Origin of the sequence: Phascolarctobacterium sp. ET69, from assembly GCF_023336935.1 — a bacterium.
GTDB classification, from domain to species: domain Bacteria; phylum Bacillota; class Negativicutes; order Acidaminococcales; family Acidaminococcaceae; genus Fusicatenibacter_A; species Fusicatenibacter_A intestinipullorum.
Map to the genome: position 1 here is coordinate 1 of NZ_JAMBLR010000003.1, position 113,855 is coordinate 113,855.

General features: G+C 46.5%; 108 protein-coding genes, 6 tRNA genes, 2 pseudogenes and 1 other annotated feature (1 of these 117 running past the window's edge). Of the genes and pseudogenes, 78 read left to right on the forward strand and 38 right to left on the reverse strand.

All coding sequences use genetic code 11. From position 1 onward, the window contains the following. The first annotated feature begins 343 nt into the window (after window positions 1-343). From M3079_RS05190 to phnW, 29 genes are all read left to right on the forward strand, one after another. Window positions 344-1,525 carry an MFS transporter gene (locus M3079_RS05190; protein ID WP_249077714.1) on the forward strand — a complete coding sequence of 394 codons (1,182 nt, stop codon included), beginning with the start codon at window positions 344-346 and terminating at the stop codon, window positions 1,523-1,525. Window positions 1,526-1,545: 20 nt separating this feature from the next. After that, window positions 1,546-2,427, forward strand: coding sequence for an EamA family transporter RarD (gene rarD / locus M3079_RS05195; protein ID WP_249077716.1), 882 nt, complete (start codon window positions 1,546-1,548; stop codon window positions 2,425-2,427). 409 nt (window positions 2,428-2,836) lie between these two features. After that, window positions 2,837-4,207: a tagaturonate epimerase family protein gene (locus M3079_RS05200; protein ID WP_249077719.1), complete on the forward strand. Its 1,371-nt coding sequence runs from the start codon at window positions 2,837-2,839 to the stop codon at window positions 4,205-4,207. Between the two features lie 119 nt (window positions 4,208-4,326). Next, window positions 4,327-4,614, forward strand: a complete 288-nt coding sequence (rpsF, locus tag M3079_RS05205) for a 30S ribosomal protein S6 (protein ID WP_021716066.1) — start codon at window positions 4,327-4,329, stop codon at window positions 4,612-4,614. A 20-nt stretch (window positions 4,615-4,634) separates the two neighbouring features. Beyond that, window positions 4,635-5,045 (forward strand): single-stranded DNA-binding protein, encoded by a 411-nt coding sequence (gene ssb, locus M3079_RS05210; protein ID WP_021716065.1) that lies wholly within the window; start codon window positions 4,635-4,637, stop codon window positions 5,043-5,045. Between the two features lie 18 nt (window positions 5,046-5,063). Then, window positions 5,064-5,294, forward strand: coding sequence for a 30S ribosomal protein S18 (rpsR, locus tag M3079_RS05215; protein ID WP_021716064.1), 231 nt, complete (start codon window positions 5,064-5,066; stop codon window positions 5,292-5,294). Window positions 5,295-5,704: 410 nt separating this feature from the next. Then, complete coding sequence (locus M3079_RS05220) at window positions 5,705-6,886, forward strand: ABC transporter substrate-binding protein (protein ID WP_249077720.1); 1,182 nt, start codon at window positions 5,705-5,707, stop codon at window positions 6,884-6,886. Window positions 6,887-7,014: 128 nt separating this feature from the next. Further along, the gene (locus tag M3079_RS05225; RefSeq protein WP_021716062.1) at window positions 7,015-8,184 is read left to right on the forward strand and encodes an ABC transporter substrate-binding protein; all 1,170 of its coding nucleotides are present in this window, start codon (window positions 7,015-7,017) and stop codon (window positions 8,182-8,184) included. 180 nt (window positions 8,185-8,364) lie between these two features. Continuing rightward, window positions 8,365-9,261 (forward strand): branched-chain amino acid ABC transporter permease, encoded by an 897-nt coding sequence (locus M3079_RS05230; RefSeq protein ID WP_249077723.1) that lies wholly within the window; start codon window positions 8,365-8,367, stop codon window positions 9,259-9,261. A 9-nt stretch (window positions 9,262-9,270) separates the two neighbouring features. Beyond that, complete coding sequence (locus M3079_RS05235) at window positions 9,271-10,230, forward strand: branched-chain amino acid ABC transporter permease (protein ID WP_021716060.1); 960 nt, start codon at window positions 9,271-9,273, stop codon at window positions 10,228-10,230. Then, window positions 10,205-10,975, forward strand: a complete 771-nt coding sequence (locus M3079_RS05240; protein WP_249077725.1) for an ABC transporter ATP-binding protein — start codon at window positions 10,205-10,207, stop codon at window positions 10,973-10,975. The genes M3079_RS05235 and M3079_RS05240 overlap by 26 nt, the downstream gene beginning before the upstream one ends. Next, window positions 10,975-11,679: an ABC transporter ATP-binding protein gene (locus tag M3079_RS05245; RefSeq protein WP_249077727.1), complete on the forward strand. Its 705-nt coding sequence runs from the start codon at window positions 10,975-10,977 to the stop codon at window positions 11,677-11,679. Before M3079_RS05240 ends, M3079_RS05245 begins: the two co-directional genes overlap by 1 nt. A 22-nt stretch (window positions 11,680-11,701) precedes the next feature. Next, entirely contained in the window at window positions 11,702-12,361 is a 660-nt protein-coding gene (locus tag M3079_RS05250) for a CBS and ACT domain-containing protein (RefSeq protein WP_021716057.1), read from the forward strand. A gap of 1 nt (window position 12,362) precedes the next feature. Next, entirely contained in the window at window positions 12,363-12,563 is a 201-nt protein-coding gene (locus M3079_RS05255) for a DUF951 domain-containing protein (protein ID WP_021716056.1), read from the forward strand. Window positions 12,564-12,681: 118 nt separating this feature from the next. Beyond that, a complete protein-coding gene (locus M3079_RS05260; protein ID WP_249077729.1) occupies window positions 12,682-13,350 on the forward strand; it encodes a CoA pyrophosphatase in 669 nt (222 codons plus the stop codon). Next, window positions 13,344-14,816 (forward strand): LCP family protein, encoded by a 1,473-nt coding sequence (locus tag M3079_RS05265; protein WP_249077731.1) that lies wholly within the window; start codon window positions 13,344-13,346, stop codon window positions 14,814-14,816. The genes M3079_RS05260 and M3079_RS05265 overlap by 7 nt, the downstream gene beginning before the upstream one ends. A gap of 245 nt (window positions 14,817-15,061) precedes the next feature. Further along, complete coding sequence (locus tag M3079_RS05270; RefSeq protein WP_249077733.1) at window positions 15,062-15,817, forward strand: DeoR/GlpR family DNA-binding transcription regulator; 756 nt, start codon at window positions 15,062-15,064, stop codon at window positions 15,815-15,817. A gap of 186 nt (window positions 15,818-16,003) precedes the next feature. Then, a complete protein-coding gene (gene phnX / locus M3079_RS05275) occupies window positions 16,004-16,798 on the forward strand; it encodes a phosphonoacetaldehyde hydrolase (RefSeq protein WP_249077737.1) in 795 nt (264 codons plus the stop codon). A 16-nt stretch (window positions 16,799-16,814) separates the two neighbouring features. Next, window positions 16,815-17,933, forward strand: coding sequence for a phosphonoacetaldehyde reductase (locus M3079_RS05280; RefSeq protein WP_249077738.1), 1,119 nt, complete (start codon window positions 16,815-16,817; stop codon window positions 17,931-17,933). A 17-nt stretch (window positions 17,934-17,950) separates the two neighbouring features. Further along, window positions 17,951-18,865 carry a phosphate/phosphite/phosphonate ABC transporter substrate-binding protein gene (locus M3079_RS05285; protein ID WP_249077739.1) on the forward strand — a complete coding sequence of 305 codons (915 nt, stop codon included), beginning with the start codon at window positions 17,951-17,953 and terminating at the stop codon, window positions 18,863-18,865. Window positions 18,866-18,897: 32 nt separating this feature from the next. Further along, window positions 18,898-19,704 (forward strand): phosphonate ABC transporter ATP-binding protein, encoded by an 807-nt coding sequence (gene phnC / locus M3079_RS05290; protein WP_249077740.1) that lies wholly within the window; start codon window positions 18,898-18,900, stop codon window positions 19,702-19,704. Next, entirely contained in the window at window positions 19,670-20,470 is an 801-nt protein-coding gene (locus tag M3079_RS05295; RefSeq protein WP_249077741.1) for an ABC transporter permease subunit, read from the forward strand. The genes phnC and M3079_RS05295 overlap by 35 nt, the downstream gene beginning before the upstream one ends. Then, window positions 20,467-21,297 carry an ABC transporter permease subunit gene (locus M3079_RS05300; protein ID WP_249077742.1) on the forward strand — a complete coding sequence of 277 codons (831 nt, stop codon included), beginning with the start codon at window positions 20,467-20,469 and terminating at the stop codon, window positions 21,295-21,297. The genes M3079_RS05295 and M3079_RS05300 overlap by 4 nt, the downstream gene beginning before the upstream one ends. A gap of 114 nt (window positions 21,298-21,411) precedes the next feature. Then, window positions 21,412-22,410, forward strand: coding sequence for a virulence RhuM family protein (locus M3079_RS05305; RefSeq protein ID WP_249077743.1), 999 nt, complete (start codon window positions 21,412-21,414; stop codon window positions 22,408-22,410). 89 nt (window positions 22,411-22,499) lie between these two features. Further along, on the forward strand, window positions 22,500-23,606 hold the full coding sequence (ychF, locus tag M3079_RS05310) for a redox-regulated ATPase YchF (protein ID WP_021716046.1): 1,107 nt from the start codon (window positions 22,500-22,502) through the stop codon (window positions 23,604-23,606). Between the two features lie 256 nt (window positions 23,607-23,862). Next, on the forward strand, window positions 23,863-24,633 hold the full coding sequence (locus M3079_RS05315) for an ABC transporter ATP-binding protein (RefSeq protein ID WP_249077744.1): 771 nt from the start codon (window positions 23,863-23,865) through the stop codon (window positions 24,631-24,633). Continuing rightward, on the forward strand, window positions 24,630-26,312 hold the full coding sequence (locus tag M3079_RS05320; protein ID WP_249077745.1) for an ABC transporter permease subunit: 1,683 nt from the start codon (window positions 24,630-24,632) through the stop codon (window positions 26,310-26,312). Before M3079_RS05315 ends, M3079_RS05320 begins: the two co-directional genes overlap by 4 nt. Next, a complete protein-coding gene (locus M3079_RS05325) occupies window positions 26,296-27,294 on the forward strand; it encodes an extracellular solute-binding protein (RefSeq protein WP_249077746.1) in 999 nt (332 codons plus the stop codon). Before M3079_RS05320 ends, M3079_RS05325 begins: the two co-directional genes overlap by 17 nt. A 14-nt stretch (window positions 27,295-27,308) precedes the next feature. Then, window positions 27,309-28,412 carry a 2-aminoethylphosphonate--pyruvate transaminase gene (gene phnW, locus M3079_RS05330; protein WP_249077748.1) on the forward strand — a complete coding sequence of 368 codons (1,104 nt, stop codon included), beginning with the start codon at window positions 27,309-27,311 and terminating at the stop codon, window positions 28,410-28,412. Window positions 28,413-28,650: 238 nt separating this feature from the next. Here phnW and M3079_RS05335 read toward each other — a convergent pair whose 3' ends face one another. Further along, a complete protein-coding gene (locus tag M3079_RS05335) occupies window positions 28,651-29,964 on the reverse strand; it encodes a dicarboxylate/amino acid:cation symporter (protein ID WP_249077749.1) in 1,314 nt (437 codons plus the stop codon). 266 nt (window positions 29,965-30,230) lie between these two features. On the opposite strand from M3079_RS05335, the gene M3079_RS05340 reads away from it, so the two are divergent. Both M3079_RS05340 and M3079_RS05345 read left to right on the forward strand, forming a co-directional pair. After that, a complete protein-coding gene (locus M3079_RS05340) occupies window positions 30,231-30,941 on the forward strand; it encodes a hypothetical protein (RefSeq protein WP_249077751.1) in 711 nt (236 codons plus the stop codon). Between the two features lie 13 nt (window positions 30,942-30,954). Beyond that, on the forward strand, window positions 30,955-31,545 hold the full coding sequence (locus M3079_RS05345) for a hypothetical protein (protein ID WP_249077754.1): 591 nt from the start codon (window positions 30,955-30,957) through the stop codon (window positions 31,543-31,545). A gap of 139 nt (window positions 31,546-31,684) precedes the next feature. On the opposite strand, the gene M3079_RS05350 is transcribed toward M3079_RS05345, so the two are convergent. The 5 genes from M3079_RS05350 to M3079_RS05370 form a co-directional block, all read right to left on the reverse strand. Then, window positions 31,685-31,760, reverse strand: a tRNA-Phe gene (locus M3079_RS05350). Window positions 31,761-31,764: 4 nt separating this feature from the next. Further along, window positions 31,765-31,841: transfer RNA gene (locus tag M3079_RS05355), tRNA-Asp, on the reverse strand. Window positions 31,842-31,857: 16 nt separating this feature from the next. After that, window positions 31,858-31,933, reverse strand: a tRNA-Val gene (locus tag M3079_RS05360). A gap of 3 nt (window positions 31,934-31,936) precedes the next feature. Beyond that, window positions 31,937-32,011 (reverse strand) — tRNA-Glu (locus M3079_RS05365). Window positions 32,012-32,014: 3 nt separating this feature from the next. Next, window positions 32,015-32,090 (reverse strand) — tRNA-Lys (locus M3079_RS05370). A 337-nt stretch (window positions 32,091-32,427) separates the two neighbouring features. Between M3079_RS05370 and serS the strand changes: the two genes are divergently transcribed. Beyond that, window positions 32,428-33,708 carry a serine--tRNA ligase gene (serS, locus tag M3079_RS05375; RefSeq protein WP_249077756.1) on the forward strand — a complete coding sequence of 427 codons (1,281 nt, stop codon included), beginning with the start codon at window positions 32,428-32,430 and terminating at the stop codon, window positions 33,706-33,708. 56 nt (window positions 33,709-33,764) lie between these two features. On the opposite strand, the gene M3079_RS05380 is transcribed toward serS, so the two are convergent. The 5 genes from M3079_RS05380 to M3079_RS05400 are packed head-to-tail and all read right to left on the reverse strand — an operon-like array spanning window position 33,765 to window position 37,861. After that, window positions 33,765-34,844 carry an alpha/beta fold hydrolase gene (locus tag M3079_RS05380; RefSeq protein ID WP_249077757.1) on the reverse strand — a complete coding sequence of 360 codons (1,080 nt, stop codon included), beginning with the start codon at window positions 34,842-34,844 and terminating at the stop codon, window positions 33,765-33,767. An 18-nt stretch (window positions 34,845-34,862) separates the two neighbouring features. Continuing rightward, a complete protein-coding gene (locus M3079_RS05385; protein ID WP_249077760.1) occupies window positions 34,863-35,927 on the reverse strand; it encodes an alpha/beta hydrolase in 1,065 nt (354 codons plus the stop codon). Window positions 35,928-35,967: 40 nt separating this feature from the next. Continuing rightward, window positions 35,968-36,207 (reverse strand): carboxymuconolactone decarboxylase family protein, encoded by a 240-nt coding sequence (locus M3079_RS05390; protein WP_249077762.1) that lies wholly within the window; start codon window positions 36,205-36,207, stop codon window positions 35,968-35,970. Beyond that, window positions 36,197-36,658 carry a cupin domain-containing protein gene (locus M3079_RS05395; protein ID WP_249077764.1) on the reverse strand — a complete coding sequence of 154 codons (462 nt, stop codon included), beginning with the start codon at window positions 36,656-36,658 and terminating at the stop codon, window positions 36,197-36,199. Before M3079_RS05395 ends, M3079_RS05390 begins: the two co-directional genes overlap by 11 nt. Before the next feature lie 33 nt (window positions 36,659-36,691). Next, window positions 36,692-37,861 (reverse strand): iron-containing alcohol dehydrogenase, encoded by a 1,170-nt coding sequence (locus M3079_RS05400; RefSeq protein WP_249077766.1) that lies wholly within the window; start codon window positions 37,859-37,861, stop codon window positions 36,692-36,694. A 142-nt stretch (window positions 37,862-38,003) separates the two neighbouring features. On the opposite strand from M3079_RS05400, the gene M3079_RS05405 reads away from it, so the two are divergent. Then, a complete protein-coding gene (locus M3079_RS05405) occupies window positions 38,004-38,474 on the forward strand; it encodes a MerR family transcriptional regulator (RefSeq protein ID WP_249077767.1) in 471 nt (156 codons plus the stop codon). 54 nt (window positions 38,475-38,528) lie between these two features. On the opposite strand, the gene M3079_RS05410 is transcribed toward M3079_RS05405, so the two are convergent. Then, window positions 38,529-40,055 carry a Ppx/GppA phosphatase family protein gene (locus tag M3079_RS05410; RefSeq protein WP_249077768.1) on the reverse strand — a complete coding sequence of 509 codons (1,527 nt, stop codon included), beginning with the start codon at window positions 40,053-40,055 and terminating at the stop codon, window positions 38,529-38,531. 195 nt (window positions 40,056-40,250) lie between these two features. On the opposite strand from M3079_RS05410, the gene M3079_RS05415 reads away from it, so the two are divergent. From M3079_RS05415 to M3079_RS05430, 4 genes are all read left to right on the forward strand, one after another. Further along, the gene (locus tag M3079_RS05415) at window positions 40,251-41,804 is read left to right on the forward strand and encodes an HD domain-containing protein (protein ID WP_249077769.1); all 1,554 of its coding nucleotides are present in this window, start codon (window positions 40,251-40,253) and stop codon (window positions 41,802-41,804) included. Beyond that, window positions 41,805-43,922, forward strand: a complete 2,118-nt coding sequence (locus M3079_RS05420) for an RNA degradosome polyphosphate kinase (RefSeq protein WP_249077770.1) — start codon at window positions 41,805-41,807, stop codon at window positions 43,920-43,922. 59 nt (window positions 43,923-43,981) lie between these two features. Continuing rightward, window positions 43,982-44,884 (forward strand): VirK/YbjX family protein, encoded by a 903-nt coding sequence (locus tag M3079_RS05425; RefSeq protein ID WP_249077771.1) that lies wholly within the window; start codon window positions 43,982-43,984, stop codon window positions 44,882-44,884. Window positions 44,885-44,995: 111 nt separating this feature from the next. After that, window positions 44,996-45,982 (forward strand): hypothetical protein, encoded by a 987-nt coding sequence (locus M3079_RS05430; protein ID WP_249077772.1) that lies wholly within the window; start codon window positions 44,996-44,998, stop codon window positions 45,980-45,982. Window positions 45,983-46,050: 68 nt separating this feature from the next. Here M3079_RS05430 and M3079_RS09400 read toward each other — a convergent pair whose 3' ends face one another. Together M3079_RS09400 and M3079_RS05435 are read right to left on the reverse strand one after the other, a co-directional pair. After that, window positions 46,051-47,286, reverse strand: coding sequence for a 2-hydroxyacyl-CoA dehydratase (locus tag M3079_RS09400; protein ID WP_283162445.1), 1,236 nt, complete (start codon window positions 47,284-47,286; stop codon window positions 46,051-46,053). 25 nt (window positions 47,287-47,311) lie between these two features. Then, window positions 47,312-50,230, reverse strand: a complete 2,919-nt coding sequence (locus tag M3079_RS05435) for an acyl-CoA dehydratase activase-related protein (protein ID WP_283162446.1) — start codon at window positions 50,228-50,230, stop codon at window positions 47,312-47,314. A 359-nt stretch (window positions 50,231-50,589) separates the two neighbouring features. On the opposite strand from M3079_RS05435, the gene M3079_RS05440 reads away from it, so the two are divergent. Both M3079_RS05440 and M3079_RS05445 read left to right on the forward strand, forming a co-directional pair. Continuing rightward, window positions 50,590-51,765 carry an MFS transporter gene (locus tag M3079_RS05440; RefSeq protein WP_249077773.1) on the forward strand — a complete coding sequence of 392 codons (1,176 nt, stop codon included), beginning with the start codon at window positions 50,590-50,592 and terminating at the stop codon, window positions 51,763-51,765. 102 nt (window positions 51,766-51,867) lie between these two features. Then, window positions 51,868-51,943 (forward strand) — tRNA-Lys (locus M3079_RS05445). A 174-nt stretch (window positions 51,944-52,117) separates the two neighbouring features. Here M3079_RS05445 and M3079_RS05450 read toward each other — a convergent pair. Next, window positions 52,118-52,543 carry a cupin domain-containing protein gene (locus tag M3079_RS05450; protein WP_349293351.1) on the reverse strand — a complete coding sequence of 142 codons (426 nt, stop codon included), beginning with the start codon at window positions 52,541-52,543 and terminating at the stop codon, window positions 52,118-52,120. Between the two features lie 134 nt (window positions 52,544-52,677). After that, window positions 52,678-53,505: a carboxymuconolactone decarboxylase family protein gene (locus M3079_RS05455; protein WP_249077775.1), complete on the reverse strand. Its 828-nt coding sequence runs from the start codon at window positions 53,503-53,505 to the stop codon at window positions 52,678-52,680. A 323-nt stretch (window positions 53,506-53,828) separates the two neighbouring features. Here M3079_RS05455 and M3079_RS09405 point away from each other — a divergent pair. From M3079_RS09405 to tatC, 4 genes and pseudogenes are all read left to right on the forward strand, one after another. Continuing rightward, a pseudogene (locus M3079_RS09405) lies at window positions 53,829-54,056 on the forward strand (LysR family transcriptional regulator); the annotation flags it as partial. A 28-nt stretch (window positions 54,057-54,084) separates the two neighbouring features. Next, window positions 54,085-54,625 (forward strand): annotated as a pseudogene (locus M3079_RS09465) (DUF362 domain-containing protein); the annotation flags it as partial. Window positions 54,626-54,769: 144 nt separating this feature from the next. Next, the gene (tatA, locus tag M3079_RS05475) at window positions 54,770-55,009 is read left to right on the forward strand and encodes a twin-arginine translocase TatA/TatE family subunit (RefSeq protein WP_249077778.1); all 240 of its coding nucleotides are present in this window, start codon (window positions 54,770-54,772) and stop codon (window positions 55,007-55,009) included. Continuing rightward, the gene (tatC, locus tag M3079_RS05480) at window positions 55,006-55,743 is read left to right on the forward strand and encodes a twin-arginine translocase subunit TatC (RefSeq protein ID WP_249077779.1); all 738 of its coding nucleotides are present in this window, start codon (window positions 55,006-55,008) and stop codon (window positions 55,741-55,743) included. Before tatA ends, tatC begins: the two co-directional genes overlap by 4 nt. An 85-nt stretch (window positions 55,744-55,828) precedes the next feature. Here tatC and M3079_RS05485 read toward each other — a convergent pair whose 3' ends face one another. Genes M3079_RS05485 through M3079_RS05495 form a run of 3 tightly spaced genes read right to left on the reverse strand, consistent with a single transcriptional unit; the run spans window position 55,829 to window position 57,530 of the window. Next, a complete protein-coding gene (locus M3079_RS05485) occupies window positions 55,829-56,425 on the reverse strand; it encodes a flavodoxin (RefSeq protein WP_249077780.1) in 597 nt (198 codons plus the stop codon). Between the two features lie 26 nt (window positions 56,426-56,451). Further along, complete coding sequence (locus tag M3079_RS05490) at window positions 56,452-56,694, reverse strand: hypothetical protein (protein WP_249077781.1); 243 nt, start codon at window positions 56,692-56,694, stop codon at window positions 56,452-56,454. Further along, the gene (locus tag M3079_RS05495; protein WP_249077782.1) at window positions 56,691-57,530 is read right to left on the reverse strand and encodes a 4Fe-4S binding protein; all 840 of its coding nucleotides are present in this window, start codon (window positions 57,528-57,530) and stop codon (window positions 56,691-56,693) included. Before M3079_RS05495 ends, M3079_RS05490 begins: the two co-directional genes overlap by 4 nt. Before the next feature lie 307 nt (window positions 57,531-57,837). On the opposite strand from M3079_RS05495, the gene M3079_RS05500 reads away from it, so the two are divergent. From M3079_RS05500 to M3079_RS05510, 3 genes are all read left to right on the forward strand, one after another. Beyond that, window positions 57,838-58,086, forward strand: coding sequence for a hypothetical protein (locus M3079_RS05500; protein ID WP_249077783.1), 249 nt, complete (start codon window positions 57,838-57,840; stop codon window positions 58,084-58,086). Between the two features lie 13 nt (window positions 58,087-58,099). Further along, window positions 58,100-58,492 carry a MerR family transcriptional regulator gene (locus M3079_RS05505; protein WP_249077784.1) on the forward strand — a complete coding sequence of 131 codons (393 nt, stop codon included), beginning with the start codon at window positions 58,100-58,102 and terminating at the stop codon, window positions 58,490-58,492. Between the two features lie 80 nt (window positions 58,493-58,572). Then, entirely contained in the window at window positions 58,573-59,598 is a 1,026-nt protein-coding gene (locus M3079_RS05510; RefSeq protein WP_249077785.1) for a DUF362 domain-containing protein, read from the forward strand. A gap of 75 nt (window positions 59,599-59,673) precedes the next feature. On the opposite strand, the gene M3079_RS05515 is transcribed toward M3079_RS05510, so the two are convergent. From M3079_RS05515 to M3079_RS05530, 4 genes are all read right to left on the reverse strand, one after another. Next, window positions 59,674-59,991, reverse strand: a complete 318-nt coding sequence (locus M3079_RS05515) for a metalloregulator ArsR/SmtB family transcription factor (RefSeq protein WP_249077788.1) — start codon at window positions 59,989-59,991, stop codon at window positions 59,674-59,676. Window positions 59,992-60,009: 18 nt separating this feature from the next. Next, window positions 60,010-61,944, reverse strand: a complete 1,935-nt coding sequence (locus M3079_RS05520; protein WP_249077789.1) for a heavy metal translocating P-type ATPase — start codon at window positions 61,942-61,944, stop codon at window positions 60,010-60,012. Between the two features lie 80 nt (window positions 61,945-62,024). Continuing rightward, on the reverse strand, window positions 62,025-62,810 hold the full coding sequence (locus M3079_RS05525; protein WP_249077792.1) for an MBL fold metallo-hydrolase: 786 nt from the start codon (window positions 62,808-62,810) through the stop codon (window positions 62,025-62,027). An 11-nt stretch (window positions 62,811-62,821) separates the two neighbouring features. Next, window positions 62,822-63,040 (reverse strand): cation transporter, encoded by a 219-nt coding sequence (locus tag M3079_RS05530; RefSeq protein WP_249077793.1) that lies wholly within the window; start codon window positions 63,038-63,040, stop codon window positions 62,822-62,824. Window positions 63,041-63,203: 163 nt separating this feature from the next. Here M3079_RS05530 and M3079_RS05535 point away from each other — a divergent pair, with 163 nt between their 5' ends. Next, on the forward strand, window positions 63,204-64,172 hold the full coding sequence (locus M3079_RS05535; RefSeq protein ID WP_249077795.1) for an AraC family transcriptional regulator: 969 nt from the start codon (window positions 63,204-63,206) through the stop codon (window positions 64,170-64,172). Between the two features lie 107 nt (window positions 64,173-64,279). Here M3079_RS05535 and M3079_RS05540 read toward each other — a convergent pair whose 3' ends face one another. Further along, window positions 64,280-64,657: a helix-turn-helix domain-containing protein gene (locus M3079_RS05540; RefSeq protein ID WP_021715577.1), complete on the reverse strand. Its 378-nt coding sequence runs from the start codon at window positions 64,655-64,657 to the stop codon at window positions 64,280-64,282. Between the two features lie 134 nt (window positions 64,658-64,791). On the opposite strand from M3079_RS05540, the gene M3079_RS05545 reads away from it, so the two are divergent. Continuing rightward, entirely contained in the window at window positions 64,792-67,392 is a 2,601-nt protein-coding gene (locus M3079_RS05545; protein WP_249077797.1) for a heavy metal translocating P-type ATPase, read from the forward strand. Window positions 67,393-67,510: 118 nt separating this feature from the next. On the opposite strand, the gene M3079_RS05550 is transcribed toward M3079_RS05545, so the two are convergent. The 6 genes from M3079_RS05550 to M3079_RS05575 form a co-directional block, all read right to left on the reverse strand. After that, complete coding sequence (locus tag M3079_RS05550) at window positions 67,511-68,359, reverse strand: aldo/keto reductase (RefSeq protein WP_249077798.1); 849 nt, start codon at window positions 68,357-68,359, stop codon at window positions 67,511-67,513. A 16-nt stretch (window positions 68,360-68,375) separates the two neighbouring features. Next, window positions 68,376-69,377, reverse strand: a complete 1,002-nt coding sequence (locus tag M3079_RS05555; RefSeq protein ID WP_249077801.1) for an aldo/keto reductase — start codon at window positions 69,375-69,377, stop codon at window positions 68,376-68,378. 19 nt (window positions 69,378-69,396) lie between these two features. After that, the gene (locus M3079_RS05560; protein ID WP_249077803.1) at window positions 69,397-69,567 is read right to left on the reverse strand and encodes a hypothetical protein; all 171 of its coding nucleotides are present in this window, start codon (window positions 69,565-69,567) and stop codon (window positions 69,397-69,399) included. Between the two features lie 208 nt (window positions 69,568-69,775). Then, a complete protein-coding gene (locus M3079_RS05565) occupies window positions 69,776-70,678 on the reverse strand; it encodes a LysR family transcriptional regulator (RefSeq protein WP_249077805.1) in 903 nt (300 codons plus the stop codon). A gap of 15 nt (window positions 70,679-70,693) precedes the next feature. After that, window positions 70,694-71,077, reverse strand: coding sequence for a MerR family transcriptional regulator (locus M3079_RS05570; protein ID WP_249077807.1), 384 nt, complete (start codon window positions 71,075-71,077; stop codon window positions 70,694-70,696). A gap of 142 nt (window positions 71,078-71,219) precedes the next feature. Then, complete coding sequence (locus M3079_RS05575; RefSeq protein ID WP_249077810.1) at window positions 71,220-72,494, reverse strand: metallophosphoesterase family protein; 1,275 nt, start codon at window positions 72,492-72,494, stop codon at window positions 71,220-71,222. A 158-nt stretch (window positions 72,495-72,652) separates the two neighbouring features. On the opposite strand from M3079_RS05575, the gene M3079_RS05580 reads away from it, so the two are divergent. Beyond that, a complete protein-coding gene (locus M3079_RS05580) occupies window positions 72,653-73,747 on the forward strand; it encodes a metallophosphoesterase (protein WP_249077811.1) in 1,095 nt (364 codons plus the stop codon). 236 nt (window positions 73,748-73,983) lie between these two features. Continuing rightward, complete coding sequence (locus M3079_RS05585; protein WP_249077813.1) at window positions 73,984-75,165, forward strand: PLP-dependent aminotransferase family protein; 1,182 nt, start codon at window positions 73,984-73,986, stop codon at window positions 75,163-75,165. Between the two features lie 43 nt (window positions 75,166-75,208). Here the strand turns inward: M3079_RS05585 and M3079_RS05590 are convergent, their stop codons facing one another. Further along, on the reverse strand, window positions 75,209-75,793 hold the full coding sequence (locus M3079_RS05590) for a LysE family transporter (RefSeq protein WP_249077815.1): 585 nt from the start codon (window positions 75,791-75,793) through the stop codon (window positions 75,209-75,211). A gap of 109 nt (window positions 75,794-75,902) precedes the next feature. Here M3079_RS05590 and M3079_RS05595 point away from each other — a divergent pair, with 109 nt between their 5' ends. From M3079_RS05595 to M3079_RS05610, 4 genes are all read left to right on the forward strand, one after another. After that, complete coding sequence (locus M3079_RS05595; protein WP_249077818.1) at window positions 75,903-76,451, forward strand: cupin domain-containing protein; 549 nt, start codon at window positions 75,903-75,905, stop codon at window positions 76,449-76,451. An 81-nt stretch (window positions 76,452-76,532) separates the two neighbouring features. Continuing rightward, entirely contained in the window at window positions 76,533-77,717 is a 1,185-nt protein-coding gene (locus M3079_RS05600) for an MFS transporter (protein WP_249077820.1), read from the forward strand. Between the two features lie 42 nt (window positions 77,718-77,759). Next, complete coding sequence (locus tag M3079_RS05605; protein ID WP_249077822.1) at window positions 77,760-78,224, forward strand: flavodoxin; 465 nt, start codon at window positions 77,760-77,762, stop codon at window positions 78,222-78,224. 254 nt (window positions 78,225-78,478) lie between these two features. After that, window positions 78,479-78,949 carry a LysR family transcriptional regulator gene (locus M3079_RS05610; protein ID WP_249077824.1) on the forward strand — a complete coding sequence of 157 codons (471 nt, stop codon included), beginning with the start codon at window positions 78,479-78,481 and terminating at the stop codon, window positions 78,947-78,949. A 47-nt stretch (window positions 78,950-78,996) separates the two neighbouring features. On the opposite strand, the gene M3079_RS05615 is transcribed toward M3079_RS05610, so the two are convergent. After that, a complete protein-coding gene (locus M3079_RS05615) occupies window positions 78,997-79,572 on the reverse strand; it encodes a xanthine phosphoribosyltransferase (protein ID WP_249077825.1) in 576 nt (191 codons plus the stop codon). A 193-nt stretch (window positions 79,573-79,765) separates the two neighbouring features. Beyond that, window positions 79,766-79,959: a binding site (T-box leader), on the forward strand. A gap of 66 nt (window positions 79,960-80,025) precedes the next feature. On the opposite strand from M3079_RS05615, the gene leuC reads away from it, so the two are divergent. The 3 genes from leuC to leuB are packed head-to-tail and all read left to right on the forward strand — an operon-like array spanning window position 80,026 to window position 82,848. Further along, window positions 80,026-81,288 carry a 3-isopropylmalate dehydratase large subunit gene (gene leuC / locus M3079_RS05620; protein WP_249077826.1) on the forward strand — a complete coding sequence of 421 codons (1,263 nt, stop codon included), beginning with the start codon at window positions 80,026-80,028 and terminating at the stop codon, window positions 81,286-81,288. Next, complete coding sequence (locus M3079_RS05625; RefSeq protein WP_249077828.1) at window positions 81,285-81,776, forward strand: 3-isopropylmalate dehydratase small subunit; 492 nt, start codon at window positions 81,285-81,287, stop codon at window positions 81,774-81,776. The genes leuC and M3079_RS05625 overlap by 4 nt, the downstream gene beginning before the upstream one ends. A 1-nt stretch (window position 81,777) precedes the next feature. Further along, entirely contained in the window at window positions 81,778-82,848 is a 1,071-nt protein-coding gene (gene leuB / locus M3079_RS05630; RefSeq protein ID WP_249077829.1) for a 3-isopropylmalate dehydrogenase, read from the forward strand. Window positions 82,849-83,214: 366 nt separating this feature from the next. On the opposite strand, the gene M3079_RS05635 is transcribed toward leuB, so the two are convergent. Then, complete coding sequence (locus M3079_RS05635; RefSeq protein ID WP_249077832.1) at window positions 83,215-83,883, reverse strand: DNA/RNA nuclease SfsA; 669 nt, start codon at window positions 83,881-83,883, stop codon at window positions 83,215-83,217. A 162-nt stretch (window positions 83,884-84,045) separates the two neighbouring features. Here M3079_RS05635 and M3079_RS05640 point away from each other — a divergent pair, with 162 nt between their 5' ends. The 11 genes from M3079_RS05640 (at window position 84,046) to M3079_RS05690 (ending at window position 94,734) form a co-directional block, all read left to right on the forward strand. Then, window positions 84,046-84,252, forward strand: coding sequence for a helix-turn-helix transcriptional regulator (locus M3079_RS05640; RefSeq protein ID WP_249077834.1), 207 nt, complete (start codon window positions 84,046-84,048; stop codon window positions 84,250-84,252). 15 nt (window positions 84,253-84,267) lie between these two features. Continuing rightward, complete coding sequence (locus M3079_RS05645; RefSeq protein WP_249077836.1) at window positions 84,268-85,680, forward strand: N-6 DNA methylase; 1,413 nt, start codon at window positions 84,268-84,270, stop codon at window positions 85,678-85,680. Beyond that, window positions 85,667-86,440 carry a DNA methyltransferase gene (locus tag M3079_RS05650; RefSeq protein WP_249077838.1) on the forward strand — a complete coding sequence of 258 codons (774 nt, stop codon included), beginning with the start codon at window positions 85,667-85,669 and terminating at the stop codon, window positions 86,438-86,440. Before M3079_RS05645 ends, M3079_RS05650 begins: the two co-directional genes overlap by 14 nt. A gap of 5 nt (window positions 86,441-86,445) precedes the next feature. After that, a complete protein-coding gene (locus M3079_RS05655) occupies window positions 86,446-86,901 on the forward strand; it encodes a hypothetical protein (RefSeq protein WP_249077840.1) in 456 nt (151 codons plus the stop codon). 332 nt (window positions 86,902-87,233) lie between these two features. Further along, window positions 87,234-88,121 (forward strand): hypothetical protein, encoded by an 888-nt coding sequence (locus tag M3079_RS05660; protein WP_249077842.1) that lies wholly within the window; start codon window positions 87,234-87,236, stop codon window positions 88,119-88,121. Between the two features lie 4 nt (window positions 88,122-88,125). Beyond that, window positions 88,126-88,605, forward strand: a complete 480-nt coding sequence (locus M3079_RS05665; RefSeq protein ID WP_249077844.1) for a hypothetical protein — start codon at window positions 88,126-88,128, stop codon at window positions 88,603-88,605. Window positions 88,606-89,137: 532 nt separating this feature from the next. Next, window positions 89,138-89,458 (forward strand): multidrug efflux SMR transporter, encoded by a 321-nt coding sequence (locus M3079_RS05670; protein ID WP_249077846.1) that lies wholly within the window; start codon window positions 89,138-89,140, stop codon window positions 89,456-89,458. A 283-nt stretch (window positions 89,459-89,741) separates the two neighbouring features. Then, window positions 89,742-90,767, forward strand: coding sequence for an ABC transporter substrate-binding protein (locus tag M3079_RS05675; RefSeq protein ID WP_021715599.1), 1,026 nt, complete (start codon window positions 89,742-89,744; stop codon window positions 90,765-90,767). A 105-nt stretch (window positions 90,768-90,872) separates the two neighbouring features. Next, on the forward strand, window positions 90,873-91,970 hold the full coding sequence (locus tag M3079_RS05680) for an ABC transporter ATP-binding protein (protein ID WP_249077849.1): 1,098 nt from the start codon (window positions 90,873-90,875) through the stop codon (window positions 91,968-91,970). Further along, complete coding sequence (locus M3079_RS05685; protein WP_249077850.1) at window positions 91,967-93,658, forward strand: iron ABC transporter permease; 1,692 nt, start codon at window positions 91,967-91,969, stop codon at window positions 93,656-93,658. Before M3079_RS05680 ends, M3079_RS05685 begins: the two co-directional genes overlap by 4 nt. Before the next feature lie 5 nt (window positions 93,659-93,663). Further along, on the forward strand, window positions 93,664-94,734 hold the full coding sequence (locus M3079_RS05690; protein WP_021715138.1) for an ABC transporter ATP-binding protein: 1,071 nt from the start codon (window positions 93,664-93,666) through the stop codon (window positions 94,732-94,734). Window positions 94,735-94,852: 118 nt separating this feature from the next. Here M3079_RS05690 and pyc read toward each other — a convergent pair whose 3' ends face one another. Continuing rightward, window positions 94,853-98,293, reverse strand: coding sequence for a pyruvate carboxylase (pyc, locus tag M3079_RS05695; RefSeq protein WP_249077852.1), 3,441 nt, complete (start codon window positions 98,291-98,293; stop codon window positions 94,853-94,855). A gap of 358 nt (window positions 98,294-98,651) precedes the next feature. After that, a complete protein-coding gene (locus M3079_RS05700) occupies window positions 98,652-100,004 on the reverse strand; it encodes an MATE family efflux transporter (RefSeq protein WP_249077854.1) in 1,353 nt (450 codons plus the stop codon). A 211-nt stretch (window positions 100,005-100,215) separates the two neighbouring features. Between M3079_RS05700 and M3079_RS05705 the strand changes: the two genes are divergently transcribed. The 6 genes from M3079_RS05705 (at window position 100,216) to M3079_RS05730 (ending at window position 105,797) form a co-directional block, all read left to right on the forward strand. After that, on the forward strand, window positions 100,216-100,749 hold the full coding sequence (locus M3079_RS05705) for a hypothetical protein (protein ID WP_249077855.1): 534 nt from the start codon (window positions 100,216-100,218) through the stop codon (window positions 100,747-100,749). Window positions 100,750-100,753: 4 nt separating this feature from the next. After that, window positions 100,754-101,308: a biotin transporter BioY gene (locus M3079_RS05710; protein WP_249077857.1), complete on the forward strand. Its 555-nt coding sequence runs from the start codon at window positions 100,754-100,756 to the stop codon at window positions 101,306-101,308. Continuing rightward, a complete protein-coding gene (locus tag M3079_RS05715; RefSeq protein ID WP_249077859.1) occupies window positions 101,308-102,438 on the forward strand; it encodes a thiolase family protein in 1,131 nt (376 codons plus the stop codon). Before M3079_RS05710 ends, M3079_RS05715 begins: the two co-directional genes overlap by 1 nt. A gap of 1 nt (window position 102,439) precedes the next feature. Then, window positions 102,440-103,666 (forward strand): AMP-binding protein, encoded by a 1,227-nt coding sequence (locus tag M3079_RS05720; protein WP_249077860.1) that lies wholly within the window; start codon window positions 102,440-102,442, stop codon window positions 103,664-103,666. An 89-nt stretch (window positions 103,667-103,755) separates the two neighbouring features. Continuing rightward, on the forward strand, window positions 103,756-103,965 hold the full coding sequence (locus M3079_RS05725) for a hypothetical protein (protein ID WP_249077863.1): 210 nt from the start codon (window positions 103,756-103,758) through the stop codon (window positions 103,963-103,965). Between the two features lie 26 nt (window positions 103,966-103,991). Then, window positions 103,992-105,797 (forward strand): DUF262 domain-containing protein, encoded by a 1,806-nt coding sequence (locus M3079_RS05730; protein WP_249077865.1) that lies wholly within the window; start codon window positions 103,992-103,994, stop codon window positions 105,795-105,797. A 48-nt stretch (window positions 105,798-105,845) separates the two neighbouring features. On the opposite strand, the gene M3079_RS05735 is transcribed toward M3079_RS05730, so the two are convergent. The 3 genes from M3079_RS05735 to M3079_RS05745 form a co-directional block, all read right to left on the reverse strand. After that, the gene (locus M3079_RS05735) at window positions 105,846-106,334 is read right to left on the reverse strand and encodes a methylated-DNA--[protein]-cysteine S-methyltransferase (RefSeq protein WP_249077867.1); all 489 of its coding nucleotides are present in this window, start codon (window positions 106,332-106,334) and stop codon (window positions 105,846-105,848) included. Window positions 106,335-106,452: 118 nt separating this feature from the next. Then, window positions 106,453-108,927, reverse strand: coding sequence for an ATP-binding cassette domain-containing protein (locus M3079_RS05740; protein ID WP_249077870.1), 2,475 nt, complete (start codon window positions 108,925-108,927; stop codon window positions 106,453-106,455). A 74-nt stretch (window positions 108,928-109,001) separates the two neighbouring features. Next, entirely contained in the window at window positions 109,002-110,096 is a 1,095-nt protein-coding gene (locus M3079_RS05745; RefSeq protein ID WP_021715348.1) for a BMP family ABC transporter substrate-binding protein, read from the reverse strand. A 176-nt stretch (window positions 110,097-110,272) separates the two neighbouring features. Here M3079_RS05745 and M3079_RS05750 point away from each other — a divergent pair, with 176 nt between their 5' ends. The 4 genes from M3079_RS05750 to M3079_RS05765 form a co-directional block, all read left to right on the forward strand. Next, the gene (locus tag M3079_RS05750; protein WP_249077872.1) at window positions 110,273-111,886 is read left to right on the forward strand and encodes a polysaccharide biosynthesis protein; all 1,614 of its coding nucleotides are present in this window, start codon (window positions 110,273-110,275) and stop codon (window positions 111,884-111,886) included. 12 nt (window positions 111,887-111,898) lie between these two features. Further along, window positions 111,899-112,816 (forward strand): M23 family metallopeptidase, encoded by a 918-nt coding sequence (locus M3079_RS05755; RefSeq protein ID WP_249077874.1) that lies wholly within the window; start codon window positions 111,899-111,901, stop codon window positions 112,814-112,816. 45 nt (window positions 112,817-112,861) lie between these two features. After that, window positions 112,862-113,290 (forward strand): hypothetical protein, encoded by a 429-nt coding sequence (locus M3079_RS05760; RefSeq protein ID WP_249077876.1) that lies wholly within the window; start codon window positions 112,862-112,864, stop codon window positions 113,288-113,290. A gap of 165 nt (window positions 113,291-113,455) precedes the next feature. Then, window positions 113,456-113,855 carry the beginning of a hypothetical protein gene (locus M3079_RS05765; RefSeq protein ID WP_249077878.1) on the forward strand. The gene runs 737 nt beyond the window's last position, so the window shows 400 of its 1,137 coding nt (coding positions 1-400); its start codon is at window positions 113,456-113,458; its stop codon lies beyond the right edge, outside the window.

A 113,855-nucleotide genomic window follows, 5' to 3' on the forward strand; every position in this document is an offset into this window, starting at 1 on the left:
AAAAAAGAAACATATCTTATGGTATGTTTCTTTTTTTATTGCTACAGGGTATCTATCCGACCGGGGTACCCGGAAGGCATGAGCCACATAGTGCTTCAGCGCGTGTGGCACAGCCCACAGAGTGCATAGATAGCTGCCTTTTATGTTTTTCTATTCTTCTTTTTATTTTTCGACCATTATTCTAGTTACTGTTCTAACTTACTTATATTTTTACAAGGCTCATATACATCATGGGCCTTATTTTTATATAATTTCTACAGCAACAAATTTCTTACTTTGATGGTTATTTCTAATTTATTATGTTAAAATTAATAATAAATTATTATAACGGAGAATGAAAATTATGCTTAAAAATATTAGTATGCCTGTTATAGCTTTAGCTTTGGGGCATTTAGTAACGGATTTACAGGCAGGAGCTTTGCCGATAGTGCTGCCGCATTTAAAAGAACTTTTTGCTTTAAGTTATTCACAGCTGGCTTTTATCGTTTTAACACAAAACGTAACTTCCTCTGTTATTCAGCCACTATTCGGCTATATAACAGATAAGAAATCTTTGCCTGCGATGCTGCCTTTTTGTGCTGCCATGGCAGGAGCGGGCTTTGCGTTTGTAGGCTGGGTTCCTGCCTATGTTTTACTTATGTGTACTGTTGTTATAATCGGCATGGCCAGTGCAACTTATCATCCGCAGGCTTCAAAAACAGTTAATTTTTTAAGCAGCGATAACAATAAAGCAGCCAATATGGGCATTTTTTCTTTAGGCGGCAATGCCGGTATGGCAGTTGGTTCCATTTTAATGGCATTTTTGCTTACTTTGCCTGGTGGGCTGCATAATACAATGTATTTTGTTCTGCCCGGGCTTTTGGTTTTTGGGTTAATGATGAAATATATGCCCGAATACAAACGCGTTAATTTGGAACATAACCTAAAAGTACAGGCTGCCAAAAAAAGCGGTGCTGTGCAAAAAATTCCTTACGGCGGTCTTGCTTTAGTGCTGTTTTTTATTTTTATGCGCTCAACCATTCATACGGGCCTTTCCACATATTTGCCGCTGTTTTTTATTAATTTCCGCAATGCGGAGCCTGCTTTTGCAAGTATGTTAGTATCCTGTTTTTTACTTGGCGGTGTTGCCGGTACTTATGTCGGTGCTGTGCTCAGCGACAGGCTTGGGGCACGCCGTATTATTTTAGGTTCTGTATTATGCAGTATTCCCGCTATCTGGCTTATTGCCAATGTAACGCATCCGGCAGCTGTTCTGGCAGCAGTGGTGCTGGCCGGTTTTTCAATAATCGGTTCTTTTGCAACAACAACTATTTTGGCGCAGACCATGCTTCCCAATAATGTGGGCATGGCAGCCGGGCTGACAATAGGCTTCAGCGTAGGCATGGGCGGATTTGGTGTTACCATACTTGGCTTTTTGGCAGATAATTACGGTTTGCCTTTTGTTATGAATTTAATGACCGTTTTACCCGTTATTGCAACGTTAACGGCGTTTAAAATTCCTGTGCCGCCGCAAATGCAGAAGTAATATTAAAGGAGATGTTTTGTATGGAAAATTATAAACAAGGCATTTTCTTTGGCCTTGCAGCCTATGTATTATGGGGAATTTTGCCTGTTTACTGGAAAGCACTGGAACTTGTTTCTCCGTTTGAAATTTTATCCAGCCGGTTTATGTGGTCCTGCGTTTTTGTGTTTCTGCTCATTATTTTTCAGAAAAAATGGCCGCTTTTTGCCAAAGAAGTAAAACAGGTTTTCAGCAATGTTAAAACAGGAGCAGCCATGGTAGCCGCCGGTATTACCATCAGTTTTAACTGGGGTACTTTTATTTGGGCTGTTAATAACGGGCATATTGTTGAAACAAGCATGGGCTATTATATTAATCCGCTGGTAAGCATTTTATTTGCCGTAGTTTTTTTACGTGAACGGCTTGATAAAATGCAGCTTGCCGCTATTACCTGTGCCTTTATAGGCGTTGCCAGCATGGTTTACAGTTTTGGAAAAATTCCCTGGGTTTCCTTAACGCTGGCTTTTACTTTTGCTTTGTACGGTTTGCTGAAAAAAATTCTGCCGGTTTCTGCCTTAACAAGCATTATGCTTGAAACATTGCTTATTACGCCGCTGGCACTTGTATATGAATACAGCTTATGGCAGCAGGGAGTTTCTTTTTATGCTTCCGGAAACCTGCAAGTAATTATGATGTTAACCGGTGCAGGCGTTGTTACGGCAATACCTTTATTGCTTTTTACCGCAGGCGCCAGGATGCTGCCGCTGAAGATAATAGGGTTTTTACAGTATATTTCACCGACGCTTACACTTTTGATAGGTGTTTTTGTTTATAACGAAGCATTCACGGCATCGCATTTGCTGGCGTTTGGGTGGATTTGGGCCGCGCTTCTTTTGTTTATTGTTTCGCAGCTGAGGAGTAATTAAACAGATTTTACAAATGTGTAAAACTGTCTTTTTAGTGGTTTAAACATATATATGGTGTTTCAGCAAGTTATCCTCAACCTATAAAAAGTTATCAACAAAATGTGCATAATGTGTTGAAAAGTGTGGAAAAGATTTGTTAAGTTCTGTATAAACTTGTAAAAATGTGTAGAAAAAACTCTGTATAATTTTAAATCCACGTTAAATTGTTGATAACTTTGTTGATAATGTCGATAACTTGTTTATTAAAGGACAGTTTCACAAACACAGCATATAGTGTTAATAACAAAATAAAGCGTTGTAATTATTAAGGCCGTTTTTTGTGGGCAGATGTTTTTTTGCTTGCAGAAACGGCGTTTTTTGGAGATAATATATAAGAACGATTTAAGTATTTGATAATGGAGGCATTTTAATGGCTATAAAACAAGTAACTGCCGTACAGGCAATGGAAGAAATATCCAAGGGTAAAATAATAACATCGTCTTTAAATGAAATGCAGGGAGCATGGATTGCTCTGGCAGATTGTGAGGACGGCAGGGTGCTTACCTGTGCTTACAGCGGCGAATGCCAGGCCGCGGCACTTTTTGCAAAAAAAGACAGCGGCAAAGTTAAAAACATAACTGTTGATGTTATGGAGTTAAACCCCAATAATGCCGCTGTTGTACGCCGCTATTTAAAATGGACCGGCCCTCAGGCGCAGGGAGGCAAAGGCATCAGCATAGCGTTTAGCGACTGGCTGGGCTGTGCGGGAGCTTACGCCGCAGTGCCATTTAAGCTGCGTCAGGCCCGCCCTGTACTTGTAGATTACGCGGCCGCCAATGCGGATATTTTAAAACGCAACTTTTTGGAAGCTGTCGATACAGCAACCTGGGGCGTACTGGAACTTGGCTATAAAGAAGCTTATGGCGCCAACGCCGCAGGCCTTAAAACGGAAGAAGAAATTGTAAAAGCACTTCTTTACGGATACAGCATGATTGGTTTTGACTGCAGCGATAAAATTGACAGCAAAATCGAAGCCATGACCTCTGAAGAAGTAGCTGAAAAATATAATCAGCTGCCGGAAGAATTCCGCGATGCTTTAAAAGGTTCCTACCTGGAAGCAGATTTTAAAGCCGGCGGGATGGTTGTACACTTTGAACCGGAAGTGCTGCAGCGTATAGTGCTTGAATTTGGCGAAGCCATTATGCACATTCAGTACATTTATAATACCTATTTAAAAAATACTCCGTGGGAAATTGATTTTGAACTCAAACTTGCTAAACCGGATAAATTAATGACGCCGCAGGAGCTATATTTTATCAGCAACGAATTGCAGCGCAACGGCATTAAAATGGCATCCATGGAACTGGATGCAGAAAAAGCCGCAGCCGATGAAGAAGGCATGCATGTTTACGGCGAAATTGCCGCTACCTTTGGCTACCGCTTAAGCCTGTTCAACGCCGATTTGTATATCTCGGATATCGGCAGTACAGCCAAAGCCTTAAAAGGGCAGGTTTGCTTTAAAGCGGGCAATGCACTGTGGCTTGCCGCGTTAAAAGTTGTACAGGCCGGCGATGCACAGTTAATGGAAGATATGCAGAAATTTGCCGGGCTGCCTGATTTTGACGGCCTTAAAATTCTGCCCGCCGGTGAAGCAGGCTGCGCGTGGGCAAAAGCGTACAGCGAACTTTTAACTCCGGAAGCAGGCTTTGCCGGAAAAATAAAAGAAGTTCTGACCGCTAACGCCGATGCGTATGCGGAAGAAGTTGAAAATACCGTTGCCGCAATGCTGAAAGCACTGTAAAAATTTTAAATTCGGCTTGCAAAAGCACAAAGCGGATGATATAATATTTAAGCTTGTATTAATAGATACATTCCCCTGCTCCCGAACGGGGGCCAAAGTCCAAAGGAGGAGGTGATTTCGTGAACAATTACGAAGTCATGTACATCGTTAAACCGGTTGTAGAGGAAGAAGCATTTGAAGCTGTTGTAGCTAAATTCGAAAGCCTCATTACCGCAAACGGTGGTACTGTAGAAAAAACCGACCGCTGGGGCAAAAAACGCCTCGCTTATGAAATCCAGGATTTCACCGAAGGTCAGTATGTACTCGTAACTTTCAGCGCAGAACCCAAAGCTGTTAAAGAACTTGACCGTGTAATGAAAATTACCGACGAAGTAATGCGCCATATGGTTATTAAAAAAGGCGAGTAATCCGGAGGTAACTTTAGGTTATGAACAAGATTATCTTAATGGGCCGCTTAACGCGTGACCCGGAAGTGCGTTATACCACTACCGGCAAGGTTGTATGCCAGTTTACGCTTGCGGTTGACAGGCCTTTTACTAATCAGGACGGGCAGAGAGAAGCCGATTTTATCAACATCGTTGTATGGGGTAAAATCGCAGAATTATGCGGGAACAGCCTTACCAAAGGCCAGAGAGCGCTTGTTGACGGCCGCCTGCAGCTCCGCAGCTATGATGCAAAAGACGGCGGTAAACGTTATGTTACCGAAGTTGTTGCAAACAGCGTGGAATTTATTGAACGCAAGGGCTATACTCCCGGTGGCAATACCGGCGACAGCGGCAAGAGCGACATGGAGTCTTTTGGCTCCCAGGTGCCTTTTGACGAGGAAATCCCATTTTAACAAGGAGGGTTTAAGCGAATGAAACGCGAAAGAGGCAGAAGACCGAGAAGAAAAGTTTGCAGCTTCTGTGTTGATAAAGTTGAAGAAATCGATTATAAGGACGTAGCTAAACTGCGCCGTTATATCACCGAACGCGGCAAAATTTTACCGCGCCGCATTTCCGGCAACTGCGCAAAACATCAGCGTCAGATGACCACTGCAATTAAACGCGCTCGTAACGTAGCATTGCTGCCGTTTACCTGCGAATAATAGTTGCCTGCTTTTAAAGCAGAATAACTTACAAAAAAGATATCCCTTTTATTGTGGAAACACGGTAAAAGGGATTTTTTGTTTTTCTGTAAGGTTTATTTTTAAAAATTTTTAAGGAAAGCTGCAAAAGCTATATGTATTTTTGAAGGATACACAAAAAAGAAAATGTATAATAAGATAAAACCAAAATCTATCAAGTAAAGACAAAAATAAAAAAGTAACAAAATTTAACAAAAATGATGAAAAAATATTGAAAATCTGTATGTAAAATTAAAAAAATCGTTGACAAAAATGTAAAAACTTATTACAATGGTGAACAAGATAGTTGCAGGGCAGTTGTTAAAGCCGGAGGGGAGCTTAACTGCTCATAGCAGCATAATTTATTATTATAACGAAAAGGGGAAAGACAAATGAGCAAATGGAAAAAATTTACAAGCGCCTGTCTGGTTGCAGCGTTAAGCACAGCACTTCTGGCAGGCTGCGGCGGAGAAAAGAAGGACAGTGCGGCTGCTAATGCCGATAAATATGTTATCGGCGCAAGTTTTGAGCTGACAGGCAATGTTGCAAACTACGGCAAATCTACATTGTCCGGTTTAAAACTTGCTGTTGACCAGGTTAACAAAGCAGGCGGCGTTAACGGCAAACAGCTTGTTGTAGTAGAAAGCGACAACAAATCCGAGCCTGCTGAATCCGGCAACTCCGTAACCAAGCTGATTACTCAGGATAAAGTAGTGGCTGTTGTTGGCCCGGCTACCAGCGGCTGCGTATTTGCAGCTACTCCGGTAGTAACCTCCAACAAAGTGCCTCTTATTGCACCGTGCGCTACCGCACCGGCAATTACCGTTGATAACGGACAGGTTAAGGAATTCATCTTCCGCGCCTGCTTCATCGACCCGTTCCAGGGCCGCGTAATGGCTGAATTTGCCGATAAAACTCTGGGCGTTAAAAACGTAGCTATTCTGCATGATGCTTCCAGCGATTATTCCAAAGGACTTGCAGAAGTATTTGAAAAAACTCTGAACGAAAAAGGCGGCAAAGTTGTTGCCAAAGAAGCCTTCCTTTCCAAAGATATCGACTTTAAAGCAGCTTTAACCAAAATTAAAGCCGCTAATCCGGAAGCAATCTACATCCCCGGTTACTATGAAGAAGTTGCCAAAATCATCAAACAAACCCGTGAAATCGGTTTGAATGTTCCGCTGATTGGCTGCGATGGCTGGGACAGCCCGAAACTTGTTGAAATTGCAGGCCCTGAAGCATTGAACAATACTTACTTCTCCAGCGCCTTCTCCGTACAGGACCAGACCGAATCCGTTCAGAAATTTATTGCCGATTATAAAGCAATGTATCAGAAAGACCCGGATATCTTCTGCATGCAGGGTTACAATGCAGGCCTTGTTCTTGCCGATGCCCTTAAACGTGCAGGCGACGGTGCCGACGGAACCAAACTTGCAGCAGCTATTGCAGCAACCAAAGACCTTCCGGTTGCAAGCGGCAAGTTAACTTACGATAAAGACCACAACCCGATTATCAGTGCCATCATCATCGAAATGAAAGACGGCGTACAGAGCTTTAAAGAAAAAATCAGCCTGTAATTAAATTAAATTAATTGTTTTGAATTTATTTTAATTTGAGTTTATTTTAGCCCGGAAATTGTTGTTTCAGGTTTCCGGGCTATTTTAAAAATATAAATTATAATGAAACAAATGAGGGGGAAACAAAAATGAAAAGAGTATCCAAAGTCCTAACTGCCTTGGTATTGGGCACTGTGCTTGCCGGTTTGGCAGCAGGCTGCGGCGGCGGTGAAAAAAAGGCCGATACCATTAAGGTTGGTGCCAACCTTGAAATGACGGGCGGCAGCGCGTCTTACGGCATATCTTCTAAAAATGCCATTGAGCTTGCCTTTAAAGAGATTAATGAAAAAGGCGGCATTAACGGCAAACAGTTAGAACTTGTTGTTGCAGATAACAAATCGGAAGCGGCAGAAGCTACCAATGCCATGCAGAAACTGGTTTCACAGGATAATGTAGTGGCGGTTATCGGCCCTAACCTTTCTTCTTCGGTAATTGCGGCATCTGCTATTAATAACAGCGCCAAAGTGCTGGATATTGCGCCGATGGCTACCAATCCGTATGTTACGGTTGACCAGGCCAGCGGCAAAACCAAGGATTTCAACTACCGCACATGCTTTATCGACCCGTTCCAGGGCACGGTAATGGCCAAATTTGCAACGGCTGAACTTGGTGTTGGCAATGCAGCAGTTTTGATTGATAATTCTTCCGATTACGCTAAAGGCCTGGCGCAGTTTTTTAAAGAAAACTTTGTTAAAGAAGGCGGCGCAGTTACTGCGGAAGAATCTTATCTGCAAAAGGATACTGATTTTAAGGCAACACTTACTAAAATAAAAGCAACCAATCCGGACTTTTTGTATGTGCCCGGTTATTATCAGGAAGTTGGCCTGATTGTAAAACAGGCGCGTGAGCTTGGCATGAATATGCCGATTGCCGGCGGCGACGGCTGGGACAGTGCCAAGATGCCTGAAATTGCAGGTGCGGCAGCGCTGAACAATACTTACTTCTCAAGCCTTTATTCTCCTGAAGATTCATCGGACATTAACAAAAACTTTGTAGCCGCTTATGAAAAGGCATACGGCCAGAAACCTGACGTATTTGCCGCTTTGTCTTACGATTCGGCTTTACTGGTTGCCGAAGCCATTAAAAATGCTGGCAGTACCGAACCTGCCAAAATCAGCGAAGCAATGGCTAAAATTAATGGGTTTAGCGGTGTATCGGGCAGCGTAACTTTTGACGATAAACACAACCCGGTTAAGAGTGCCGTAATTTTGGAATATAAAGATGGCGCTCAGTCTTTGAAAACTAAAATTAATCCCTGATAATTAATTGATAATTTAACTTTTTAACGGAAAGGCTGCGGTTTGGCCACAGCCTTTCCGTAATTTTAGCTGGATGCCGGTTAGTGCCGTTATTTAAGCGCAGGTAATAACTTACGGCAGTAAAGCATAGAGATTTTATGATTGAGGAATTAATAAAACTTACGGACTGGAGGACTTTTTATGGATATGGGTTCGCTTCTGCACCAGTTTTTGCAGCAGCTTATAAACGGTATATCCCTGGGCAGTATTTATGCGCTGATTGCCCTTGGCTATACAATGATTTACGGCATCCTCAAACTCATAAACTTTGCCCATGGTGATATCTATATGCTGGGCGCGTATTTTGGGTTTGTAGCTACAACAATGTTTGGTTTTTCCTTTTTGCCGGCAATTCTTTTTGCCATGGCCTGTGCAGCCGTTGCCGGTATTATCATTGAACGCATTGCCTACAGGCCGATGCGTAACGCTCCGCGTATTGCTATTTTAATTACCGCAATCGGCGTATCGTTTTTGCTTGAATACGGCATGATGCTGATTGCAACTCCGCAGCCGCGTACTTTCCCGGCAGTTTTTTCGGCAGATGTTTACCATCTTGGGCCACTGGTTGTTAACAGCCAGCAGGTTGTAATTCTTGTAAGCGCAATTATTTTAATGGCCGTACTTACTTATATCGTACAATATACCAAAATCGGCAAGGCCATGCGTGCCGTTTCGTTTGATGCTGACGCTGCCAGACTGATGGGCATTAATATCGACCGTGTAATTTCCGCAACCTTTGCCCTTGGCTCCGCACTTGCTGCTGCAGGCGGCGTGCTGGTAGGCATTTACTATAACTCCATCGACCCGCTTATGGGCATGGTTCCGGGCATTAAAGCCTTTGTAGCAGCCGTGCTCGGCGGTATCGGCATTATTCCGGGCGCTATGGTCGGCGGCATTATCCTCGGCGTTGTAGAAGCCATGGTCAGCGGTTTTATTTCTTCCACTTTCCGTGACGCAGCCGCATTCGGCATTTTGATTATTATCTTATTGTACAAACCTGCCGGTATTTTCGGCAAAAATGTACGCGAGAAAGTGTAGGTGGCAGCTATGAATTATCTTCGCAAAGCAGATTTAAAAAGAATAGTTGCCTGCGCCATTTTATTCGCCGCAGTGCAGGGCATGATGTTTGCCGATATTATCGGGCCGTTCTGGGAACTTAATATCGTCCTCATCTGCATTAATATTATTCTGGCTGTCAGCCTGAACCTTATCAACGGCTACACCGGCCAGTTTTCTATCGGCCATGCCGGATTTTTGGCCGTTGGCGCTTATACCGGCGCTATTATGACGGTTAAACTTGGTTTTCCGTTTGAAGTAGCTTTAATTGTCGGCACTGTTGCCGCAGGTTTTTTGGGCTTTTTAATTGGCCTGCCTACCTTAAGGCTTAACGGCGACTATCTGGCAATCGCCACTTTGGGCCTTGGCGAAATTATCCGCATCTGCATACTCAATATTGATTATGTAGGCGGCGCTTCCGGCTTGATGGGCATTCCCCGTTTAACAACTTTCGCTTGGGTTTTCTGGATTATGATTTTTATCATTTTCTTTATTAAAAACTTTAAAAATTCTTCTTATGGCCGCTGCTGCCTTGCTATCCGTGAAAACGAAATTGCAGCCGATACCATGGGCATAGACACTACCAAATATAAAGTAATGGCCTTTACCCTCGGCGCTGCTTTTGCCGGTACGGCAGGCGTGCTGTTTGCACATTATTTCTATATTGCGCATCCGGCGTCCTTTACTTTCATGCGTTCTTTCGATATTTTAACCATGGTTGTTCTGGGCGGTCTCGGTTCCATGACCGGTTCCATTACCGGCGCAATTCTGCTGACTTTTATTTCCGCTTATCTGGCAGAATATCCGGAATGGCGCATGATTATTTATTCCGTAACTATGATTGTCCTGATGCTGCACCGTCCGCAGGGATTGTTCGGCAATAAGGAATTAAGCATGAAGATGTTTGGCCTGGGAGGTGGCAAAGATGGAAGAACTGCTGAAAGTAAATGATATTTCCATGGTTTTCGGCGGTTTGCGGGCCGTCTCCAATTTCAGCATGACTATTAACAAAGGCGAGCTGATTGGCCTTATAGGGCCTAACGGCGCAGGCAAAACCACAGCCTTTAACATGATTACCGGCGTTTATACCCCTACCGAAGGCGAGATTATTTTTAACGGCCAGCGTACCAGCGGCAAAAAATCCTATCAGGTAACGCAGCTGGGCATGGCGCGTACTTTCCAGAATATCCGCCTGTTTTCCGAGCTTTCCGTTATCGATAACGTAAAAGTTGCCTATAACATGCACGTAAAATACGGCCTTTTGGAAGCAGTAGGGCGTTTTGGCCGCTATTTTAACGAAGAAGAACAGATTACCGAAATGGCAATGGAACTTTTAAAAATTTTCCATATGGAAGATAAAGCTGATGAACTTGCCAAAAACCTGCCTTACGGCGAACAGCGCCGTCTGGAAATTGCCCGTGCGCTTGCCACCGAGCCGAAACTTTTGCTTTTGGACGAACCGGCAGCAGGCATGAACCCGCAGGAAACCAAAGAACTGATGGAACTTATCCGCTGGATAAGAGAAAAATTTGATTTGGCAATACTGCTGATTGAACACGATATGGGGCTTGTTATGGGCGTATGCGAACGCATTTACGTTTTGGAATACGGCCTTTGCATAGCCAGCGGCACGCCTGACGAAATTAAGCATAACAAACGCGTTATTGAAGCATATTTGGGTGAGGAGGTACTCTGATGTTAAAAGTCAACAATATTGATGTATACTACGGTGCCATCCATGCCATTAAAGACGTCAGCCTGGAAGTTCCCGACGGCGAAATAGTTACCCTTATAGGCTCCAACGGCGCTGGTAAAAGCACAACTCTGCATACCATTTCCGGTCTTATTAAGCCGAAAAATGGCAGCATTATTTTTGAGGACAAGGATATTTCCGGCATGCCGGCTCACAAAATCGTCGGCATGGGCTTATGCCAGGTACCGGAAGGCCGCCACGTATTTGCCAATATGACGGTTATGGAAAACCTGGAGCTTGGCGCTTACCTGCGCAGTGATAAGGCGGGCATTGAAGAAGATATGAAAAAAATATTCGATAAATTCCCGCGCCTTTTGGAACGTAAAAACCAGATTTCCGGCACGCTTTCCGGCGGCGAACAGCAGATGCTAGCTATGGGCCGCGCACTGATGAGCCGTCCGCGCCTGCTGTTGCTCGACGAACCTTCCATGGGTCTTGCCCCGTTGCTTGTTAAAGAAATTTTTAATATAATAAAAGAAATTAATGAAAGCGGTACAACTGTACTGCTGGTAGAACAAAACGCCAACATGGCGCTTTCCATTGCCGATAAAGCCTATGTTCTGGAAACAGGGCGCATTGCGCTTGCAGGTACGGCACAGGAGCTTGCCAGCAGCGAAGCGGTACGCAAAGCATATCTGGGCGGCTGAAACCCGGGAGGAGGATTTTTCAATGTTAGTAAAAGAATTTATGTCCACTGAAGTTGTGACCATCAGCGAAGATAAAAACATGCTGGAAGTAAGGGAACTGATGCGCAGTTCGGATAAACGCCGCCTGCCTGTTGTAGACGACATCAGCCGTGTGCGCGGTATTATTACCGACGCCGATGTCAGCCGTACTTCCCCGACCGACGCTACTACTCTTTCCCGTTATGAAGCAAACTATCTTTTGGGCAAGCTTAAAGTACGTGATGTAATGACCAAAAATGTTATTACCGTACATTATGATGCCGGCGTTGAAGATGCTGCATATCTGCTTTATAAAAACAAAATCAATGCCCTGCCGGTTGTAGATGACGATAATAAATTATGCGGCATCATTACCGACAGCGACATTTTCCGCGCTTTTGTTGATATTATGGGCCTTGCACGCACCAGCACCCGCATTACCATTGACGTAACCGACAAAGTTGGCGTTATTGCCGATATCGGCGCAATGTTCCGCGATAATAACATCAACATTATCAGCATTGTTGCAAAACCCGAAACCAGCGTTAAAACCGAGCTTACCATCCGCGCAGAGCTTGGCGGCAAAGGCCTTGAAATTATAGAGCAGCTGCGCGAAGCAGGCTACTATGTAACCGATATCAGCAACGTAAAAAGCAGGGAGTAAAATGGAATCGAAAAGCTTTAAAGTCGGTGACATTGTAAAAATGAAAAAGCCGCACCCATGCGGCTCTTACGAATGGGAAATTTTGCGCACCGGCATGGATTTCGGTATAAAATGCTGTGGCTGCGGGCATTTTGTAATGCTGGCACGCCCTAAATTTGAAAAGGCCGTGAAGGCTGTTGTTACCCCCGATACGGAAAAATAAGTTGAAGGCGGCAGGCATAACCTGCCGTCTTTCTTCATTGTTCAAAGATAATTTACAAGCTGCGGCAGGAAAATAACGGCATACGCAGAAAATTATTTAAGTGGAAAAGAGGTATTTTATGGAGGCACTGGAAAAAATAACTTCCGCAATCGGTAAAAAACTGGAAGGACGCAAACCTTCGCTGGACCGCGACGATAATTTATGGGATGCTGCCGTGCTTTTGCCGCTGGTAAATACGCCGCAGGGCGTAAGCGTACTGTTTGAAGTACGCGCCGCAAAACTCGGCTGGCAGCCGGGTGATGTATGCTTTCCTGGCGGCAGGGCAGAATGCAGCGATGAAAGTTTTGAGGCAGCGGCCATAAGGGAAACCTGCGAAGAACTGGGGCTTGAAAGCAGCAGCATAAAAATCGCGGGCGGCCTTAATTATCTGGTAACGCACATGGGGCTGGTTATTCACCCTTATGTGGGCTATATTGAGCATAGCGGACAGTTTAATTTTAACAAAGATGAAGTTGACGAAGTTTTTACCGTGCCGCTTGATTTTCTGCTGAAAAATCCTCCGCGCATTGCCCATATGGAACTGGCAAATAAAGCGGGGGACGATTTTCCGTTTGACCTTTTGCCGCGCCAGCCGCACGAATGGAATAAACGCAAAGGCTACCATGTTTATATTTACGAATATGGCGGCCACGTTATCTGGGGGCTGACTGCGCGCATTCTGCACGGATTTTTAAACAGATTTGCCGCCGATATTAAAGCGGCGTTAGAGGGGGAAACAACTTGCTGACATCGCATGTCAAAAAAATTTTGGTGCTGGCGCTTATTTTAATAGCGGCAGCAAGCTACTGGTCTTATTCTTTTATAGACGGCGACAGCCCGCTGGATAATTTAAGCAAGTCCGAACGGCTTGATTTGAAAAAGAATATCGTTGTTTTGGGTGTTGACGAAAGGCCTTCCGAAGAAGATACGGGCCGCAGCGATACTTTGTTTGTTGTAATGCTTGACAGCGACAACAACAATGTTTCCCTGCTTTCCGTGCCACGCGATACAAGGGTTAAAATTCCAGGTTACGGCTGGGATAAAATTAACCATGCCTTTGCCTTTGGCGGTCATAAGCTTACGCAGCAAACCACAGAAGAGCTTTTGGGAATACGCATTAACAACTATGTTATGATAGACTTTAAAGGCTTTAAAGGGCTGGTAGACGCTATCGGCGGCGTGGATATTGAAGTTGAAAAGCCCATGAGCTATTATGACGAGTGGGACGGCTTTACCATTGACCTTGCACCGGGTATGCAGCATATGGATGGCGACAAGGCCATTCAGTATGTGCGTTACCGCGATGAAGAAGGCGATATCGGCCGTATCAGAAGGCAGCAGAAATTTTTAAAAGCCGTTTACAGTAAGGTTACTTCGGTGGAAATTATACCCAAGCTGCCTGCGTTGGTAGAACAGGCCAACAAAATGGTGGATACCGATTTATCCATCGGCGATATGATGGATTTGGCGCAGGCGCTGCATGGCATGATGGAAAAACAGGGAGGCCTGCACGCTGCCATGGTGCCGGGCCTGCCGGAATATATTGACGGCGTAAGCTACTGGATTCCTGATATTACGGATTTACGCAAGCAGATGGCCGAAATGCAGGGCGCGGAAATGACGGACCGCTACCGCCGCGGCGCAGAACGCATGGAAGCAGAATATGTACGTAATCTGGAACGCGCTAAACAGGAAATTGAAAACGAACTTAACGGCATTGATAAAAAGCTCGATGAAGAAAAAGCCGACGCTGAAAATAAAGATAAGGATAAATTAGACAGCAGCGGCAAAAAGACTGTTGAAGAAAAAGCTGACAAACACAGTACGGATGACAGCAAAAAAACCGGCAGCAAACGTTCTGCCAAAAAAGCCGTGCAGGAATTTGCCGGTGAAAGTGCCGGAAACGGCAGTACGGAAATAAAAGAAACGCCTAAGCAGAACTACGGCGGCGTAATACGCGTTGTTGTAATCGACTGCAGCGGCGACCCTGCCAAGGCTGCCAGTGCACGCGAGCGCCTCAGCAATCTTGGCATGAGCGTAACTGACGGCGGCAGCGGCAATGTGCGCGAAGAAACATTAATAGTTTCCACAACCACCAGCGGGCGCGTTGTTACACGCCTTACGGAAGCCCCGTTTGTGCACGGAATGAGCATCAGCCGCAAGGACGGCGCCGATTATGACGGTATTGTTTATGTCGGCAAAGACTATAAATAACAAAAAACTGTTTCATAAGTCACAAAATTTTAAAGTTTTTTTAATTACCACTTGCTAATTGGCGTTAAAAATGGTATACTTAAATCATCAAATAGCCCCTCATTTGGCCCTTCTCGTAAGGGCTTTTTTTTTGCCCATTTTTAAGCCGCTGCTTTTACATAAATTTAACAGCAACGTGCCGTTTCGTTTATGCGCCAATTCGTATATAATAAAATACATAGTTTATTAATGCAGGAGTAAAAGAAATGCTTTATAATGACAGGGCTGCATTTATTTTGCAGCAGTTACAGCTTAAAAGTACGGTTAAAGTAACAGAAATAGCCAAAAGCTTAAACGTATCGGTAGATACCGTGCGCCGCGATTTAAAAGCACTGGAAGAACAGGGGCAGCTTAAATGCGTGCACGGCGGCGCAAGCCTGCCGGATTATATGCTGGCCTTCAGTAATTTCAGCGGGCGTGAAATCATCCATATTGAAGAAAAACGCCGGGCGGCGCTTAAAGCGCTGGAACATTTGCGCCCGGGCAGCGTGATTGCCTTAAACTCCGGCACAACCAATGTTATTCTGGCGCAGGAATTAATTAAGCGTTTTACGGATTTAACCATAGTAACCAACAATGTTTCGGCGGCCATGGTGCTGATGCAGAACCAGTCGCTGCGCACGATTGTGCTGGGCGGTGATTTGGACAGTCTGGAGCACTCCACTTACGGCAGCATCTGCGAAAGAGAACTTGGCATGTATTATCCCGATATTTGCTTTTTGTCCATTAACAGCGTCGATGCGGAAGCAGGTTTTACAGATTTCCGTTTTGCGGAAATAGGCGTTATGCAGCTGATGGCAAGAAATTCCTCCAAAGTAATTGCCGTTATGGACAGCAGCAAATTAGGGCGCCGCTCCAAAAAGGTAATTATGGATAACAGCATGATAGACCTGCTTGTTATGGACAGCATAAAACCGGAAGTGCGGGAGCTTTACCGCCGCGCCGGCATTTGCATTGAATAAAATAATAAAAAATTACCGCAGCTGACAGGTTAAAAGCCTGCCGGCTGCGTTTTTTATTTTACGCAGATTTAAAAATAACTTTAACTGTATTTGCTTGTTTAGGAATGTTAAGTGCGATAAGATAAAGCCGTAGAAAACAGCAAATATAAAATATAAAAAAGCAAAAAACAGCAAAGGAGAATTATCATGACAGAAAAGCAGCAAATTAAAATGGTAGTATTCGACTGGGCAGGTACTACTACTGATTTTGGTTCTCAGGCGCCGGTAGATGTTTTTGACAGAACTTTCCGTCAGAAAGGGCTGGTATTTACCAAAGCTGAAATTAACGCGCCGATGGGAATGGAGAAAAAAGCCCATATTAAAACCATGCTTTCCACCGAAAAAGGCCAGAAGCTTTGGGAAGATGCTTACAGCCGCAGTTGGAACGAAGATGATATTGAAGATGTTTACCAGTGCTTTGAAGGCAACCTGCGCACCGTTGTTGCCGAATACAGCAAACTCATTCCCGGCGTAAGGGAAACCGTGGAAAAATTAAGGGAAATGGGCTTAAAAATCGGCTCTACCACCGGTTACACCAGCGAAATGATGCAGTATGTACTGCCGGTAGCCAAAGAACAGGGCTACGAGCCTGACTGCTGCGTAACTCCTGATGTTACCGAATACAGCCGCCCAACTCCTTTTATGCTGTTTGAATGCATGCGCCAGTTAAATGTTTATCCGCCCAAGCTGGTTGTAAAAGCCGGTGATACTGTTATGGATATTTTGGAAGGCAAAAATGCAGGAGCATGGTCCGTGGGCATTATTAAAGGCTCTAACGTGGTTGGCCTTAACGAAGCTGAATATAATGCTCTTGATGAACAGGCTAAAAAAGAACTGCACGAAAAAGCAAGAAAAATTTATCTGCATGCCGGTGCAGATTATGTAATTGAAGACATTACAGAACTGCCGGAAGTTATTGCTAAAATTAACGAAAGCTTATAACAGGGAGGGCTTTTTGTTGAATACTTATTATAATCCGGTAAGAACTTATCAGGGAGTTGGCAGCCTTTCGGTATTGCCGCAGCTGGTAAACGGTTTGAACCCCAAAAAAATTTTGCTGCTTATCTGGGATAAAAGCGTGCTTGAAAACCGTTACATAAAAGAAACGGCAGCCGCTTTTGCAGATATTTTAACAATAAAAACCTTTGCCTGGTCTAACCCGGAAATGTTTCAGTTATATGAAATTTATAATGAAACCAAAAACGAAAATTATGAACTGGTTATTGCCGTCGGCGGCGGCAGTGTGCTGGATGTAGGCAAATCACTGTGCTGCCTGTATGCCAAACCGGTGGATTCGCTGGAAACCATGCGCAATATGATTGCCGCAAAAACTTACAGCAAACCGCACTGCAAGTGGATTGGCGTTCCGACAACGGCAGGCACCGGCAGCGAAGTAACCTGCTGGGCCACTGTGTGGGATTCCGAGCACAACAAAAAATATTCCGTAGATACGCAGGACAATTACGCTTACGCAGCTGTTATCGACCCTGTGCTGGCATCTTCCATGCCGGTTAAGCTGGCAGTTTCTTCTGCGCTGGACGCAGTATGCCACGCGGCGGAAAGTTACTGGGCCAAGGCGGGCAACACTGTATCGCGCGCGGCGGCGCTTGCTGCCATTAAAATTATTATGGAAAATATCGACGGGCTTTTGTGCGGCAAGGAAGAAGCGCACGACGCCATGGCGCAGGGCAGTATGCTGGCCGGGCTGGCATTCAGCAATACGCGCACTACGGCCTGCCATTCCATTTCTTACCCGCTGACAATGAAATACCATATTCCGCACGGCGTTGCGGTAAGCATGCTTTTGGCACCGGTTATGCGTTTAAACCAGCCTTACATTAAAAACAGAAAAGAACTGTTTGGTGCTTTTGGTGTTGAAAATGTCAGCGAGCTTTCGGAAAAAGTTACCGCTATTCTTGAAAAATCCGGCAGCCCGGCTAAATTAAGCCAGTGGGGCGCTAACGAAAGCGACTTTGAAGAACTTGTTGCCCACAGTATGACCAAAGGCCGCGCCGATAACAACCCGGCCGAGCTTACTGCCGTTAATGTTGAAGAAATTTTAAGAAGCGTATTTTAACAAGGGGGATTTAAATTATGAAAAAGAGTATCGCATGTGTTTTATTATCTGCCATGGTAGCTTTTGGCAGTTTTGCAGCAGGCTGCGGCGGCAACAGCCAGCAGGCCGAAAAGAAAACTTTTACCATCGCTTATGCGCCGAATGAATCCACAACGGACAGCACCGATGCCAGAAGCACTCTTGCCAAAGACCTTGGCAAAGTAATTAACATGGAAGTTAAGGAAATTCAGGCAAGTGATTATACAGCCATTATTGAAGCGCTGCGCACCGGCAAGGCCGATATGGCATATATGGGCGCTTTGGCAGTTGCCATGGGCTCTGAACGCGCAGGCGTAACACCTATTGTTATGAAAGCCCCTAACGGCGATAAAGCGCAGGCTGTTTACCATTCCGTATTTGTTACCCAAAAGGATAACAACGAAATCAACAGCATTAAAGATTTTAAGGGCAAAACTATTGCCTTTGTTGACCCGGATTCCACTTCCGGCAATCTGGTGCCGACTTCCGAAATTATGAAAGCATTTCCGGATTTACATTTAACCAATGAAAAAATCCATACCAACGGCGAATTTTTTGAAGCCGTAAGTTTCTCCGGCAAGCATCAGGCAGGCCTGCAGGCCGTAATTAAAGGCGATGTGGACATTGTGCCTATTTCCGACCAGATTATGGCAAGCGAATTTAAAAACGGCAACGCCGATGAAAACGCCGTTAAAGTTGTTCATTCTTCGGCAGCCATTCCGGCAGAAGCTATGGTTGTAAGCAAAACTGTTAATGAAGATTTGAAGAAAACCTTAACCAAATTCCTGGTTGAATACAACAATAAAGATTATTTTGACAAGGTAATCAAAAAAGCCGATGCCCGTTTTGTGGAATGCAGCATGGAAGATTACCAGCCGATTGTAGAACTTAACAAAAATATTAATACTCATTAATAGGTTTTAGCCTGATGGCGGGAGAATGTTTTATGGAACCTGTTTTGAAATTTGTAAATGTAAATAAATACTATAATAATAACGTGCATGCGCTGCATAATATTTCTTTGGAAATTGCCGCAGGGGAGTTTGTATCGGTAATTGGCCCCAGCGGCAGCGGCAAAAGCACATTGCTGCGTACGGTAAACAGGCTGATTGATGTTTCGGACGGAGAAATTTTTCTGGACGGTGAAGATATTACCGGTATCGGCGGCAAAAAGCTGCGCGCGGTACGCCGCAAGGTTGGCATGATTTTCCAGAACTATAACCTTGTATACCGTCTTTCCGTATTGCAAAACGTGCTGCATGGTTATTTAGGTTATCTTGACGGCATTAAAGGCATTTTGGGAATTTACCCCGAAGAAGAAAAGCTGCGTGCCATCGGCCTGCTTGAAGAAATGGGGCTGGGCGCATTCTGCTATAACCGTGCGGCCGATTTATCCGGCGGGCAGAAACAGCGCGTAGGTATTGCCCGGGCAATTATGCAGCGCCCCAAAATTATGCTGGCCGATGAACCGATTGCCTCGCTTGACCCTTCCAGCGCCAAAAACATCATGGATATTCTGGCAGGGCTTGTTAAAGAGCGGCAGATAACCTGTATTGTAAATTTACATCAGCTTGAGGTTGCCAAAAAATATTCTACCCGCATTATCGGTTTATCCAAAGGCACGATTGTGTTTGACGGAAAACCGGAAGAATTAACGGACGAGGTTGTGGAAAAAATATACGGCACAAGCAGTGCCAATTTAATAGGAGGGGCAGAAAGTGAAGAACAGCATATCAGTTATGCCGCCTGCTGAAAAAAGAATATACAACATCTTTTTTGTGGTTATTGTGCTGTTGTACGCTGTATGCAGCTTCTTTACGGAGTTTTCGCCTCTGGCGGTATTTGCCAATCTCGACCAGTTCTGGATTTTCCTTTCAGAAGATTTCTTTCCGCCGCAGTTTCCGACGGATATAAGAATGTACAATATTCTGGACAGCGTGGGCGTAACCATTGCCATGGCAATTTCTTCAACCACTATTGCCGGAATACTGGCGTTTTTTACGGCGCTTTTTGCGAGCGAACTGGTATCGCCGTTTCCCAAATGCGCCAAATTTGTGCGCGGCTTTGCTACCTTTTTGCGCAATATACCGGCGCTTGTCTGGGCATTTATACTGTTTTCCTCACTCGGCATAGGCACGGGCGTTGGTTTTGCGGCGCTTTTAATAACCAGCTTTGCCTTTATGGTAAGGGCGTTTACAGAAACAATGGAAGATATTTCGGTAGACTGCCTTGAAAGTCTGGAAGCGGTCGGCGCAGGTTTCTGGCAGCGCGTGGCGCACGGCATCGTGCCTTCGTGCATCAGCGGTTTTCTGGCGTGGTTTTTGTACTGCATCGAGGTTAACGTCAGGGCGTCAACCATTGTAGGCATGGTTGGCGGCGGCGGTGTCGGCATGGTGCTGTTTTCGTACATCAAATCGTTTAATTACCACATGGCCTTTACCGTTATTTTAATTATAGCGGCGGTTGTAATTTTGGTTGACAGAATTACCGGCAAAATAAGAAAGGAACTGGAACAATGAAAGAGCCATCAGCGCAAAGCACGGTTGCTGTCCGTTATGGGTTTAACCATAAAATTAAAACAGAATGTGCTTACCAAAATAAAGCCATACCCGTATTTTTAGGAAGTACAGCCGCATTGTGCGTGCTCAGCCTTTTATATCTTGACGTTGACTGGATAAAGCTTGCCGGCCGTGTGCCGGATATGGGCAGTATATTTTACCGCCTGGCACAGTTCGATTTTAAATATATGGATTTAATTGCCGCGGCGATGTGGGAAACGCTTTCCATTACGGTGCTTTCCACATTGTACAGTGTTATTTTAGGTTTGTTTTTTGGCATGTTTGCGGCAGAAAATATTTTCCGTATGCGCTGGCTGTCGGTACTGGTGCAGTCATGGTTTACCTTTTTGCGTGCCGTGCCGACGCCGGTATGGGTGCTTTTAATGATGGTGTGCCTCGGTATGGGGCCTGCCGCCGGTATTGCCGGTTTGTGCGTGCATACAACGGCGTTTTTTACCCGTGCTTTCGCACAGAGCTTTGAAAGCATCCCGCAGGAAACTATCGAAGCGCTGGAGGCAACCGGCGTTGGCAGAATAGGCGTATTCTTTAACGCCGTGCTGCCTGCGGCACTTTCGCAGCTGGTAGCGTGGATTGCCATGCGCTTTGAAATAAACTTTTCGGAATGTGCCATTTTGGGCATGATTGGCGCGGGCGGCATTGGTTTTATCATTGCGCGCAGCATACAGGGCTATGAATACGGCACGGCAGGCGTGGCAATTGTGCTGGTGTTTGCCTTTGCCTATTCCATTGAAAGACTGTTCATTTTCATTAAAAATAAAATCCGTTGAATTGCTTTAATTTTAAACCCGCAGGCAGAGCCCTGCGGGTAATTTTTTTGTCTACTCTAAAATTTTACGGCGTGCGGATATGGTATAATAAATAAAAAAAGTTTAGAGGTTATTATGAACGAAATTCAGTTTTTGCTGTATAACACACCGGATGAAAATATAAAAGTAAACGTAATTGTTAAGGATGAAACTCTATGGCTGACGCAAAAAGCAATGGCGGAGCTGTTTGACGTAAATTCTCAAGCTATAACTAAACATTTAAAAAATATTTTTGATGAAGGAGAACTTTCTAAAAAGGCAACTTGTTCCAAAATGGAACAAGTTCAAAAAGAAGGAGAAAGATTAGTAAAACGCAATGTGGAGTTTTACAATCTTGATGCCATTATTTCCGTTGGTTACCGTGTAAATTCGCAAAAGGCAACTAAATTTCGTATATGGGCAACCGCTATTTTAAAAGAATATATTCAAAAGGGTTTTGTGCTTGATGACGAGCGTTTAAAACAGGGTAATACGGTTTTCGGCAAAGATTACTTCCGCGAATTGCTGGAACGCATCCGTTCTATTCGTGCCAGCGAAAGAAGGATTTGGCAGCAGATTACGGATATTTTTGCCGAGTGCAGTATTGATTACGACCCCAAGTCTCAGACTACGCGCCAGTTCTACGCTATGGTGCAGAATAAATTTCATTACGCTATTGCCGGGCAGACGGCGGCAGAAATTGTATATAACAACGCCGACCACACCAAAGAAAATATGGGTTTGACGACGTGGAAATATGCTCCGGACGGGCGCATTTTAAAAAGTGATGTTACCGTTGCCAAGAACTATCTGCCGGAAGAACAAATACGCCGTTTGGAACGCGCTATTACAGGTTATTTTGATTACATAGAAGATTTGGTAGAACGTGAAAACACTTTTACCATGGAAGAATTTGCCGCCAGCGTTAACGAGTTTTTAGCATTCCGCAGATATAAGATATTAAAAGATAACGGCAGAATATCACGCCGACAAGCGGAAGAAAAAGCTGCCGCCGAATATAACGAATTTAATAAAACACAAAAGATAGTATCTGATTTTGATAAACTGATAGCGAGTAGTAAAAATAAATTTTAAAATGTTAATCAATCATTAATTTTGCTTTTTGCCGCCAGTTATTGTACAATATTAAGATAGTGAAATGTAAAACCTAAGGAGCGATAAATGTGAGTACAAATTTAGAAGTAGGTATTGTAGGCCTGCCTAACGTAGGCAAAAGCACGCTGTTTAATGCTATTACCAAAGCAGGGGCAGAAGCTGCCAACTATCCTTTCTGCACCATAGAGCCGAATGTGGGCGTTGTAGATGTGCCTGATGCGCGCCTTAAAGTGCTGGGCGAAATGTTCAAATCCAAAAAAATCGTGCCTGCCGCCATGCGCTTTGTCGATATCGCAGGGCTTGTAAAAGGCGCGTCCAAAGGCGAAGGCCTCGGCAATAAATTCCTTGCGCATATCCGCGAGGTTGACGCCGTTGCGCAGGTTGTGCGCTGCTTTGAAGACGGCAATATTACGCACGTGGAAGGCAGCATTAACCCGCTGCGCGATATTGAAATCATCAATACCGAATTGTGCCTTGCCGATATGGAAACCGTGGAAAAACGCCAGGAACGCCTTGTTAAGTTGTTAAAAACCGGCGATAAAAAAGTGCCGGTGGAAAAAGCCGTTCTCGATAAGGTTATGGAGGGCCTTGGCGAAGCCGTTCCGGCACGCCGCCTTGGGCTGACCGATGAAGAAAAGGAATTTTTGACAGAGCTGCACCTTTTAACTATGAAACCGGTGCTGTATGTTGCCAATGTTGCCGAAGATGAAGTTGCAGCGCCGGAAAACAACCCGCATGTACAGGCTGTTATGAAATATGCCGAAGAAGAAGGCGCCGAAACGATTGTTGTTTCCGCCAAGATGGAATCGGAAATTGCCGAACTGCCGGAGGACGAAGCCAAAGAATTTCTGGAAATGGCAGGGCTTGAAGAAGCAGGCCTTGACCGCCTGATTAAAGCCGGTTTTAAACTGTTGGGCTTGATGACCTATTTAACCGCCGGTGAAACCGAAAGCCGTGCCTGGACCATTAAACGCGGCACCAAAGCACCTCAGGCAGCCGGTAAAATTCACAGCGATTTTGAACGCGGCTTTATCCGTGCAGAGATTGTATCTTATGATGACCTTGTAGCGTGCGGCAGCAAAGCGGCAGCGCGTGATAAAGGCCTTGTACGCCTTGAAGGCAAGGATTATGTAATGCAGGACGGCGACGTTGTGGAATTCCGTTTCAACGTATAATTAAAAATTTGCTGTTTACAGCATAAAGCAGACAGTGTTTAAAGCACTGCCTGCTTTTTTTTGCGGCTTTTTACGGCAATATTTTTGTTTCCGGTTAACATCATTAAGAAATTGTTTTGCTTGAGTTAGTAATGTAAAACTTGGGCAAAGTAGGGTTAAAAGGCGGTAAATACGCTTGCGGGGCGCAAAATGGCTGGTTAAAATAGGAAAAAAGACGCAAATATGAGCAGTTTTAATGAGTTATGGAGGAATAAAAATGCTGCAATTAAAAAATATCCGCAAATCGTATGACGGCAAAGTCATTCTCGACAGTATTTCGCTGGATATTAATGACGGCGAGATAGTTTCTATTCTGGGGCCTTCCGGCAGCGGCAAAACAACGCTTTTGAACGCAATTTTGGGGCTTACTGAAATTGACGGCGGGCAGATTATTTTTGACGGCAAAGACTTAACCAACGTGCCGATGAAAGACCGCGGCTTTAACATTGTATTTCAGGATTATGCATTGTTTCCGAATCTGAACGCCTACGAAAATATCGTTTACGGCCTGCGCAACAAACCGGGCATTTCCAGTGCTGAAGAAGTACAGGAACTTATCAGCCTGCTGGGCTTAAAAGAGCATTTAAACAAACGCATTGACCAGCTGAGCGGCGGGCAGAAGCAAAGGGTTGCCCTGGCGCGCACGCTGGTTATGAAACCGAAAATCCTGCTTTTGGACGAGCCTTTAAGCGCGCTGGACGGCGTTATTAAAGAATCCATCAAAGAGCGTATTCAGCTTATAGCCAAGCAGTATCATTTAACCACCATCATTGTTACGCACGACCCGGAAGAAGCGCTGACGCTTTCCGACAAGGTGCTGATTATCAACGAAGGGCAGATTTCCCAGTTCGACCAGCCGCATGTAATTGTTACCCAGCCGCGCACTCAGTTTGTGGAAAAATTTATTTTGTCGCAGCTGCGCATTAAGCGCGATAATATTTTCCGCCTGTTTGGCGAACCTTGTGCTTTTGCCGGAGTTGCAAGATGAACAGAAAAAGTTTTGAATTAAAATTTTGTTTTTTGTTTGTAAGCATTGCGTTTGCTTTCTTTTTGGGGCTGCCGCTGGCAAACCTGGCATACAAATCCTTACAGACAGGCAGCGGCACAGGCCTTGGCAATTATGCCGCCATTTTAACTGACGATGCCTTTTTAACGGCGTTCCGCAACAGCTTTGCAATATCGGCCCTGGAAGCTGCCATTACCACGGCTGCGGCGTTTATACTGGCTTACGGGCTGCATTTAACGCGCATACCGGGCAAAATAAAAGAAGGCTTGCAGCTTGTGGTTATGATGCCGATGTTCCTGCCTTCCATTACCTACGGCTTTGCCGTTATTTACTCTTTCGGCAAGCAGGGGCTGATAACAAAACTTGTCGGTGAGCAGCTGTTTCCGATTTACGGCTTCTGGGGGCTTTTGATTTCGTTTATTGTTTATACCCTGCCGCCGGCGTTTTTGGTGCTGTATAATGCGTTCTTTTATATCGACAAGAACTTTATTACGGTATCGAAAATTATGGGCGACAGCCCGCTGCGCACTTTGTGGATGACGAGTGTGCGCCCGCTTTTGGGCAGCCTGATGGCGGCGTTCATTTTATCGTTTTTCCTCAGCTTTACGGATTTCGGCATTCCGGTATCCATCGGCGGCGAATACAATATGATTGCCGTTGAGCTGTATATGAAAATGATGGGCGCCCTGCCTGATTTTGAACGCGGCAGTGTTATAGCAATGGCAATGCTGGTGCCTTCTGTTATCAGCGTTATGCTGCTCCGCTATATGGAAAAATTCAATTTCCGCTATAACAAAATCAGCCGTTATGAGGTGCAGCGCTCCTTTATGCGCGACGGTGCTTTCGGCTTGTTTTTTGCAGCGGTTGCACTGCTGTTTGTTTCGGTTTTTGCCATTATGTTCATTGTGCCGTTTGTAAAAAGCTGGCCGTACCAGCCGGTGTTTACGCTTGACACCTTAAAACGCGTGCTCAGCGATAATTCGCTGGTGGATGTTTACGTAAACTCCTTAATGGTGGCTGGCATTACGGCGGTGGCAGGCACGGTGCTGTGCTACGCGGCAGCCATGGTTAATGCGCGCAGCGACCTTAACAAATACTGCAAAATTATTATGGACGTTATTGCCATGGTAACCAATACGGTGCCGGGCATGGTGCTTGGCGTTGCATTCATCTTTATCTTTTCGGGTACGCCGCTGCAAAGCACGTTTGCAATTTTAATAATTGCCAACATCCTGCACTTTTTCACCACGCCGTATTTAATGATTAAATCTTCGCTTTCCAAAATGAATGAATCGTGGGAAACCACGGGCCTTTTAATGGGCGATACCTGGCTTAAAACGGTAATTAAAGTAGTAATACCCAATTCAAGGGCAACCATTTGCCAGATGCTGAGCTACTTTTTCGTTAACGCCATGGTAACAATCAGCGCCATTGTTTTTCTGGCAGGTGCGCGGACAATGGTTATTACCACCAAAATTAAGGAGCTGCAATATTTTGAAAAATTTGACGCAGTGTTTGTATTGTCACTCCTGATTTTCTTTACCAACGTGGTGGCTAAAACCTTCTTCGACAAACTTGCTGAACAGGAGGAAATTCCTCTTTATAAAAAAATTAAAAATTTATTCAAAGCAAAGGAGAATCCCAATGAAAAATTTTGCTAAGTTGTTAACCACAGCACTGATGATTGGCTGCCTGGCAGCAGGTATCACCGGATGCGGCGGAAGTGAAGGCGGCAAGGACGCAGCCGCAGTAAAACAAACCGTAATTTACACCAATTCCGATGAAGAAGCGCAGACCGCAATGAAAAACGCACTTGATAAAAACGGTTTTGAAGGAAAATATATCATGCAGTCTTTCGGCACTTCCGAACTTGGCGGTAAACTTGCTGCCGAAGGAAAAAACATTGAAGCCAATGTTGTAACCATGACCAGCTATTATTTAGACAGTGACCAGAAACAGCACTCGATGTTCCTTGAAATTAAAGACGCAGCCAAACCGCTGGCAGAACACCCCAACTTTTATGTGCCTGTGCTTGGCAACTGCGGCGCCCTGTTTGTAAACACCGAAGAACTTAAAAAAGCCAACCTGCCGATGCCGAAAGCCATTAAAGATTTGGCAGACCCGATGTATAAAGGCCATATTTCCGTACCTGATATTACCGGTTCTTCCACCGCATGGCTGATGACCCAGGCTGTGCTTAACGAATACGGTGACGAAGAAGGCGCCAAAATCATGAAACAAATCGAAGCCAACGCTATGCCGCATCTGGAAAAATCCGGCTCCGGCCCGCTGAAAAAAATCCGTGCCGGTGAAGTTGCAGTAGGCTTCGGCCTGCGCCATCAGGCTGTTGCCGATAAAGCCAAAGGCCTGCCGGTTGATTATGTAGACCCTGTTGAAGGAAACTTTATGCTGACTGAATCCGTTGCTGTTATTGATAAAAATGCCGCCGAAAACGAACAGGCTAAAAAAATTGCCGAATGCATTCTTAAAAATGCCCGCCCGGAACTTTTGAAAATTTACCCGGTAGCATTGTTTGAAGGCGAAAAGGTTGACGACGCCAACAAACCGGCTAATCCGAAAGTTTACAAAGAGCCTTTAACCGTAGAACTTTTGCAAAAACATCAGGACCTTATTAAAAAATAAATCAGGTGACATAAATGGATAAAAATACTTATAAACTTTTAACTCCAGGCCCTTTAACGACTACGGAAACCGTTAAGGAAGCTATGCAGATTGACCGCTGCACCTGGGATGAAGATTATAAAAACATGACGCAGGAAATACGCACCGGCCTTTTAAAACTTGCCCATGCAGATAACGGCGATTACACTACCGTGCTGATGCAGGGCAGCGGGACCTTTGGTGTTGAAAGCGTACTTTCAAGTGTAATTTCCAGTACGGATAAAGTGCTGGTTTTGCAAAACGGCGCATACAGCAAACGCATGGTGGAAATGTGTGATTACCACGGCATTAAGTACGTGGTTTACGAAGAAGATTATGCGCACGTGCCCGACCCGGCCATTGTGGAGGATGTTTTAAAATCCGACGGCAGCATTACCCATATTTCCATGGTACACAGCGAAACCACCAGCGGCCTTTTGAACAACATTGCCGCTATCGGCGAACTTGCCAAAAAATATAACAAAAAATTTATTGTAGACGCCATGAGCAGCTTTGGCGGCGTTGATATTAACGTGCCGGAGCTTGGCATTACCTATCTTGTAAGCAGCGCCAACAAATGCATTCAGGGCGTGCCCGGCTTCAGCTTTATTATTGCCAAAACTGGCGATTTAAAACAAACCAAAGGCATTGCCCGCAGCCTTTCGCTTGATTTATATGCCCAGTGGGAAACTATGGAAAAAGACGGCGGCAAATGGCGTTTTACTTCTCCTACCCATGTTGTGGCGGCTTTCAGCCAGGCGCTTAAAGAACTGGCAGCAGAAGGCGGCATTACCGCAAGGAATGCACGCTATACCGCAACCAACAGGGCTTTGCGCAAAGGTATGGAAGAGCTTGGCTTTAAAGCCTATATCGACGAAGCACATCAGGGGCCGATTATTACAACTTTCTTCTACCCCGAAAACTGCAAATTTACCTTTGCAAAAATGTACGCTTATTTAAAAGACCACGGTTATGTAATTTACCCGGGCAAACTTACCGATGCGGAAACCTTCCGCCTTGGCAATATCGGCGAAATTTACATGGACGATGTGGAAAAAATCCTTGGCATTTTTAAGGATTTTGTAAGCGCTGAAAATTAAAAATAAGTGAATTCAAAAAGCCAGAGGCATTTGCTTCTGGCTTTTGTGCTGTATTGGGCAGCTGTGGCAGATTTTAATTTTGCTGTTGGAAAAGATGCTTTTAAAGAGTTGTACGGCATGGATTTTTAATTTTCTGTTGGGTGCTGCAATTAGCTTTCTGTTTTTTTATGGCAGCACATAATAAAAACACCCGCGCTTTACAGCACGGGTGTTAATTTTTGTAAGGCTTTAAGGCTTATTACAGAGCGGCGGGAATTTCACCGTCGTCGGAAAGTTTGCCTTTAAGGTCATGGTCAACCATTGCGCATACGCAAGCGTCAGACCATACGTTTTCAGCGGTTTCGATCATGTCGATAATGGTGTAAATCGGAAGGATAATACCCATTAAGCCAATCGGTGCGCCAATGCCTGCCATCAGAGAGAGGGTCAGGAAGTAGCAGCCCATCGGTACGCCTGCGTTGCCTACTGCAGCAAGAACTGCAATGCATACCCAGGTCAGCATGGTGGTCATGGTCAGTTCAAAACCGGCATTCTGCATAATGAACAGGGAAGTTACCAGAATGAAAGCTGCGCAGCCGTTCATGTTGATGGTGGTGCAGATAGGCAGTACGAAGCGGGAAACCTTCGGGTTGCATTTCAGGTTCTGTTCGGAGCATGCCAGGGTTACAGGCAGGGTGCCGGCAGAGCTCTTGGTAAAGAGTGCAACAGCGATTGCCTGGCCCATCTGGCGCATAACGTAAATCGGGTTAAGGCCGCGGATTACGAGGATAATCGGCAGAACGATGAAGAACTGAATAGCGTTGCCGAGCATTACAACTGCGGTGTATTTGCCCAGTGCGCCAACGATTACGCCTGCTTCAATCTGTGCGGAAAGCTGGCCTGCGAAAGCAACGATACCAATCGGCAGAACGTAAAGGATAGCACGGATAAGGGTGAATGCCAGTTCCTGAACGCCCTGAATGATTTTAAGGAGTGCTTCGCGGTTTTCGGTTTTCGGCATGAAAGCCAGTGCCAGACCAACGGCAGCAGCAATAAGCATAACGGAAAGTACGTTGCCGGAAAGGAACGGAGCCAGTACGTTGTTAGGAATAACGCCGAGAATGTGGTCATAGTAGCTGAGTGCTGCTACGCTCTGGCCTTTAACAACGTCGGAGCCTGCGTTAACAATTTCTGCCGGCAGGTTATCCGGGGCAATGTACAGGTACAGGCCAAGGCCGATAAAGGCGGCTAAAAATGTAGTAAGTAAGGTATACACAACAGCGTGTGCAAAAATAATACCGGTTTCTTTGTTGCCGCCAAGAGCTGCCAGCGTGGTGATAACCGCCAGCGCGATAGTAGGAACTGCAATGAACTGGAACAGGCGGGTAAATACGGTTGCTACGAAATTAAAGAATTCGTTCAGCGCCGGAATGCCCATCCAGCCTAAAACAGCGCCGAGAATCAGTGCCGCAAACCACAAAACAAACTGGCTGTTATTGGATTTAGCCTTGGTTTCACGGATGATGGAATCGGCTGTTTCCTTCACATCAACTTTCTTTTTTTCGTCAGTCATGTGAGATACCTCTTTTCTTTTTTATTTTGCAAAGTAATGATGAAGCCATGCCGTTACTTCGCTTTATAAAATTAATTATACCATATAATGCCATAATAGCAAGGAAAAAGTATACACTAATTCAATAATGCTATGCTTTTTGTAAAAAATATTTAAAAATTCAGATAATGCCCAAAGTAAATTTACAAAAGAACTGCGGGCTGCAGGCGGTAATTTTCTTATTTAATATGTTATAATTAAATTATCTTACAAATGAGGTGAAAGCAATGAGAAAATTTTTGTTAAGCCTTACGGCGGTTTTTACTTTGATGCTTTTTAATGCGGCGTGCGTTATGGCGGCGGAATTCGGGCCGGGGCAGCGCACAATCGAGCTTTTGGGCGGCGCTTTAAACAGCGATAAGCATCCGGTGCATCTTATTGTTGAACAGACCATTGATATGAAAGAAGTGCTTGAGCCCGATGCCTACGCCAAGCTGACGGCGGCGCAGAAAGTGCATTACATCCGCACGGAATATAATGAAATGAACGGCATTAATGCCGAGCGCAGCGTAACAACGGACGGCGAGGGCAAAGTTGTGCGCGATTACTGCAGCTTCGCCAAAGGCGGACGCTGGTATTTTATAGATTACGTTAATAAAACTTATGATGAACTTCCGGCTTTGCCGGGAATGAGCCTGCCGTTTGCGGAAACTCTGGTAAACTGGTTTAACGAACGCCCGCAGAGCGGCAACGACAACCTTACAGGCTATGATTATGACCAGATGACGCAGGGCGAACGCGTAATGTTCTTTTACTTTGCCAAAGGCACTGCCGACTGGAAAGGCTACGAAGTAAATACCCTGCCGCGCTTTACCGTGGTGGAAATGAGCGAAACTGTAGATGCAGAAACCGCCTTTGCACTGCCGCCTGCCGGTTTTACCAAAAAGGCCAACGAGCAAATGCGTAATTACGCCAACAGGCTGATGCAAAACAGGTAACGGAGCGGTGATTATGAAAAAGTTTTTATCTGTGCTGGCAGTTGTGTGCTTAATGCTTTTTGCACTTTCTTCCGCCGCTTTTGCGGATGAAATAGAAGATGTGGAAGCAGGCAACGCATATATTCCGGAAGATACGGTTATAAATTTAATACTGCTTGATAAACTTGACAGCAACGTTAATAAAAAAGGCGATACCGTTAATTTTGAACTGAAGGATGACCTTGCGGTAGAAAATATTGTTATTGTGCCGAAAGGGACAAAATTCAGCGGTGTTATACGCAAAGCGCACGGCAGCCGCATTTTTAACCAGAGTGCGGTTATACGCATTAAGCTTGATGATGTGCTGCTTGCCAACGGTAAACCCGTCAGCTTTAAGCAGGATGTAAAAATTAAAGGCGGCATTAATTACGCCAACATGGCGGTAGGCACGGCAATAGGGTTTGTGGTGCCGTTTTCGGGAATGTTTTTTAAAGGCAGGGAAATTGACTGCCCGCCAGGAACAATAATAGATTACAAACTGAATGACAATGTTGATTTGGGACTTACCAAAATGGATTTGGTGCAGATGAAAAGCCGCGAACGTGCGCAGAATACTGCGGCTTAAAGAAAACAGGCAGAAGCATGCTGATAACCGGTAAAGCTGCTGCCTGTTTTTTTATTGTAAAATTAATTGCTGAATGCCCAAAGTGTCGGGTGTTGAAAAATAAAAAATCCTGCTTAAAAAAGCAGGATTTTTTGGTTTATGGTGCCTCAGCACAGAATCGAACTGTGGACACAAGGATTTTCAGTCCTTTGCTCTACCAACTGAGCTACCGAGGCATAATGGCGACCCGGATGGGACTCGAACCCACGACCTCCGCCGTGACAGGGCGGCATTCTAACCAACTGAACCACCGGGCCGTATTTAATTGAGAAGTGGTGGGCGCTAACGGGATCGAACCGCTGACATTCTGCTTGTAAGGCAGACGCTCTCCCAGCTGAGCTAAGCGCCCATATGGTGACCGGTGGGGGAATCGAACCCCCGATACCGCCGTGAAAGGGCGGTGTCTTAACCGCTTGACCAACCGGCCACATGGTGACCCATGTAGGCCTCGAACCTACGACACCCTGATTAAGAGTCAGGTGCTCTACCAACTGAGCTAATGGGCCAAGCAAGTTTTAGAACTGTGCAAGAGATAGTATACTAACTTTTATGCGCGCCGTCAAGTGTTTTTTGAAAAAAATTTTAAAAATGCAGTTGGTATCGCTGAAAATTTTTGTTTCCGCTCTCTGTAAAATAAAATTATGCACTCTTAATTCATTAATTTGGCGCTGCCTTACAAGAAAAATAGAATTTTAATATTAAGCAGTTTAAGTGCAGTACAAAGGTATCATAACATTAAAATATAAGATTTTTTGCTGATTATACAGGCTTTACTTTAATATTGCCCGTGTTTGTGATAAAATATAAATATTATAGTAAAGAAGTAAATTTGGAGGAATGTACATGTTAGACATGAATTTTGTCAGGGAAAATCCTGATGCGGTAAAAGAAGCACTGGCAAAGCGCCATTCCAAAATAGATTTAGACGCTTTTTTGGAGCTGGACAAACAGCGCCGCGAAGTTATTTTAAGCGTTGAAAAATTAAAAAGCCAGCGCAACAGCGCATCTCAGGAAATCGGCCGCATGAAAAAAGCCGGTGAAAATGCTGACGCGCAAATGGCAGCAGTGCGCGCCCTTGGCGAAGAAATTGCCGCAGGCGATGCAAAATTAAAAGATATCGAAGCACAGTTAAACGCTATTTTATATACCATTCCTAATATGCCTGCTCCGGATGTTCCGGTTGGCGAAGATGATTCCGACAACCCGGAAGTACGCCGCTGGGGCGAGCCGCGCAAATTTGATTTTGAGCCGCAGGCCCATTGGGATATCGGCGAAAAACTGGGCATTCTGGATTTTGACCGTGCCGCTAAAGTTACCGGCGCACGTTTTACCTTCTACAAAGGCCTTGGTTCCCGCCTGGAACGTGCGGTAATTAATTTCTTCCTTGATATTAACACCAAAGAACACGGCTACACCGAAATGTTTACGCCGTTTATGGCTAACAGCAATACTTTGTTCGGCACCGGCCAACTGCCGAAGTTTGCCGAAGATATGTTCAAACTGGAAGGTTTGGACTACTATCTGATTCCGACGGCAGAAGTTACTTTAACCAACTACCACGCCGGTGAAATTTTAAACGGCGAAGACCTGCCGAAATATTATACCGCTTACAGCGCATGCTTCCGCAGTGAAGCCGGCAGCGCCGGACGCGATACCCGCGGCTTAATCCGCCAGCACCAGTTTAATAAGGTAGAAATGGTTAAAATTGTAAAACCTGAAACCAGCTGGGAGGAGCTTGACAAATTAACCCACAATGCCGAGCATTTATTGCAGCTTCTGGGCCTGCCTTACAGGGTAGTCCGCCTCTGCACCGGCGATTTGGGCTTCAGCAGCGCCACTACTTACGACCTTGAAGTATGGCTGCCAGCTGCCAACATGTACCGCGAAATTTCTTCCTGCTCCAACTGCCTCGACTTCCAGGCACGCCGCGCAAATATCCGTTTCCGCCGCGATGCCAAGTCCAAGCCGGAATATGTACATACGCTTAACGGCTCCGGCCTTGCTGTTGGACGTACCGTATGCGCAATTTTGGAAAACTACCAGCAGGCTGACGGCAGCGTGGTAATTCCTGAAGTTCTGCGTCCGTACATGGGCTGTGACGTTATTGCAGTTCCCGAAAAATAAACAACGTATCAGTTAATAATAAAAGCCCTGCCTTGTTGGCAGGGCTTTTTAAGTTTTTATTTATCCAAGCCTTTTTCGTGCAGCCAGTTTTGCATTAAGTCTGCAATCTGTACGTTGTTAAGGTCGCTGAAGGGAAAGTGCGTGTTGCCGGTAACGCCTATTTCCGGCAGGTGGACAACGGTGCAGTCGCCGCCGTGGCGGTTGATGGCTGCCGCAAATTTATGCGCCGTATCCAGGCGGATGCGCCAGGAATCTTTATTCCACTCGTCGGTGTAGTTTTCGGCAATGTTGTCGCCGTAGTAAATGACGATAGGAATTTTGGTCAGATGCATAAATTCGTTAAGCGTTACGGTTTCCGGCTGCAATGGGCCGAAGGGGCTTGATGTAGGAATGGCTTCCGGTTCTTCGCCTTTGGGGAACACAAAGCTGCTGCCCGGCTCGTAACTGATTACGGCGCGGACTTTGGGGTTTTTAATGGCAATGCGCCAGCCCGGTCCGCCGCCCTGAGAATGGGTGATGAGCACGCCGTCGCCGGTTTTATCAAAAACTGCGCTTAAAGCATTAACAACAACGCTCTGATCATACGGTGCGGTGTTGGGTGTCATCTGGCGGTAGTACTGGTCAAGCGCTGCCGGGTCTTTGCTGAACTGTACGCCTTTAAAAAATTCCGGCGCGTCGCCGACGCGGAAATTGCTGAACCAGAACTGGTCATTGGTTGTGGCGTTTACAGTGCCGTCAACGGTTGCCTGCCCTGCGTCACCGCGGCGCGGCTGGTCTACAAGGTAAGTGGCGTAGCCGCGTTCCAAAAAGATGTTCTGAAAACCGTCGCGTCCGTCCGGAGTGGTTTCCCATGTTTTTTTGCTCTGCCCTGCGCCGTGTAAAAATACCAGCGGCAGTTTATGGGCATTTACCGGCTTCTGGTAAAAAACATAGGCGTGGTCGCCGTGCAGGGTTTGTCCCTGCGGGTTGGTGGGGTTGTTGTAATCGAATTTGCCGGGTGCCGTTACTACGCTGCCGCCTGCAAAAAAGCTGCCCTGGTCTGCAAGCATTACGGGCTTTTCAAAGGCGTAGGCACTTGTGCTCAGCATCAGCGCAAGCACGGCTGCTGCAAGTGTTTTGGTTGTTTTGTGCTGCATAGTATTACCTTCTTTTTATTACAAATGTTTGCCGTAAAAGTCCTGCAATTTGGCAACAAACTGGTCAACATATTCGGGCACATAGTAAGTCTGGATATGTGTTGCGCCGTCAACGAGGAACAGTTCTTTATCCCTGGTGCCGGTAGCTTTTTCGTAGGCTTCTTTGCTCATGTACAGGGAATCGGCTTTGCTGCCTGCCATTAACAGCAGCGGCTGGTCGATAAGTTCAAGCTGGTCGGTAGCGCCCCAGGCCATCAGCTCCATCAGGCTGCTGGTGGTATAGGCAAAGGTGGAGTTGGGATGACGGTGCGTGCGGCCGTAGTACATCATGCCTTCGCGGTACAGGTCGGTAGGTATTTTGGCAATATCTTCATCGCTGAGTGCGTCAAAATCAACGTTGCCGCTGATGGGGTATTCACCTTTGGTAATTTCAACGGCACGGGCATCGCTTGCTTCGTGCAGGCGCTGCTGTATGGTGTCAAGGCCGCTGTTAATATAGCCGTTGCGCCTTACTTCGCCGCTGTTGAACATACTTAAAGTTGCAACTGCTTTAAAGCGTTTGTCGCTTTTGGCAGCGTTAAGCGTATAACCGCCGCCGCCGCAGATGCCGAGCACGCCCATGCGGTCAGGGTCAACGCCGGGGTAAGTCATAATATAATCGGCCATGCCGTGAATGTCTTCTGTGCGGTAGAAGGGCTTGTCGGTGTGGCGCGGTTCGCCTGCGCTTGCGCCCTGATAAGCAGCGTCAGCCGTGATGGTGATGTAGCCGAGTGCGGCAAGGCGCTGGGCGTACAGCCCTGCAACCTGTTCTTTAACGCCGCCGTTGGGGTGGGCAACAACAATAGCGGGGTATTTTTTTGCCGGGTCATAGCCTGCCGGGGTGTAAACATTGGCGGCAATTTTCAGCCCGTTCAGCTTGTAGCTTACTGGGTGGATATTTACCTGCCCTTTTACGTTTTGAGTAATGGCATTGCGGTAAACAAGCCCCCAGGGGTTAGTGTTTGCAGGTTCGGCTGCAAAAGCTGCGCCTGCGCTTAATGCCATTATAAGGCCTGCGGTAAGTAAAGTTCTGCGTAATTTCATGGTAGCTGTTCCTTTCTTTATATCTGTTTATGTCCGTCCGTTATTTCAAAACATTATTTAAAACTGCCTGTGCGTTGCTGCCGGTGTCGGTGCTTACGGTTTCGTTCAGTACATTAACAGCTTCCTGTAATTGTGCCGGTGTAAGCCTGGTGTTCATGGCCGCGCGGAAGTGCGAAGTAAGCTGCGGGTTTACGTTGCCGATGCCTGCCAGCGCGCCTACGGTTGCCAGTTCGCGCTGCTGCCAGGTAAGTACGTCGCGTGCAAAAATGTCATAAAACAAATGCTCGCGCAGGAATGTGTTGATGATTGGCGCAAATTCGTTGGTTACAACGCGGCCGCTGATGGCGGTCTGGATTTCGGTGCCTTTGGCAAGGCGGGCAGCGCACAATGTCGCCCGGTTTAAGCATTACAGGCTTTTTGCCCCATTCCTGCGTCCAGCCGGTGCCTTCGGTAACAATTAAGGTCTGGCCCATTTCGTGGATATGCCAGTAAGTGCGTGCGCCGGGGCTGAAGGTAACAGTGGCGGCATAACTTTTGGAAGGTGCCTGCGGCCCGTAAAGGGCAGCCGTTACAACTTCGCCGGTAAAATGTTCGCTTCCGGCAGATTTTACTTCCAGTTTCTGCGGACTCTTTACGGTTTGGTGCAGCAGCGCGCTTTCTGCCGCAAAGGCGGGAACTGCCATAGCCGTAATTGCGGCGGCAAGCGCCAGTGTTTTAAAAATCCTGTTCATAAAAGCTCCTTTCTTTCTGCGCAATGCAGCAAATTATTTATATGATTTCTGGTAGATGCCGATAACGTCTTCTTTGGTAAGCGCAACGCGGTCGCAGGCGAACAGGCCGCCCATCGGGCCCATGGCGTTGTCTGCCATTTTGGGGAATTCCTCCGGCGTAATGCCGTAATCGCTCATTTTAAGGTCTGCCACGCCGCAGTCTTCCAAAAGTTTTTGCAGTACTGTTAAAAAGTCTTCCGGTTTATCGGCGTTTTCCATGCCCATGGCTTTTGCCATGCGGATAAAGCGTTCATCACAGGCATGGTGGGAAATTACGTTGCCGAAATATGCGCGGCTTAACATAATCAGCCCTGCGCCGTGCGGAAGGTTGGGGTGGTAAGCGCTGAGCGCGTGTTCCAGCGAATGCTGGCTGCTGGTGGTGCCTACGCACATTACCGTGCCGGAAAGAATATTGCCGAAAGCAACGTGCGTTCTTGCTTCAATGTCATTGCCGTCTTTAACGGCGCGTGCCAGATAGCGGCCGACGTTTTCAATGGCGGTGATGGCGTACATATCGCTCATAAGGTTGGCGAATTTGGAGATATAACCTTCAAGGCTGTGGCTAAGCGCGTCAAAGCCCTGATAAGCAGTGTAATGTGCCGGTACGCTTTTCATCAGTTCCGGGTCTTCAATGCACAGTACGGGGAACAGGTCCGGTGTTTTCAGGCCGACTTTTTCGTTCGTTTCTGGGTTGGTAATGACGCAGCCGGCGTCAGCTTCGCTGCCGGTGCCTGCCGTGGTGCTGATGGCAACGATTGGCAGCGGTTTATTTTTTATGGGCTGCCCTTTGCCGGTGCCGCTTGCAATGTAATCCCATAAATCGCCGGGATTGGCTGCCATAATGGCAATGGCTTTGGCGCTGTCGATAACACTGCCGCCGCCCAGTGCAACAATAAAATCCGCGCCCTGCGCTTTAACAAAGGCCGCGCCTTCTATAACGGTTTCCTTCAGCGGGTTGGGCTGAATTTTATCAAAAACGCTTGTGGTTACGCCTGCCTGCGCCAGTTGGTCTTCGGTGCGGCTTAAATAACCGTTGGCACGGGTTGATTTGCCGTTGGAAATAATAATAACGGCTTTTTTGCCGGGCAGCTGCTGTTTGCCAAGCTCATTTAAAGTGCCTGCGCCAAATAAGATTTTTGTCGGAACATACATGTTAAAATCCATTTTTTATGCCTCCCAAAATAAAATGTTTGCTTATTTGTGGTTATATGCTATAATCAACTTGTAAGTTTAAGTAAATTGTATAAGTTAAAGCGCACTTTAAGTCAATGGCAAAATTGTGAACTTTTTAAGGGAGTGATAAAAAATGTTTTATACTGTCGGTGAAATGGCTAAAATTTTAAACACCACGCCTTCCACTTTGCGCTACTATGATAAAGAAGGCCTGCTTCCGTTTGTGGAGCGCAGCGAAAGCGGCATCCGCATGTTTAAGGACAGCGACTATGAATGGCTGCTTGTTATCGACTGTTTAAAAAATACCGGCATGGGCATTAAAGATATCAAACGGTTTATCGAAATGGTTATTGCCGGTGACAGCACCATTAAAGAACGTTTGCAGATGATTATCCGCCAGCGCGAAAGCGTTAAGGAACAGATGGAAAAATTACAGCAGACAATGGATGTGCTGGATTATAAAGTATGGTATTACAGCACTGCCGATAAAGCGGGCACAACTTCGGTGCCGCGCAATATGCCGGAAGAAGAAGTGCCGGAAAACCTGCGCGCTGCCCGCCGCCGCTTAAAAATAATCCATGCCAAGGCCGACGATTTAAATTAAAAGGCAAACAAAAAAGCAGAAACGCAAATGCGTTTCTGCTTTTTGTTTTTATGTTCAATCTTCCGTTACTTTAAAATGCAGCGGTTTGCCGAAAGTTTTAAAGAACCATTTTAAATGTGCGCGTATTTGGTGCAGTTCAATAACGGGGTTGCCGTGTTCTTTCAGTTCCAAAAAGGCGCCTTCGTTATTTATTCCGGCGCGTGTAATGCTTAAAATACCGGTCTGCGTGTAATCAAGGCTTTCGGCCAGGGCCAAAAGCAGCGCCAGCCTGCTTACAGTCTGCCAGTTGTTTTCCGTAAGCATGGTCATATACAGCGGGTCGCGCGAAAAATAGCTTTTGGAAATACCATTATGCCAGCCTGCAACGGCCGAAGCCAGCAGCTGCTCTTTATGCGTAAGCCCGAAAAGCTTCGCGTTTTGAATCATATAGGCACTGTGGCGCGCGTGGCTGTAAAAGTTAATGGTAATGCCTATGTCGTGCAGCAGCGCTGCCGTTTTAAGCAGGCGGCGACAGTTTTTGCCAAGCCCGTGCAGCGGTTTCCAGGCATCAAACATGGTCAGCGCCAGATTGGTAATATGGTGGCTGTGCGTGAGGTCGGGCGTGTAAAGGTTTAAAATATTATCCGTGCTGCGCGCCAGGATATCTTCGGCAATAAGCGGTATGCCGCGTTCTTTGGAATAGTAATCGTAAAACAGCCCTTCGCGCAGGCCGCAGCCGCTGGTTATAAGCTGCTTGCTGCCGGTAACTTCAAAAAGCGCGTTAATAATGGCAGCGCCGGCAATGATGATATCGGCGCGGTCGCTGCTGAGTCCTGATATTTTGCGGCGTTCTTCAAGCGTGCTGTTTTTAAGGCGGTTAAAAATGCCGCGGAAGGCCTGCACCGTTAATTTATAGTTATGGATTTTTGTTGTGGGGTATTTTGTGGCGCGCTGGTGCATTTTGCCAATGGTACGCGCCGTGCCGCCTACGCCGATAAGCGGAAGCTTGGGCTGTTTCAGCCAGGGGTATTCCGCAAGGCGCGTGCGCAGAAAGAAGCTCAACTCGCCGTAAACGGAAGAACTTACGGTGTCGCGTGTATTAAAAAGTGCGGTGGTGTTTACTGCGCCGATAGGAACGGAAACGGATTCCAGTATTTTGCGGTCCTGAAACAGAATCAGCTCCGTGCTGCCGCCGCCCAGGTCGAAAATAATGCCGCTGTGGTAGGGAAGGGTGTTGATAACGCCGAGGTAACTGATATAGGCTTCGGTGTTGCCCGTTATAATGTGCAGGTTAATATCTGTTTCACGCTGTACGAGGCGCGTAAGCTCCGCGCCGTTGCCCGCATTGCGGATGGCAGCCGTTGCCACGGCAATAATCCTGTCTGCGTGGTACAGTTTGCACATATAGGCAAAGCTTTTCATGGTTTCAATGGTGTCTGTAAACGCCTGCTGCGTAAGGTTGCCGTTTTTGTCAATTTTCTGGCTCAGGCGCAGGGCTTCTTTCTGGTTGTATACCATGTTATAGGCACCGTTTTTATAAATATGAGTTATAACAAGGCGCGCTGAGTTAGAACCGATATCTATAATAGCTATCCTCTGCAAAATACATACCTCCCGTCATTTTACATTCAGTAAAACCGCATAATAAATATATATTTACCGGAAAAAGTAAAAAATCCTGCAAAAAAACGCATAATTTGTAAAAAGGATGGTAAGGCGCTGTAAAAAAATTGTTAAAGGCAAGGATTTAAGGGTGCTGTGTCGAATTAATATATAATGCTTTAATGAGGTGGTCATGTGAGAAAAAAACAATATAAAATTTTTGCAGCAATACATCTCGGCTCTGAGATGATAAGCATGCAGATTGTGCAGTACCGCAATTTAAACAACATGAAAGTTCTGGAGGAATGCAACCGCCGCGTACGCCTAGGCGAAGAAACCTTCAAAAACAAAATCATTCCGTTCAGCATGGTAAATGAAATTTGCGAGCTTTTGGTTGGCTTTAAACGCCTGATGACGGAATACGAAGTTGAAGAATACAGCATGCAGGCAACAACCGCAGTGCGCGAGGCTTTAAACCGCGTGTTCCTGTTAGACCAGATTTATATCAGGACGGGCTTGAAAGTAACGGTTATTGACCTTCCGGAAGAAATTTATACCAAGTATGCTTCCATACGCCGCACCATGAAGCTTGACGGCCTGACCGGCGTTGACGAGAGCATGCTGATGATGGATATTTCCTCTGGCGGGCTTGGCATTACTTTTGTAAAAGATAATATTATACGCTACCAGCAGAACCTTAATATCGGCGTTATCCGCGTTAAGGAAAGCTTTAACCGCAATCAGCGCAGTTCAATGAAGTTCAACCAGGCTCTTGCCGAATACCTTTCAAGTACGATGGGCGCGGTAAGGGACGCGTTGAAAAACGAGCAGATACATTATCTTGTGCTGACAGGTGCGGAATCGGAACTTCTGCTGCAGATGATGGGCGTTGAATTTAAAGCCGGCGTTATCCGCATTAAAACGGAACAGTTCATGCAGCTGTTTAAAACCGTGCATGAGCTGAACCTGCCGCAGATTATTAAAGTGTTTAAAATCAACGAAGATGTGGCCGAACTGGTTGTGCCGACAATTTTGCTGTACGAGCAGCTTCTGGCACTGGTGCCGGTTCAGGAAATTATCCTTACGGATGACCGCTTTATTGACGGCATCTGTCTTTTGCATATCGGACCGAAAGCCAGCAAAGATTATGCCGACGAGCTTGAACAGGAGCAGCTCAGCCTCCTGTACAGCATTGGTGAGCGTTACCAGTATGACGAAGCACATTCGCGCCAGGTGGCCAAGCTTGCCCTTGCCATGTTCGATAAACTCGGCAAACACCACGGGCTTGACAGCCACAGCCGCATTCTTTTGCAGGCAACAGCGCTGCTGCACGATATCGGCAAATACGTTTCGCTGCGCAGCCATTCGCTGTACAGCTATATGCTGATTATGTCGTGCGACATTTTAGGCTTCAGCGAAATGGATAAAAAAATAGTGGCGCTGGCAAGCTATTACCATGCGCACAGGCTGTTCAGCGGCAAACGCCATGCCGAAGTGGAAGAAATGTCGCAGGAAATTATGCCGCTGGTAGCAAAAATAGCTGCGCTGGTGCGTCTTGCAGATGCAATGGACCGCAGCTATAAGCAAAAAATCAAAAGCTGCCGCGTTAACGTTAAAAACGGCGTAATGAAGGTGGAAGCCGTTACCCTTGAAGATTTGACGATAGAAGAATGGACTTTTGCTTCTAAGGCATCCTTCTTTGAAGAAGTTTACGGATTACAGGCAGTTTTGGAACGGGTGGACAGATAAATGGAAAAGAACGAAAAAATTAATCTTAATAAACCGGAATACTTTTTTAACCGCGAACTCAGCTGGTTAAAATTTAACCTGCGCGTACTGCGCGAAGCCGGCGTAAAAACCACGCCGCTTTTGGAACGCTTGAAATTTGTTGCCATTACTGCGTCTAACCTTGATGAGTTTTTTATGGTGCGCGTGGCAGGCTTGTGGGACCAGTACGAAAACGGCATTAACAAACGCGACGCGGCAGGGCTTACCGTTAAAGCCCAGCTTGAAGAAATAAGCAAAGCAGCTCATGACCAGATGAAGCTGTTAAACAAATATCTGCTTTCGCTGGTTAAGGAGCTGCGCGAGGCTGGCATTTACATTTGCCGCGTAAGCGAATTGAGCGAAAAAGGCCGCCGCTGGCTGGAGGCTTATTATCAGGAAGAAATTTTCCCGGTACTGACGCCGATGGCTGTTGACGCCTCGCGCCCGTTTCCGTTTTTGGCAAACAAAACGCTGAACCTTGCGGTAGAACTTACCAACCAGGAAGGCGAAGACAGCATGGGTATCGTGCAGGTGCCTTCCGTACTGCCGCGCCTTTTGGAAGTTCCCAGCGAGGAAAAACGCAGCTTTGTATTTTTGGAAGACGTTATTAACGAGCATTGCTCCGATTTGTACAGCGGCTGCAAAATTCTGGATGTTGTGCCGTTCCGTATTACGCGCGACGCCGATTTGGAATTTGACGAGGACGATATCGACAACCTGCTGAAAGAAGTGGAAAAATCCCTGCGTAAACGTACGCGCGGCGCTTCCGTAAGGCTGGAAATTTACAATAAGGCCAACAGCCGCATCAGAAAATTCCTGCACGATAATCTGGACATTACCGAGCAGGAGGTTTATGAAATTAACGGACCGCTTGACGCAACCTGCTTCTTTAAATTTGCTTCGCTGCCGGGCATGTGGCCCTGGCTGTATGAGCCATTTGTGCCGCAGCGCCCGCTGGAACTGCCGGACGACAGCGACATCTTTAAAGTTCTGCGTGAACGCGACGTGCTTTTGCACCACCCCTATGAAAGCTTTGACCCGGTAGTTAAATTTGTAAGCGACGCTGCCGACGACCCGAACGTACTTGCCATCAAGCAGACGCTTTACCGCGTCAGCGGCAACTCGCCGATAGTTGCAGCACTGGCCCGCGCTGCCGAAAACGGCAAGCAGGTAACGGTACTGGTAGAATTAAAAGCGCGCTTTGATGAAGAAAACAATATTATCTGGGCACGCAGGCTTGAAGAAGCAGGCTGCCACGTAATTTACGGTTTGATGGGCCTTAAAACCCACGCCAAAATTATTCTGGTTGTGCGCAAGGAAGCAGACGGCATTAAGCGTTATGTACACCTTGGCACAGGCAACTACAACGATAATACGGCCAAACTTTATACCGATATGGGCCTGATGACGGCCAATGATCAGTTTGGCAGCGATGCTTCGGCGTTCTTCAATGTGCTGTCCGGTTATTCGGACCCGCCGGTATGGAACAAACTGGTTATGGCTCCGCTCGGACTGCGCAAAAAGATTTATGAACTTATCGACAACGAAATCAGCATTGTTAAAAAAGGCGGTACCGGGCATATCATTGCCAAAATGAACTCGCTGATTGACTACCCCGTTATTCAGAAACTGTACGAGGCTTCCATGGCGGGCGTTAAAATAGACCTTATCATCCGCGGTATCTGCGGCCTGCGCGCTGGCATGGACGGCATCAGCGACAACATTACCGTACGCAGCATTGTCGGCAGGCAGCTGGAACACAGCCGTATTTTCTGGTTCCAGGGAGGCGGCAAGGAACAGCTTTTCCTCTCCAGTGCAGACTGGATGCCGCGTAACCTTAACGACCGCGTTGAACTGTTCTTCCCGGTTGAAACGCCGGCGCATATCGAGCGTATTAAAAAAGTGCTTGATTTGTACCTGCGCGATAACGTCGGCGCGCACATGATGCAATCCAACGGCACTTACCGCCGCGTTACCAACCGCCTGGAACCTGTTGGCGCGCAGAGTACGCTGTATGAATGGGCACTTTTAACGGCAGCTGCCGACAAGATTCCCATGCAGGACCGCCTGCGCCCGATGTATGACCGCGACAAAGCATAACTGGCAGTAAGGCCTGCAATATGGTATAATGTAACATATCAAACAATTGCGAGGCTGACATGGATACAGAAATTTTACAACATATCGGGCATAGCCTGTACAATACCAAACGCTTGAAAGAATGGAAAAGGTACGTTGTTTTCCGTTGCCGCTGCATGCTGCACAGCGAGCAGATTGGCGGCCTGCTGGATTTCTTTGCGGCAACGCCGCTGCGCCGTGATATGCTGCGCCATACAACAAGTTTTGTGGAGCAGGCGACAAGGCAGTTCTTTTACAAAAATTCTACCTATGATGAACGCATCAGCCTTGTAAAAGGGCATGTGGAATTTTTGGAAAGCAAGTTAACCGAAGACGCCCTGCGCAGGCTTTATGCAGATGGCGAAATGCTTCGCCTGTGGGAAGACAGCTACGAAGAAAAGCCGCTGACGCTGGAATTATGGTTTCACGCCGGGCAGCGCAAGGAAGGATGCCTTTCGATAGTGCTGATGTGGGATAAAGAAGCGCTGTACCAGATTATGTTCTGGCTGGCGCCCGGCAAAAACGGCGAACCGGCGCTGTGGATTGGCGCATTGCAGGGAACTCCCAACGGCTCGGAGGTTATCAAAGGGCTGACCAAAGCCTTTTACGGCTACCGTACCAAAAACCTTATTTTTTACGGTATCCGCAACGTGGCGGCGGCATTGGGCTGCGAAAGCATTTACGCCGTCAGCAACGAAGGCTATTATGCTATGAACCATATCCGCGTGGACCGCAAACTGAAAACTTCGCTGGATGCCTTCTGGCAGGAATGTGAAGGAACGCAGCTTGACGACAAGCGTTTTTACAAAATACCTATTCCCGAATACCGAAAATCCATGGAGGAACTGAAGCCTTCCAAACGTGCCCAGCACAGAAGGCGCTTTGCCAAAATGGACGAAATGAAAGATGCCGTAGCGGCAAGTTTTGCAAAATATTTAAAATAATAAATAAAACCGGGCTTTGCTTTAATGCTTGCCCGGTTTTCAATTAGTTTACTGTTTTTTTAAGCCTTTTTATGATATAATTAATATATATTTTTGCACGGAGGTAATGAAATGAAACAAAAACTCCTTACTTTATTTTTAACGTTAACACTTACTGTTACATCTGCCTTTCCGGGCGTAGCTTTAGCCGCAGCAGGTGACGAAATTTCCGCCAGCGCTGCCATTGAAGCCTCCGCTGCGCCGAAAACAATGTCTGCCAGTGAAAAAATGGGCGCATTGGAAGTTACCCTGTACGGTACAGAACAGGCAGGCGCACTGGTCAGCAGAATGGACAGCCTTGAAGATGACGTTTACGGCACCATTACCACTGACCCTATTTTAAATAGAGTTGATAATTTGTATGATTATATCAACGGTTATGCCGGCAGCGGCGAAGCAAGCTTTTTAACCAAGCTGAACGCCGTTGAATGGCAGTTTACTGAAAGCACGGCAGGCGGCCCGGCCAAAAGCCGCATTGAAGCACTGGAAACCATGCTGAACGGCGAAGTTGGCGCAGGCTCTCTTGCTGGACGTCTTGAAGCACTGGCAAACCTTGCTTTCCAGGACGGCATTGTTGTTGTGGAAACCGTAACTCTGCCGAAAGATTCCGTAATCAAGCTTGAATTTGCCGAAGACCTCAGCAGCAAAACCGCAAAAGCAGGCGATGTTGTAAAATACAAAGTTGCCGACAATGTTTTTGTTAATGATGTGCTGGTACTGCCGAAAGGCGCTGAAGGCGTTGGCAAGGTAACCAAGGTTGTAGGACCGCGTATGTTCGGCCAGGATGCCCGCATTGATGTTGATTTTGGCTTCATTTACGCTATTGATAATACCCGCGTTAAAGTATTCCTCGGCGATGTTGCCAAACAGACAGCCGAAACCGTTGCCGGTGCAGCAGGCGCTGCTATCGGCGGTATGGTAGTGCTTGGCCCGGTAGGTATTATCGGCGGTGCTTTTGTAACCGGTAAATCCGTAAATATTCCGGCAGGCTCCACCACCTTTGTACAGGTTAAAGCCGATACCGATATTCAGGGTATGGTTTATCAGGGCAGCAATTAATTAAATAACGGTAAAAATAAACCCCGTTGTCAGTTTTTTGGCAACGGGGTAATTTTTTGTTTAAAATTTTATTCGGCGGTAGCCAGCATTAATTTAATGCGGTTTTCCTGATTTACTTTGGAAGCGCTGGAATCGTAGTCGATAGGAAGGATATTGGCATTTTCGGCAATTTCCTTGATTTTGTTAAGCATGCCGCGCCCGGCTATATGGTTGGGCAGGCAGCCGAAGGGCTGTGCGCAGATGATGTTGTTGTAGCCGTTTTTGGCAAGTTCCAGCATTTCGGCTGTTAAAAGCCAGCCTTCGCCCATGTTGTTGCCGTAGCCAATAACGCCTTTGGCAAGCGCTTTGGTTTCTTCGTAAGAAGCGGGCGGCTTAAAGGGCGGGGTGGAAAGTGCGGAAAGCATAATTTTTTCGAGGCGTTTTAAATAAAGCATTGCCATTTTGGATATGCCGTATTTAAAAAATTTGCCGCCGTACAGTTTGTAGTCTGTTAAGTAAGTGTCGGCGCAGTACATAATAAAGTTCAGCAGCCCCGGCAGCATGTATTCGCAGTTCTGCTTCTGTAAAAACTGCTCCAAATTGTTGTTGCCAAGCCCTGCGTATTTAATGTAAATTTCGCCGACAATGCCAACTTTTATTTTATGCTCCGCTTTTTGCGGCAGGGCGGCAAAATCCTCCGCCAGAGCGCGCGAAAGCTGCTTCATGGTTCCGGTAGCCTGCGCCTTGCCTTCCATAAAAGCGGTTTCAAGTCTGTTCAGCCATTTGCCTGCCAGTTCGTCCACCGCGCCTTTAATGGTTTCGTAGGGGCGGGTTTTGTTGGCAAGGTACATTAAAGTGTCGCCGTAAATAATGGCGGCCATAAATTTTTTTATCATGGCAAGGTTAAGCTCAAAGCCGGGCTGCTCGTTCATGCCGTTTACATTAAGGCTGATGATTGGCACATTGCCGAGCCCTGCTTTTTCCATGCCTTTACGCAGAAGGTATATATAATTGGAAGCGCGGCAGCCGCCGCCGGTCTGGCTGAGCATAACGGCCGTTTTGCTGAGGTCGTATCTGCCGCTTTCCAGCGCGCTTATAATCTGCCCGATAACAAGCAGCGCCGGGTAACATATATCGCTGTTAACGTATTTCAGCCCTGTTTCAATAACGTTGCGGCCGGTGTTCTGTAAAATTTCGGCTTTGTAGCCACAGCTTTGCAGCGCGGAACGCAGCAAGGCAAAATGAAACGGCAGCATATTCGGCACAAGTATGGTGTGCGTAGCTTTCATTTCTTTGGTAAAAACCGGTAGCACAGTTTCTGACATAAAAATTGCTCCTTCAAAAATTATTTCAGCATTCAAAGCCAAGTGCCGCAAACAGGCTGCGCAGCCTTATGCGTGCCGCACCAAGGTTTTCAATGTCATCAATTTTTATCTGGGTGTAAATTTTGCCGCTTTCTTCCAGTATGCGGCGGCATTCGTCGGCCGTAATGGCGTCGCAGCCGCAGCCGAAGCTTACAAGCTGAACAAGGTTCATGGCAGGGTTCTGCGCGGCAAATTTAGCGGCGGCATACAGCCTGCTGTGATAGGTCCACTGGTTTAAAACTTCCAGGTCTTTGTTCAAATCTTTGCGGTCAATATTGCCGCTTACAGAGTCTTCGCTGATTAAAGCGGCGCCCAGCCCGGTAATAAGGCGGTCTATGCCGTGGTTAATTTTAGGGTCGGTATGGTACGGGCGCCCTGCAAGGATAATAACCGGCATGTTTTTGCTTAAGGCTTCTTCAGTTATTTTTTTGCCCTGCTCCTTAACGCGGGCTTCAAAATCCCGGTAAGCCTTAAAAGCGGGGGTAAGCGCGTTTTTAATTTCCGCACTGCTTAAGTCCGGATAAACGGGGTTCAGCATTTTGTATAATTCTTTGGCCAGCAGTTTTTTGTTTAAAAGGCCAAGGTAATCGTAAAAGAAGTGAATATTTTTTAATTCTTCAATGTTTGCTGCCAAAACTTCGGGGTAATAGGCTACAACAGGGCAGTTATAGCAGTTCTGCGCTGTGTCTTCATCAACGTTGTAGGTCATGCAGGGGTAAAAAATGCTTGTAACGCCCTGCGCCAGCAGCCATTTTATATGGCCGTGCATCATTTTGGCGGGGTAACATACCGTGTCGCTCGGAATGGTGTTCTGGCCTTTCTGGAAAATGGTTTTGTCATAAATGGGGCTGGTAATTACTTCAAAGCCCAGCTCCGTAAAAAAGGTATGCCAAAACGGCAGCAGTTCGTACATATTAAGGCCGAGCGGCAGGCCGATTTTGCCGCGTCTGCCGGGTACAGGCTTAAATTCTTCCAGTAATTGCAGCTTGTAGCGGTAAAGGTTCAGGCTGTCGTTGGGAGCGCAGTGCGTAACCGGGCGTTCGCAGCGGTTACCGCTGATGTAAGGTTTGCCGTCGGCAAAGATATTTACCGTTAAGTGGCAGTGGTTGCTGCATAATCCGCAGGTAACGGATTTAACCGTATGTGAAAAAGTGCGAAGCTGTTCCGCTTTAAGCAGCGCGGAATCCTGCGGATGCAGCTTGCAGCGTTCCTGTGCATATAAGGCCGCGCCGTAAGCACCCATTAAACCGGCTATATCGGGGCGCACAACCTCAAGGTTCAGTTCCTGTTCAAAGGCGCGCAGCACGCAGTTGTTTAAAAAGGTGCCGCCCTGCACAACAATGTGTTTGCCAAGGTCATCAGGGCCGGAAGGGCGTATAACCTTAAACAGTGCGTTTTTAACAATGCTTATGGAAAGCCCGGCGCTGATATTGGCAACGGAAGCGCCGTCTTTCTGCGCCTGCTTTACATTGCTGTTCATAAATACGGTACAGCGGCTGCCAAGGTCAACCGGTTTATCGGCAAAAAGGCCTATTTTGGCAAAATCTTCCGCGCTGTAACCGAGAATGCCGGCAAAAGTCTGTAAAAAGCTGCCGCATCCGCTGGAGCATGCTTCGTTTAAAAAGATGTTGTCGATGCAGCCGTTATGTATTTTAAGGCATTTAATGTCCTGCCCGCCGATGTCAAGAATAAAATCCACTTCCGGCAAAAGGCTTTTGGCAGCAATAAAATGCGCCATGGTTTCCACAATGCCGTAATCGGCGTGAAAGGCGTGTTTTATAAGTTCTTCGCCGTAGCCCGTAACGGCAGCGGCAAGTATTTTGCAGTTGGGGTATTTTTCGTAAAATCCGGTCAGGTAATCGCGCACGGCGACAACCGGGTTGCCTTTGTTGCTCTGGTAAAAAGAATCAAGCAGCTTGCCGTCCGGCGCAACTACGGCAATTTTTATGGTTGTGCTGCCGCTGTCGATACCGAGATAGGCTTCCCTGGCGGCTGCAATATCGCCGCGCTGAACATTGTCGCGGTTGTGGCGCGCAACAAAGGCGTCATATTCTTCAATATTTTTAAACAGCGGCGGCAAATGCTCAAACTGGCGGTTGGCATCCGCAGCGTGCATCTTTTCCGCCAGCGTGGTAAGGTCTACGGTGTGTTCGGCACAAAAAGCACAGCCCATTGCCACATAATATAAGCTGTTTTCGGGGCAGGTGCCCTGTAAATTTAGAATTTTGTCAAAGCTGGCGCGCAGGCAGCTGAAAAAGGTCAGCGGGCCGCCAAGGTAAAGCACGTTGCCTTTAATGGGGCGGCCTTTGGCAAGACCTGTTACCGCCTGGCTGGCAACGGCGTCAAAAATGCTTGCAGCAAGGTCGTTTTTTTCCGCGCCCTGGTTTAAAAGGGGCTGAATGTCGCTTTTGGCAAATACGCCGCAGCGGCTGGCAATGGTGTAGCGTGTTTTGGCAGTGGCTGCCAGTTTGTCAAGTTCTTCGGCCGGTACATTCAGCAAAGAAGCCATCTGGTCGATAAAAGCCCCTGTGCCGCCTGCACAGCTGTCGTTCATGCGGGCGTCAAAATGCCGCCCTAAAAATAATATTTTAGCATCTTCGCCGCCCAGTTCAATAACAACGTCCGTATCCGGGTTAAGGCGTTCCGTACATATTTTTTCTGCAAAAACTTCCTGCACAAACTGCACGCCGCAGCTTTCGGCAACGCCAATGCCTGCGCTGCCGCTGATGGCAAGACGTGCTGTTTTGAGCCACGGCATCTGCGCGGCAAGTTCTTCGAGTATGGTTTTTATGGTTTCCGTAATGCGGCTGGCATGACGGGCATATTTACTGAAAAGCAGTTTTCCGGCATCATCCAGCACGGCTATTTTTACAGTGGTGCTGCCGATATCCAAACCTATCTGCATATAAAATCCTCCATTTAGGAATGACTTTTGCTAATTAATAAAAAATATTGTTTTTAAAATTGCGTCTGCTTTCTATAATAACACAAGTTTAAAATATTTTCCAGTATTTTATTTCTCAAAAGCATATTGTTGAACTGAAATGCGTAATGGTTAGCTTTTGCTTACATCATACTATATATTACACCAATTATTTTATTTGTAAATATTTTTAATGCAAAAGTTCAGCAGGCGTTTGTAAAAATTTATACTTAAAAAGCATATAAAACAGCCAAATTAAGTATTTGTTTTTAACAATGGCGTTTTTTATAATAAATTTGTTAAAGCGGCTTTAATTATAAAAATTTAAAGGAGAAACTGCATTGTTAAAATCAAACGGTAATTTAATGATATTTATTTTAACCATTGGCGTGTTCAGCATTATCAATACCGAAATGGGCGTTATAGGCATTTTGCCGCTTCTGGCGGAGCGCTTTGGTGTAAGCATACCGCAGGCAGGGCTTTTAATAAGCTTTTTTGCGCTGGCGGTAGCGTTTTCCGGCCCGGTTATGCCGCTGCTGTTTTCCGGTATGGAACGCAAAAAAGTGATGCTGCTGGTGCTGGGGTTGTTTGCACTTGGCAATATAGCGGGCATGTGTACGGATAATTTTGCCGTGGCGCTTGCTGCCCGCGTATTGCCTGCTTTTTTGCATCCGGTGTACTGTTCGCTGGCCTTTTCCGTTGCCGGTGCTTCCGTGCCGGAAAAAGACCGGTTAAAAGCCGTTGCCAAAGTTATTGTAGGCGTTTCGGCAGGCATGGTGCTGGGCGTGCCTATAAGCAGCTTTGTAGCGGCCAATTTTTCGCTTGACGCGGCAATGGCTGTATTTGCGGCAGGCAACCTTCTGGCGTTTGCGGCAACGCTTGTTTTTGTGCCGCGTTTGCCGGTACAGGGGCGCGCTTCCTGCAAGGAACAGCTGGTGCTGTTAAAACGCCCGGTGCTCTGGCTTTCTATTGCAGGCATTATTTTTATGAACGGCGCCGTTTTTGGCGTATTCGGTTTTTATTCCGGTTATCTTGAACAAATTACGCACCTTTCGTGGAATAATATCAGCGCGGTGCTGTTTATATACGGCTGTGCCAATATTCTGGGCAATATTATCGGCGGCAGGCTGCTTACCAAAGCGCCCCTGCACACGGCAGCACTGTTTGCCCCGGCACTGGCGGCCGTATATATGGCGGTGTATTTTACGGGCGCTTACGCACCGGCAGTGGTGGCATTAACGCTTGTATGGGGCATTATTGGCGGCGTTAATGTAAATATAAACCAATACTGGATTACCTCTGCCGCGCCGGAAGCACCTGATTTTGCCAACGGCCTGTTTTTAACGGCTGCCAACCTCGGAACAACTTTCGGCACTATGCTGTGCGGCGAAATAATAGCCTCTTTGGGAATGGGCAGCATGTTGTTTGGCGGTATAATTTTTCTTGCGCTGTGTTTTGCGTTTGTGTGCGCAAGAATTTATGCAGGCAGGCCTGCCGGAAACCTACAGCGCGCATAAAAATTTTTGCAGAAAAATTATTGAAAATGCTTGACAAAGCAATGATTAATTTGTATAATTATTTTGTTGCTGGAACGGGCTTGACGTTTTAGTAACTGATGTGATCCACTAGCTCAGTCGGTAGAGCACCTGACTTTTAATCAGGGTGTCCCGCGTTCGAGTCGCGGGTGGATCACCATTTTTATTTTATAGCCAAAGCACTGTAACCTGCGTTGCAGTGCTTTTTGTTTTATATGGCAAAGGCAGCTGAAATAATTTTGCGGTACTCATAATAATAACCCCCTTCGCTTTAACAGCGGAGGGGGTTGTACTTGCGTAAGCGGATTCTTTATTCGTACTTGTTTACTGCGGTTTATTTTAATTTGCTGTATTCTTCGTCGGTAACGGGCTCCAGCCATTCGTTGCTGCTGCCTTCAGCCGGTACTTCAATGGCAATGTGCGCAAACCAGCTGTCCGGTGCGGCGCCATGCCAGTGTTTAACTTCGGGCGCAATATTTACAACGTCGCCGGGTTTAAGTTCCTGCGCGGGTTTGCCCCATTCCTGGTAGTAGCCGCGGCCTGCGGTTACCAGCAAAATCTGCCCGCCTTTGTGGTGAATATGCCAGTTGTTGCGGCAGCCGGGTTCAAAGGTTACGTTGGCTGTGCCCACGCGTTCTTTGGTCAGCGGGTTTAAATAGCTCTGGCCGATAAAATACTGCTGGTAAGCCACGTTTTTTTCGCCGAGCCCAAAAATGTTTTCTTTTGCAAATTCTTCAGGTATTGTTTGTTCCTGTGCCATAACGGCATTACCTCCCATAATCATAAATGCGCATAATGCTAATAAAAGTTTTTTAGTTTTCATATGTTTTGCTCCTCTTTCGTAAATTTCCGCCTCCGGGCGGATTTTTTTATTTGCGGAACGGGGAAACTTTTTTATTCTGCCGGTACAACGGCGTTAATGGCGCTGATGGCGTTGAGCGTGCGCGGATAGCCGATGTAGGGCAGCGCTACGGTAACGGCGTCAATTAAATCCTGACGGGTGTTGCCAACGCCAAGGTTGCCGTTAACATGTGCTTTGGCCTGCGGGTCGCAGCAGCCGAGCGTGATAATTGCGGTAAAGGTAATCAGCTCGCGCTGTTTTAAATCAAGCACTTTGCGGGTGTAATAATCGCCAAAGCAGTTGCCGCTGAGCCAGTTGTTAATGTGAGCCTGGTCGCCTTTGCCGGAATTTGCAAAACCGCGCATACGGTCGCCGAAGATGTCAACCTGCGTTTGTTCGCCTTTGGCAATGCGGTCGGCGTCGGTAGTTGTGCCCTGGTTTTCCAGCGGCAGTTTTACGCCTGTTTCTTCAAAAGCAATCTGCATTTCAATCAGCGCGGCCTTGCTGCGTGCAAAACCAACATAAGGCGTGCACTGGTAAATGGTTTCGCGTATTTCTTCGGGCGTTGCCCCGGCATTTAACGCGCCTTTAACGTGAATACCGATATCTTCCGGAGTGTTGTTGGCAGTTAAAACCGCCAGTGTCAGCAGCTCTTTTTGCGCCAAAGGCATTTTTACCTGATTGTTCACATCGCTGTAAATAAATTTCTGCATAATCTCGCCAAGTTCCGGTGCACCTTTAATGCTGCACGGATTTTCCGTACCGTAAAGGGCTTTAACGGCAGCGGAGCTTTCTTCCATTCTGTCCTGTGCCATAGCGGCATTACCTCCTATAAGCATGCAAGCGCAAAGCGCAAGCAAAATTCTGGCTGTTTTTTTCATAATAATCCCTGCCTTTTTAGCCTGCCCTGGGCAGGATTTGTTTTTACGCCTTTATTATAAAAGTTGAAGACGGCTCTAAGTCAAGGGCTGTTGAAAAATGTTCATAAAAATTTCTTATAAATAGCATTAAAAATACAATTTGTTTTAAGTTTACTCTGTTATATATGATAGTAAATAACTAAAAAACATGCTTTTATGCGGCAAGGCATGGCTTTGTAGCAAAAATAAGAAAAGTTTATGAAAATTTGCGTAACGGCTTGACTGAAAGTAAAGTTAAAACTTTACAATAAAAAATACAGTTCCTGAGAGAGGAGGGGCGGCTTATGCTGCTGAGGCAGATTAAATATTTCGTAACCGTAGTGGACACCGGCAGCTTTACAGAAGCGGCCGAAGAATGTTTTATATCGCAGTCGGCAATATCTCAGCAGATATTGTCGCTGGAAAAAGAACTGGGGGTACAGCTTTTGGTGCGCAGCACGCGCCGCTTTACGCTGACTGAACCCGGGAAATACCTGTACAGCCACGGCAAAAAACTGCTTGGCGAAACGGAAAAACTTAAAAACGGCACCATTGCAGCTGCTGCCGGTGCTCGGGGGCAAGCACTTTACGGAAATGTCCGTAGGCAAAAGCCTTGTGGATTACGACAGCATGGTAGTGCTGACGCATTTTAAAGGGCATAGCATGGGCGGCTACGGCGGTTCGCTTAAAAACATTGCCATTGGCTGCGCCAACGGTGAGGTTGGCAAAATAATGCAGCACGGCAGGGGCTTTAGCGTGCGCAACGCCGCTTTTATGGAAAACATGGTTGAGGCCGGCAAAGCCGTAACGGATTTTTTCGGCAAACATATTGTTTACATTAACGTTATGCGCCGTATGTCCGTAGACTGCGATTGCGCCGGTGCGCGCGGCGGAACCCACTATCGGCGATATCGGCATTCTCGCTTCAACGGATATTCTGGCTATTGACCAGGCGAGCGTAGATTTAGTTTATGACAAACCGGGCAGCGACAACAAAGACCTGATTGAGCGCATTGAAAGCCGCGAAGGCCTGCGCCAGTTAAGTTACATGAAAGAACTGAAAATGGGCAACCCCAATTATGAGCTTATCAGCATTGATTAAGGTGCTTTGTATAGTATAAGTAAAACGAAGGTTAGCCCGAGATTAAATTTTAAATAAGGCTTGACTTAGAGTTAGCTGCAAGTGTTACTATATATGTAGCAAAGCATAAAACTTATAATAAAGCGGCTGCAAGGAGGAATTATTATGTTTGGTTTAGGCTTACCCGAACTTTTGCTTATTTTGGTTATAGGGCTTATCTTTTTTGGTCCCGGTAAACTGCCGGAAATCGGTTCTGCCCTTGGCAAAAGCATGAAGGAATTTAAGCAGGCTGTAAACAGCACGGAAACAGAAATAAAAAAAGCAGGTGAAATTGCCGAAACCGCGGAAACCAAAGACACTGCGTCTGCCGGTGCGGAAACTGTACAGGCGGAAGCCAAAAAGTGACGGCGCAAGCTATGGATAATGGCCGTCCGTTAGATAACAATGATGAGGCAATGACCTTAACGGAACATCTGGGCGAACTGCGGCGCAGAATTCTGCACAGCCTGGCGGCGCTTGCTGCCGGTACGCTGGTAAGCAGCTTTTATATTGATGAAATTGTGGCAGTGCTGACGGCGCCTGCCACCAATTTGTATTATATGCGCCCGGCGGAAGCGTTTTTTATTTACATAAAAATAGCGCTTGCCTGCGGCGTGCTGCTTGCGGCCCCGGTTTTGTTTTATGAACTGTGGGCGTTTCTGGTGCCGGCCCTAACCGGCAGGGAGCGCTCGGCGCTGATGCTGTTTGTGCCTTCGTCGGTACTTTTGTTCTGGGCGGGCATTGCTTTTGCATACTTTTTTGTATTTCCGCAGGGGCTGCACTTTTTTACAACCTTTGCCGGCGGCAACATTGCCCCAATGCTTTCAATAGAAAGCTATCTTGATTTCTTTTTAATGCTGGTTGTGCCTTTCGGTTTTATTTTTAACCTGCCCATGGTGCTTATTGTGCTGGCGCAGATGGGTGTGGTAAGTTCTGCCGTGCTTAAACGCGGGCGGCGCTATATGGTTGTGGCCTCGTTTATTCTGGCGGCTGTAATTACGCCTACCCCTGACGTTGTGACGCAGACGCTTCTGGCAGTGCCGATGATTTTGTTATATGAAGGCAGCAGGGTATTTATTAAACTTGTGCTGCGCAAATAATATAAAATAAAAAATCTTCTTCCTTGTTTGGAAGAAGATTTTTTTATGCACCGTTAAAAGTGCAGGTTTAACTTTTTATAGGGGGTTACAGGTTCAGGCCTGCCAGCCATTTTTCGGTAGCTGCGGTATCGTCCGGGTAAGCGCGGATGCCTTCAATAACATTTGCGCCTTTAAACCATTTGTTAATGTCCGGCGTGCTGTCGCTGATGGGGCTGCCGCCGCTGGTGCAGAAGGTGATAACGGTTTTGCCGCTGAAGTCATAGCCATCGGCAAAGGTTGCTACTGCCATAGGAGCGGTGTACCACCAGATGGGGTAACCTACAAAAACAACGTCATACTGAGCCATGTTTTCAACCTTGTTTTTCAGTGCAGGGCGGGCGTTATCGGCTTTTTCCTGTTTGGCCACTTCAGTTACTTCGCGGTAAACGGAAGAATACGGTGTAGCGGTTTCGATTTTGAAAATATCGGCGCCGGTTTTGCTCTGAATAAGCTGTGCTACTTTTTCGGTGTTGCCGGTATGGCTGAAGTAGGCTACGAGGATTTTTTTGCCGCCGTCAGCTGCCGGTGCCGCCGTTTCCGTTTTGGCGGCGGGTGCTGGTGCGGATTGTTCCGCTGCTCCGCCGCAGGCGGTTATGCCCAAAGCAAGTACGGCCATCATCAAAGCACAAAGAAATTTTTTCATATTCATCTCTCCTTTGAATTTTTTATTTAAGGCTGAACGGAGTATGGTTTTCCGTCAGCGGTTAAACTTTTACGGCGGCGCTTGAAATACACGCTGCCGCAGAGCCAGGCTGCCAGCGCGAAGCCGCCAAGGCATGTGCCGCCGCAGCTGCCGCAGATACCCGTGCAGCCTCCGGCAGCGCCGCTTGCAGCGGTTCCAAACGGTATACCGGCACCAACGGCTAAATTTAAAAGTTTATCTTTTGGCGTTGTTAAAGCATTCTTTTTCATAATCTGCCGCCTCCTGTTGTAATGGCTTTTACGGGGCAGTTATGCCGGCATACGCCGCATTTTATGCACAGGCTTACGTCATTTTTAATGCTGCCGTTTTTAAGGTTCATGGCGCGCATGGGGCATTTTTTAACGCAAAGGCGGCATTTTACGCATTTTTCGCGGTTAATCTGTATTTTGAAGGCTATTCCCAGTTTGCTGCCGATGATGAAAAACAGGCTCTGCATTGCTCCCTGCGGGCACATAAAGCGGCAGTAGCCGCGCCCGCCTTTGGTAAACAGCCCAAACAGCACCAGATATAAAAAGCCTGTTGCGGCAAGCGGCACGGTAAACGAAATGGCCGCGCCGAAAAGGACGCTTACAAGGCTGTCGAACAGATAAAAGTTGCAGTAGGCGCAGGGGTAAAAGCCGTACCACAGCGGCAGCAGCATATAGCCAAGCAGCATGCCGAAGCGGATATAAGGCACCGGCACGTATTTTTCCCATTCAATCTGCCAGCGTTCCGGCACCAGATGGCCGAGGCTTTCGGCAAAATAACCAGCCACGCACAGCCTGCCGCAGAAAAACGGGCCGAACAGCAGGCACAGCAGCCAGAAAAGCAAAGTTGATACCAGCATTAAATTGTTGAGCTCGAAAAATCCGCCGGTAAAAATTTCTGCCGTGGGTATGCGCGGGCAGAAAGCGTGCGGCAAAAACGCCGGCTGTATGTTTAAAACGTTTTCCAAAAAGCGGCGGTACAGTTCAAACGGGGCGTATAAAAGGGCAAAGCCCAGTAAATAGCCCGCTGCCCGCTGAGCCGTAAAAGAAAGGTGTGAAGGTTTGCTGTTGTTCTGCATAATTTTTCCCTGCCTTTAGTTTAACAGTTGAAGTATGCTTTAAGTCAATAGCAAAAGCACCGGCATAATGCTCCCGGTGCTTTTATTATAATGTAGGCAAAGGCAAAAATTCCAATGCTTATCTTTGAGATTGGTTCATGCTTAAAAAGCATTTTGCATGGCTGATGAATTTTTTTGCAGCGCAGCGGCAGATAAATTATGTTTATCAGGCATGGTAAATCATGAAATACAAGTATTGGACGCAGCTTTAAGGTGAGTTTTATAATTAAAGCAACAAAAAACTAATGCAGGCAGGCGGGTGATGATAATGAATAAAAAACCGGTTAATATAGATGAGCAGCGCACGGAGGCACTGGCTGCATCGTTAAGCAGCACCGGGCTTGATGCCTTCAGCATCAGCCGCTTTTTAAAGCTGCTGGCAGAGGGCGGCTCGGCCGGGCCGATAAAAATTCTGCGCAGGCACCGCCTGGACCTTCTGGAAGAAATACACAGCAAACAAAAATCGCTGGATTTGATAGACTATATTATTTATAAAATCCGTCAGGGAACATTGTAAGGAGGGGCTGAAAATGACTATTAAAGAGATTGCCGCAAGAACCGGCGTATCGGCAGACACATTAAGATATTACGAGCGCATGGGCATTATACCCGCCGTACCGCGCACCAGCGGCGGCGTGCGCAATTATGACGAAAATTTTGTGGAGTGGGTTGCTTTCATTCAGACTTTAAAAGGCGCGGGCATGTCGCTGGAGGCCATTGCCGATTATATAAACCTTGCCAAGCTGGGCGAACAGACCTGCCAGCAGCGCAAAAAAATACTGGCGCAGGCGCGTGATGTGCTGCTGCAAAAAATTGAGGCTTTGCAGAACATGGCACGCCTGGCTGATTATCAGCTGATGAGCTATGACACGGTTTTGCGCCCGCGTACCGACAGCCTTGTAGGGGCTTTTACAAGCGCTTGAAATTTTGCTTGACATGGACTGAACTTAAAGTAGTAGGATATAACTGACAGCAAAATTATGGCTAAAGGAGCGAATGCAAAATGGAAAAAATGACAAGACGCGACTTTTTAAAAGCAGCCGGAACTGCCGCTGTCGGTGTTGCGGCGTATAATCTTGAGGGGGTAAGAAATGTGTTTGCAGCAGGCGAAGGAAGCGTAAAGGTTTCCGCAAACGGCGGCGCAGGCAGCCGTGCCAAAGTATATTTCAGCAAAAACATCAACGCTGATACTCTTATTAAACTTTATGATATGATTAACGAAGGCATTTACGGTAAGGTTGCAATTAAACTGCATACCGGCGAACCGCACGGCCCGAACATTCTGCCGCGCGAAATGGTAAAGGCTTTTCAGGCACATGTGCCCAACAGCAATATAGTTGAAACCAACGCCCTGTACGAAGGCGGGCGCGATACTACCGAAAAGCACCGCGCTACCATTGCCCTTAACGGCTGGGATTTCTGCCCGGTTGATATTATGGACGAAGAAGGCACCGTTATGCTGCCGGTACGCGGGGGCAAGCACTTTAAAGAAATTTCCATGGGCGGGCATATCGTTAATTACGATTCCATGATTGTATTAACCCATTTTAAAGGCCACGCCATGGGCGGCTACGGCGGCAGCATGAAGAACATTGCCATTGGCTGTGCCGACGGCAAAATAGGCAAAGCAATGGTACACGGCGTTTACGGCCAGCCGCTGCCGGAGGACTGGAACGCATGGCCTGCCAAAGAAATGCTGATGGAAAACATGGCTGAATCCGCCAAAGCAACCATTGATTATTTTGGCAAGCACATTGTGTTCCTTAACGTAATGCGCCGCATGTCCGTAGACTGCGACTGCGCGGGCGTTGCAGCAGCAGAGCCTACCATTCCGGATATCGGCATTCTGGCATCTACTGACCTTCTGGCGATTGACCAGGCCAGCATTGACCTTGTTTACGCCCAGCCGGAAAAAGACCGCCACGATTTGGTTGAGCGCATTGAAAGCCGCCATGGGCTGCATCAGCTTGTTGCCATGCGCGAACTGAAAATGGGCAATCCGCAGTATGAACTTATCAGCATTGACTGATTGAACAGCGGTTTATAACATCATAGTTTAAAGATAAAAATACCCCAAAGGCATAATGCTTTTGGGGTATTGCTTTTAACATTTGGAGAAGTGTTTTTGTGTGTAAAGCAGCAATAATTGTAAAATAACTGAAATAAAATGGTCGGCAATTTTGCAGTAGACATATTTTCCGGTTTTTCTGGTGGTTAAAATATGTACTTCTTTCAGCAAGCGTACCTGATGTGAAACTAGTGATTGAGAAGATTGCAGTTTTACGGTAATTTCACTTATAGTACGTTCCTGTGCGTCCGATAACAGCAAAAGCAGACGCATACGGTTATAGTCACCAAGTATTTTGCAAAGTTCGGAAGCATTTAAAACAGCAAAATCTTCTTGTAAAATCGGTTCATACATAATTGTGCGTCATAAATATTAAGCTGCTTCTGCCGCAGGGGTGATGCTGCTTTTTACAGCTGCTGCGCGTGCCTGTTCCTTTTTGTATTTATTTACGTTAAGCGCGCGCACGGCGTTTAAAATGGCAATGACGGATACGCCGACATCAGCAAAAACAGCTGCCCACATGGAAGCGTAACCCAGCGCGCCCAGTGCCAGTACGGCAATTTTAATGCCGATTGCGAAGATAATATTCTGGCGCACAATGCCCAGAGTTTTGCGGGCAATTTTGATGGCGGCGGCAATTTTGGAGGGTTCGTCCGTCATCAGTACGATGTCCGCAGCTTCAATGGCGGCGTCGCTGCCCAGCGCGCCCATGGCGATGCCGACGTCGGCGCGTGCCAGTACCGGCGCGTCGTTAATGCCGTCGCCCACAAAGGCAAGCTTGCCGCGGTTGCTGCGCTTATGCAGCGCTTCCAGCAGGCGTTCAACATGTTCAACCTTATCCGCAGGCAAAAGCTGCGTAAAGGCGCGGTCCAGCCCCAGGCGTTTGGCAATTTTCTGCCCTACTGCGTCGCTGTCGCCCGTCAGCATTACGGTTTCACGCACACCGCAGGTTTTAAGCATTTTAATGGCGGCGGCAGCGTCGGCTTTTACTTCGTCCTCGATTAAAATATAACCGGCAAATTTACCGTCAACGGCGGCGTAAATAACCGTGCCTGCTTCGGTGCAGGGCGTGTAGTTAATTTTTTCGCGCTGCATAAGTTTACCGTTGCCGCACAGTACGGTTTGCCCGCCTATAATGGCGCGCACGCCGTGACCGGCAATTTCTTCTATATTTTTAATCATGCCGTGCTTAATATCCTTGCCGTAAGCGCGCTTAATGGAAAGGGAAATGGGATGGTTGGAATAATCCTCCGCATAAGCGGCAAGTTCCAGCAGCTCTGCTTTAGTCATGCCAACCGGCTTAATGGAAGTAACGGCAAAGGAGCCTTTGGTTAAGGTGCCGGTTTTATCAAAAACAACGGTTTCGGTATCGGCAAGCGCTTCTAAATAATTGCTGCCCTTAACCAGCACGCCGCATTTGGAAGCGCCGCCAATGCCGCCGAAGAAGCTGAGCGGAATGGAGATAACCAGCGCACACGGGCAGCTGATAACGAGAAAGGTCAGCGCGCGGTAAATCCAGCCGGAAAACGGCTCGTTTAAAACATAGGGCGGAATGGTAGCCAGCAGCAGCGCCGCAAAAACAACAATTGGTGTGTAAAACTTGGCAAAGCGGGTGATAAAGTTTTCGCTGCGCGCTTTTTTCTCGCTGCTGTTTTCCACCAAATCCAAAATTTTAGCGACGGTGGATTCTCCGAATTCTTTGGTGGTTTTAATTTTTAAAATGCCGGTCTGGTTAATGCAGCCGCTGATGACCTCCATGCCTTCCTCAACCTCGCGCGGCAGCGATTCGCCAGTAAGGGCTGAGGTATCAAGCGCGCTGCGCCCGCTGATGATTTTGCCGTCGATAGGCACGCGCTCGCCCGGTTTAACGGTAATAATTTCGCCGACAGCAACTTCGTCGGGGTCAACCTGCACCAGTTCGCCGTCGCGTTCTACGTTAGCGTAGTCCGGGCGGATATCCATCAGCGCGGTAATAGACTGGCGTGAGCGCGAAACGGCGTAGCTCTGGAACCATTCGCCAATTTGGTAAAACAGCATAACGGCAACGCCTTCGGAATATTCGCCAAGTATAAAAGCACCGGCAGTGGCAACGGTCATTAAAAAGTTCTCGTCAAACGCTTCGCCCTGACGGATATTGCAAAAGGCTTTCCAGATAATATCCCAGCCGATAATAATGTAGCTTATGCCAAACAAAGCGAATATAATATAGTCAGATGTTTCTGCAAACAGCGACAGCAGCATACCGGCGGCAAATAAAATTGCGGCGGCGGTAATGCGCTGCAAAAGCTTTTTCTGTTTTTTGGTCATATTAAAATCTCCTTACAAAAAGACTGCAATAAAATGCACTTTTGTTTTATTGCAGCCTGACTAATGTATTTAAATAAATGTTATAACTCCAGCGTTTCACCGTCTGCCGGAATATAAAAATCTTTGTTAAGTTTATTGTCGGTGATAAATGCACGCAGGCCGTCACGGCTTAAGGTTGCGTGCCCAACGGCATCCATATGGGTGGCAATTACTGCGGCATTGGGGGCATAGCTGCGCAGTGCGGCAATATCTTCCGTACCCATAATAATCGGTCCGCTGTGTATAAGCTGTGCCGCCGCGGCGTTGACGATAATAATTTCCGGGGCAAATTTATCAACGGCATTTTTTACAAAATCACACCAAATGGTATCGCCTGCAAGATAAACGGTTTTTTCACCGGCGGCTTTAAATACAACGCCCATAGCGTCGGGACGGAAACCGAATTTTTTATAATAAGGCATTGTTGTATCCGGTTTGCCGTGGATACATCCGGTTTTATAAAGTGTTATGCCGTTAAAAACAGTGCCTGTTTCTTTTAAAATTTCCACATCCGTAAAGCCAAATTTACGCATAAAGTTTTTGTCATATTCGTCCTGAACAAAAATTTTTATGGCTTTTGGCAGGGTTTTGGCTGCAAATTCATCTATGTGATCGATATGCGAATGTGTTACAATAACAGCATTAAGGTTTCTGGTTATTTCATCTTCAGGCATTGGCAGCTCAACAAGCGGCCAGCGTTTATCGGGTGTAAAGCATTCGGGGATGGGGTCAAAATAATCTTTGGGCGCAAACAGCGGGTCAATCAAAAATCTGCTGCCTGCGTAAGTAATAATTGCCGTTGCGTTTCTAATCTGCTGAAAATTCATAGTATAACTCCTTACGCTTTAACAGTAACGTCGGGCTCGATTTTGTTGATGAGCTTAACGGCTTCGTCAAGCACCTGTGCAAATTTGTCATCCGGTGCTTCCAGTGTCATTTTTTGTGCCATAAAGCTAACGCTGGCATTGGTTACGCCGTCGATTTTTTTAACGGCATCTTCAATTTTTGCGGCGCAGTTAGCGCAGTCAAGGTCAATAAGTTTAACAGATTTTTTCATAGCGGAACACTCCTTAAATTTATATTGTTTATAATTTTATATTTGAGCAACTGCTCATGTATTTATTATAAATAAACGCCTGTCAGCTGCAAGGCTTTTACAGGCAGATTGTTCCGTTTGGGACAGGAAAAAATCTTTTTGGGGCTAAAAGGCGGTGTTGGTGATGAATTATATAAAAGATAACGGTATGATGGAAAAACTGCCGTTTTGGAAGTTTGGCGGCAAAAGCAGCAGCGCTGAAAAATACCTGTTTGAAAATGAAAACGGCAGCGGGCAGATACTGCTTTATAATGTACTGCCGGGGCTTAAGCTGGCAGTAACCGAATTAAACGGCAGTACCATGAATTTTTATCATCCTGCCGTCAGCGGCGTTATGCAGGTTAATTACTGCCTGAACGGGCGTATGGGCTGGGTGATGCAGGGCGGCAGAAGCATTTATCTTGGCCAGGGTGATGTATCGTTCCATATGATGGACTGCTGCACCGTATCGGGCATAACCTTGCCTTTGGGGCATTACAGCGGTATTGCACTATTTGTGGATTTAAATATGGCTGCGCAGCCCTTTGCTGAAACGCTAAACCTTTCGGATGTAGATTTGCCTGAATGGGCAGAAAAGTTTTGCCGCGGCGGCGAAGTTACGGTTTGGCCGGGTGCTGCGGAAATTGCAGATATGTTTGCGCTTTTGCTGCGTGTAAAAAGTGAATACCGGCAGGCGTATTTTAAATTGAAAGCGCAGGAAATGCTTTTATTTTTGGTTATGTACGGTGTTCCGCATCTTAAAACGGCCGAAAGCTGCGAGGAACGTTATATGGAAATTATAAAAAAGATTCACGCCAAAATAACCGGCAGCTGGCAGGAGCATTATACCATTGAACAGCTTGCCCGCGAACATTCCATTAATGCTTCTGTTTTGAAAAAAGTATTTAAAATGGTGTACGGCAAACCGATGGCACAGTATATGAAGGAATACCGCATGAGGAAAGCGGCGGCACTTTTGGTTGCAGGCAGCAGCAGTGTGGCAGAAATTGCAGCGGCAGCCGGTTACGGCAGCCAAAGCAAATTTGCGGCGGCGTTTAAGCAGGTAATGCAGCTTGCGCCGTTAGAATACCGTATGCGTTATGGTAAAAAGTAATTTGACAATGTTTTTACATAAATATCAAGCAGGCAAACTATCCGTTTAAACGGACAGAATGCCTGCTTTTAGTTTTTGGCGTTTTGCTACGGTATTTGAGTTTTGCTTTAATCCTTGCAGTGGCAGGTGCCGGGCTGCGCCGTCATGCTGCATGAAGGGCATTTTCCCTGGCTCTGCATTAAACCGCTGCCCCACTCGTACATGGCTTTAAGAATGGGAAAGAGGCTTTCGCCCAGTGCTGTAAGGGAATATTCCACTTTGGGCGGCACAACGGGGTAAACCTTGCGGTTAATAAGCCCGTCCTGTTCCAGTTCGCGCAGCTGCTGCGTAAGCATTTTGGGTGTTGCCTCCGGCACAAGCTGGCGCAGCTGGTTAAAGCGCAGCACGCGCCCCGATAAATGCCAAAGCAGAAGCGCTTTGTATTTGCCGCCGATAAGGTGCAGAGTGGCGGCAACGGGGCAGTTTACGTTAATGTTTTTTTCCATAATTATGCTCCTAAGTATCTTTTTAGGTACTATATCACCAAATAGTGCATTCTTGATTAAAAGATATTGTCTTAATATAATAATAACAGGAATAAAAAAGAGCGTCAATGTAGTGTTATATAAGGAGCAAAGCTATGAAAAAGGAACAGTTTAACGTTACCGGCATGACCTGTGCCGCCTGCAGTGCCCGTGTGGAAAAAGCTGTTGGCAGACTGCCTGGCGTGGATAAAATAGCCGTTAATTTATTAAAAAACAGCATGGTGGTTGAATATGATGAAACGGCACTCGATACGCAGAAAATAATCGGTGCCGTTACGGAAGCCGGGTACGGCGCGTCGCTGAAAGAAGCTGCGCAGCAGGGCAAAGCCTCTAAATCAATGCAGGCCTCGGCAAACGATATTGCGCGGCAGGAATATGAGGCGGTGAAAAAACGCCTGAAACTTTCACTGGTGTTTGCCGTGCCGCTTTCGTATATTTCCATGGGGCATATGATGGGCTGGCCGCTGCCGGAGATTTTCCTCGGCGTGGAAAACGCCATGATTTTTTCGCTGACGCTTTTATTGCTGGTTATTCCGGTAGTGTTTATTAATTTTAAGTTTTTCCGCGTCGGTTTTAAAACTCTTTTTGCGGCTTCGCCGAATATGGATTCCCTTATTGCCATTGGCGCGTCGGCTTCGCTTGTTTACGGCGTGTACGCGCTTTATAAAATTGCTTACGGCTTTGGGCACGGCGATTTGGCTCTGGTACACCGGTTCTCGATGGACTTGTATTTTGAATCCGCCGGTATGATTTTAACGCTGATTACCTTCGGCAAGTTTCTGGAAGCGCGTGCCAAAGGAAGAACGAGCGATGCGATTACCAAGCTGATGGATTTGGCGCCGAAAACAGCCGTTGTTGAGCGCGACGGCGCAGAGCTGGAGGTGCCCGTTGAAGAAGTTGAAAAAGGCGATATTCTTGTGGTGCGCAGCGGCATGAGCGTGCCTGTGGACGGCGTTTTAACCGAAGGGCATGCAGCGGTTGACGAATCGGCAATTACCGGCGAGAGCATTCCTGTGGAGAAGGAACCCGGCAGCAAGGTTACCGGGGCAACGGTTGTAAAATCGGGCTTTTTTAAAATGCGTGCCGACAGGGTTGGCGAAGATACCACGCTGGCACAGATTGTGCGGCTTGTGGATGACGCTACAAGTTCCAAACCGCCCATTGCCAAAATGGCGGACAAGGTAAGCGGCGTGTTTGTGCCTGCCGTTATCGGCATTGCGCTTGTAACGGCGGCAGTATGGCTTTTGCTTGGTGAAAGCTTTGAGTTTGCACTCTCCAACGCTATTGCAGTGCTTGTAATATCGTGCCCGTGCGCGCTGGGGCTGGCAACGCCTACGGCAATTATGGTAGGCACCGGGCGCGGAGCGGCCAGCGGCGTTTTGATTAAATCGGCGGAAGCGTTGGAAACGGTGCACGAAGTTAACACCATAGTGCTTGATAAAACCGGTACCATAACGCAGGGCGAGCCCGGAGTGACGGATGTTTTATACAGCAAAAGCGCCGGTGAAGCGCAGCTTGTTAAAACGGCGGCGTCGTTGGAAAAATATTCCGAACACCCGCTGGCGCAGGCGATTGTAAAATATGCGGAAGAAAAAAACGTGCAGCTTGTGCCGGTAACAGGTTTTGCGCAGCAGGCCGGGCGCGGCATTAAAGGCGTAATGGAAGGCAGACACTGTTTTGGCGGCAACCGCAGAATGCTGGAAGAAGCCGGGCTTTATGATGATAACGTAAAAATGCTGGAAGAAAAACTGGCGGCCGAAGGCAAAACACCGCTGTTTTTTGCCCGTGACGGCATATTGCTCGGCATTATTGCCCTGGCAGACAGGGTAAAACCGACAAGCCGTGCGGCCATAGAAGAAATGAAGCGCATGGGGCTGGAGGTAGTAATGCTTACCGGCGACAACGCGCGCACGGCGCAGGCCATACAGAAAGAAGTAGGCGCTGACCGCGTGGTGGCAGAAGTTTTGCCGCAGGATAAGGAAACGGAAATACGCCGTTTGCAGCAGCAGGGCAAAAAAGTTGCCATGGTTGGCGACGGCATTAACGACGCACCTGCACTGGCGCGTGCCGATGTGGGCATTGCCATTGGCGCCGGTACGGATATAGCCATTGAATCGGCAGATTTGGTGCTGATGAAAAATGACCTGCTGGATGTTGCCGGTGCTGTTCAGCTTGGGCACGCGGTAATACGCAACATTAAGCAGAACCTGTTCTGGGCGCTGTTTTACAATGCCATCTGTATTCCTGTGGCGGCGGGCGTGTTCTATCCGTGGCTCGGCATTAAGCTCAGCCCCATGCTGGGCGCGCTGGCCATGAGCTTCAGTTCCGTTTTTGTTGTAACCAATGCCCTGCGGTTAAGGTTCTTTAACCCGGTGTATGCGGCAGATACCGGCGCGGATATGCCCGGCGCTGCTGTGCACGAATGCAGGGTTGAGGCAGTAGATATATTAAACACCAACAAAAAAGAAAGGGTTGATACCATGAAAAAAGTACTTGATATTGAAGGCATGATGTGCCAGCACTGCGTAGCACACGTAAACAAAGCCTTAAGCGGCATTGAAGGCGTGGAAGCCGTTGAAGTTTCGCTTGAAAACAAAAACGCCGCCGTTACGCTGGCGGCGGATGTTGCCGATGACGTGCTGACCAAAGCCGTTGTTGATGCAGGCTACGAAGTAAAAGGCGTTAAAACTTTATAAAAAACAGCCCTTCGGTGCGGAAGGGCTGCAAAGAAGCAGTGCCGGGCGGTGTGTTCCGGCGCTGTTTTTTTATGCTGTTTTATGGTGGTTTAAGTTATGGCAGCTTAAACTTTGCCGTTTAAGCGTGCTTGCCCATGTTTGTTAAAAATTCAACCGTGGCAGGGTCATAATGAGAGAAGAACAGGCTCCTGCCGGTATCGAGCGCACGGATTTTTGCCATATCGTCATCGGAAAGTTTAAAATCGAAAATATCAAAGTTCTGTACCATGCGGTCTTTGTGTACGGATTTGGGTATAACAACCACGCCGCACTGAATTAAAAAGCGCAGGGCAACCTGTGCTGCCGATTTATTGTATTTTGCGGCAACTTCATTTAAAACGCCGTTGGTAAAAAAGCCGTTGCGCCCTTCGGCAAACGGGCCCCACGATTGGTGTGTTACGCCGTATTTCTGCATAATGGCGTGGGCGGTTTGCTGCTGCTGGAACACATGGGTTTCAACCTGGTTTACCATCGGAGCAATTTCGGCAAACTGGCACAGGTCAATCAGCCTGTCGGGGTAAAAATTGGCAACGCCGATAGCGCGCAGCTGCCCGTTTTTATAGGCTTCTTCCATGGCGCGCCAGGTGCCGTAATAATCGCTGAACGGCTGGTGAATTAAGAGCAGGTCAATGTAGCCTGTTTTAAGTTTGTGCAGCGATTCGGCAATGGAGGCTTTGGCTTTTTCGTAACCGGCATTAGCAATCCAGATTTTGGTGGTAATAAAAAGTTCTTCGCGCGGCACGCCGGATTTTTCAATCGCATTGCCGACGCCTTCTTCGTTGTGGTAAGCCTGCGCGGTATCAATGGAGCGGTAGCCGCAGCTGATGGCATCCAACACGCAGCGTTCGGTATCTGCTTCCGGTATCTGGTAAACGCCGTAGCCCAACATGGGCATTTTAATTCCGTTGCTTAAAGTTGCATATTCCATGGTTCTTCCTCCTGTTTTAACGTTTTATAACGCGGGTGCCGCCAAACACATTGCTCATTGTCATATTGTCCAGTGCTTCGTCAATGGCGGCAACTTCTCCGGCGGTCAGCACAATATCTGCGGCGCCGAGGTTTTCGGCAAGGCGGTTTAATTTGCGCGTGCCGGGAATTGGTACAATGTAAGGCTTTTTATTAAGCATCCACGCCAGTGAAATTTGCCCCGGCGCGGCGTTTTTGGCTTTGGCGGTTTCTTCAAGCAGTGCCAGCAGGTTTCCGTTCTGCGCAAAGGCCTCTTTTTTAAACTGCGGCATGGCGCTGCGGTAGTCTTCTTGGGGGTCAAATTTGCTTTCGGCCGTGTATCTGGCGGTTAAAAAGCCGTTAGCCAGCGGGCTGAAAGCCACAAGGCCGATGTTTAATTCCTCCAGCACGCCAAAAAGAACTTCGTAATTGCGGAACATCATGGAATAACGGTTTTGAATGGCCGTTACCGGGCAGATTTTATGCGCGCGGCGGATGGTGTCTTCCGTTACTTCGGAAAGGCCCCAGTGGGTGATTTTGCCTTCTTCGATAAGCCTGCTCATTACGCCTGCCACTTCCTCCACAGAAACGGAGGGGTCCTGACGGTGCTGGTAGTAAAGGTCGATATGGTCGGTCTGCAGGCGTTTCAGCGAACCTTCAACGGCTTTGCGGATGCTTTCGGGGCGTGAATCGGGAATAACCGGTTTGTTTACGTCTGGGTCATTCCAGTCGAAGGTAATGCCAAACTTGGTGGCGAGTACAATTTTATCACGGTAAGGCTTTAAGGCAGGCCCCAGCAGTTCTTCGTTGTCGTGCGGGTTTTCCGGCGTGCCGTACAGTTCTGCGGTGTCAAAAAAGGTGCAGCCCATATCAACGGCACGGGCTAAAAGCTCCGTCATTTCTTTTTTATCCGCGGGAGCGCCGTAAGCATGGCTCATGCCCATGCAGCCAAGGCCAACGGCGCTGACGGTTAAGTCTTTTCCTAAAGTTCTGTATTGCATAGTCTGTTCTCCTTATTTTTTACAGGCGTCCGGTTTCTCTTTGCCACAGCTGCCATGAGTTGACGATATTCTGAAAAAGTATGTAGCTGCTTGGGGCAATGGAAATTACCGGCGAAAGGTAGGTGTAAGCCACCCAGATGGCAAGCGGCAGCGTCCATTTTTTGGCAAAGGCAATCAGTTTTGTCATCATAAACCATCAGGGCTTTGTGCTATATTGCTGCAAGTTTTAAGCTGCATTTTTAAAACCATAATAAAACCTCCATAATCAATTGCTTTTTTGTTTATCTATCTGCCACTGCCAGAACGCGGCGGCATTGCCAGCCCTCCTTTATCAATATTATAAAAAAACAGGGGCTTCATAAGAAGTCCCTGTTTGTCAGTGAGCTTAAACCCTATGGTTATGCCCGGTTTTCCTTGTAAATTCTGGTAATGGCATTAATGCATTTCTGCACGTGCGGCGCAGGCTGCGGCGAATGCAGAAGCCCGAAGGGCATGGTAAAATCCCAGTCCACCGGAATTATTTTCAGCAGCGGATGCACGTCGCGCCAGGTTGGCACTGCCATTAAAAGGTTGTTGCCGTTTTCGCAGCTGTTAAAAACCTCGGTGTTGTAAAAATCAAAATCAATAATATTTACCTGCGGGTGTTTTACCGTCAGCCAGTCGCGCAGCGCGTCGGCTTCGCCAATCTGCCCGCGCGTAATCAGCATCAGGTTTTGCCCGTACAAATCGCTTACGCTAAGTTTGTCTTTCTGCGCCAGCGGATGGTTAATGCCTGCGGCGCAGCACAGCGGTTCACGGCACAGCTCCAGCCCGGCGCACTGGCGGTAATTGAGCAGCGTGGCGTCGAAAATACCGGCAACCATGTCAATGTTCTGCCCCAGGTTCAGCAGTATTTCGCGTGCGTTTTGCGGCGTGTTGTCAAACGGAACCAGCTTAAAATGTATTTCGGGGCACATGGCGTGGATTTTGGGCCACAGCTGCACCAGAATCTGCGCCGGCGTCATAGGTGAAGTGCCGATGCGTATAATGCCGTTTTCTTTCTGCATGGCGTTTTTGGCGCGTTCCAGCGATTCGTGCGAATAACGGATAATGTATTTGGCGTCGCTGTAAAGCGATTTGCCAGCCGCCGTAAGGGTAAGGCCGCGGTGCGTGCGGTTAAACAGCTTTATATCAAGGTTGCTTTCAAGAATATTGATTTGCTTGATAACCGCGGTAGGCGAAATATAAAGCTTCTCGGCGGCTTTGGCAAAGCTGCCGCTTTCGGCAACGGTAATAAATGTTTTAAGCTGAGGGTTGTACAAAATAAATCACTTCTTTTAAATGCACTCGCAGCCCATGTTGTTGCTGCGGAATGCGCCCTGTTCGTAAAGTTCAATTTTATGGTTCAGGCGGCTCAGCGTTTCCTGCATGTGCTGCAAACGGTTTTCCAGCCTGTCGCGTTCTGCAATTAAAAGTTCTTCGCGTTCTTTTAAGGTGCTGTCGCCCTCTAAAAACAGGTGCATGTAACGGGTCAGCACTTCAATGGAAAGCCCTGCTTCACGCATACATTTAATAAATTCTATGCGCTCGCAGTCAATGCTGCTGTAATCGCGGTTGCCGCTTTTGTTGCGCGCTATGGCCGGCAGCAGGCCAATGCGCTCGTAATAGCGCAGCGTGTCGGCCGTAAGGCCGAATTTTTTGCTTACTTCTGCAATGTTCATGTCTGGTCACCTCGTGTAAATTAGCCGCGCTTTAAGCGGACAGGATTTTATAGGCGCTGCATACGGCTACGCGCCCGCTGATGTTGATAATGGTGTAAATAACGGCAAGGGCTGCTGCGCATTGCAGTAAAACCTTCATAAATTATTCCCCCTCTTTGGTGATGGTTACGGTATCAAATTCGGTTCCGTCCGGCAAAAATGCTTTAAAGGTTAATGTTTGCGGAGTTTTGCTGAGCGTTATGTAGTTGGCGTCCTCGGGCTGCGGCGCAAGGGCTGCGTCCGCCGTGTTGCGCTGCCACAGGTTGGCGTAGCGCACGCTTCCGGCAACGCCGGTTAAAATATAGGTTATGCCGGTGTTATCGGGCTTAAAGGCTTTTAAAGGCACGCGGCGGCGGTAGGTATGCAGGTGCGCCGTAAGCACGGCGTCTACATTATATTCTTCAAAAACGGGCATCAGCTGCTGCGCCCAGGGTGTAAACTGAATGCTTGCCGGGTCAAAGTTGTTGGGGCGGTCGGTAAAGGCATAACGCAGAATGTCTTTATGCATCAGCACAATTTTCCATTTGCTTTGCGTGCCGGCAAGGTCGCTGCGCAGCCAGCTTAATTGCTGCTGCATTAAATCGGGGTTAAAGTCAGCCATTTCGTCGGTCTGCGTGTTCAGCACAACAAAATGCACATCGCCGTAGTCAAAGCTGTAATACTGGTTTTTATTGGCATCGGTGCCGTTTTCCGGCAGGTTAAACAGCGTTAAATACGGCGTCGGCGGGGCAATCTGCCAGTCCATATTGTAGGTTTCGTGGTTGCCCATTACCGGCGCAAACGGAATGTTTTCAATCATTGGCGCAACAGAATTAAACCAGGCGCGCCACTGCGAAAAATCGTAGCCGTTGTCAACCAAATCGCCCATGTTGATAAAAAAGGCGGCGTCTTCATTTTTGCTGTAGGCAGTTTGTGCCAGCTTGCGCCAGCCGCTGTAATCGGATGACTGCGAATCGGGAAATATCAGCGCTTTAAAGCTGTCCGGCTGAGCGGACGGAAGTTTGTGCCAGCCGGTGCGGCTGCCTTCGTAGCCTGCGCGGTATTCGTAGGCACTTCCGGGTTCAAGCCCTGTCAGCGCGGAGGTGTAAACATAAAGGGTGCCGCTGCCGGTGTTAAGCTCCTGCATGGAAGCAGGCACGGCTGTTATTTGCCCTGCGGCGTTTTTATATTCGGCCGCCGGGTTTTCAAGCTTTTCATCAGCCTGCCACATAATGGTGCGGCTTGTTGAAGCGTCGGCGGTAATCAGCTGGCGCAGAAAGCTTATTTTATCCGCGTCGGCGTAATTTTCGGACTGTCCGGTTGCAGGTGCCGTATATACGGCGCAGCCCGCAGCCAAAAATACCGCCAGTACAATAATGTATTTAAGATATTTTTTCATAGGCATTACTCCTTTTAAAACAGCGTAATTTTGTGGCTAATATTAATATATCAGTTATAGTGAACTTCAAGTCAAGCGGTTTTCAAAAATTTTTTACTTGACTTAAAGTGCACTCCAAAGTATATATTATATAAAACGAACAATAAAGGAGAATGCCGATGAACCTTTTTATGATTGTTATGTATTCGTATCTGGCCGCCATGGGCATTGCCGTATGGTTTTACTACCGCACTCTTATTCCGGGGCTTACGTCATGGCTGTGGCCGCTTGCCGTAGTTGGCTGCACTGCAAGCTACCTTGTAAGCCACAGCGGCTATATCGTTCACCCGGAGCCTCTTGCACGCGCACTGGCGTGGATTGGCAATGTATGGATTCTGTTCGGTTTTTACAGCCTTTTGCTGATGCTTTTAAACGGCGTTTTAATTATACCGGCCAAAATTTTCGGCGTGCATTACCGTTTCAGCACACCGCTGGCCGTGATTGGGCTTGTTGTTATAAGTGCTTCCATTATTTTTGGCATTTATAAAGCCATGAACCCCATAGTGCGTACGGAAACGGTGGCTGCCACTAAAAATATTGAAGGCGATACCAAAATAGTGCTGGTAACGGATTTGCACCTTGGGCATATTAATGCACTTGGCGCAGCGCAGGACGTTGTGCAGCGCATAAACACCCAAAAGCCGGATCTGGTTTTGATAGGCGGCGATATTGTTGACGAAAAGCTCAGCTATGTGCTGGATAACGGTTCGCTGGAAGCATTGAAATTTGATGCGCCGCTGGGAACTTATGCCGTTTACGGCAACCATGATTACCTTGACGGCGAAATGAAGGAAATACGCAGGATTTTAGGGTCAAACGGCATTACGCTGCTGGAAAATGAAAGCGCCGTGCTGCCGCAGGGCATAAAACTTACCGGCCTGCGAGATTACAGCCGCGACCGCGGTACGGAAGCTCTGGAACGCCTGGCAGAAGGCAATGCTGATTATTTCAGCGTTTTAATCGACCATCAGCCGCGGCGCTTGTTTGAAGCCGCCAAGGCAGGATATGACTTGAGCGTTTCCGGGCATACCCATGCCGGGCAGGTATGGCCGTTCCGCTATATTACCCAAAGCATGTACCTGCTTGACTACGGCATGACCTATGTTGACGGCATGGCGGCAATAGTAAGCAACGGCAACGGCTTCTGGGGTCCGCCGGTGCGCATGGGCCCATACCCCGAAATTGTTGTTATCAACGTTAAAAAAGCAGGCTAAAATTCAGCACCGCTCAAACGGGCGGTGTTTTTCTTTGTAAGAAACATGTTAAGCAAACCGTTAAACTGTAATTTTTTTAACAATGTATATTTAAAATTGCGTTTTGTACACAAAATCCTTACAAAAATAACAAAATACTTGCCTGTAAAACGCTAAAGTGCTACAATTTATAATTATAAAAGTACACCATAATTTGCATTGTACTGATTTTAAAAAGTATTTGGAGGGAAAGAAAAATGAAATTTGCCAAACGTATGGAAAGGATGCAGGCATCCGAAATCCGTGAACTCTTAAAACTTACCGCACAGCCGGATATTATCTCTTTTGCAGGCGGCCTGCCCGCACCGGAACTGTTCCCGGTTGAAGAAATTGCCAAAGTTTCCCATGACCTGGTAGAAAAAGAAGGCCGTCAGCTGCTGCAATACGCAACTACCGAAGGCCGCCCGACCCTGCGCGCTAAAATTGCCAAACGCATGAAAGATAAATACCATACCGAAGTTGACCCGGACGACATTCTTATTACCACCGGCAGCCAGCAGTGCCTTGATTTTGCAGGCAAACTGTTCCTTGACCCCGGCGATGTTGTTCTGTGCGAAAGCCCGTCCTATCTCGGCGCATTGAACGCTTTCAATGCTTACGAGCCTAAATTTGTAGAAGTTCCGACCGATGACGGCGGCCTGATTCCGGAAGAACTGGATAAAATTCTTGCCACTACCCCGAACTGCAAATTCATTTATGTAATTCCTGATTTCCAGAACCCGACCGGCCGCACCTGGAGCCTTGAACGCCGCCATAAATTTATGGAAGTTGTCAACAAATATAACCTGCCGGTACTGGAAGACAATCCGTACGGCGAACTCCGCTACGAAGGCGAAATTCTTCCTTCCCTTAAATCCATGGATACCAAAGGCCTTGTTATGTTCCTCGGCACTTTCTCCAAAATCTTCTGCCCGGGCCTGCGCTTAGGCTGGGTTGCCGCAGAACATTCCGTACTGGAAGAATTTGTTAAAATCAAACAAAGCGCCGACCTGCATACTTCCAACTTCGACCAGGGCGTTGCCGACGCTTACATTGAAAACTACGACCTTGACAAACACGTTGAAGAAATTAAAGCGCTGTACAAAAAACGCCGCGACCTTATCCTGAAAACAATGGAAGAAGAATTCCCCGAAGGCGTTGAATGGACTCGTCCTGAAGGCGGCCTGTTCCTGTGGGTAACCGTTCCGGAAGGTGTAAGCGCCAAAGAAGTATTCCATAAATGCATTGAAATGAAAGTTGCTGCCGTTATCGGCGATGCCTTCTATCCGAATGACAAAACCGACCGCAGCATGCGCGTAAACTACTCCAACATGACCGAAGACAGAATTGTTGAAGGCGTTAAACGTATGGCTAAAGCCATTAAAGAATGCATGAAATAACTGCATAAAAAATTATCCCTCTGCCCTAAGGCGGAGGGATTTTTTAATATCCGAACAGTGATGCGGCGCAGTAAACCAAAAGCAGCGCCATAATGGTGTTGACGCTTTTGGTATGGCGGCTGAACAAAAGGCGGAATGCCGAACCAAACGCCGACCAGCACAGCGTAAATACAAAACCGATAAAGGCAAGCAGCAGCGCAAACAAGGTTAGTTTACAAGGCTCGCCCGTGTAAAACGGCAGAATGTAGGCCTGCATGGACATAATGCAGTAAATGTAAATTTTAGGGTTGATAAACTGCAAAATAAGGCCGGAATAAAAGCCGCTGCGCGAGTGGTCTTCTGTAATAACGCCGTCGCTTTTATAAGTTGCCCGTGCCAGATGAAGCATATAGGCAGCACCGGCAATAAGCATCGGCGTTTTAACCGCAGGTATAAGTTCTGTAAGGGTGCTGCAAAAAGCGGTGCAGATAAGCATTACCGCAGCAAAGCCTGCCAGTATGCCAAAATTAAAGGGCAGCGCTCCCTTAAAACCCAGCCTGCCGCCGTTGATCATGGACATAATATTATTAGGCCCCGGCGTTGCTGCTGTTATAACAGCGTAGGTTAAAAATGCAAACCAGTTGAACATAATTGACGCTCCTTTGCGCTTATGATAATATAAAAGAAAAAAGTACAATATAATATATTTCTTTTATATTGTACTTTTGGTTTGTTATATTGTCAAGAGGAGCCTTGTTATGGATGTTAATAAGATTATTGCGCAGAATGTAAAAAAACTGCGTGAAAAAAGAAAGTTGACACTTGATGCAGCATCAGAAATTACCGGCGTATCGCGCAGTATGCTTGCGCAGATTGAAAAGGGTGATGTAAACCCAACGATTTCTGTTTTGTGGAAAATTGCCAATGGTTACAAGGTTTCGTTTACTTCCATAATAGAGGAGCCGCCGCAGGAAACAGTTTCCGTTTTGCGTGCGGCTGAGCCGCTGTTGGAGGACGGCGGGCGTTATTTAAACTATCCGGCTTTTGCTTTTGATGAAGCAAAACAGTTTGAAACTTACCGTATTGTCATTAAGCCGCAGGGCAGTTTAAGTGCGCAGCCGCATTTAAAAGGCGCGGAAGAATTTATAACCGTTTTTGAAGGTTCCGTTGCCATTACGGCGGGGGATAAAACTTATAACCTTAACACAGGCGATTCTATCCGTTTTATGGCTAATGTGCCGCATGCCTATGCCAATACCGGCAGCACGGATGCTGAGCTGCATATGCTGATTTATTACAATAAATAACTGTCCGTGCCAAAGCACGGCTTGACTTATAGCAGGCTCAAAGGTTTATAATATAAAAAAATTTAAAAGGATGATTGTTGTTTGAAAGCAAAAAAGCAATTATTAGGGTTTACTGCCGCCTCGCTTACTTTGGGGGCTGTTTTTATGGCGGGCGGCGCGCCGATACCGTTTTACCATACTTATGCCGAAACGCTTGGGCTTGATAAAGGCGTGCTTTCGCTGGCAACTGTGGCATATTTTGCCGGTACGGTTATTGCGCTTTTGTTTTTGCCGCGTTTAACCAACTACTGGGGGCGCAAGCGCGCAATTTATTTAACGCTGGCGTTTGGGTTGGCGGGCTGCTTTTTGTTCGGCAACGTAACCGGCGAATGGCGCATGCTGGCGGCGCGCTTTATGCAGGGGCTAAGCTGCGGGCTGGCCTCCAGCACGGTGGCGGCGTTTATTATTGATAATGAGCCGCGCCGCTATAAGGGCCTTGCTGCGGTTATTATCGGCAGTGCGCCGAATATAGGCCTGCCGCTTGGCGCTATGGGCAGCGGCGTGTTCAATATGTTCAGCGATGCGATTGGCATGGTGTTTGTAATTGTTGCCGTGCTGCTTGTTGGCTGCGGCGCACTTGTTTTTGCAAGTACGGAAACAATTACCAAAAAGCAGAGCGGAGCGTGGCGCAGCCTTGTGCCCCAGCTTAAAATTACGCCGCGCGTAAAAAAACTTTTGCCTGCAGCGGCATGTGCCTTTGCAGGTACCTGGGCGGTAGGCGGTTTTTACCAGTCGTACAGCGCTGCTATCGGCATACAGGAGCTGGGGGTGCAAAGCACTTTTGTTGCCTCGCTTACCTTTGTATCGTTCATTGCGCCGGTTGCGCTTGGTGCGGCGCTTTCGCGCGGGCGCGATAAATTTTTGCTGCAGCGTTTTTCCATGCTGGCCTTTTTTATAGCCGTTGCGGGCGTGGTATATGCCATTTACAGCCATTCGCTAAGCCTGTTTCTGGCGTTTAACGTAATGGCCGGCATTGCGGACGGCGCTGCTTTTACCGTCAGCATGGCCGGAATTGTGGAAGGCACAAGCCTGCAGGAAAGGGCGGGCGTATTATCTTTAATTTACGTTGTTGCCTATGGCGGCGCGGCACTGCCCAACCTTCTGGTAAGCCGCATTGCCCAGTATTTTTCGCTGCTGGAACTTACCGCAGGATACGCTGTTTTTACTGGCGTAATGTTTATTTTGGTGCTGCTTACCGCAAAGCGCAGCTATTATTATGAAGCATAAACTGCCTTAGGGTAGAGGTTTTTACGGACGGAGGAGAGAAAAATGGCTGATAAAATTTTAGTGGCATATTATTCCAAAACAGGGCACACCAAAGCCGCAGCGCAGAAAATTGCCAAAGCAGCAGGCGGCGCGCTGCACGAAATAGTTCCTACTAAAGAGTACCCGGCAAGTTATGTTGCCACGGTTGCCGTTGCCAAATGGGAACAGCTTAAAAACGAAAAACCGGCGCTTAATGATAAGGTGCAGGGCTTTGAAGATTATAATGTTGTGCTTGTAGGTTTTCCAATCTGGTGGTTTACCTGCCCGCAGCTGATTAAAACCTTTATGGAAAGCTATGATTTTACAGGCAAAACTGTTTATCCATTCTGTACGCACGGCGGCAGCGGCCCTAAAAACAGCACGCGCGATATCCGCTCCATCTGCCCCGGGGCAGATGTTAAAGAATGTTTTGACGCCACCAAAGATTTGACAGACGCCAAAATTAAAAACTGGCTGGGGCTTGATTAAGGCTGAAAAACGCAGGGTATGTCAAAAATCAGGGAAAGCGTATACGGCTACGTTGTGCGCAACGCTAAAGTTCCGGTTCTGGTTGTTAAATAAACTGTAAAAATAACGGCTTCCGCAGGTAATGCCTGCGGAAGTTTTTTATTATATAAGCAAAAATAATAAATCATTCGCCTGCGCGGCTTGTTTAATGCTGGCGCGCGGCAGCTGCGCTGTGCTAAAATTAAAGTATAAACTGCACGGCAGAGGTGATGAAAATGGAACTGCGTACACTGCAATATTTTTTAACGGTAGCACGCGAGGAAAATATTACAAGAGCCTCGGAAGTGCTGCACATTACGCAGCCTACTTTAAGCAGGCAGATGAAGCAGCTGGAACAGGAAAGCGTTACCTGCGCCGATTTGTTGAGCGTGCCTTTAATAACGCCCGCGCGCCTTTATGTGCAAAAGGAAATATCCAACTGGCTGGGCGCCGATATTAATAAATTAAACGTACTGGCAACGGTAAATATGATGACGCATGCGGCAATGTTTATCAACAGCGGCGTAGCCTGCGGGCTGACCATTGAAGGCGCCGTTGATTTGTTTGAGGACAGCAAAATGGTTTTTAAACCGCTGAACCCGTGCCTTGAGCTTACGGCGGTATTGGCGTGGAAGCGCTTTCATTCCCTTTCGGGAGCGGCGGCGAAGTTTTTGGAGTACATAAAAAATATACGGAAAGCAGAATAAAAAACGCACCGTACAAAACAGTACAGTGCGTTAAAAAGGCGTATCAGTCAATCTTCTTCAAATACAACTTTGCCGTCTTTAAAGGCTTTTATGCGCGCCAGCGATTCCAGATGGTAACCGGCGTCAACAATGCGCTGATGGCCCGGCTGGAAGGATTTTTCGATTACAATGCCGATGCCTGCAACTTTGCAGCCTGCCTGATGGGCAATATCGGCAAGGCCGAGCGCCGCTTCGCCGTTTGCCAGAAAGTCGTCAACAATAAGCACGGTTTCGCCTTCGTGCAGAAATTTTTTGAGGACGCTTACATCGCTGGTAACTTTTTTGGTGAAGCTGTAAACTTTGGTGGTGTAGGCCGGGCTGCTCATAAGTTCCGATTTTTGCTTGCGGGCAAAAACTACCGGCACATGCAGGCACAGTGCGGTTGTTAATGCGCAGGCAATGCCGGAAGATTCAATGGTGAAAACTTTGTCGATTTTGCATTCTTTAAATCTTTCCGCAAATTCTTTGCCGATAGCTACCATCAGTTCCGGGTCAATCTGATGGTTTAAAAAGGAATCTACTTTAAGTATGGCATCATTAAGCACAATGCCTTCGCTCATAATTTTGTCTTTCAACAGTTTCATGCTGCCACCCCTGCTTTTCCGTTTATTTGTTAAATAATAGAATATGCTATTTTTGGCATTTAGTCCAGTATTTTGTTAAATAAAGTACAAAATTTGTTATCTTCTTAAAAAGTAATACAAAAAGGCTTGACATTACAAAAAAATGTTGAGATAATGTAAAGGCAACAAAAACATAGCAGCAATTATGTAATGATTAAAGGCGAAGAACGGGAACAGGCTGTTAAAACCGGCAAAGAGAAGCGGCGGATGGTGCAAGCCGCAGCGGCAAAGCAGCAAAAGCTCGCCCGGGAGCCGCGCTTTTGAACGGAGTAGGAAGCGACGCAGAGCAGCGTTAAGCATAATGAAGCCCCAATCAGGGTGGTACCGCGGTTAATAATCGCCCCTGTCTGCATTAGTGCAGGCAGGGGTTTTTTATTTAGCTTTATGGAGTAAAAAATACAGGAGGCAGTTATTATGGGAATGACAATGACGGAGAAGATACTGGCAAAACACGCCGGACGCCCCGAAGTATCGGCAGGCGACCTGTTGGTATCGCAGGTGGATTTGGTGCTGGCTAACGATATTACAGGCCCGCCGGCAATTAATGAGTTCAAAAAAATCGGCAAACCGGTTTTTGACAAAAATAAAATTGCGCTTGTGCCGGATCATTTTTCTCCCTGCAAGGATATTAAAGCGGCTACCATGTGCAAAACCATGCGTGATTTTGCGCGTGAAAACGAAATTAAAAACTATTTTGAAGTTGGGCGCATGGGTATTGAGCATACCCTGCTGCCGGACAACGGGCTTGTTGCGCCGGGCGAAATTGTTATCGGCGCGGATTCGCACACCTGCACTTACGGTGCGGTAAACGCGCTTTCTACCGGCATGGGTTCTACGGATATCGGCTGCGCCATGGCAAGCGGCACCAGCTGGTTTAAAGTACCGGCTGCCATTAAGGTTGAACTTACCGGCAAGCTGCCGCGCTTTGTAAAAGGCAAGGACGTTATTTTAACTTTAATCGGCATGATTGGCGTTGACGGCGCGCGTTACCAGTCGCTGGAATTCTGCGGCGACGGCGTGGCAGAACTGGAAATGGCAGACCGCTTTACCATTTGCAACATGGCGATTGAAGCAGGCGCCAAAAACGGCATTTTCCCGGTGGACGAAAAAACAAAAGCTTACCTTAAAGGCCGTGTAGACCGCGACTGGCAGGGCGTTGAGGCTGACGCCGACGCAAACTATGTGCGCGAAATTAAAATTGAACTTGATAAACTTGTACCTGTTGTTGCTTATCCGCACCTGCCGGAAAATACGCACCCGGCAGCGGAAGGGCGCGATATTAAAATCGACCAGGTTGTTGTGGGCAGCTGCACGAACGGACGCCTTGAAGATTTGGCGCAGGCTGCGGAAGTGCTGAAGGGACGCAAGGTTCATCCTTCCGTACGCTGCATTATCATCCCTGCAACGCAGGAAATTTATAAAGAAGCCATGAAACTTGGCTATATTGATACCTTTATTGATGCCGGTGCGGCTGTTTCCACCCCGACCTGCGGGCCGTGCCTTGGTGGGTATATGGGCATTCTGGCTGCGGGCGAAAGGGCTGTTTCCACAACCAACCGCAACTTCCGCGGGCGTATGGGCCATGTAGACAGCGAGGTTTACCTGGCAAGCCCGTACACGGCGGCTGCAAGCGCAGTAACCGGTTATATTACCAGCCCCGAGGAGGTAATGAAATGAGTAAAGTTTGGCGTTATGGCGACCATGTAGATACGGATGTTATCATTCCGGCAAGATATTTGAACATCAGCGATTTTAACGAACTGGCAGAACATGCCATGGAAGATTCCAAAGAAAATTTAACCGTTAATTTTGCCGCTAACGTAAAGCCGGGCGACATTGTTGTGGCAGGCAAAAACTTCGGCTGCGGCTCCAGCCGCGAGCACGCGCCCATTGTGCTGAAAGTTAAAGGCGTTAAGTGCATTATTGCCGACAGCTTCGCGCGTATTTTTTACCGCAATGCCATCAACATCGGCCTGCCGGTGCTGGAAATTGGCACTGACGTGGAAAAAATTGAAGCCGGTGACGAGCTTGACGTGGATATGGCCAAAGGCGAAATTAAAATTGTTAATAAAAACATTACCATTAAAACAAAACCGCTGCCGGAATTTATTCAGAAAATTGCCGACTGCGGCGGGCTGATTAACTACCTTAAAGGAGAACAATAATATGAAGATAACTTTACTGCCGGGCGACGGTATCGGCGTGGAAATTGTTGACGCTGCCGTTGAAGTACTGGACGCAGCGGCTAAAAAATATAACTTTACCGTTGAATACGATAAAAAACTGATTGGCGGTGCGGCTATTGACGCTTTCGGCACGCCGCTGCCGGAAGAAACTCTGGCAAGTGCCAAAGCAAGCGACGCAGTGCTTTTGGGTGCGGTAGGCGGCCCGAAATGGGATAATGTTGACCCTTCCATCCGCCCGGAAAAAGGCCTGTTAAACATCCGCAAAGGGCTGGGGCTGTACTGCAACCTGCGCCCGATGAAGGTTTCCAAATATACGGCGCATCTCAGCCCGCTTAAAACCGAACGTGCCGAAGGTGCTGACCTTTTAATTGTACGCGAACTGACCGGCGGTATTTACTTTGGCACGCATAACGAAGCACATCTTAACGCCGACGGCGTGGAAGAAGCAAGCGACATTGAAATGTACACCCGCCCGGAAGTAGAGCGCATTGCCCGCTTTGCCTTTGAAGCGGCTCGCAAACGCGGCGGCAAGGTAACAAGCGTTGATAAAGCCAACGTGCTGGGCAGCAGCCGTATGTGGCGCAAAATTGTTACCGAAATGCGCGACAAGGAATACACCGACGTTGAACTGAACCATTTTTATGTAGATAACTGCGCCATGCAGCTGGTGCTGAACCCGAAACAGTTTGACGTTGTTTTAACCAATAACATTTTCGGTGATATTTTAAGTGACGAAGCAAGCACCATTGCAGGCAGCATCGGTTTACTGCCGAGTGCAAGCCTAGGCGACGGAGCAGGCATGTATGAGCCTATCCACGGCAGTGCGCCTGATATTGCGGGGCAGGGCATTGCCAACCCGCTGGCTACCATTTTAAGCGTTGCCATGATGCTGCGCTATTCGCTGAACCAGGACGTAGCGGCAGACGCAGTTGAACGCGCCGTTGACGAAGTGCTGGAAGCAGGCTACCGCACGCCTGACCTGTGGGCGGAAGGCCTGAAGAAAGTAAGCACTGCCGAAATGGGCAAGCTTGTAGCGGAAGCAGTAAAATAAAGCAGCCGTAAAATAAGGGAAACACAGATAAATTAGAGATATTATAAACAGTTATAAATAAGGGAAAGAAAAAGGGCGCAGACCGTATGGGTTGCGCCTTTTAAACTGATGTTGCCAAAAAATTTTTAATGTGCTATACTTACATCAATCTGTTTAACGCCGGTTAAGCAGGTGCCTTTATTTATGTATCGCAGGCCTTAGAAGATACATAAATAAGGGCATTTTTTGTTTTAACCGCATTTTTGATAACAGACGTCTATCAAAATATGTGAAGAAAGATGTTCAGTCATTTTCTTTGATGAGAGTAATTTGTTATATTCTACATAACAATCGTTTGACAACACTTTTTTTGTAAACAACAAAGAATTATATAAACAAATATGTTAATTTATCGCAATAAATTTTATATGATTCATCGAACGAAATTTTTATACAAGTTATTTTTCCACCTAAGCTTGTAACTTCAGCTAATAATTGACCTGCTTTTTTTGTTGTATCAAATATTATTTTCTCAATTTGAGGTGCGAACGCTACTATAAAATATTCGGCTTGATATCCTTTGGACAATAATGAGCAAATGCTTTGTAACTGGTTGATTGCTCTTTGACTTTTCATATTTGGTATCAACAAAACTTTATCTTCTGTAATTATACTTTTTACTTCAACTATTGTTTTAGATGTATTTGAATAAAAATCGCACTTGTAATTATCAATAACTTGCTCTGGATAAAATAAATCTTTATATTCAGCTAAGTGTGCTTTTACAATATGATTTGCAAATCCTGTATCAACAATAAAATAATCTTTGTTGTTTCGAACCGCAAATAAAGTATATTTTAATCGTTTAGCTGCTTTGGTTGACGCTCTTATCAAAATATCTTTGTTATTCAAAGATATTAATTTACTAAGTTTGCACGTAATCGGAACATAACACTCAAAAACATCATCGTTATATGAAATATTGCAAATGAATCTGCTTTTTCCTTCTGATATAAATACGGCTTTATATAGTTTGAAATCTATAATATTAAGCATATAATCTACCTCTTGATTCAAATTGTATCATAAAAATATATAATAATCAATCTCGAGCAACCGATAGCATGGAATAATTTTCCCTTAAATCATAAAAATATTGCATACTATCGAATTTAATGGTATAATTTAATTGCTGTATTTGAAAGCGAGGTATCTGTTATGGCTGTTTCGTACAATAAACTATGGAAACTTCTTATTGATAAGAATATGAAAAAAATGGAATTGAAAAAAGCTGCAGGTATTGGTTCTACAACTTTGTCAAAACTAAGCAAAAATCAGCCTGTGTCAATGGAAGTCATGATTAAACTGTGTGGTGTCTTGGGGTGTAATATTGGAGACATTATGGATGTTATTGAAAATAACTAGAAAGGAGAGTTTGTTATGAGTCTTGCTCAAAACGCTTACATAGATGCTTCTAATGTATATGAAAACTCTCTTGAAAACAGTTATAAAAAAGTTAATGGAGTTTTTTATACAGACCTATCACTTGCCGAAAAAATGTTAACAGAACTGAAACTTCCAAAAGATACAATAATAATGGATCCTTGCTGTGGATCAGGAGTTTTTCTTTATGCCGCTAAAAAACATGGCTTTATCAATCTTTTTGGTGCAGACAAAGATAAAAATGCTATCAAATTTTGCTTGAATAATATTAACAATGTTTCTTTTATCGTCTGCGATTCTATTGGCCAAACAGCTTCTACTCTGTTGAGTGAATTTGAAGAGATTAATCAACCTGATGTTGTTATAGGTAATCCACCTTATGTTCCTTTGTCTGGTGATATTGAATTAAACTGTGATTATCTTTTTAGACGTAGAGTGTCTGATTTCGGTAACAATTTGTTTGTAGCAGCATTAGTACGAGCTTTTGAAATCGTAAAAACTAATGGTATTGTATCTTATATAATTCCAAAAAACTTTTTGCATGTTGCTGGATATAGCCTATTGCGGAGAACAATTCTTGAAGAAAAAACTATTGTTTCTATAATAGATATTGGAGCTTATTTCAAGAATGTTCGAGGAGAGCAAATTATTCTTACAGTAAAAAATTGTGTAGCAGATAGAAAGCATAAAATCAAGTTGAAAAAGTTATCAAGTAATCGTTTTGTAACTATGTGCAATATTCCTCAATCGTTTTACAAAGATGAAATACTAATTTTTAATTGTTCAGAAGATTATTCAACTTATAAAAAACTAATTTCCTCATATCAAACATTAGCCGATTTATGTAATGGTTATGTAGGTAGAGGAAAATCTGTTTCAACAGATGCGATAGCAGGGAAAGAAATACGTAAATTTGGATATAAAAATCATACTGTTCCCACAACTGGTAATAAGCTTTTCATCCAAAATATTTATAGTGCAGAAGCTGGTATAATAGCTGCTTTTGGCGGTAATATGGAAGCAACACAGACGGTTACTGTATTCACAGATGGTGACGAGAAAATGTGTCGTTACATATTGGGCATACTTCATTCACGGTTGTGTAATTTTTTCTTGTACAAATACTGTTATAATTACTCTAAACTTACAATGCATACAGATGCAAAATACTTAAAGAAAATACCACTTCCGTCAACTAATCAACAAGAAATATATTTTGATTCTATACTCAGCTTAGTTAGCAGATTAGAAAGCAATGATTATATGAGTCAAGAATGGTTCGACTGTTTAGAAGAATTAAATCAGATAGTATACAAAGCATACGGTATTAATAAAAAAGAATCTGATTATATTGATTGTGAAGTAAAAAGAATTCAGTCTAAAAGGTGGATATCCGATGGTCAATTCTAAAAAATGCAATGATCTTACTGGAAAAGAGTGGCTTCAAAATTCTTTTAGCATTTGGCGAGATTTATCCAAAACAAAAGAAGAAAAAGATTTTAAGCATCCAGCATCTTATCCGGTTTCGTTATGCGAAAAACTAATACGTACTTTTTCAAAAGCAAATTCGTGTGTATTAGATCCTTTTAATGGTATTGGCTCTACAACTGTAGCTGCACAAAAGCTTGGATGTGAGGCTGTAGGGATTGATTTATCTGATGCTTTTTGTAATATAGCAAAACAACGTGTGGGAAAAGATGATAAAATTCAGATAATTAATGGTGATAGTTTTGAAGTGTTAAAAATGCTTCCTGCAAATCACTTTGATATTTGTGTCACATCTCCACCATATTGGGATATTCTCAATATGAAACGCAGCGCTGACCAAAAAGAGGCTATAAATTACTCTGATAAGACTAATGATATTGGAAATATTGCAAATTATAATGAATTTGTAAATACGTTATCAAACCTTTTTGTTTCAGTTAATAGAGTTTTGAAAAAAGGTGGTTATTGTATTGTAAATGTAATGGATATTCGCAAAAAAAGCAATTTTTATCCTTTGCATAGTGATTTAGCTACAGCATTACAAAAGGTCGGATTTATTTACGATGATCTAATTATTTGGGATAGACAAGCAGATTACAATAATATGCGTCCGCTAGGATATCCATACAAATTTCGTATCAACAAGGTTCACGAATACCTTTTGATATTTATCAAGGAGTAGATGTTATGACGTTGTTAAGTTCAAGGGCTTCAGATATTAATGTATCAATAGCCGAACTTTGCTTGATACTTGGATATATGAGCACTCCTGGAAGGGTAGGTTTGATTGAGGCGCAAATTCCAGAAGAGAAAGCATTTATGTTTGAACGAGAATTTCCAGGGGAGCCTTATTATCCAATAACTCAAGGTGAAACTACCGGTGGCAATATAATGAAACAAGGTTGTCAACTACGTATATATTTTTTAAACACAAGGAATTGTCCGATAATTCTATTACCACATCTTAAGGCTGGAGTTGGTAATTATGTAAATAGAATTAATCGAGGAAAATTTATTGAACGAATAGTTAAAAATTATGGTTTTTGTTTTGGTGAACATCAAAATGCTGCAACAATACGTGCCATTGTAGCACGTTTGCACCCTACAAACGTTGTAGATTTCGATCGTGGTTATAATTTGTAATTGATTAATTTACAATAGAAAGAATTTGAATTTTCTATATCATATTAAGCACAAAGGTGGATAATTCTTTGTAGAATCAAGGCGAGAAACAATAATCATATTTATTAATGACATGTGCCGCTATTACAATTGAGTTTGCTGGAATAATTGTATTGCAAAAAATGCTAATTTAAATTATATTTTGGAGTTCCTTCTTTTCAGTCTTCTAACATAGCTCAATTGTCCGAAAGAAGTAAAGTATAAAAGACCGATTGTTTGTGTTTTCTAAATAATAAATAATAATGTTTATTTTATTGGTAAAAAATAAGAATAAAATAAAAGGTTGTGATTGTATGAATCGAGAAATGTCTTATCTTTTAGGTATGATTTGTGGCAATGGAGAAGTAAGACGTGGTGTATCAGAAACCACCATATCTATTGAAATTCCACACAAAAAACTGGCAACAGAAAATAATAACGATGTTAGAATATATGTACGTGCAAGTATAACCGATATTCGCACAGTATTAGAACCATTAATTGGTACAGGATTAAACTTTACTCAGCAGGATAATTATTCTATTATTTCTTTTACTAAAAAAAATGATGAATATATGATGAGAGAGATTTTACGTTATATTGACAATGCTGTATCTCATGAAAATATAAGAATTGATGAAGAAGTGTTTTCTTTTACTCGTGATGAAAAAATTTCTTTTTTACAAGGCTTTGCTGATGTTACAGGTTATATTCGTAGAAGCAACTATTTCTTTAAAACCTATATGCATCGAGTTTACTTAGAGGTACCACATAATTGGTACTTGGTAAGTGATATTTGTCGTTTACTTAAAGATGTCAATATTCCTGTACAAGCAATAGATTGGGCTCATCCTAATATGCGTGACGGAAATCTTGTTAAATACGAAGAAGGAAAATCTGACTTTTGGAAAAAGGAACATCAAATTAAAATATGGGCAAATGAATTTTTGCCCATAGGATTTGCTGTTTTACACAAAAGAGAAGCTCTTGCTCAGTTTGCAACAGAATTAGTTGATGGTATTCAATCAGAGGGTAAAATCCCCAAAGAAGTAACTCACAAATTCTATTGGGATGGTCGAGAAAGAATTAGAATCAAACCACATCATCCATGTGAAAATGATGAATTTATTCCATTAGAAATTAGGGGAAAACACTATGATTCGTGGAAGCAGATAGCTAAAGATTTAGGATACGGAGAATAATGTTATGAGGGAATTTGACTTATATCCACCAATGCAATTATGGCTTAAAACATATCTGAAGAATAAATACAAATCTGCTGATGAAATAATTGTCGTGGACGCACATAGTGAACGGTTGGACAGAGTTCTTAGAAAGTATAATATAATTCAAGAGGAAGCTATCGGTGTAGATATTCAAATTGATGTTCTCGGCATTGTAAAGAACGCAGATAAGTTCAAACTATTTTTTATTGAAGCAAAAAAGACAAGTTTAACTTTACGTGATTTAGGCCAACTGTGGGCGTATTGCAAACTGATTGATCCGGAAGAAGCATTTTTAATGACTTCTGCGAACTTGGGATCATTAAATAAACTTTTCAATGTTTACAAAAGGGATGATTTACTTGATTTTGGTGATGGTAAACGTATTAAAAAGATGAAAATAGCTATTTGGAATATGCAAACCAATGCACCGGATTTTGCAAGTATGATTCCCAAAATTTAATTATTAAATAAAAATGCAGAGATGGTTTTACTGTATCATTTCATGAATTATTGGAATATCACAAAATTATATATAATTTTATTAACCGTGTTGATTCTGTCGTGGTTTTCAAGTACTCTTTTAAAAGAATGAAATTTTGAGTTTTTCATTAATCTGTTATAACGATTGATATATTAGTGTTATATTCTTTTATGTATTATTTGTAATTTATCAATATTAGTAATATTACCAGATAAAGTACGGTTTATCAACAAATTTGTATTAAATATTTTCTGTTTATATGTTATACCCATTTGTTCAAATACTTTTTTACAATTTTAAACCGTTGTGCGCAAACTATTTGGTTTATACTTTGTTAGATATTTAATTTCAGATACGTTGTTTGCCAAAAAATTTTTAATGTGCTATACTTACATCAATCTGTTTAACGCCGGTTAAGCAGGTGCCTTTATTTATGTATCGCAGGCCTTAGAAGATGCATAAATAAGGGCATTTTTTGTTTTAACCGCATTTTTAAGGAGGTTTTTAATTCATGGCATGGTTAGATTTATTTATAGCGGGTATTTTTGAGGTTGTATGGTCTACCTGCTTAAAGTACTCGCACGGATTTACCAATGTAATGTTTACGGTTTTAACATTTATCGGCATGGGTTTCAGTTTCTGGTTTCTGGCGCACGCGGTTAAATCGCTGCCGATGGGCACGGCTTATGCCATCTGGACTGGCATTGGCGCGCTGGGAGCCGTTATAGTGGGCGTTATTTTGTTTAAGGAACCGGTTACGCTGGTGCGTTTATTTTTTGTGGCAATGCTTTTAACAGGCATTATCGGCTTAAAATTAACATCCGGTCAGTAAATTAAATAAGGAAGGATTATGCAGGGCTGCCGTTATTAGCGGCAGCTTTTTTATTATGCGCTGCCCGTTTTTTGGGCAAATGTATCATTTGATACGGAAAATTTTTGTATACAAAATAAAAGACAGATGTGTTTGCATTTTTCTGAATAATGTGTTAAATTAATGTTAAATATTAGTTAAATAAAAGTAAAAATACAGTTAAATTTTTAACTTTTATTTTGACGCACAATATTTTAAGCTGCCTTGGCGTTACGCAGGGCAGGAAAATTAAGGAGGTTTTATGATGTTAAAGAAAACAACGTTGTGGCTGCTTTCTGTGATGATGCTGTTAATGATGCTGGTTGCAGGCTGCGGCGGCGGAGAAGAAAAGAAAGCTGCCAATGACAGCCAGAAGCTCATCGTTTACACATCCATGAAGGAATCGCTTATTAAAGGCATTGTAGACGGCTTTAAAAAAGCCAACCCCGGCATTGATGTTGACTACCAGTCTGCCGGTGCAGGCAAGCTGATGGCGAAAATTGCCGCAGAACGCCAGAGCGGCAAAATTTTGGCCGACGTTATCTGGACAAGTGAAGTTCCTGACTTCTATAACATGAAAAACGAAGGCATTCTTTTAAATTACAAGAGCCCTGTTGAACCCGAAACCGTAAATCCGTTCAGTGATTACGACGGTTCTTTCCATGCAGCACGCCTTGGTACTCTTGGCATTGTTATTAATACAGATAAAATTAAAACCGCTCCTACCCAGTGGTCTGATTTGATGAAACCTGATTTTAAAGACCGTTTCGGCATTGCCAACCCGGCTCTTTCCGGCACCTCTTACATGAGCGTTGCGCTTCTGGAAAAACAGTTCGGCTGGAAATTTTTTGAAGACATTAAAGCCAACGGCGGCCGTATCGGCAAAGGCTCCGGCCAGGTTATCGACGATACTGCTTCCGGCGAACTTTCCGCAGCTTTGGCAGTAGACTATATTACCAATGCTAAAATTGAAAAAGGTGCGCACCTGCAGCTTTGCTATCCGCCCGAAATGCTGGTAGTTCCGAGCCCGGTTGCTATTTTTAAAGACAGCGCCAAAGCTGAAGCAGCTAAAAAGTTTGTAGATTATCTGCTCAGCAAAGAAGCACAGACTCTCGTTGCACAGCAGGGCACCATTCCTGTACGTGAAGATGTAGAAATTCCGGCTAAATTCAATCTGCCTGCTCCGAAAGAAGCTTTGGAAAAATCCATTAAGATTGACTACATTGAAGCAATTAAAACCAAAGAAGACACCATTAAGAAATTCTCTGACATTATGCAGATGAAACAGTAGTTCCGGCATAAGAAGGCTAATTAAATAATGGGCTAAGAAAGGCGGCGGAGCGGGGTTGCCCGTTTCGCCGTTTTTGCAGTTAATACATTTACAGGAGGTTGCCTTATGGAAGATATCATTAAGGTTGAAGGCGTTGCCAAAGCCTACGGCAAGCATCAGGTACATAAAGGCCTTGACCTTGGCATAAAAAAAGGCGAGTGCTTTACTCTGCTTGGCCCTTCCGGCTGCGGCAAAACGGTTTTGATACGCCTTATTGCCGGGCATGAAGTTCCGGATGAAGGCCGTATTATTATTGATAATACCGTTGTTGCCGACAGCGCCAGCGGTGAGTATATTCCGCCCGAAAGGCGCGGGTTGGGCATTGTGTTCCAGGATTATGCGGTTTGGCCGCACATGACGGTTTACGATAACATTGCGTATCCGCTGAAAATGGAAAAACGCCCGAAAGAAGAAATTGATAAATTAGTAATGAAAATGATTGATATTGTCGGCATGAAAGGGCTTGACAAGCGCCTGCCTTCAGAGCTTTCAGGCGGGCAGCAGCAGCGTGTTGCTCTTGCACGCGCACTGGTTGCAGACCCTTCGGTTATGCTTCTGGATGAGCCGCTTTCCAACCTTGACGCTAACCTGCGTGAGGAAATGCGCTTCGAGATTAAGGCTTTGCAGCGTCAGTTCGGCATAACGGTTATGTATGTAACGCATGACCAGGAAGTTGCGCTTGCCATCAGCGACCGCATTGCCATTATGGACAACAACGGCCATATCCGCCAGATTGGCACGCCGTACGAAATTTTTGAAAAGCCTGCCGATTTGTTCATTTTTAAATTTATGGGCATCGCCAATTTCCTTGGCGTACGCGAAGAAAACGGCGCTTACCTTGTCGGCAGCGGCACGCAGCAGGTGCCGTGGGAAAAACCGCAGGGCAGCGGCATTAAAAACTGGGTTGCGGCTTTCCGCCCGTCGGATGTTATTATTAGCCGCGGTGGCACAGGGCTGAAGGGCATTATTAAACGTGCCAACTTCCTTGGCGCAACCATGGACTATATGATTGAAATTGACGGTGAACATCTGCGTACGGAAATTGTAACGCATGAAGCGATTTCCGAGAAACTGATGTTTAACGAGGGCGAGGAATGTGTTGTTAATTTCCGTGCCTTGTACTGGTTTGATGCGGCTCAGATGAAGGAGGTGGAAGAATTATGAGTACAATTAAAAAGGATTCCGGTTTTGGCGTAGCTCAGATAATTCTTTTAATTTCTATTGCCGTACTGGTTATTTTTGTTGCGTGGCCTGTACTTTTAATTCTGTTTAACGCCTTTTTTGTTGACGGTACTTTTAACAGCAGCGACTTTTACGCTGTACTGACAGAGCCTGAAACTTTCCAGGCATTGAAAAACTCGCTGATTATTGCCAGCATGACGACGATTGGCAGTACGATTGTAGGCACGTTTTTTGCGTGGCTTGTTACCCGTACCGACCTGCCGTACAAAACTTTTATGAAGAGCCTGTTCCTTGTGCCGTTTATGCTGCCGAGCTTTATCGGCGCTTTGGCGTGGAAGATGCTGCTTTCTCCGAACTCCGGCTATATTAATACGTTCTTTATGGAAACCTTTGGCCTTACGGAACCTGTATTTAATATTTACAGCTACTTCGGCATCAGCCTGGTAGAAGTTATGTACTTATTCCCGTTTGTATTTATACAGGTTTGCGGCGCGCTGGAACGCATGGACCCGACTTTGGAAGAATCGGCGCGTATTTCCGGTGCAGGCCTGTTTACCATTACCCGCAAAATTACAATTCCGCTGGTGCTGCCTTCCATTATGTCGGGCGCGCTGCTGATTATGCTGTACTCCATGGCACATTTCGGCACGGTTGCGGTACTTGGCATTGAGCAGGGCATTTACAACATCCCGACGCTTATTTACGAAAAAATTCACCAGAGCGGCGGCAGCTTCGATTCTATCCGTACCGGTACGGTACTTGCAACGGTGCTTGTTGTAACGGCTGCGCTTATCATCTGGGCACAGCAGAAGGTTTTGAGCCGCGGCCATTATCAGATTATCGGCGGCAAGAGCTTCCGCCCGATGGAACTGAAACTGCGCGGGCTGCGTTATCCGCTGCTGTTCTTCTGCCTGGCTTATATTGGCTTTACCATCCTTCTGCCTACCGTGGTTATCTTCCTCGTTGGCGGCGTAAGCACTTACGGTTTGCCGCTTACCTGGGAAAACCTGTCGCTTGATAACTACAAATACATTCTGTTTGAATACGAAGTAACCAAAGACGCTATCTTCAACAGCGTAACTTTAGGCCTTGCAGCAGCTGTTATTACCATGTTTGCAGGCGTAATGATTTCTTACGTTATTGTTAAGATGAAAGTACGCGGCAAAGGCATTTTGGAATTCCTCGGCATGCTGCCGTTCTCCGTACCGGGCTCCGTTATCGCGCTGGGCGTTATTTTGGCGTGGAGCGGTAAATTCGGCATCAACCTGTATAACACGGTTTGGATTATCCTCGTTGCCTATATTGCCCGCTACATGGCATTCAGCTTAAAGGCTAACAGTGCCGCGCTGGAACAGGTACACGATTCTTTGATGGAAGCATCGCGTTCCTGCGGCGCTACCATGTGGCAGTCCTTAAAAGATATTGTTATTCCGCTGGTTCGCCCGGGTATGATTAGCGCGTTCTTCTTAATCTTCCTGCCGGCACTGCGTGAACTTACCGTATCCATTATGCTGTATGCGCCTACCACAAGAACTATCGGCGTTGCCATTTATACTCTTAACGAGGATGGCGAAACCGTTATGAGTACCGCGCTGGCAGGTATTGCCCTTATCATCATCGTCTGCGGGCAGATGCTGATTAACCATTTTACCAAGAAAGTGAGTGAGTAACCGTCATGTCTTATATACGCTTAGTTAACGTTACAAAACGCTTTGGCAATGTTACTGCCGTAGATAACCTGAACCTTGAAATCGGCAAAGGCGAGTGCTTCTCCATGCTTGGTCCTTCCGGCTGCGGAAAAACAACTACCCTGCGTATGGTGGCAGGCTTTGAGGATTTAAGTGACGGCGAAGTATGGGTTGGCGACCGTCTGTTGTCATCTCCTAAAAAGCATCACTATACACCGCCCGAAAACCGCAATTTTGGCATGGTGTTTCAGGCTTTTGCCGTATGGCCGCATATGAGCGTTTATGAAAATGTTGCTTTTCCGCTGAGGCTGCGCAAACTGCCTGCGGCAGAAATTGAGCAGCGCACTAAAGACGCGCTTACGGCAACAAACCTTTTAAAATCAGCCAACGAAAGCCCTGCAAGCCTTTCCGGCGGCGGCAAACAGCGTGTTGCGCTGGCGCGTGCGCTTGCCATTAACCCTGACGTTATGCTGCTGGACGAGCCTCTTTCCAGCCTTGACCCGCACCTGCGCGAGGAAATGCGCTTTGAAATTAAAGACTTGCAGCGTAAATACGGTTTTTCCATTATTTACGTTACGCACGACCAGTCGGAAGCCATGGCGCTTTCTGACCGCATTCTTGTTATGAAGCTGGGCGTAATGCAGCAGATTGATTCGCCGCTTGATGTATATAACAATCCGGCAAATAAATTTGTATTCAGCTTCATAGGCGTGTCGAGCTTTACCGATGTGGTATGGCAAAGCGGCGCAGCCTGCATTAAGGGCGATAACCGCCCGCTGCCGCAGGGGCTTGTTGTTCCGGCGCGCATGCAGGGTGAAGCCGTATTTAACCTTGCCAGCCGCCCGACTGAAATAAGGTTCACAAATGAAAACGATATCAACGCAGTACGCGGTGTTGTAATGCGCAAAGCCTTCCTTGGCGAAATTATCGACTACCTTGTAAAAATAGGCGACCAGGAAGTGCGCGTACAGATTGGACGCCGCGACCCGGGACCGGAAACCGGCGAAGTATGCTATCTGCATTTCCTGCGTCCGTTCTGGTACAAGGTTGATGAATAATTAAAAACATATAGCCCGAAAGGGCGAAAGAGGCATACCCAAATAGTATGCCTCTTTTTTACGCAAAAATACCCCGCCTGTAAAGGCGGGGTATTTTATACTACTTTACTGTTTATTTTTATGCCTTGATTTCTATTTCCATCAGGCAGTCGCCGCTTTCGATACGGCTGCCGGCCGCTACATGGATTTGCGATACAATGCCGCTGATAGGTGCGGCGATGGTGGTTTCCATCTTCATTGCTTCGGTTACGATAAGCGGGGTGCCTTTTTCGACAGCCTGGCCTTTTTCAACCAGCAGTTTAACAACGGAACCGGAAAGGGTTGCGCCGATTTCGCCGGGGTTGGTTTTATCGGCTTTTTTGCGCGTTACGTTGGTAGATTTAACATTTCTGTCTTTAATATCAATTTCACGCGGCAGGCCGTTGAATTCGAAGAAGATGGTACGGATGCCGTCTTCGTTTGCTTCGCCTATCTGCAAAAGCTTGATAACGAGCATTTTGCCCTGTTCGATTTCAACTTTAATTTCTTCGCCGGTTTTCATGCCAAAGAAGAAGGTAGGCGTATCAAGTACGGAAACATCGCCAAATTCGGCATGGCGTACTGCCCAGTCGCTGAATACTTTCGGGTACAGGCAGTAGCTGCTTACAGCTTCGTCGCTGGTCGGAGCGCCCATTTCCGCAAGGCTGGCGCGTACTTTTTCAAAATCTGCCGGGGGCAGTGCAGCACCGGGGCGGCCTTCGATAGGTTTGCGCCCTTTAAGAATAATTTGCTGCAATTTCTGCGGGAAGCCCTGATACGGTACGCCCAGGCGTCCTTCAAAGAATTCTACAACGGAAGCAGGGAAACTGAGCGAATCGCCTTTGGCATAAATATCTTCTTCGGTAAGGTCGTTCTGCACCATAAACAGTGCCATATCGCCAACCATTTTGGAAGACGGCGTTACTTTAATAATATCGCCGAACATCATGGAAACGCGGTGATACATATCTTTAATGTCTTCCCAGCGTTCGCCGAGGCCTACTGCTTTAGCCTGCTGCTGCAGGTTGCTGTACTGGCCGCCCGGCATTTCGTGGATGTAAACTTCCGGGTTGGGGTAAGAAACGGTGTTGTCGATTGCTTTATAATACGGACGCACACTTTCCCAGTAACGTGACATTTCGTTAAGTGCGTTAATGTCAAGGTGCGGCTGGCGCGGATGGCCGGAAAGTGCGTAGTACAGGCTTGCGCCGCTCGGCTGGGAAGTGCCGCCGCTCATAGCGCTCATGGCTACGTCAACAATATCTACGCCGGCGTCAATAGCGCGGGCATAAGTGTAAATGCTGTTGCCGCTGCCTTCGTGCGTATGCAGGTGGATAGGCACGTTAACGGCTTCTTTAAGGGCAGAAACAAGCTGGTAAGCTGCTTCCGGCTTCAAAAGGCCTGCCATATCCTTAATGCAGATGGAGTTGGCACCGGTTTTTTCCAGTTCTTTCGCCATGGTTACATAATATTTAAGGTCGTATTTATCACGGCGCGGGTCTAAAATATCGCCGGTGTAGCATAATGCAGCTTCGGCAAATTTGCCTGCGTCGCGTACAGCATCCAGTGAAAGGCGCATGTTTTCAATGCCGTTAAGGCTGTCGAATACGCGGAACACGTCAACGCCGTTTTTCGCGCTGAGGCGGATAAATTCTTTAACAACGTTGTCCGGATAGCTGGTGTAGCCAACGGCATTGGCACCGCGCAGCAGCATCTGGAACAGAATGTTCGGGCATTTTTCGCGGAACTGGCGCAGGCGTTTCCAAGGGCTTTCGTCAAGGAAGCGGTAAGCAACGTCAAAAGTTGCGCCGCCCCAGCATTCAAAGCTGAACAGGTTAGGCAGCTTGGCTGAGGTAGTGCCGATAACTTTCAGCATATCGTTGGTGCGCATGCGGGTTGCAAGCAGCGACTGGTGCGCGTCACGGAAGGTGGTATCCGTAAACAGCACTTCTTTCTGGTCCATAACCCATTTGGAAAGCCCTTCCGGACCCTGCAAATCCAAAATCTGCTTGGTGCCGTCGGCAGGGGTGCCTTTAAACGCTTTGGGCAGGCTGAGCGGGGCAAATTCCGGTTTGGGCTGTACGCCTACATTGTTGTAGCCATTAACGGTTACATCGGCAATGTAGTGCAAAAGCCTGGTGCCGCGGTCCAGTGTTTTCGGGAAGATGAAAAGTTCGGTGTTTTCATCAACAAACGAAGTATTGTAGCTGCCGTCAAGGAAACTGGGGTGAGCCAGTACGTTTTCAAGGAACAGAATATTGGTTTTAACGCCGCGGATGCGGAATTCTTTTAAGCAGCGCAGCATTTTGGTAATGGCAATTTCGTGGGTAAGGCCGTGGGTGGTTGCCTTAACCAAAAGCGAATCGTAATACGGAGTAATAACAGAACCCGTAAAAGCATTGCCGCCGTCCAGACGCACGCCAAAGCCGCCGCCGCTGCGGTAAGCAATCAGCTTGCCGGTATCGGGCATAAAGTTGTTGGCAGGGTCTTCAGTGGTAATACGGCACTGAATGGCATGGCCGAAGCTGGTAATTTTATCCTGTTCGGGAATGCCGATTTCCGGGCTGTGCAGGGAATAGCCTTCGGCAATTTTAATCTGGGTCTGCACAATATCAAAGCCGGTAATTTCTTCGGTAACGGTATGTTCAACCTGAATACGCGGGTTAACTTCAATAAAGTAGAAGTTGCCGTCCGGGGTAACGAGGAATTCAACCGTACCGGCGCTGAGGTAATTAACGTTTTTCATCAGCTTAACGGCTGCGTCGCAGATTGCCTTGCGCAGTTCGGGCTTAAGCGAAAAGGCCGGGGCGATTTCCACCAGTTTCTGGTGACGGCGCTGCACGGAGCAGTCGCGCTCGAACAAATGCACAATGTTGCCCTGCGTGTCGCCCAAAATCTGAACTTCGATATGTTTCGGGCTTTCAAGGTATTTTTCAAGGTAAATTTCATCGCTGCCGAAAGCCTTCATAGCTTCGGATTTAGCCATGTTGTATACGGTTTCCAAATCTTCGTTGCTGTTTACCATGCGCATGCCGCGCCCGCCGCCGCCGTTAACGGCTTTAAGCATAACGGGGAAGCCGTGCGCCTGCACAAAACGGTAAACGTCTTCAACGCTGTCAATCGGGCCGTCGCTGCCCGGAATCATCGGAATGCCGGCAAGCTTGGCCTGTTCGCGCGCATTAACTTTGTCGCCGAACATAATAAGGTGTTCAAGGCGCGGGCCGATAAAGATAATGCCTTCTTCGGCGCAGCGTTTTGCAAGGTCGCTGTTTTCGCTTAAAAAGCCGTAGCCGGGATGGATGGCGTCTACATCGTGCTCATGCGCGATACGGATAATGTCTTCAATATCAAGGTAAGCATCGATAGGGCCTTTGCCTTCGCCGACAAGGTAGGCTTCGTCAGCTTTGTTGCGGTGCAGTGAAAGTGTGTCTTCTTTTGAATAAATTGCCACTGTGCGGATGCCGAGTTCGTTGCAGGCACGGAAAACGCGGATAGCGATTTCGCCGCGGTTGGCAACCAGTACAGACTTAATTTTTTGCATAGTATACCCTCCTTCGGATAGCACTGTACCTATTTTATTAAAAAAAGTTACTAATTGCAATGGTTTCAGCGTAAGTATTTCTGTATACAGAAAAACATAACGGCATGCAGGAAAACATGCCGTTTAAAACAGTTAATTTTTTAAATATTTGTCAAAAAAAGCGGTAATAACATCAAGCACCGGCTGCTGAACCCCAAACGTGCCGCATAACAAACCCTCCTTAAAGTAACGTACATATTTATTATAATACCGCTTTATTACGCGTGGCAAATTGTAGGCAGCAGGAAAGGTGCTGATAAAAAAGAGTTTGGCATTGTGCCAAACTCTTTTTGCGTATATGCAGTTAACTTTGCAGATGTCACTCCAGCAAATTATTTTTGCGCCAGCCTTCGCTTTTCCAGCGGTAAATAAATACCAGCGCGCGCAGGCATTCATCAAGGCACATGGCAAGCCATACGCCCACGAGGCCCCAGCCAAGGTGCAGGCCAAAGAACCACGCGCCAAGCGTTGCCACGCTCCACATGGAAACAAGCCCCGTCGTTACCGGCCATTTAATATCGCCCGCCGCCTGCAAACTCATAACCATTACCATGTTCACGGCGCGCCCTGCTTCCAAAAACACTTCTATTAAAAAGATGTGCCGTCCCAGCTCCAGCACTTCGGGGTTATCGGTAAAAATGCCGTAAATGCTGTCGCTGTTAAAAAATAAAAGCAGCGTTACCGTTGTGCTGATGGTAACGGCAATGCGGATGGTTTTCCATACGCGCTGTTCAACGGCGTCAAGGTCGCCCGCGCCGATTAAAAAGCCGACGATAATCTGCGTTGCCATGGCAAGCGCCTGTGAATAGATGTAGGAAAACATGGCGATGATGTAGGCGTAAATTTTGGTGGTAATAACCACAATGCCCATTACGTTAACAAAGCGCATAATAACCATCTGCGAAATCTGGTAGGAAAGCGATTCGCCGCCGGATGGCAGACCCAGGTACAAAATTTTATACAGCGTGTTTTTGGGGAAGGGGCGCAGGTATTTAAACGAAAGGCGGATATCAATAAATTTGCGGAAAAAGTATAAAATTAAAAGCAGCCCCAGTACCTTACTGGTGTTGGTGGATATGGTTACGCCCAAAACGCCGAGTGACGGTATCGGCCCCAGGCCATGAATTAAAATGCAGTTGCCCGCGATATTGATAAGGTTCATTACTACGGAAGTAATCATGGTAATTTTTAGCAGGGAATAACCGCGGAAGAACGAAATAAAAGAGATATAGGCAGACTGCACTACAATAAAAAGACCTATGTAGCGCAAAAAGAGCGAGGCTTCGGCCCAGATGTCTGCCGGTACATCCAGGAGGCTTAAAAAGAAACCGTCAAAAATAAACAGTGCCGCGCTGATGATAACGCCGAAAACCATATTGGCAAGCAGGGCAACGGTGCAGACTTCGGCAACTTTTTCGCGGTTGCCCGCGCCGCGGTGCTGGGCAATTAAAATGGTAGCTGCCATGCTGATTACGCTTAAAGCGAGGATAACGATATTGATAATCTGGTTGGCGTTGCCTACGGCGGCAACAGAGTGCTGCGAGTAATGGCTGAGCATGAACTGGTCGACATTGCCGACCATCATCTGCAAAAGTATTTCAATAAAAATTGGCCAGGTCATTTTAAAAACGGAAAGTTTTTGCGTGCCTTCGGCGTTTTTTACTGCGGACATGATTGTGCTCCTTATTTTTAAAAGTTTTTAAACAGAGAAAATAACTATATTATAGCAGTTTGCATTGTATTTACAAGCAGAAAAGTGTAAAATAAACAGCAAAAAATAAATTCGCAAAAGTCTGAAAAAAATGAAGTTAACCATAAATACATAAAAGGTTGACAATAAAAACGGCAAAACTTATAATTAAAAAGTAAAGGTGTGGTGAACTATGTTAAAACTTATCAGGGCATTATCAGAATACAACGGCCCGACTTATGACGGAGCGGTAATGGCAAGAGCCGTTATTAAAGCATCCGCGCTGGAAAATACAGATTACGCAACGCGCCCGGTAAAAATGGCGCCGCCGCGCATGGGCATTATCGAGGCTTATAAAGAAGGCGCTGCTTCGCTGACGGTAACGCTTCTGCGCCCGCTGGTGCGTGCCGGTGAAATGCCGGAAACGGTGCCGCAGGGCGAAAAACAGCTGAGCTTTGTTATTGATAAGCCGGAAATTAACGCTTATCTTGATGCCGTGGACGATACTAATTCCATTCACCGCGGCGAAAACCCCGTTGTACCGGGGCTGTGCATGATTGAGCATTTGTGGCGCGCTTTAAATAAGCCGCTGCCGCTGAACTGGGACGTTAAATTTAAAATGCCTGCTTTTGCGGGAGAACAGATTGACATATACAAAAACGGCATGTCGCTTGACGGTTACTGCGGCGGGCGCGAGCTGTTTACGGTAGGTATAAAGGAGAGTTAAAACAATGAATGGCACAAACAGGCCGGACGGTGTCCGCGAGATGGTAAAAATGGCGCTTTTAATGGCGATGAACTGCGTATCGGCATATGTAATAATTCCGCTGCCGTTTTCGCTGTCGCCAATATCGCTGCAAACGGTGTTTGTAAATCTTTTGGGCTTTTTGCTTACGCCGCGGCAGGTGCTTATTACCATGTGCGCATACCTTTTAATGGGGCTTGCGGGGCTGCCGGTGTTTACGGGCGGCACGGCAGGGCCCGGCAAACTGTTTGGGCCTACCGGCGGATATATTTTCGGCTTTTTAGTGGCAGCGCTTATCATCAGCTGGCTGCGCGGCAATAACTATGGTTTTAAGCGCTGCGCGTTTTTGGGCGTTGTTATTGGCATACCGGTAATTTACCTTCTGGGCGTGGCGCAGCTTAAATTCATTACCGGCATCGGCTGGGAAGAAGCCGTTGTTACCGGCGCTTTGCCGTTTATTCCGATGGATATTGTTAAGTGCATAGCGGCGGCGTATATTACGGCGCCCATTCAAAGAGCGATTGGCGGCGGCGGGCGCTGATGGATAAGGTTTGTTTAATTGGCGGGCTGCGCAGCTATATTGGGCTGACGGGCGGCTTGTACAGGCACGTGCCGGCGGAGCTTTTGGGCGCAGCGGTGCTGAAAGCGGTAACGGAAAAATATAATGTTGTGCCGCAGCAGATAATTTGCGGCAACGGCGTGGGCGCTGGCGGCAACATTGCGCGCCTGGCGGCATTGGAAGCAGGGCTGCCGGAAAGCATACCCGCCGTGAGCGTGGATGTGCAGTGCGGCAGCGGGTTGGAAGCCGTGGCAATGGCGGCGGCCAAAATTGAAGCAGGCGAGGCGGAGGTAATTATTGCCGGCGGGTTTGAAAGCACATCTACCCAGCCGCGGCGCGGCTACAACGCCAACCACCCTGATTATAAGGGCGAAGAAACTTACAGCGTGGCCAAGTTCATGCCGGGCATTCACCGCGAAACGGTAATGCTGGAGGGCGCGGAACTTACGGCAGAGCGTGAGCACATCAGCCGTGCGGAAAGCGACCCCTGGGTACTGCGCAGCCATAAGCTGGCGGCACAGGCAGCGGCAGACGGAGCGTTAAGCGATATTATAGTGCCGTGCTTCGGCGCGGTGCGCGATGAAGGCATACGCCCCAAAATGAGCCAGCGCCTTTTGGACAGGCTGCCCTGCGTGCTGGAAGGCGGCAGATTTACCAATGCTGCCAATGCCTGCCTGACTAATGACGGCGCGGCGTTTGTGCTGCTTGCAAGCGAAAGTTATGCCAGAGCGCATAACCTTGCGGTGCAGGCCAAAGTGCGGCACAGTGCGGCAGCAGGCGGCGACCCTTTGGTAAGCCCCAAAAGCGCAATACTTGCGCTTAATGCGCTGCTGCAAAGGGCAGGGCTTTCGCATACGCAGATAGACTGCTTTGAACTGAACGAAGCCTTTGCCGTTATCGACGTTATGTTCAGCCGTGCCTTTCCGGGGCATGAAGACGGTTATAATGTTTTCGGCGGCGCGCTGGCGTACGGGCACCCTTACGGCGCTTCGGGAGCAATTATTTTGCTGCACCTGCTAAAATCGCTGCAAAAGCGCGGCGGCAGGTTCGGTGCGGCATCCGTAGCGGCGGCTGGCGGCGTTGGCACGGCACTTTTGATTGAGAGATGTTAATATGGACTATTTGCAGTTGATTGCAGAAAAGCCGCCCGAAAAGGCGGCTTTAATAACAGAAGAACATACTTATACCTACGGCGAACTTACCGCCCTGGCGCAGCAGCGCAGGCAGGAAGTAACCAGCGGGCGCAGGGTGTATTTTATAAAAAAATCCGCAATAGCGCAGCAGCTTATTGAATTTATTGCCTTTGCCGGAACGGACAATGTGCCGGTGCTGGCACCGCAGGAAGCGGATACGGAGCATTTAAAGGATATTGTGCCGCCGCCTGAAGCCTGCATGGGTGCCATGACGAGCGGCACAACCGGCAGAGCCAAAGTGCTGTTCCGCACTTATGAAAGCTGGGCAGGCTTTTTTGAGGAGCAGAACCGCGTGTTTGGCGTAACGCCGGACAGCTGCATGTTTGCGCAGGGCAGCCTGGCTTTTACCGGCAACCTTAATTTATATATGGGCGCGCTTTATGCCGGTGCTTCGGTGGCTGCGGCCGGTAAATTCCGCCCGCGCCTGTGGCAGGAAATGATTTTAAAGCACAGCTGCGATGTTGTTTATTTAATACCAACCAAACTGCGGCTTTTGGCGCGCGGCTGCAAAGCGCCGCTGAACTGCGTTAAAAGCATTATTGCCGGTTCGCAGGGGTTTGATAAAAACGATTTGGACGCAGTAAAAGCCGTACTGCCAAATGCGGAAATGACGCTGTATTACGGCGCGAGCGAGTTAAACTATATAACCTACATTAAAGACAGCGAAATGACCGGCGACCGCACGTTGATAGGCCGTCCATTTAAGGGCGTTGGCGTAAGCGTGCGCAATGGTGAAATTTATATCGACACCAAATTTCACGTTGCCGGCGTAAAATGCCCGGCAACGCTTGGCGACTGCGGCAGCATTGATGAAAACGGCATGCTGCACTTTTTAGGGCGCCGCGACGATATGTATAACATTAACGGTATTAAAGTTTCCGGCTTGAAGGTTGAAAGCGCGCTGCTTGACTGCGGCGGCGTGGAGGATGCGGCGGCGCTTGCGGAAAAAAGCGGCGGCAAAGATTTGCTGACGGTATTTGTAGTTGGCCGCGGGCTGAATAAAACCGGCCTTTTGCAAAGCCTGCGCACGCGCCTTACGGAACACGAACTGCCAAAGCGCATAATTTTTACGGACGCCCTGCCGAAAAACGAAAGCGGCAAAACGGACAGGAAAAAACTAAGCCTAATATTGGAATCTTGTAAATAAAAATATAATTGTTAAGAAAGCTTCTGTATGATATATTAATTATATGCAGAAGCTTTTTTATTAAATAAAATTTTGAAGGAGATATACTTATGGCTACATATAAAGACATTCAGTCATATATAAAATTGAATTATGACTGTACAGTAAAGACTTGTTGGATTGCTCATATGAAAAGCATTTGTGGTTTACCTGTTCGGCAGGCCTATAATAGAAAAGACCCTGAAAAAAGAGTTTTTTTGTGTCCGGATTCTAAAAAAGATATTATAAAAGCTGCATTTAAACATTTTAATATGATTTAGTATATAAATGACGAAAGGATAAAATTATGTCGCAATATCAGGTAAATAATACGTCTATTCAAGATTTATTATCGTGGATTCGCTGTGGAGAAGTAGCAATTCCAGAAATACAACGTCCTTTTGTATGGGATGCAACTAAAGTTCGTGATTTAATAGATTCGTTATATGCAGGTTTTCCGGTAGGCTATATTATTATTTGGAAAAATCCAGATATTAAATTGAAAGATGGTAGCATTTCTCTAGGTAAAAAAATTTTAATTGATGGACAGCAACGTATAACCGCTTTGCAGGCTGCAATTGTAGGTTCTCCTGTTGTGACTAGCAATTATAAAAAGAAACGTATAAAAATTGCATTTAATCCAATGACAGAATGTTTTGAAGTATCGAACCCGGCTATTGAAAAAAATAATGCGTGGATATCTGATATTTCTGAATTATATCAAGTTGGTTTTGATTCATTTAATTTTGTTATTAATTATTGTAAAAGTAATAATTTAAATGCTGATAATGAACGAAGTAAAATAAATTCTATAATTACTAAATTACAGCAAATTCAAAATAATAATATTGGAGTTATAGAATTATCTCATCAACTTGATATAACGCAGGTAACAGAAATTTTCATACGTATAAATTCTAAAGGAGTTGTATTATCTCAATCTGATTTTGCTATGTCTAAAATATCTGCTGATGAAAATTTTGGAGGTAATGATATTAGAAAAATTATTGATTATTTTTGTCATTTAATGCAAAAACCTGAAGATTTAGGCATCATTCAGGAAAATGATAGTGATTTTGTAAAATCAGAATATTTTTCTAAAATAAAATGGATTGTTAAAGAAAATGAAGATATATTTATGCCTGACTATACTGATGTGCTAAGGGTTGCATTTACGTTTAAATTTTTACGCGGGCGTATATCTGATTTGGTGAGTTTATTATCAGGACGTGATTTTGCGACCAGAGAATATCAGGAGAGTATTGCAGAAGAATCATTTAATAATTTAAAAGAAGGAGTATTGGAGTTTGTAAATCAAACTAATTTTCAAAGATATTTAATGATTGTAAAATCCATAGGAATAATATCTCCGGCTTTAATTCGTTCTCAAAATGTACTTAATTTTGGATATGCCCTTTATCTTTTATTAAAAAATAAAAATACTGATTCTGCGATAATAGAGAAAATTGTTAGAAGATGGATATTACTCTGTATTTTAACAGGAAGATATTCTGGATCACCTGAGTCAATGTTTGATTATGATATTAAGCGTTTTTATAATAGTGATCCGATAAGTATTTTAGAACGTACTGAAGCAGGTGAATTATCAGATGCATTTTGGAATAATATACTGATTACAAAATTAGAAACTTCAGTGGCAAGCAGTCCTATGTTTCATGTATTTTTGATGACGCAGATCAGAAATAAAGATAAAGGATTTTTATCGGAAGAAATAGATGTACAATCTCTAATTGAACAGCGTGGTGATATTCATCATATATTCCCCAAAAAATATTTACAAAAAAATGGTATTAATGAGCGTGGACGTTATAATCAAATTGCTAATTATGTTTATACCCAATCTGAAATTAATATCAAGATAAAAGACCAAGCACCTAAAGAATATATGAATAAGGTTAAAGAACAGTGTGAAGGGAAAAATAATGGTTATGGGGGAATAGATTCAATGAAAGAATTACAAAAAAATCTTAATGATAATTGCATACCGGAAGAAATTTTCAATATGGATTATTCTAATTATGATGAATTTTTAAATAAACGTAGAATTATGATGGCTGAAAAAATAAAAAAATTTTATAATTCATTTAAATAATTAAAACCCTGTATATAAGAATATACTTATATGCAGGGTTTATGCTTTTTACAGCGCTGTGCCTTTAGCGGGTATGGTAAAATTTGCGGTATCAATTCCTTCCAGTTTCAGCAACGCCAGTTTTTTAGCCAGGCCGCCTGCGTAGCCTGTTAGGCTGCCGCCTGTGCCAACTACGCGGTGGCAGGGCACAATAATGCTTATGGGGTTATGCCCAACCGCGCCGCCAACTGCCTGTGCGGACATCCGTTTTAAGCCGTTATGCGCGGCAAGCTGCGCAGCAAGTTCGCCGTAAGTAATGGTTTCGCCGTAGGGAATTTGCAGCAAAAGCTGCCATACTTCTTTGCGGAAGGCGGTTCCTTCCAAATTCAGCGGCGGCGTAAAATCCGGCCTGCGGCCGCCAAAATAAATATCCAGCCAGCGCACGGCTTCATCAAAAACTGGCAGAGTTTTGGCTGCGGCAGTTTCTGCCAGCCCTTCGGCAAAATATTTTTGCCCGTTAAACCACAGCCCGGTTAAGGCAGTACCGTCGCTGGCCATGGTTATGCCGCCTAATGGCGATTTATAAAAACAGGTGTATAACAAGGCGTATCACCTCTCTTAAAATTTGCTTTTCCAAAATTGATATTTTAGTGTTTATAAGCACTGCGCGGCGTTTTTATATAAATTTGCCGGTAACGCTTTCAGGTGCGGCTTTAATTTGCGCAGGCGTGCCGCAGGCAACAACTGTGCCGCCTTCGTTGCCGCCGCCCGGACCCATGTCTATGATGTAGTCGGCGTTTCTGATAACATCAAGGTCGTGTTCGATAACGATAACGGTTGCGCCGCTGTCAATCAGCCGCTGAAATACATCAAGCAGCGTTCTTACATCAAGCGGGTGCAGCCCGATGGTTGGTTCGTCGAAGATGAAAACGGCGTCGCTCTGGCTTTTGCCCATTTCGCTGGCCAGTTTCAGCCTTTGCGCTTCGCCGCCCGAAAGGCTTGGTGTTTCTTCGCCGAGCGTAAGGTAGCCGAGCCCCAAATCTTTTAAAACCTGCAAGCGCTGGCGCACGGTTTTTAAATCCGCACAGGCGGTAAGCGCGGTACTGATGTCCATGTCCATTAAATCAGGCAGGGAGCAGTTCTGCCCGTTGGCGGCCAGGTATTTTACTTTGGCGGCGTCTTTGCCGTAGCGGCTGCCGCGGCAGTCCGGGCAGGGTATTTCCACGTCCGGCAGAAACTGCACGTCAAGGTTAATTACGCCGGTGCCGTCGCAGGTGGGGCAGCGCAGCTTGCCGGTGTTGTACGAAAAATCGCCTGCTTTAAAGCCGAGTGTTTTGGCGTCTTCCGTTCTGGCAAAAATTTTGCGCAGTTCGTCATGCACGTTGGCGTAAGTTGCAACGGTGGAGCGTACGTTAATGCCAATCGGCGTGGCGTCAATAAGTTTTACGCTGCGTATGCCGTCAGCCTGCACGTTAAGCACGTGCTCCGGCAGTTTTTGCCCGCTTGTGGCGGCGGTAAGCCCGGGTACAAGGCTTTCCAGAATCAGCGTTGTTTTGCCGCTACCGCTTACGCCGGTTACAACCGTAAGCCTGCCTTTGGGTATGTCAACCGCAAGCGGCTTTACGGTATGGATGGCGCCAGTTTCAAGGTGGATGCACCCTGCGGCAAACATTTCTTTTTCTGCTGCTTGTTTGCGTATTACGGAGCTTTCCGCCTTTAAAAACGGGCCTATTTTGGAATTTTTATTCTGCGTAATTTCCGCTATGGTTCCTTCGGCAATAACCTGCCCGCCTTTGGCACCTGCTTCCGGCCCCATTTCAATCAGCCAGCCCGCTTCTTTTAAAATCTGGGTGTCGTGGTCAACCAGCACAACGGAGTTGCCGTCTGCCACCAAATCGTGCATAACGCCGGTAAGCCCAACAATGTTGGAGGGGTGCAGCCCTATGGAAGGTTCGTCAAGCACGTATAAAACGCCGGTGGTGCGGTTGCGCACGGCGCGGGCAAGCTGCATGCGCTGGCGTTCGCCGGTGGAAAGTGTACTGCTTGCGCGGTCGAGCGTTAAATAGCCAAGCCCCAAATCCATCAGCCTTTTGGCTGTCGTTTGGAAGCTTTCGCAGATGCTGGCTGCCATGGGGCGCATTTCCGGCGGCAGGGTGCCGGGAACGCCGTTTACCCAGCCGGTAAGTTCTGTAAGCGTCATGTGGCAGGCTTCGTCAAGCCCAATGCCGCGCAGACGCGGGGCGCGTGCAGCGTCCGAAAGGCGGGAGCCGCCGCAGTCCGGGCATGTTTCCTGCTTTAAAAATTTTTCCACGCGCTTCATGCCTTTTTCGTCCTTAACTTTGGCAAGTGCGTTTTGTACGGTGTAAACGGCGTTGTAATAGGTAAAATCAAGCTCGCCGGCCTGGTTGCTGCTTTTGGCTTTGTAAAAAATATGCTTCTTTTCGGCAGGGCCGTGATAAACTATTTCTTTTTCTTCCGGCGTAAGGTCGTGGAAGGGCACGTTGGTGCGCACGCCCATTGCCCGGCAGACATCTGTCATCAGTGACCACATCAGTGTATTCCATGGGGCAACCGCGCCTTCGTCGATAGTAAGGCTTTCATCCGGCACAAGTGTTGTAAGGTCAACATTGCGTACAAGGCCGGTGCCGTCACAGGTGCGGCATGCGCCCTGGCTGTTAAAGGCTAGCTCCTCCGCACCGGGCGGCCAGAACCTGGCGCCGCATTCCGGGCAGGTAAGCTGCTGCTCGGCGGCAACGGCAAGCGTTGGCGGCACGTAGTGTCCGTTGGTGCAGCGGTGGCTTGCCAGGCGCGAAAACATCAGGCGCAGACTGTTTAAAAGCTCGGTGCCAGTGCCAAAGGTGCTGCGTATGCCCGGCACGCCGGGGCGCTGGTGCAGTGCAAGCGCAGCAGGCACGTACAAAACTTCGTCCACCTGCGCTTTGGCGGCCTGCGTCATGCGGCGGCGCGTATAGGTGCTGAGCGCCTCAAGATAGCGGCGTGAGCCTTCGGCGTACAGCACGCCCAGTGCCAGCGAAGATTTGCCGCTGCCGGAAACACCGGCAATGGCCGTTATGGTGTTCAGCGGCACGTCAACATTTATGTTTTTTAAATTATGCACGCGCGCTCCGCGGATTTTAATTTTATCAATCATGGTTTTCTCCTGTTAAAGCCTGCAAAGAACAAAACGGCGCATGGATATACCATGAGCCGCCTGTTGAAAATGTGTTATTTGTTAATCTGTCCGTCTACGCCTTTAACAAACCAGTCGATGGAGAGCAAATCCTTATCGGTAAGAGCCTGCCCTGCCGGTACGCGTTCTGCACCGGTCTGGTCATACAGAGGGCCTGCAAAAACAACAAGTTTGCCGTCGATAATATTCTGTTTGGCAGCGTCAGCCAGTTTTTTGGTTTCGTCCGTTACAGCCGGGCCGTAGGGGGCAATATCTACAACTTTGTCTTTCATGCCGCCCCAGTAAGCGGAAGATTTCCAGGTGCCTGCCTGTACTTCTTTAATGGTTTTTTCATAGTAAGGGCCCCAGTTCCAGATGGCGGAAGTAAGGGAAGCCTTCGGTGCGTTGGCAGACATATCCACGTTGTAGCCAATGCCGTAAACGCCGCGTTCTTCGGCAGCCTGCTGCGGGCCGGGGGTGTTCTGGTGCTGGGCAATAACGTCTGCACCGGCATCAATCAGCGTTAACGCTGCCTGTTTTTCGGTGGAGGGGTTATACCAGGTGTTGGTCCACAGAACTTTTACTTTAGCGTCTGGGTTAACGCTCTGCACGCCAAGGGTAAAGGCGTTAATGGCGCGGATAACTTCCGGAATCGGGAATGCGGCTACAAAGCCGATAGTGTTGGTTTTGGTCTGTTTGCCCGCAACAATGCCGGTTACATAACGCGCTTCATACATGCGGCCAAAGTAGGTGCCAACGTTGGGCGCGGTTTTAAAACCGGAGCAGTGCAGGAAGGTAATATCCGGGAATTTTTTGGCTACGTTAATGGTGGGGTCCATATAACCGAAGCTTGTGGTGAAGATGATTTTGTTGCCCTGTGCGGCAAGCTGGTTGATAACACGCTCGGAGTCGGCGCCTTCGGGTACCGATTCCATAAAGGATGTTTCTACATCGGGCATGTTTTTGGCAACGTACTGGCGGCCGAGTTCATGCGCCATGGAATAGCCGCCGTCTTTGGCGGAACTTACATAAACAAAAGCGGCCTTGGTTTTGCCTGCGGCAGCTTCGTCTTTTTTATCTCCGCCGCAGCCGGCCAAAAGCGCGCCGCATGCCAGCATGGCAATAAGGGAACAAGCAAGGAATTTTTTCATTGTTTAACCTCCGTCCATAATTTTATATTTTAATTGTAGCAATTTGCAGCCTAAAGTGCAATAACCACGGCGGCAACACGCAACATTTTGTGAAAAAACTATAAAGGGCTTGTCAAAAAAGGCTTTTAAAGCGATAATTATAATGAGTATTTATTTTTAGGATTAGGACGGCGCGTATGTCAGAAAATAACGGCAGTACAGGCAATAAAAAATTTTTAAAGGGCACGTTAATACTTACGGCTTCCAGTATGGTGGTTAAGGTTATCGGCTCCGTAAACTGGATTATTTTATCACGCATTCTGGGCGGCGAAGGCATTGGGCTGTACCAGATGGGCTTTCCGATTTATTTAATGGCGATAACGGTATCGTCGGCAGGCATACCGGTGGCAATTTCCATCATCACGGCGGAGAAAGTGGCGGAAAACGACTTTTTCGGTGCCAAAAGGGTGTTTAACGTATCGCTGAGGCTGCTTTTTATCAGCGGTTTGGTGTTTTCTTCGGCGCTGTGGTTCGGCGCAGGCTGGCTTATCGAAAACCACTGGATTCGCGATGCCCGCGCTTATTATTCCATTATCGCGCTGGCGCCGGCAGTATTTTTTGTAACCTTCCTGGCCAGCTTCCGCGGTTATTTGCAGGGCTGGCAGATTATGATGCCGACAGCGGCTTCCGAGGTTGTGGAGCAGCTGATGCGCGTTGTTACCATGATTGTGTTTGCCTACATGTTTATGCCTTACGGGCTGGAATATGCGGCAGGCGGCGCAAGCATGGGCGCGGGCGTTGGTGCGTTCTGCGCGCTGCTGGTGCTGATGTGGTTTTACGCACGCCTTAAACGCAGCCTGAAAGATAAAATGCAGGGCGCGGTGGCGGCCAAAAAGCCGGAGGCGGCGGGCAAAATTATTATGCGCCTGCTTAAACTGGCGCTTCCGGTATCGCTTTCGAGCCTGATGCTGCCGGTTGTGGCAAACCTTGATTTGCTGATTGTGCCGCAGCGCCTTGAAGCGGCGGGGTTCAGCGTCGGCGAATCGACGGAGCTGTTTGGTTATTTAACGGGCATGGCGGTGCCGCTTGTTAACCTTGCCACTATTTTTACGGCGGCCATGACGATAAACCTTGTGCCTGCCATTTCCGAATCGCGCACATTAAAGGATGCGGCCGGCATTAAGGCCAAAATAAGCACGGCCTTCCGTGTGGCAATGATTATAACCATGCCGTGTTCCGTGGGGCTGTATTTTTTAGCGGGCGATGTTGCAGCCTTAATTTACAATGCGCCGGGCGCGGCGGGGGCAATCCGCACCATGAGCTTCGGAATTTTTCTTTTGGGTCTGCACCAGATAAGCACCGGCATTTTGCAGGGGCTTGGCAAAACCGCACTGCCTGTTATTGCCATGATACTTGCCGCAGCCATTAAAGTTTGCTTAAGCTGGGTTCTTACCGCACAGCCTGAACTTGGCATTAACGGCGCTTCGCTGGCAACGCTTGCCGATTTTGGCATTGCGGCGCTGCTTAATATGGTATTTATTTATAAACATGCACATTATTCGCTGAGCCTTGACGGCATTTTTAAACCGGCGCTTGCTTCGGCGCTGATGGGCGCTGCCGTATATGGCGTGCTTGTGGCGGCGCAGGGTTTTGGCGCGTGGGCCATTCTTGCGGCAATGATTGTTGCCGTGCCGGTTTACGCAGTTGCCCTGGCAGGCTTCGGCGGCCTTACCAAAGAAGACCTGGAGGACATTCCCTTTATTGGCCGCAGAGTGCTGGCAGTGGGCAGGCGTTTTGGTTATTTTAAATAAGAGGGCATAAAAATGAAAAGCAGCAAGTTTTATACATTCACCGTTCCCAATGGCAAAAACTATAAAATACCTGCGCTTGTGTTTAAGGCAGGCGCAGTATTTGCCGCTGCCGCCGTATGCTTTGGCGTTTACGCGGCGTTTGCCTTTGTGCGCTACCATGCGCAGCAGCAGGAATTTGCCGAGTACCGTGCGCACAAGGCAGAGTACGAAGAACGCATGCAGGGGCTTTTGGATGATAACGAAAAAATGCTGCGCGACATAAACGAAATGGCTACTTTGGAAAGCCGCCTGCGCCGCGCGCTGATACGCGACCCGGAAGCAGGAATGAAGCTTGCAGCGCCGCAGCAGGAGAACGCTCCGGCAGATGTTAAGCCCGGCTACACAGGGCAGGGCGGCCCGGCAGAACTTGGCATGATTGAAATGCTTGACATTTTAACCGTGCAGAACAAAAACATAAAACAGCAGATTGACGACAAGAAAACTTCCATGAAAGAGCTGCTTCTGGCGATGGAAAAACGCAGCAATTCGCTGAATGCTTTTCCGGATTTATGGCCGGGTGAAGGAGGCACAATCAGTTCGCCTTACGGCGGGCGCATGGCTCCGGTTGGCGGCGGCTATGACTGGCATCCGGGAATTGACATTGCCGTTGATTTCGGCACGCCGGTATATGCTTCGGCAGCCGGTACGGTAGAACAGGCATGCTGGAACGGCGGTTACGGGCGCTATGTAAAACTTGACCACGGCAACGGCTACGAAACTGCGTACGGGCATATGAGCGGCATTGCCGTAACGGAAGGCGAAGCCGTGCGTAAAGGCGATATTATCGGTTTTGCAGGCAGCAGCGGTTACAGCACCGGCCCGCACATCCACTTTGAAGTGCTGGTAGACGGGCAGTTTGTAGACCCCATGTACATGTTAAGCAGTAAATAATCCGCATAAGCGGAAAATATAAAATAATTAAGCGGAGGCGATTTTATGAAAAAATTTATTTTGCTATTAACCATGGTTTTAACGCTGGCTTTTGCTGCAAGCTGCTTTGCAACCGAAAACAGCAGCGCGCTGAATGATGCGGAAGGCTCTGCGCAAAAAGTTATTACCGCGCTGGTTGCCAGCGACACTTTGGGCTACAAGGATGCTGAAAAAGCCATGTCGGCAGACCTTGCCAAACAAATGAACGTTAACACTTTTATTGCCATGCAGCGTCAGGTGCAGGAAAAATTCGGCAAACATAAGGAAACCAAGTTCTTTTCGTTTGAACGTTTTGACAAAGCCGACCGCCTTACCTACATTGCAGGTTTTTCTAAAGAACCTGCCGTAAGCATTGTGTTTACGCTTGACAAAAAAGGAAAAATTACCGAGTTCAGCCTGGCTGCACTGGAAGTACAGCAAAACGAGAAACAATAAAATATTTTTACGGGCATGCGCCAATAGCGTGTGCCTTTTCTTTTTGCAGGAATACGTTAAATTTGGCAGTTTTCAGCTAAAATTTAACATATCCTTAATGGCGGCTGAATAATCCTCCGTTATAATCAGAGTATCTTGTAATACGTTTGATTTGGAGGAGTAAAAATGACTAATCTGAATGAAAAAATTTCCCGCAGAAAATTTTTACAGCTTACAGCCGGTGCTGCCATCGGCGCCGCTATGCTTAACGTGCCGGGTATGACCTTTGCCGCAGGCGCAAAAGTAAAAGCCGCAAATTACAATAAGCTGCCTGACACAGTGCCTCTTGCCAAAGAGGCGGAGCTGGTGCAGCTTTCGTACAAAAAAATTCAGGATGCAGTCAGCAGTATTAAAGACAGCACTTTAAGAAGCATGACGGCAGAAATTATCAATAACCCCAATCCGGCATTTATGGAAAATTATCAGCTGCCGGGCAGCAAACGCGCGCTGTACAATAAGCTGGCAGCTGCCGGTTTGCTTGATACTTCCAAAATTTTCGCCGAACAGCTGCTGCCTCCGTACAGCG

What these genes read in the sequence shown, in the direction of transcription:
- M3079_RS05190 (WP_249077714.1), top strand. Translation starts at nt 344, where the DNA reads ATGCTTAAAAATATTAGTATGCCTGTTATAGCTTTAGCTTTGGGGCAT.
- rarD (WP_249077716.1), top strand. Translation starts at nt 1,546, where the DNA reads ATGGAAAATTATAAACAAGGCATTTTCTTTGGCCTTGCAGCCTATGTA.
- M3079_RS05200 (WP_249077719.1), top strand. Translation starts at nt 2,837, where the DNA reads ATGGCTATAAAACAAGTAACTGCCGTACAGGCAATGGAAGAAATATCC.
- ssb (WP_021716065.1), top strand. Translation starts at nt 4,635, where the DNA reads ATGAACAAGATTATCTTAATGGGCCGCTTAACGCGTGACCCGGAAGTG.
- rpsR (WP_021716064.1), top strand. Translation starts at nt 5,064, where the DNA reads ATGAAACGCGAAAGAGGCAGAAGACCGAGAAGAAAAGTTTGCAGCTTC.
- M3079_RS05220 (WP_249077720.1), top strand. Translation starts at nt 5,705, where the DNA reads ATGAGCAAATGGAAAAAATTTACAAGCGCCTGTCTGGTTGCAGCGTTA.
- M3079_RS05225 (WP_021716062.1), top strand. Translation starts at nt 7,015, where the DNA reads ATGAAAAGAGTATCCAAAGTCCTAACTGCCTTGGTATTGGGCACTGTG.
- M3079_RS05230 (WP_249077723.1), top strand. Translation starts at nt 8,365, where the DNA reads ATGGATATGGGTTCGCTTCTGCACCAGTTTTTGCAGCAGCTTATAAAC.
- M3079_RS05235 (WP_021716060.1), top strand. Translation starts at nt 9,271, where the DNA reads ATGAATTATCTTCGCAAAGCAGATTTAAAAAGAATAGTTGCCTGCGCC.
- M3079_RS05240 (WP_249077725.1), top strand. Translation starts at nt 10,205, where the DNA reads ATGGAAGAACTGCTGAAAGTAAATGATATTTCCATGGTTTTCGGCGGT.
- M3079_RS05245 (WP_249077727.1), top strand. Translation starts at nt 10,975, where the DNA reads ATGTTAAAAGTCAACAATATTGATGTATACTACGGTGCCATCCATGCC.
- M3079_RS05250 (WP_021716057.1), top strand. Translation starts at nt 11,702, where the DNA reads ATGTTAGTAAAAGAATTTATGTCCACTGAAGTTGTGACCATCAGCGAA.
- M3079_RS05255 (WP_021716056.1), top strand. Translation starts at nt 12,363, where the DNA reads ATGGAATCGAAAAGCTTTAAAGTCGGTGACATTGTAAAAATGAAAAAG.
- M3079_RS05260 (WP_249077729.1), top strand. Translation starts at nt 12,682, where the DNA reads ATGGAGGCACTGGAAAAAATAACTTCCGCAATCGGTAAAAAACTGGAA.
- M3079_RS05270 (WP_249077733.1), top strand. Translation starts at nt 15,062, where the DNA reads ATGCTTTATAATGACAGGGCTGCATTTATTTTGCAGCAGTTACAGCTT.
- phnX (WP_249077737.1), top strand. Translation starts at nt 16,004, where the DNA reads ATGACAGAAAAGCAGCAAATTAAAATGGTAGTATTCGACTGGGCAGGT.
- M3079_RS05285 (WP_249077739.1), top strand. Translation starts at nt 17,951, where the DNA reads ATGAAAAAGAGTATCGCATGTGTTTTATTATCTGCCATGGTAGCTTTT.
- phnC (WP_249077740.1), top strand. Translation starts at nt 18,898, where the DNA reads ATGGAACCTGTTTTGAAATTTGTAAATGTAAATAAATACTATAATAAT.
- M3079_RS05300 (WP_249077742.1), top strand. Translation starts at nt 20,467, where the DNA reads ATGAAAGAGCCATCAGCGCAAAGCACGGTTGCTGTCCGTTATGGGTTT.
- M3079_RS05305 (WP_249077743.1), top strand. Translation starts at nt 21,412, where the DNA reads ATGAACGAAATTCAGTTTTTGCTGTATAACACACCGGATGAAAATATA.
- M3079_RS05315 (WP_249077744.1), top strand. Translation starts at nt 23,863, where the DNA reads ATGCTGCAATTAAAAAATATCCGCAAATCGTATGACGGCAAAGTCATT.
- M3079_RS05320 (WP_249077745.1), top strand. Translation starts at nt 24,630, where the DNA reads ATGAACAGAAAAAGTTTTGAATTAAAATTTTGTTTTTTGTTTGTAAGC.
- M3079_RS05325 (WP_249077746.1), top strand. Translation starts at nt 26,296, where the DNA reads ATGAAAAATTTTGCTAAGTTGTTAACCACAGCACTGATGATTGGCTGC.
- phnW (WP_249077748.1), top strand. Translation starts at nt 27,309, where the DNA reads ATGGATAAAAATACTTATAAACTTTTAACTCCAGGCCCTTTAACGACT.
- M3079_RS05335 (WP_249077749.1), bottom strand. Translation starts at nt 29,964, where the DNA reads ATGACTGACGAAAAAAAGAAAGTTGATGTGAAGGAAACAGCCGATTCC.
- M3079_RS05340 (WP_249077751.1), top strand. Translation starts at nt 30,231, where the DNA reads ATGAGAAAATTTTTGTTAAGCCTTACGGCGGTTTTTACTTTGATGCTT.
- M3079_RS05345 (WP_249077754.1), top strand. Translation starts at nt 30,955, where the DNA reads ATGAAAAAGTTTTTATCTGTGCTGGCAGTTGTGTGCTTAATGCTTTTT.
- serS (WP_249077756.1), top strand. Translation starts at nt 32,428, where the DNA reads ATGTTAGACATGAATTTTGTCAGGGAAAATCCTGATGCGGTAAAAGAA.
- M3079_RS05380 (WP_249077757.1), bottom strand. Translation starts at nt 34,844, where the DNA reads ATGCAGCACAAAACAACCAAAACACTTGCAGCAGCCGTGCTTGCGCTG.
- M3079_RS05385 (WP_249077760.1), bottom strand. Translation starts at nt 35,927, where the DNA reads ATGAAATTACGCAGAACTTTACTTACCGCAGGCCTTATAATGGCATTA.
- M3079_RS05395 (WP_249077764.1), bottom strand. Translation starts at nt 36,658, where the DNA reads ATGAACAGGATTTTTAAAACACTGGCGCTTGCCGCCGCAATTACGGCT.
- M3079_RS05400 (WP_249077766.1), bottom strand. Translation starts at nt 37,861, where the DNA reads ATGGATTTTAACATGTATGTTCCGACAAAAATCTTATTTGGCGCAGGC.
- M3079_RS05405 (WP_249077767.1), top strand. Translation starts at nt 38,004, where the DNA reads ATGTTTTATACTGTCGGTGAAATGGCTAAAATTTTAAACACCACGCCT.
- M3079_RS05420 (WP_249077770.1), top strand. Translation starts at nt 41,805, where the DNA reads ATGGAAAAGAACGAAAAAATTAATCTTAATAAACCGGAATACTTTTTT.
- M3079_RS05425 (WP_249077771.1), top strand. Translation starts at nt 43,982, where the DNA reads ATGGATACAGAAATTTTACAACATATCGGGCATAGCCTGTACAATACC.
- M3079_RS05430 (WP_249077772.1), top strand. Translation starts at nt 44,996, where the DNA reads ATGAAACAAAAACTCCTTACTTTATTTTTAACGTTAACACTTACTGTT.
- M3079_RS09400 (WP_283162445.1), bottom strand. Translation starts at nt 47,286, where the DNA reads ATGTCAGAAACTGTGCTACCGGTTTTTACCAAAGAAATGAAAGCTACG.
- M3079_RS05435 (WP_283162446.1), bottom strand. Translation starts at nt 50,230, where the DNA reads ATGCAGATAGGTTTGGATATCGGCAGCACCACTGTAAAAATAGCCGTG.
- M3079_RS05450 (WP_349293351.1), bottom strand. Translation starts at nt 52,543, where the DNA reads ATGGCACAGGAACAAACAATACCTGAAGAATTTGCAAAAGAAAACATT.
- M3079_RS05455 (WP_249077775.1), bottom strand. Translation starts at nt 53,505, where the DNA reads ATGAAAAAAACAGCCAGAATTTTGCTTGCGCTTTGCGCTTGCATGCTT.
- tatA (WP_249077778.1), top strand. Translation starts at nt 54,770, where the DNA reads ATGTTTGGTTTAGGCTTACCCGAACTTTTGCTTATTTTGGTTATAGGG.
- M3079_RS05485 (WP_249077780.1), bottom strand. Translation starts at nt 56,425, where the DNA reads ATGAAAAAATTTCTTTGTGCTTTGATGATGGCCGTACTTGCTTTGGGC.
- M3079_RS05490 (WP_249077781.1), bottom strand. Translation starts at nt 56,694, where the DNA reads ATGAAAAAGAATGCTTTAACAACGCCAAAAGATAAACTTTTAAATTTA.
- M3079_RS05495 (WP_249077782.1), bottom strand. Translation starts at nt 57,530, where the DNA reads ATGCAGAACAACAGCAAACCTTCACACCTTTCTTTTACGGCTCAGCGG.
- M3079_RS05500 (WP_249077783.1), top strand. Translation starts at nt 57,838, where the DNA reads ATGAATAAAAAACCGGTTAATATAGATGAGCAGCGCACGGAGGCACTG.
- M3079_RS05505 (WP_249077784.1), top strand. Translation starts at nt 58,100, where the DNA reads ATGACTATTAAAGAGATTGCCGCAAGAACCGGCGTATCGGCAGACACA.
- M3079_RS05510 (WP_249077785.1), top strand. Translation starts at nt 58,573, where the DNA reads ATGGAAAAAATGACAAGACGCGACTTTTTAAAAGCAGCCGGAACTGCC.
- M3079_RS05515 (WP_249077788.1), bottom strand. Translation starts at nt 59,991, where the DNA reads ATGTATGAACCGATTTTACAAGAAGATTTTGCTGTTTTAAATGCTTCC.
- M3079_RS05520 (WP_249077789.1), bottom strand. Translation starts at nt 61,944, where the DNA reads ATGACCAAAAAACAGAAAAAGCTTTTGCAGCGCATTACCGCCGCCGCA.
- M3079_RS05525 (WP_249077792.1), bottom strand. Translation starts at nt 62,810, where the DNA reads ATGAATTTTCAGCAGATTAGAAACGCAACGGCAATTATTACTTACGCA.
- M3079_RS05530 (WP_249077793.1), bottom strand. Translation starts at nt 63,040, where the DNA reads ATGAAAAAATCTGTTAAACTTATTGACCTTGACTGCGCTAACTGCGCC.
- M3079_RS05535 (WP_249077795.1), top strand. Translation starts at nt 63,204, where the DNA reads ATGAATTATATAAAAGATAACGGTATGATGGAAAAACTGCCGTTTTGG.
- M3079_RS05540 (WP_021715577.1), bottom strand. Translation starts at nt 64,657, where the DNA reads ATGGAAAAAAACATTAACGTAAACTGCCCCGTTGCCGCCACTCTGCAC.
- M3079_RS05545 (WP_249077797.1), top strand. Translation starts at nt 64,792, where the DNA reads ATGAAAAAGGAACAGTTTAACGTTACCGGCATGACCTGTGCCGCCTGC.
- M3079_RS05550 (WP_249077798.1), bottom strand. Translation starts at nt 68,359, where the DNA reads ATGGAATATGCAACTTTAAGCAACGGAATTAAAATGCCCATGTTGGGC.
- M3079_RS05555 (WP_249077801.1), bottom strand. Translation starts at nt 69,377, where the DNA reads ATGCAATACAGAACTTTAGGAAAAGACTTAACCGTCAGCGCCGTTGGC.
- M3079_RS05560 (WP_249077803.1), bottom strand. Translation starts at nt 69,567, where the DNA reads ATGATGACAAAACTGATTGCCTTTGCCAAAAAATGGACGCTGCCGCTT.
- M3079_RS05570 (WP_249077807.1), bottom strand. Translation starts at nt 71,077, where the DNA reads ATGAACATTGCAGAAGTAAGCAAAAAATTCGGCCTTACGGCCGACACG.
- M3079_RS05575 (WP_249077810.1), bottom strand. Translation starts at nt 72,494, where the DNA reads ATGAAAAAATATCTTAAATACATTATTGTACTGGCGGTATTTTTGGCT.
- M3079_RS05580 (WP_249077811.1), top strand. Translation starts at nt 72,653, where the DNA reads ATGAACCTTTTTATGATTGTTATGTATTCGTATCTGGCCGCCATGGGC.
- M3079_RS05585 (WP_249077813.1), top strand. Translation starts at nt 73,984, where the DNA reads ATGAAATTTGCCAAACGTATGGAAAGGATGCAGGCATCCGAAATCCGT.
- M3079_RS05590 (WP_249077815.1), bottom strand. Translation starts at nt 75,793, where the DNA reads ATGTTCAACTGGTTTGCATTTTTAACCTACGCTGTTATAACAGCAGCA.
- M3079_RS05595 (WP_249077818.1), top strand. Translation starts at nt 75,903, where the DNA reads ATGGATGTTAATAAGATTATTGCGCAGAATGTAAAAAAACTGCGTGAA.
- M3079_RS05605 (WP_249077822.1), top strand. Translation starts at nt 77,760, where the DNA reads ATGGCTGATAAAATTTTAGTGGCATATTATTCCAAAACAGGGCACACC.
- M3079_RS05610 (WP_249077824.1), top strand. Translation starts at nt 78,479, where the DNA reads ATGGAACTGCGTACACTGCAATATTTTTTAACGGTAGCACGCGAGGAA.
- M3079_RS05615 (WP_249077825.1), bottom strand. Translation starts at nt 79,572, where the DNA reads ATGAAACTGTTGAAAGACAAAATTATGAGCGAAGGCATTGTGCTTAAT.
- leuC (WP_249077826.1), top strand. Translation starts at nt 80,026, where the DNA reads ATGGGAATGACAATGACGGAGAAGATACTGGCAAAACACGCCGGACGC.
- M3079_RS05625 (WP_249077828.1), top strand. Translation starts at nt 81,285, where the DNA reads ATGAGTAAAGTTTGGCGTTATGGCGACCATGTAGATACGGATGTTATC.
- leuB (WP_249077829.1), top strand. Translation starts at nt 81,778, where the DNA reads ATGAAGATAACTTTACTGCCGGGCGACGGTATCGGCGTGGAAATTGTT.
- M3079_RS05635 (WP_249077832.1), bottom strand. Translation starts at nt 83,883, where the DNA reads ATGCTTAATATTATAGATTTCAAACTATATAAAGCCGTATTTATATCA.
- M3079_RS05640 (WP_249077834.1), top strand. Translation starts at nt 84,046, where the DNA reads ATGGCTGTTTCGTACAATAAACTATGGAAACTTCTTATTGATAAGAAT.
- M3079_RS05645 (WP_249077836.1), top strand. Translation starts at nt 84,268, where the DNA reads ATGAGTCTTGCTCAAAACGCTTACATAGATGCTTCTAATGTATATGAA.
- M3079_RS05650 (WP_249077838.1), top strand. Translation starts at nt 85,667, where the DNA reads ATGGTCAATTCTAAAAAATGCAATGATCTTACTGGAAAAGAGTGGCTT.
- M3079_RS05655 (WP_249077840.1), top strand. Translation starts at nt 86,446, where the DNA reads ATGACGTTGTTAAGTTCAAGGGCTTCAGATATTAATGTATCAATAGCC.
- M3079_RS05660 (WP_249077842.1), top strand. Translation starts at nt 87,234, where the DNA reads ATGAATCGAGAAATGTCTTATCTTTTAGGTATGATTTGTGGCAATGGA.
- M3079_RS05665 (WP_249077844.1), top strand. Translation starts at nt 88,126, where the DNA reads ATGAGGGAATTTGACTTATATCCACCAATGCAATTATGGCTTAAAACA.
- M3079_RS05670 (WP_249077846.1), top strand. Translation starts at nt 89,138, where the DNA reads ATGGCATGGTTAGATTTATTTATAGCGGGTATTTTTGAGGTTGTATGG.
- M3079_RS05675 (WP_021715599.1), top strand. Translation starts at nt 89,742, where the DNA reads ATGTTAAAGAAAACAACGTTGTGGCTGCTTTCTGTGATGATGCTGTTA.
- M3079_RS05680 (WP_249077849.1), top strand. Translation starts at nt 90,873, where the DNA reads ATGGAAGATATCATTAAGGTTGAAGGCGTTGCCAAAGCCTACGGCAAG.
- M3079_RS05685 (WP_249077850.1), top strand. Translation starts at nt 91,967, where the DNA reads ATGAGTACAATTAAAAAGGATTCCGGTTTTGGCGTAGCTCAGATAATT.
- M3079_RS05690 (WP_021715138.1), top strand. Translation starts at nt 93,664, where the DNA reads ATGTCTTATATACGCTTAGTTAACGTTACAAAACGCTTTGGCAATGTT.
- pyc (WP_249077852.1), bottom strand. Translation starts at nt 98,293, where the DNA reads ATGCAAAAAATTAAGTCTGTACTGGTTGCCAACCGCGGCGAAATCGCT.
- M3079_RS05700 (WP_249077854.1), bottom strand. Translation starts at nt 100,004, where the DNA reads ATGTCCGCAGTAAAAAACGCCGAAGGCACGCAAAAACTTTCCGTTTTT.
- M3079_RS05705 (WP_249077855.1), top strand. Translation starts at nt 100,216, where the DNA reads ATGTTAAAACTTATCAGGGCATTATCAGAATACAACGGCCCGACTTAT.
- M3079_RS05710 (WP_249077857.1), top strand. Translation starts at nt 100,754, where the DNA reads ATGAATGGCACAAACAGGCCGGACGGTGTCCGCGAGATGGTAAAAATG.
- M3079_RS05715 (WP_249077859.1), top strand. Translation starts at nt 101,308, where the DNA reads ATGGATAAGGTTTGTTTAATTGGCGGGCTGCGCAGCTATATTGGGCTG.
- M3079_RS05720 (WP_249077860.1), top strand. Translation starts at nt 102,440, where the DNA reads ATGGACTATTTGCAGTTGATTGCAGAAAAGCCGCCCGAAAAGGCGGCT.
- M3079_RS05725 (WP_249077863.1), top strand. Translation starts at nt 103,756, where the DNA reads ATGGCTACATATAAAGACATTCAGTCATATATAAAATTGAATTATGAC.
- M3079_RS05730 (WP_249077865.1), top strand. Translation starts at nt 103,992, where the DNA reads ATGTCGCAATATCAGGTAAATAATACGTCTATTCAAGATTTATTATCG.
- M3079_RS05735 (WP_249077867.1), bottom strand. Translation starts at nt 106,334, where the DNA reads ATGGCCAGCGACGGTACTGCCTTAACCGGGCTGTGGTTTAACGGGCAA.
- M3079_RS05740 (WP_249077870.1), bottom strand. Translation starts at nt 108,927, where the DNA reads ATGATTGATAAAATTAAAATCCGCGGAGCGCGCGTGCATAATTTAAAA.
- M3079_RS05745 (WP_021715348.1), bottom strand. Translation starts at nt 110,096, where the DNA reads ATGAAAAAATTCCTTGCTTGTTCCCTTATTGCCATGCTGGCATGCGGC.
- M3079_RS05750 (WP_249077872.1), top strand. Translation starts at nt 110,273, where the DNA reads ATGTCAGAAAATAACGGCAGTACAGGCAATAAAAAATTTTTAAAGGGC.
- M3079_RS05755 (WP_249077874.1), top strand. Translation starts at nt 111,899, where the DNA reads ATGAAAAGCAGCAAGTTTTATACATTCACCGTTCCCAATGGCAAAAAC.
- M3079_RS05760 (WP_249077876.1), top strand. Translation starts at nt 112,862, where the DNA reads ATGAAAAAATTTATTTTGCTATTAACCATGGTTTTAACGCTGGCTTTT.